We start from the raw sequence: 112,510 nt of genomic DNA on the forward strand, positions 1-112,510 counted from the left end.
TCAGGTAGATGGTGCCGGTGTAGCCCATGAAGGAGATGAGGCCCGCCATCGAGATGAAGGAGGCCGCGCTCATCCAGTCGGCGCCCGTCGCCATGCCGTTGGCCACGGCCGGCACGCCGCGACCGGCGACGTAGAAGCCCGACGTGGTCCTGACGCGGCTCCACCAGGCGATGCCGATGTACAGCGCGAAGGTCGCTGTGACGATCAGGTAGGTCCAGGCCTGAACGTTCATCGCGGCGGTCGGCGGGCGTCAGAGTCGGGCGTCTGCGACCGGCTCAGTCGACGCCGTAGCGGCGGTCGAGCCGGTCCATCATCGCCGCGTAGACGAGGATCAGGACGATGAAGACGTAGATCGACCCCTGGTGCGCGAACCAGAACCCGAGCGGGAAGCCGCCGAGTTGGGCGCCGTTCAGCGGCTCGACCAGGAAGATGCCGAGGACGTAGGAGCAGACGAACCAGATGGAGAGCAGGATCGCCATCAACCGCAGGTTTGCCCGCCAGTAGGCCGAAGGGTCGGGTTGTTCGCTCAAGAGCCGGCATAGTACACCGTCGCCACTTACACTCTTGTACCGACATGACCGACCGCACCACCGGAGCCTTTCTCCATGCCGTCTCCTGGCTGATCCGCCTGCTGCCGGTTGGTTTGTTCGGGCCTGCTTCCGGCCTTCTCGCGCACCTGCGGGGCGTGACGCCGCGCGACGTCCGGTTGATGCGGCAGAACCTCGCGGTCGTACTGCGGCTGCCTCCGGGGTCGCCGGAGGCGCGTGACCTGGAATGGCGCTGCGTGCGCCACCAGATCGTGGCGGCCCTCGAGACGGTCCGGATCAGCTTCGACCGGAAACGGCTCGACGTCGCGTCGATGGATGGCTTCGACGATCTGCGGGAACTGATGGCCGATGTCGAGGAGCACGGCCGCGGTCAGGTGCTGGTCACCGGTCACCTGGGCGCCTGGGAACTGCTGGCCCAGAGCACTGTCCGCGCCTCCTCGTCGCCGGTCTGCGCGGTGGCCAAGCCATCGCGCGCCAGGGCGGCGTCCGCGTTCGTCGAGCGGATGCGCGCCCGGGCCGGGGTCCGGGTGATCTGGAGCGGTCGGACGTCCCTCCTGCGGGACATGCTGAGCTGCCTCAAACGCCGGGAAACCCTGATCATGGTCGTCGACCAGAGACCCGACCAGAGGCGCGGCCCGGAGGTGGACTTTCTGGGTCGCCGCACCGTGTTCGTCGGCGGTCCCGCGGCGCTGGCGGCCAAGCGCGACTGTCCGCTGATCGCCGCTTTCTGTATCCGCGAAGGGCCCTTCAGCTACCGCCTGGAGAGCGAGATGCTGCGCCGGCCCGGCGGCTCGCGCGATCCGGTGGAGTTGTCGCAGAGAATCGCGGCTGCGATCGAACGGAGAGTACGGGTGCAGCCGGAGCAGTGGATGTGGAACTACCGGCGATGGAACTACGATGCGGAGGAACTGGCCGCCGTGGGCCTGGGGCGTACCGATTCCGGGCAAGCGGTATGAGGAACTGACCATGACGACGAATCAACGAAGACGGATGACGGCACCGAGTGTCGGAGCGCTCCTGGCCGCGGCTTGCATGGCGACGCTGCCGGTCGTGGCGCCGGCCCGGGCGGACGAGCGGCCGAACATCGTCTTCATCCTGATCGACGACCAGCGCTTCGACGCGGCGTCCGCGCTCGGCCACCCGTTCCTCGAGACGCCTCATCTCGACCGCCTGATCGAGCGCGGCGTGCTGTTCGAGAACGCCTTCGTGACGACCTCTCTGTGCTCGCCGAGCCGCGCTTCGATCCTCACCGGGCAGTACGCCCACCGGCACGGCGTGCTCGACAACCGCACCCGGTTGAATCCGGACACGCCGACCTTCCCGCAGGAACTCCAGGGTGCGGGCTACCGAACCGCCTTCGTCGGCAAGTGGCACATGGGGGGTACGTCCGACGCCCCCCGACCCGGATTCGATCGCTGGGTCTCGTTCCCGGGCCAGGGCCTCTACTACAACCAGACCTTCAACGTCGACGGCGAACGGGTGCCGCGGCAGGGCTACACGACGGACCTGATCACGGACTACGCGCTGGACTTCCTGGCCGGCGCCGAAGGGGAGGAGGCGCCGTTCCTGCTCTATGTGTCGCACAAGGCCGTGCATGCGTCGTTCCGGCCGGCGGAACGCCATCTCGGCAGCTATGCCGGGCAGCGGTATCCACCGCCGGTGACGATGCCGAACCGGCACGAGAACTACGAGGGCAAGCCGAACTGGGTCGAGGCGCAGCGGCGGAGCTGGCACGGCGTCGACGGCTTGTACGACAACTCGGTCGACTTCCAGCAGTTCGCCGTGGACTACGCGGAGACGATGCGCGGCGTGGACGACAGCGTGGGCCGGATCGTCGGAGCGCTGGAGGAGCGGGGCCTGCTGGAAGAGACCCTGCTCGTCTTCACGTCGGACAACGGCTTCCAGTTCGGCGAACACGGTCTGATCGACAAGCGGACGATGTACGAGGCGTCGATCCGGGTGCCGCTGGTGGTGATGGCGCCGTGGCTCGGCGGCGGCGCCGGGGGCCTCAGGCGTCCCGAGATGATCGTCAACCTCGACTTCGCCCCCACCTTCCTCGAGGCCGCGGGGCTGGAGGTCCCTGGAACGGTTCAGGGTCGGTCCTTCTTCGGCCTGCTCGAGGCCGGTCCCGGCGCCGAGCGGCCGCCGTGGCGCGACGCCTTCCTCTACGAGTACTTCTGGGAGCGGAGCTTTCCCCAGACGCCCACCGTGCTGGGGGTTCGCACCGATCGCTACAAGTTCATGCGCTTCCACGGCGTCTGGGATCGCTACGAGCTCTACGACGTGCAGGCGGACCCGGAGGAGCGGCGCAATCTCCTGGGCGGCTTCATCACCCGTCACGGCGCCGGCAACGTCGAGACCCGGCTTCGGGTGGCGGCCGCGAACGCCGCCCGGAACCCCCGCGACGACTGGGCCCGCGACGTGCTGGAACTCAAGGCGCTCTTTGACCGGCTCTCGGCACGGCTCGATGAGCTTCTGGACGAGACGGGCGCGTTGCGCGAGCCGAGCTGGCTGCCGTCCCGCTAGAGCTTGCGCAGCCGGATCCGCCGCACGGCGTGGTCCGGCGCTTTCTCCAGGATCAGATCCGCCCGCTCGCGGGTCGGCAGGATGTTCTGGACCAGGTTCGGTTCGTTGATCGTCTTCCAGATGCCCCGGGCGGTGTCGATCGCGTCCCTCTCGCTCAGGCTGGCATAGCGGTGGAAGTAGGCGTCCGGATCCCGGAACGCCGTGTCGCGGAAGGTCAGGAACCTCTCGACGTACCACCGCTCGATGACTTCCGTCTCGGCGTCGACGTAGATCGAGAAGTCGAAGAGGTCGGAGAGCATGAGCCGGCTGTTCCGCGAAGGCGACTGGGAGCGGGCCTGCAGCACGTTCAGGCCCTCGAGGATCACGATGTCGGGCTGGTCGACGACCTCGGTGACACCGGGAAGGATGTCGTACGAATGGTGCGAGTACACGGGATGCTCGACTCTCCGCTCACCCGACTTGACCTGGAGCACGAAGTTCACCAGCGTGCGCAGGTCGAAGCTCTCCGGGAAGCCCTTGCGGTCCATCAGGTCCCGCTCTTCCAGGACCGCGTTGGGATGGAGGAAACCGTCGGTCGTCACCAGGTCGACCTGGGGGTGGTTCGGCCAGCGGGCGAGCAATTCGCGGAGGATACGTCCGGTGGTGCTCTTGCCGACCGCGACGCTGCCGCCGATTCCGATGATGTAGGGCACCTTGGCCGTCAGGCCTCCCAGAAACGTGCTGCTGGCCCGGTAGAGATCCTGCGTGGCGCCGACGTAGAGATTGAGCAGCCTCGACATCGGCAGGTAGATCTGCGCGACCTCCTCGAGCGAGACCTGCTCGTTGATGCCGCGCAGGCGCTCCAGTTCCTTCTCGGAGAGCGGCAGCGGCGTTTCAGCCCGCAGCCGTCCCCACGCCTCCTCGTCGAAGGGGACGTAGATCGAATCCGTGAGGCTGTCGACCCTGTGGTTGGTCAAGAGACTCCCAGGCGGAGAACTGTGGGGCGACTCAGCCGAGCTGTTCGATGACCGCTTCGGCGCCGCTGACGCCGACTTCACCGGCCGGCTCGACGCCGAGGTAGGTCACCACGCCGTCGTCGACGATCGCTGCGTAGCGTTTCGACCTGGTTCCCATGCCGAAACGCGAAGCGTCGAGTTCGAGCCCGATCCTCGAGGTGAACTCGCCATTGCCGTCGGACAGCAGGACGATGTCGTCGGGGATGCTTCGCGCCTTGCGCCACTCGTTGATCACGAAGACATCGTTGACGGCGAGGCAGGCCACGGTGTCGACGTTGGCCGACTTGATCGCCGCGAGGTTCTCGATGAAACCCGGCATGTGGACCTCCGAGCAGGTCGGGGTCATCGCGCCGGGCACCGCGAAGAGAACGACCTTCTTGCCCTCGAACAGCTCGCGGGTCGAAACGTCGACGATGCCGTTCTGGGTCATCTGCTTGAAACTGGCTTCCGGGATCGGGTCCCCGATCTTGATGCTCATGGATTGCTCTCTCGTGTTCTTGGTCCTGGGGGGGCGGCAGTATAGCTTCGATCCCGATGCTCGCTACGACCGCGGCGAAAGGCGTTCGCAAGGTGCTCAGCCTGGCGGTCGCCACGGCGATCCTGGCCGGCGCCTGTGCGCGCCCTTCCGGCAGCGGCGCCGAAGCGGAGGGCGGCACGCCGCTCGACCTGACGGGCGATCACGCGCACTACCTGCGGAGCGTTGAGGGCGCCCGGCTCGAACTGGTCGAGCCCGGCACCGACGGTGCCTGGCGTGAGATTCGAGGCGGCGGGAGGGTGGTGAGGTTGACGGCGCCGCCCGAGCGGATCGCTTCGCGGACGCTGGCGACCGACGAGATCCTGCTGGAGATCGCGGAACCGGAGCGGATCGTGCTCCTGTCGCCGTTCGCCGGCGACCCGCAGTTCAGCGCCAGCGCGGACCGGGCCCGGCGTCTTGGGCGGGTCGGCGGCTTCAGCACGGAGGAGATCCTGGCGGCCTCCCCCGATCTGGTGTTCGCCGCGAGTTTCAACACGCAGGAAACCCTCGCTCAACTGGAGGCCGCGGGCGTGCCGGTCGTCGTCCTGCTCAATCACGAGAGCCTTGCGGCGATCGCGGAGAACATCCGCATCGTCGGTTTCGCGATCGGCCGCGACCGTGAGGCGGAGCGGCTCGTCGAGTCGATGCAGTTGCGGCTTGCCGAGACCCGCGCTCGGGCCGCGTCGCGGGTCGCCGGCCTGCGTATCGTCCACTGGAGCGGGGGCGTCGTGCTGGGCAGCCGGACCGTCTTCGACGATGCCGTGCGCTACCTCGGCGCGGTGAATCTGGCCGCCGAGAACGGTCTCGAGGGCTGGCCCCGGATCAGTGCCGAGCAGGTCGTGATCTGGGACCCGGACGTCATCTTCACGGACTCCTACGGGGCCAACGACGCCGGCGTGGGCACACTGGACGGCACGCGGGCGGCCCGGCTCGGCAATCTGGAGTCCCTCGACGGGAGGGATATGGCGGCGATCTCGCATCACGTTGCCGGCATGGTCGACCGGCTCGCGGACGCACTCGTGCGGGCGTCGGAGCGGATCGAGGCCGCGGGCGCCGGGAAGCCCGTGGCTGCGGCGGAATGAGGATCGCCTTCGCCGGGAATCGGGCCGGGTTCTGGTGGTACATGGCCGCCGGTGCGGTGCTGCTCCTGGCGTTCGCCGGCATCGGCCTGTTCCGGGGGGCTGTGGCTATCGACGAAGGCGACGTGCTGGCGGTCCTTGCGCGCCACCTGCTTCCCGGCGAGAGGGCCGCCGACCCGAGCGTGGACACGATCGTCTGGTCGCTTCGGGCGCCCAGGGTGGTCGTGGCGGCGATGGTCGGCGGTTGTCTGGCCCTGGCCGGCGCCCAGATGCAGGGGCTCTTCCGCAATCCCCTGGCGTCGCCCGGGATCGTCGGCACGAGCACCGGCGCCGCCGCCGGCGCGGTCTTCGCCCTGACCTTCGGGTTGGCCGGCACCTTCCTGCTCGCCGCCCCGCTGTTCGCGGTCGCGGGCGCGCTGCTTTCGCTTCTGATCGTCACCCGGATTGCGACCCGTGACGGATACACGCCGGTTACCACCCTGCTGCTGGCCGGCGTCGCCCTGAACGCGCTGCTGGCCGCCTTCAATTCGTGGCTCATCGCCCGTTCCTGGGAGCAGTACGAGGCGGCCCGCCGCATCGCCTACTGGATGATGGGCGGCGTTACCGACCGCGGCTGGGTCCATGTCGGGATGGTGCTGCCTGGGATGGTGATCGGCTGCGCCATGGCGGTCTGGTTCGCGCGCGACCTCGACCTGCTGCTCGAGGGTGAGGAAGTGGCCGCCTCGCTCGGCGTCGACATCGAGAAGACGAAGCGGGCGGTGCTCTGGAGCGCCGCGATCCTCACCGGCAGCGCGGTCGCGGTCAGCGGCGTGGTCGGTTTCGTGGGTCTCGTCGTACCGCACCTCGTGCGCCTCCTGCTGGGCCCGGTGCACCGCCGCCTGCTGCCGGCGGCTTTCCTTACCGGAGCCTGGTTCGTCGTCGGCGCCGACCTCCTGGCGCGGACCCTGGTGGCCCCGGAAGAGGTATTCCTGGGAGTGGTCACCGCCTTCGTCGGCGCCCCGTTCTTCCTGTTCCTGCTGGTTCGCCACGAGAGTGAAGTGGCGGTGTCCCGATGATGGAAGTGAGGGGCTCCGCGCGCCGGGCGCCGCGGCTCGAGCTCGTCGACGGCGGCGTCGAGCGCCGGGGACGGTGGCTGCTGCGCGACGTCGACCTCGCCATCGAGCCGGCCATGCTGACCTCCGTCGTGGGGCCGAACGGCGCCGGCAAGTCGACCCTGCTGCGGCTTCTGAGCGGTACCTGGCGCCTGACGGAAGGCAAGGCCCTGCTGGGGGGCTTCGATCTGTCGGCGTTGCCGCGCCGGCAGGCGGCCCGGCGGGTGGCCTACGTGCCGCAGACGGTCCGCCCGACCTTTGAGTTCACGGTGCGGGAGTTCGTCACCCTGGGCCGCTATCCGCACGAAAACCGCCTGTTCGGCACCCGTTCCGCCGACCGCGGATGGATCGACCGCTGCCTGGACGACACGGACGTTCTGGCGCTCGCCGACCGACGGGTGACGACGTTGTCGGGAGGCGAGTTGCAGCGCGTGTTGATGGCGCGCTGTCTGGCCACCGAGGCCGAGGTCCTGCTGCTTGACGAACCGACCTCGAACCTCGATCTCGCCCACGGTCTCGACCTGCTGGGGCTGGCGCGCAACCTGGTCGATGAAGGTCGCTCCGTCGTGCTGGTGTTGCACGATCTGAACGCCGCCGCCCGTTTCGCCGATCGAGTGGCGGTCCTTGACGGCGGCGCCCTGATCGCGGAGGGTCCGCCGGCGGAAGTGCTGAACCCGGACCTGCTGCGCCGCGTGTTCCGGGTCGAGGCGGTGCCGCTCGAAGGATCCGCGGTGCCCGTGTTCGACTTCGAGCCGTTGCGGTAGCGCTACAGGCGCACCAGGTAGCTCTGCCGCCCCTCCAGCACCCGCTCGCCCCGCTGGTTGTCGATCTCGCTCTCCAGCACGATGACGCCGGTTGACCGCTGGCGCTTCAGCTCCGCGATGCGTAGCGTCGGGTACAGCGTGTCCCCCGGATACACCGGCTTCAGGAACCGGCATGACTGGTCGATGTAGCCGACCATGGCCCGTCCGACCACGTCGGCGAAGGTGCCGGATCCGGCGGCGGTGTAGCAGAGCACCTGGAGACCGTGGGCGAGCAGCCCGTCGTGGCCCTGGGACCGGCAGTATTCGAGGTCGTAGTGGATCGGGTGGTTGTCTCCCGAGATTGCCTGGAACGCCGCGAAGTGGGCGTCGGTCACCGTGCGGCTGGGCAGCGGGAAGGTCTCGCCAACCTTCAGCTCGTCGAACGGCCTGACCGGGACCAGGCCGCGTTCTTCAGCCACCGAACACCCGGGTCAGGGCTTCGGCCGCCTGCGCCGTCTCCTCCGGGCTCACGTCGCGGTGGGTGACCAGCCGGATATGGATCGGGCTAACGTCCAGGCAGAGCACGTTCTCGCGTGCAAGAGCTTCGACGCAATCCGGCGCGCTCCGGCCGGTCCCCTCGACCGAGAAGATGAGGATGTTCGTTCGCTGCTCGGCGATCAGGGCGACGCCGGGAAGATCGTTCAGGGTGTCCGCGAGCAGACGGGCGTTCTCGTGGTCCTGGACCAGCAGTGGCGGGCTCTCGTCGAGCGCGACCTCGGCGGCGGCGGCGAGCACGCCGACCTGGCGCATCTGGCCGCCGCACATCTGCCGGTAACGCCGGACGTTGCGGATGAAGTCGCGGGAGCCGGCGACGATGGAGCCGGCCGGCGCGCCCAGACCCTTCGAGAAGCAGAAGGAGAGCGAGTCGACGGGCCCCGCGGCCTCGGCCGGCGTGCAGCCGAGAGCGGTCGCGGCATTGAAGAGCCGCGCGCCGTCGAGGTGGACGCGCAGACCGCGGCGGTGCGCCAGGTCGCAGAGCGCCCGCGTGCGTTCCGGTTCATAGACGGTTCCGCCGGCGTGGTTGCAACTGTTCTCCAGGCAGAGCAGCCGGGTCGGAGCCGCGGTCGGGTGGTCGGGCTGAATCGCCGCCTCGACCTGTTCCGGCGCCAGGATGCCGCGGGCCGCCGCCGTCACCGCACGCGGCAGGAGTCCGCCGATGCCGGTGATGCCGTTGTTCTCGTGGTTGATGATGTGCGCGTTCGATTCGAGCAGCACCTCGCTGCCGCGGGGCAGCTCGTGCCCGAGCAGAGAGGAGAGATTGCCCTGGGTGCCGGAAGGGACGAACAGGGCCGCCTCCCGTCCGAGCAGGTCCGCCACGCGTTCCTGCAGGCGGTTGACCGTCGGGTCTTCGCGGAAGACGTCATCCCCGACCTCCGCGGCCGCCATCGCCCTGCGCATGGCGGGGGATGGCCGGGTCATCGTGTCGGAGCGAAGTTCCACCGGCATGGTGAGGTATTCCAGACTTCCGATCGATCCTGAAGTAGAGCGACCGGTCCCGATTGAGGCGAGTCATCATACTTGCGCGCGAATGGCCGACTCGCAGCACTCGCTCCCTCTCCCGCCGACGGATCCGGAGGTGGTTGCTGCCGCCGACCTGGGCTCCAACAGCTTTCATCTGGTCGTGGCCGAAGTTCGGGGTGGCCAGCTCGTGTTCGTCGACAGGCGAAAGGAGTTCGTGCGGCTCGCAGCCGGACTCGATGAGCGTAAACGCCTGACCCCGGAGGCGACGGCGCGGGCGCTCGACTGTCTCGGCCGCTTCGGTGAACGCGTGCGCTCGTTTCCTCCGGGAACGGTCCGGGTCGTCGGCACGAACACGCTGCGGCAGGCGCGCAACGCCCGCGACCTGCTGGAGGCGGCGCAACGATCGCTCGGCCATCCGGTGGAGATCGTGTCGGGCCTCGAGGAGGCGCGGCTGATCTACCTGGGCGTGTCGAGGAGCCTGGCCGGCGACGAACGGCGCCTGGTGGTGGACATCGGCGGCGGCTCGACCGAGCTGATCATCGGCGAGGGCTCGCGGCCGCTCGATCTCGAAAGCCTGTACATGGGTTGCGTCAGCTTCAGCCTGCGGCACTTCCCGAACGGCCGGGTGAAGGAGAAGCGGTGGCGTCGGGCGGAGATCGCGGCCCTGCAGGAGCTGGAACCGGTCGAGCGCCGTTTCCGGAACGGCGCCGGCTGGCGAGTCGCGGTCGGTTCGTCGGGGACCGTTCGCTCGGTGGCGGAAGTCGTGCAGGCGGCGGGCTGGTGCGAGCAGGGAATCACGCTCGAGGCCCTGCTGCGCCTTCGCGAACTGCTCCTCGAACGGGGAACCACGGTGCAGGGTGGCATCAAGGGCCTCAGCGACGGGCGGGCGCCGGTGTTCGCCGGCGGCGTCGCCGTGCTGCTTGCGGTGTTCAAGGCGCTGGGCATCGAGCAGATGCGAGTTGCCGGCGGCGCCCTGCGGGAGGGTGCCCTGTACGACCTGCTCGGCCGTCTGCACCACGAAGACACCCGGCACGCGGCCGTCGAGTCGATGGCCAGGCGCTATCACGTGCAGCCGGAGCAGGCGGAGAGAGTTCGGGAAACCGCGCTGCAGCTCCTGGGGCAGTGTGCCGAATCGTGGAATCTCACCGGGAAACTCCCGTGGCTCATGCTCTCCTGGGGGGCCCAGTTGCACGAGGTCGGCCTTGACATCAACCACGCCGGCTATCACAAGCACGGCGCCTACATCGTCGAGAACGCGGAGATGCACGGGTTCTCGCTCCAGGAACAACTGCTGCTGGCTTCGCTCGTGCGCAGCCACCGCCGCAAGTTCCCGCGCCAGATCTTCGATCGCCTTCCCTCGGGATGGAGGCAACCGGCCCGGCGCGGCGCCGTCCTGCTGCGGCTCGCGGCAGTGCTCCACCGGAGCCGGCGGGACGAACCACTGGCGGTCAAGCTCGAAGTCGACGGTCGTGATCTGAGGCTCGTGCTGCCCGCGGCCTGGCTGGAGAAGTCGCCCCTGACCAGGGCCGACCTGCGTCAGGAGGCCAGGTACCTCGCCGCTGCGAAGTATCGGTTGACGGTGGAGGAGGACGGCTGAGGAATGGCGCCCGCGGTTCGGCCCTAGGCCCCGGTGCTCGCGCACGCCGCCACGGCCGCTGCCATCTCGCCCATCGAGAAGAACACGAAGTCGGTGGTCGGCATCGTCTCGACACGTTCGGTAGCACCCCAGCTTCCGCCCTCGGAGAGGCGTTGCCGGTCGATCCAGGCGTTGGCGAGCCCGAACCGGTTCGCCGGCACATGGTCGTGGTGGAGGCTCTGCGCGGTGTGCAGGATGTCGGACCGGTCGAGTCCGAAGTCGGACTGGAGGTGCGCGACCAGGTACTCGAAGTTCGCGTCTGCCGGCTTGTAGGAGCCAACGTCCTCGGCCGTGTAGATCGCGTCGAACTCGACTCCGAGCTTGCGGTTCGAGCCGACGATGCCGTCCTTGTGAACGTTGGAGAGAATGACGAGCCGGAAGTGGCGCTTGAGGACCCGCAAGGCGTCCGCGGTGTCGGCGAACGCCGGCCAGTCTGGAACCGAGGCGCCGAACGCTTCATCGAGTTCCGGGTCCGTTTGCATGCCCAAGCGGTCGGCGATGCGTCCATGCACGCGAGCTAGCAGGTCGGAGTAGAGCAGATCAGGCGTCTCCCGCTCCTGAAGGCTCTCGCACTGCCCGAACGCAAGCAGCGCGGCGTCGCGGGTGACCTCGGCGTCGGGGTTCCGCATGATCAGCGGCTGCAAGGCGTCCCAGATGCCGGTCTCCCAGTCGATCAGGGTGCCGTAGCAGTCGAAGGTCAGGACGCGGTAGTCGGTGAGTCGTCGCACGGTCGGCCCCTTCGGGCGCGCCAGCGTATCGGCTGTTCCGGCATGCAGGTAACGGGTTGTCTGCCGAGTTCGCTGACGTCAACTGCCGCAGCGGTCGACTACCATGGCCGGCCAAGCTGCTTCAGCGGGAAGTGCGACGTCTGGCGTAGTACGTGTCTTGTACTACAATCCGGCGGTGATTCGGTCCTTCGCTGACAGCAAGACCCGGCGGCTGTTCGAGGAGGATCGCCAACGAGGATTCCGTGGCTTGGACTATGACCGTGCGTTGCTCCTTCTGGACACACTCGATGCGGCCCCGTCGCTCGACTCGCTCCGCGCCCTCCGGTCGGTTCGACTGCACGCCCTCAGCGGCAAGCGGAAGGGTACGAGTTCCATGACGATCAACGCGCGTTGGCGACTGACTTTCCGGTTCGCCAGGGGGAATGCTCAGGACGTCGCGATTGAGGACTACCACAAGGGGTGACGATGACCAGAGTGAAAAACCACCCGGGCCAGATTCTCAAGGCAGAACTCGAAGCTCGAGGACTGACTGCCAACCAACTGGCACTCGCGCTCCGAGTTCCAGCGAATCGAATCACGGCAATTCTCCGCGGGGAGCGTTCCGTTAGCGCGGAGACGGCAGTTCGCCTTGGGCGCTACATGGGCACGGGCGCGGTTCTGTGGATGAACCTCCAGGCTGCGTACGACGTGTCCGTTGTCGAGGCTAGGCAAGGTGCGGCGATCGATCGGGAAGTGCTGCCTGCTTCAGCGGCCTCCTCCGAGAGCAGATTGGCCGGGGCCAATCGCTAGCAGGCCCGCACGCCTGTCGAAGTCCAGCATCTTCAGGCGGCTTGGCGGAGCTCGATGGCGCTGCGGCGAAGCGCGCGGACTCGTTCAGCCAGCCTGCCGATCTCGCTTCTCAGGCTCTCGATGCTGCCTGACAGGTCGAGTGTGGCGATTTCGAGCTGCTTCCCGGCGTGGCGAACTCGATGCTCGACGTCGTCGGCCTCTCCTTCGGCGTAGACCAGCAGGCCTCCGGGCAGGTCGAGGGCGGTGGTGTAGGCGAGGAGCTGGTAGAGATCGGCGTTGGGCACATGGGCGTGCTTGACGCGCTTGTACTTTGCGTCGCCGACGAAGGTGCAGGTCAGGCCGTTCCACCAGGAGAGGTCCGGCTTGAGTCGCACCCGTCCTGCTGTATCGAGGTGGATTGGCGGCAATCGACGGTCTGACCGGAACGCGCGTTCGGATAGGCGGAGCTCCTCGCGTAGCGCCCGCGTCACGAACTCCTGGAAGACGTCGTTCATGTCCATCAGGAAGCCGTTCGCCCGCACGGCGCCGCGCGCGGCTTCAAAGGACGCGTGGCGAAGGATGAGCCGCGCGAGGGTGACCGCCTCCCGGTAGTGCTCATTCAGGCGGTCGAACTTGACCTCGGGGACGGCATTCGCCGGGAAGTCGACCAAGCTCACGTTGTCCAGTGTCGCGGCGACCCAGGCGAGATCGAGGCGCGACTGTGCTGAACGGATGCGAAGCTTGCCGAGACGGTCGGCCGCGGCCTTGACGAGTCGATTGGCGAGCACGTCGTCGGTGAAGTCGTCGTAGCGGACCTCGACCGGCAGGGGAACGCCGAACCGGCGGCGGATCTGGTCGGCGACGCGGATGCGTCCGCGGACCGTGTGCAGCGCTTCTTCTTGCGTGCGGTAGCCGTGGAGGAGTCCGCGAGCGAAGGCCCGGCGCGCGGCGCGTGTGAGCGCGGGCACGAGAGCTTCGATGAGCGTCTGTCGCCGAACGAAGTCGAAACGCTCTTCCCGGAAGTCGACGCCCATGGCGTAGGACGCCAGGTAGAGCACACGGCCGATGGGCAGCTTGGGTTCGATGGCGACGGAAAGGTCGCCGATCTCGAGCGCGCCGATCGTGGAACCGGGCCTGAGGTAGTACGCGTCGCTAGTCCCGGGCGCGGGTTCGATGCTCGCGAGGTGGGGCTTCAACCGGTCGCGTTCCCTGACCGAGAGCGCCACCGGCTCTTCGGTGGGGGTCCACTCGCGGAGGTCAAGATTCCGCATCGTCAGTCGCCCCGTCCTCTTCGTTGCCTCCCGGGTCGCCGGAGGGCGCCTCGGCGTTCGAGTTCGGGTCGCTGTCGGCAGCGTGGTCAGTGCCGTCGCCGCCAGCCACTTGGCGCAGCTTGTCGAGATCGAACTCGGCAAGCCGGTCCGTCTCACCGTATAGGTGCTCCTCGACGTACGGCAGGACGTTGTGTTCCCAGATGAGCCGGACCTTCTCCTCGTCGAGGTCCTCCTTCATGAAGTAGCTGGGTCCGATGGCCGCCTGCCGGTCGTTCAATCTGCTGTTCGCTCGCTTCATGACATCCGCCACCCAGGCCATGTCGGGCGACGAGTTCTTCTCCAGCCAGCGACCGAGTAGTCCCTCGACCGGCGGCTTGTCGGGATGGAACTCGACGAAGTGGAACCGTCGGCGCAGCGCCAGGTCGACCAGCGCGATCGAGCGGTCGGCCGTGTTCATCGTGCCGATGATGTAGAGATTCTCTGGCAGACTGAACGGCTCGTCCTCGGCCGAGGCGTACTGGAGCCTCATGTCTTCGTCGCGGTACTCGAGCAGGAAGTACAACTCGCCGAAGACCTTGGCCAGGTTGCCTCGGTTGATTTCGTCGATGATCAGGAAGTGTGGCGTGCCCGGCTCAGCACGGGCCCTTCTAGCGGCGTTGACCAGCGGGCCCTCGCGCAGCGCGAAGCCAGCTTGGCCCTCATCGGACAGCGTCGGCCGGTAGCCTTGAACGAAGTCCTCGTAGGCGTACGAAGGGTGGAACTGGACCAGAGTGACGCGCTCTTCGGAGTCGGCAAGGAAGCTCGCTAGTTCGCGGGCGGCGTAGGTCTTGCCCGTGCCGGGCGGCCCCTGGAAGATGACCTGACGTTTGTCGTCGAGGAGCGACGCTATCTTCCGGAGGTCTGCCTCGTTGTAAAGCAGATCGCGCGCGAGGTCCGAGAAATCGGCGTCCGCCAGCGTCTCACGGGACGCATCTGGAACCGGTTGAGGCTCGTCGTTGTCCGGATCGCCGTACCGTGCAAGGAACCGGTCGTAGTCCTGCTCCTTTCCGTGGAACGTGAAGTCGATCAAGGCGCTGGCCTCCCACGGACGATCTCCCGAATCGCGCGTGACCTTCCAGATTGTGCGAAGACCAGCGTAGAAGTACCACTCGTGGGGTGGTTCCACGGGCGTCCAGGTCACCCGGAGGTTGCGACCGTCTCCCTTGTTCTCGGTAACGACGCCGATCGCCTTGATCGCCATCGTGGAGATGTTCTTGCCTCGGTTCTCGAACGGGAGCCCCCGCTTCTTGACGAAGGTGGCCTTGATCGCGATTCGGTCTCCAGGCTCTATCGACTTGACAAGGTCCAGATACTTGTCCTCAAAGCCGTGCTGCCAGATGCCCTCCTGTACGAACCGGTTCGTCTGATCGCCTGCCTCCCAGAAAGCTCCCACGAACCAGCACGGCCGCTCTTCCGATCCTCGGCCACCGGCCATCGCGAACAGGACTGATTGAGCTTCGAGGCGATCCTTCGGTCGTTCTAGGCCTGCTCCGCGAGCGCGGTGTACGAGCTCATCGAGTAGTCCGAGCCCGTGTTCGTAGTGCGTCGCCTCGTCGCCTCCGGGAGCGGGCATCGGATGCCCGGTGCGTTCGTACGTCGCGTTGAACTCGGTGACTTTGTAGGGCGGGTACTGACGAGCGCCGCATGCCATCAGGAGAAGGGCGATCCATCTCAGGCGGGTACCAGTGCCGCGGGTGGGCGCCTGCCGGCCGCTGGGCAAGCTCTCGGGAACCAGGGGCGTGAACGCCCGGATTCGATCGGCTATCGACAGCCCCGCGTCCTCGGCCCAGATGACTCGCAGAGCTTCGCGAGCTCCCTCCGGCTGCTCCTGGAACCAGTTGCGCAGGCCGGTCTTATCGTAGGTGGAGGTGAGGTTGTTTCCTATCGCTCTCGCGACGATGTCGAGGCAGTTCTCGTCGCCCTCCAGAACGGCTCGGCGGGCCTCCTGAAGCTGTCGCTCGATAGCGAGCTTGTACTCGACCTCTTGGCTATCCAGAAGGCCGCTCTCGAGGTAGCGGCGGACCTCCTCCAGGTACGGCTTCCATTTCTTCGTTGCCGCTGCCTTCTTCCCCATCCTCTTGTAGGCGTCAGGCCCATGACGTTCCCGGATCGTCTCGACCGCTTTGTTGGCCGCCTTCCTCCCGGCGTCCGGATCTTCCGCCCTTCGCGTCGCCCACGCCTTGTCCGCAGGGCCTTGCGGTCCGTTCGTATCGTCTCGGCCTGCCATCGTCGCTCCCAGTTGTGCGCCGTCTGTGCCTTCCAGGTCGTCGCGGTTCGCGGCTTCGGCGTTCGGAGCCGCCTTGAGCGACGCGGGATGCTACTAGCTGGCGAGACCCTCAGGACCGCGCCGTTTCGTCAGTGCAATCGCGCTGCGGCTTCCGCTTGTGGAACTCCGCTGCTGAGGGACGAGCGCCCGCGGCCGGAGCTAGGCGATAGCGCTGGCGCTGGTAGGTTCGCGGTCATGTTGGAAGTGCTGGTTGCCTTGCTGGCCTTCATCGCGCTGCTGGTTGCAGGCGCCTGGATCGTAGGCGACCTTGTCGCGCGGTACCTCGTTCGGGCCACTGCCGACTCTCTCGACGCCGTCGAATCGGCGCGTCGGCTCTGACGGTCCTCACGGGCGGTGCCGACCCGAGGCGGCCGGCGCGTTTCCCTGGCCGCCTTCGGCGGCAGCGGGTCGGGAGACCCGCGCACCCAGAGCTACACCGTCACGTGATGGGTGTCTTTACTACGACCGGTGAAGCTCACCGCGGGCGGATGCTGGCCAGAAGGCCGGCGCACCGACACCCGGCACTTGGCGGGCTGCAGCGCGGAGCTGATGTCCTCCAGCCTGAACCGGGCCGAGGGGAGGGTCCCAGGGGGCTGGAGGCGAGCGACTGCCGATGGCCTCTCAGTAACTGACGTCCTACCGGAGCGAAGCCGACCGAAGCGAACCCTCATCCCTCCAGTTATCAAGAAGGGGTGAGCGGCTCCTGGGACCCTCCCCTCGGCCCGGTCCAGGCGGGTGCGACCGGCGCCGCCGCTGTCAGGGCCGGAACTGCGTCGCCCGCGGCTTGAGCCGCGCCGGCTGCGAGACGATGTTCCACGCCATGTCGAGCCACTCGCAGATGAGGGCGCGGGTGTCGCGGGGGTCGATCATCTCTTCGACCTGGAACCGGGAGAGGGGGCCGACGGGGCCGCGGGCGCTTTCGATGCGGGCCATCAGTTCTTCCCGGAAGGCCTTCGGGTCTTCGGCCTGGGCGAGCTGCCGCTTGTAGGCGGCCTCGATGCCACCCTCGGGCGGGATGCCGCCGGTGTCGGCGGCCGGCCAGACGACGCGCATCGAGGGCTGGGCCCGTGGGGTCGCGTAGTTGTTGCCGGCGACGCCGAAGCTGCGGCGCATGATGACGGTGAAGACGGGGACGGTGGCCTGGGCGAAGGCGATCATCCACTGGCCGCCCCAGCGGATCGTGCCGGTGATCTCGTGTTCGAGGCCCACGGCGAAACCGGGGTTGTCGACGAGGTTGAGGACCGGCAGGTGGAAGAGGTCGCAGAGGTCGAGGTGGCGGATCAGCTTGCGGCAGCCGTCGGCGGTGAGCGCGCCGCCGTTGGCATGCTGGCTGTCCGAGGCGATGACGCCCATGGGACGGCCGGCGAATCTCACGAAGCCGGTGACCTGGTCGGTGCCCCATAGCGGACCGATCTCGAAGAACGAGTCCCGGTCCGCCATCAGCCGGATCGCGCGGCGGACGTCGAAGGTCGCCGTGCGCTTGCGGGGGATCAGGCTGAACAGCTCTTCGTCGCGCCGGTCGGGCGGGTCGTTCGGGTCCGGCGTCGCGGTCGAAGGCGTCTCGAAGACGGAGGAAGGCAGGTAGGAGAGGAAGCGCCGGGTGAGGACCATCGCCTCCTCCTCGGTTTCCGCCAGGTTGTCCACCGAGCCGTTGCGGCAGTGGATGTGCCAGCCGCCCAGGTCCTCCTTGGTGATGTCGTAGCCCATCGCGGGGCGCACCACCGGCGGTCCCGCGACGAACAGTTGCGCGATGTCGCGCACCATGACCGAGAAGTGGCCGAGCACCGCTTTGGCGGCGCCGATGCCGACGACGCTGCCGAGCAGGACGTTGACGACCGGCACGGTGCCCAGTTGCTCGGTGTACATGGTGCTGCCGAGGTGGCCGGGCAGGAAGGAGCCGCCGCCGCCCGCGACCCGGGGCCGCCCCGCCTTGATCGCGCCCCGGCTCTCCTTCGCCTTGCTCTCGCCGTCCTTCTGCTGTTGCGGCACCATCGCGGCGACGCTGCCGCCGCCCGACGAGCCGTCGAGCAGGCGGATCGAAGGCGCGCGCATCTCGAGGGCCAGGCGGTCTAGGTAGCTGCTCTTCGCGCCGATCGCGCCGTCCGCGTGGCCGCCCCGTGAGGTGAAGTCGTCGGCGCAGACGACCGCGGTGCGGCCCCCGATCCGGCCCCATCCGCCGACGTGGTTGGCCGGCGTGAAGGCCGTGATCGCGCCGGCCTCGTCGTAGGACGCGAAACCGGCGATGCTGCCGATCTCGTGGAAGGAGTCTTTGTCGAGCAGGAGGTCGATTCGTTCCCTGCAGGTCAGCTTGCCGCGGCTGCGCTGGCGGACGACCCCGGGATCGCCGGAGCCCGGGGCGAGGCGTTCGAGGGCCAGGGCCTGCATCGTGGCCACGTCCTCGAGCATCGGCGCCCAGGTGTCGTCCCGATGCGCGGTGACCGCTTCGCAGGTCGCGTCCCCGGCCGGCGCGACGACCGCGACGACCTGGCCCGCCTCCACCGTGTCGCCGGGTTGCAGCGGCTGCAGGGCGGCCACCCGGCCGTCGCAGGGCGAGGTGACGGCGGACTCCATCTTCATCGCGCTGACGACGAGCAGCGTCTCGCCGGCGGCCACCTGCTCGCCGTCCGTCGCGCGCACCTCGAGGATCGAGCCGGCCATCGGGCAGGCGACGGCCTGCTGGCCGGGTTCGACGTCGAGTTCCGCGGAGGTCGTCCTCGCCGCGGGCTGCGTGCCCGCGCCGCTCGCGACGGAGAGCCCCATCACGGTCGCCTGTTGCCGCAACAGGGTCATGGCGCCGTTGGCGGTCGCGATGCCGACGTCGGCCGAAAGTAGCTCCGGGTTCTCCTCCAGGAGGGTGGTCCGGGCGTCGCCGGCGCGGACGGAGGGATGGGCGAGGATCGCCTTGAGCTGGTCGAGGTTGGTGGCGAGTCCGCCGACGTGGAACTCCGAGACCGCGCGCCGTACGCGCTCGACGGCGGCGGTGAAGGACGCGGCGCCGGGACCGAACGAGGAAGAGCTGGTGGCCGTCACCTTGGCGAGCAGGGGGTCGAACTGGGGCGGTGGCGAGTAGCCGACGTAGCCGCAGCCGTCGACCCGCACGCCGGGGCCGGCGGGTTCCTTGTACGCGCTCAGCGTTCCGGCGCCGCGGGCGACCACGCGGGCCTGGACGGCGAAACCCCGCGGTTCACCGACCGCAGTCTGGTCGCCGAGACCCAGGGAGTCGAGGCTGGCGCCGGCGGCGAGTCGAAACTGAGCCTCGACGAGATCGAACCCGGTGACCTGCTCGGTGACCGTGTGCTCGACCTGGATGCGGGCATTGCACTCGATGAAGAAGTGCTCGCTGGTCTCGGGGACGATCAGGAACTCGACGGTGCCGGCGTTGACGTAGGCGGCGGCCTCCATCAGCCTGACCGCGTCGGCGAGGAGGCGGTCGCGCAGATCGCCGTCCAGGCCGGGCGCGGGGGCCGTCTCGATCACTTTCTGGTTGCGCAACTGAACGGAGCAGTCCCGCTCGTGCAGGTGGACGGCGTTGCCGTTCGCGTCGGCGAGGACCTGGACCTCGATGTGCCGTGGGCGCTCGATCAGCTTCTCGACGAACAGCGCGCCGTCACCGAACGCGGCCGCCGCTTCGCTTCGGCACCGCTCGAAAGCGTCGGCCATCGCGCCGCCGGACCGCACCGTGCGCATGCCGCGGCCGCCCCCTCCGGCGGCCGCCTTGAGCATCACGGGATAGCCGAGCAGATCCGCGAGCGCGGCCGCCTCGTTCGCGGAGTCCACCGGTCCGTCGCTGCCGGGAACGACCGGGATATCGAGGGAAGCCGCAAGCTGGCGCGCGCGCACTTTGTCGCCGAACAGGGACAGGACGGTGGGCGGCGGGCCGACGAAGACGAGGCCGGCCGCGGCGCACCGCTCGGCGAAGGTCGCGTTCTCGGCCAGGAATCCGTAGCCCGGGTGGACGCAGTCGCAGCCGCTGGCGAGGGCGGTGGCGACCAGATCCTCGGCGTCGAGATAGGCGGCGACGGGATCGTCGGGGGCGCCGTTGCCTATCTGCAGCGCCTCCGTCGTCAGCCGCGTGTGGAGCGACAGGGAGTCGGCGGCCGGATAGACGCCGACCGACTCGATGCCCAGCGCCTCCGCCGCCTTGGCGATGCGGATGGCGATCTCGCCGCGGTTGCTGATCAGGACCCTCTGGAGCATGAATGTACTGCCGAGGTTGGGCATTCTGCGCTGATCCCTATGGTGGTGAAGAGGGACAGGAGGATACAGGCGGGGCGCTAGCATCCCGCGCCATGGTCTTCACCTGGCGCTACGCCACCGCCGCCGACGCCCCGGCGATCGTGGCGCTCGTCAACGACGCGTTCGAAGTGGAGGCGGACGTGCTGACCGGCGAACGGATCGCGCTGCCGGACGTACTGGGCCGCCTTGAGCGCGGTTCATTCCTCGTGTGCGACGGGAGCGCCGGCGGTCTGGCGGGTTGCGTCTATGTCGAGTTGCGCGGCGAGACTGGCTACCTCGGCCTGGTGTCCGTCGCATCGGCACGGCAGAGCCTGGGGCTGGGCCGCGACCTGATGGCCGCGGCCGAGGGCTGGTTGCACGAAGCGGGCTGCAGCGTTTGCCAGCTCTGGGTGCTCAGCAGCCGGCCGGAGCTGCTGGCCTGGTACGGCCGGCGCGGGTACCGGGTGGTCCGGAAGGAGCCGTTCGAAGCCGTCAACCCGCCTCCGACGAGAAAGCCCCTTCGGCCCGTCCACTTCGAGATCATGGAGCGCGAGCTGACGCCCCTGGGAGGGAGCGGCTAGGGCTCCCTGAGGGCGTCGTAGAGATCGAGCAACTGGCGCCGGAATCGCCGTTCCTGGATCTGCTCCTCGAGCAGCCGCCTGAAGTCGTCCCTCGAAGGCAGGTAGCGGCCCATCTGCGAGACGAGCGAGAACTTCTCGGTGTCGGCGAAACGGGCGTCGAGTTCGAGCAGGGCGTCGTAGTAGTCGAAGTCGTTCTTGATCAGGTCCGTTTCCCCGGCTTCGGCCATGACCAGGGCGACCCGGTGGTAGGGCGCCACCAGCGAGCGCGTCGATCCAGGCGTTTCGTGGGCGACGATCTTCACTTCGTCGCCGACGGCGAAACGATCGCGCAGTTCTCGCGCGCTGAGGGGCTGCTTCGTGCAGTTCTCGTCCGTCGTCTCGACGGTCACCGCGTAGCGCGAACGGGGCCGCGGAAGGTGAACGGCGTCTTCGACCTGGACCTCGAGCTGGAAGGCGCCGCCATCTTCCAGCGGCAACGCGGCCGCTTCGGTCACGAAGCCGCGGAAGACGTAGATGTCCTGGGGGAAGAGGCCGTGGAGTTCAGGGCCGGGGCAGTCCTGGGCGGTCGCGGCGCCGGCGGTCAGGGCCACGCACAGGATGGCGATGCCGAACAGGGCTCGACTCATGCAGGCTCGGGCGCCTCGGCCGCACTATCTACCGACAGTTCTCCGCTGCCGGCGGGGGTACCGAGCGGAGACTCGCCGCGGCCGACCCTGGCGATCGCCTCGCGCAGGCCGGCCGCGAGCCAGGCGAGCGCTATCGAGGCCGAGATGACCGTGCCGATCAGGGACGAGTACCAGACCCATTGCACCGGCCCGCGCAGCCAGAACGTCGCCGCCCAGGCCAGGGGAGCGCTGATCAGGATGACCCGCAGCAGGGACAGCCAGAGCTCCGGGGAGCCGCGGCCCAGGCCCTGCAGGCTGCGGCCGGTGAGGATGGAAACGCCGATGAAGGGATAGGCGAAGACGACCACCCGCAGGTAGTCGACGCCCAGTGTGTGGATCCCGGGACTGTCGGTGAAGAAGGCGACGAGGGCGGGTGCAAGGACATAGAACGCCGCGGCGATCGCGATGCTGAGCAGGATCGTCCGCACCATCGCGTAGCGGACGATCTCCCGCAGCAGATCGCCGCGGCGGGCGCCGTAGAACATGCCGACCAGGGTCACCAGGCCGGAGGCGATCGCGACCTGGGGCAGGATGACCACGTGGTCGAGACGGCTGCCGATCTGAAGCGCGGCCACCGCGTCCGGCGTGTGCTCGACCAGGATGCGGTTCAGTACGCCGCCGCCGAGCGACATGACCAGGAACGACAGCGAGGCGGGCAGGCCGATGACGCAGATGCTGCGGATGATCGCGCTGTCGTAGCGGAAGTTCGCGAGGTCGAAGCGGACGTAGGAGAGCTTGGCCACGAACAGCAGGTAGACGAAGACCAGGGCGGCCGCCGCCTGGCTGACGATCGTCGCCAGGGCGGCGCCGGCCACGCCCATGCCGAAGGTGAAGATGAACAGCGGGTCGAGGGCGATGTTCAGCACGGTGGCGGCGCCCTGGACGATCACCGGCGTCTTCACGTTGCCTTCGCCCGAGAGGATTGAACGGAAGAAGACGGCCAGAATCATGAATGGGTAGCCGCAGGCCAGCACGCGGAAGTAGCTCCAGGCCTGGGGCACGAGTTCGGCCGGCACACCGAGCGCGTGGAGCAGGGGAATGCCGAAAACGAGCGCCGAACCCGTCGTCAGTGCGGCGACCAGGGCGCCGATCAGCACCGAGTGCTCGGCGGCGCGGTCGGCGCGCACGCGGTCGCGGGCGCCGATCGCCTGAGCGATCACCGCCGTGATGCCGGTGCCCAGGCCGAAGGTCACGCCCATCGCCAGGAACACGAGCGGCATGTTGAAGGCGAGAGCGGTCAGGGCCTCCGGGCTCACGCGGCCGACGAAGAACATGTCGACGATCATGTAGAGCGTCTGGATCGACATGCCGATCAGGATCGGCATCGCCAATAGCCACAGCGCTCGCCGCGGATTCTCGGCGAAGCGGTCGAGACGGTCGGCCCCCGGACGCTCCTGCATCGGCGGAGACTACATCGGGGTCCCGGCACTGCCGCCTCGAGGATCCGGATGGGGTTTCTTCTTGTATAGTCCGGCCCAACTGCACCCCAAGCCACCCAAGAAGGCACAGGAGGTCCCATGTTCCGACCCGCTCCGTCCCTGGTCGCAATGACCAGCTTCGCAGTCCTCGCGCTCGTCGCGTCCGCGACCGTCGCGGCGGCCCCGAACGCGAACAACCTCGACGCACCGCTGACCGTCTACACGGGCTCGATCGTCGGCAACGACGGCGAGCCGATTCGCGGCGCCACCGTGTCGCTGTTCTCGACCGACGAACAGCGCAGCATCTCGGTGTACAGCCAGCCGGACGGCACGTACAAGCTGCCCGCCGTTCCCTCTGGCAAGTACAAGCTCCGCGTCCGCCTGACCGGCTGGCTCGACGAGTGGAAGGACCTCAAGGAAACGACCGAGCCGACACCGATTCAGGTCCGCCTGCGCCAGGCCGAGGGTTGGGCCCTGCAGTCGCAGCGCCCGGCGCACGACCTGATGAACATGATGGAGTGGGAGGACGAGGCGGACGCGCTGAACTTCAAGATGATGTGCGCCTACTGCCACCAGGTCGGCACCGTCGGCTTCCGTTCACCCGAAGAGCCCGTCGACTGGGAAGTCATGCTGACCCGGATGGACGGCTTCCAAGGTCTGTACAAGCACACCCAGGACATCCTGGTCGACAAGATTGTGGACGTCTACGGCCGCGACGCGGAAGAGAACTGGACGAACTTCGAGCCGCCTGAGGCGCCGTCCGGCGAGTCGCTCAAGGGCGAGGTTCGCGAGTGGCTGATGGGTGACCAGGCCGGCGCCGTGATCCACGACCTCGAGCTGGGCGACGACGGTCTCGTCTACACCGTCGACATGGCCCAGGACGTGATCGAGACCCTCGACCCGGTCACCGGCGAGCGGGCCTTCTACACGGTTCCCGGCGGCAAGGACTACCTCTCGCCGTCCAGTCCGACGACCGGCATCCACTCCATCGAGAAGGCCGAGGACGGCAACATGTGGGTCACCCTCGCCTACTCGGGCCAGATGGGTGAGTTCGACGTCGAGACCAAGGAATGGCGGCTTGGCTCCGGCCGCACGGCTCCGCGTCCGCGCGGCGGCTACCCGCACACCCTGCGCTTCGCGCCTGACGGGATCCTCTGGTGGACCGACGCCGGAAGCCCGAACGGCGTCGGCGTCATGTCGCTCGATCCCGAGACCTGGGACGGCAAGCGGTGGGAAGTCACCGAGTACAAGCTGCCGACCAAGGACCAGGTCCGCGGCGGCGGCGCCCGCGGTGAGTCCCGCGGCGTGACACCGTACGGCATCGACGTGGCGCCGAACGGCCACGTCTTCTACAGCAAGCTGAATGGCCAGCGCGTCGGCCGGATCCGCCCGCAGCTCGATGCCGGCGATCCGGAGCGGATCGTCGAGTGGCGGCCGCCGGTGCACGGTCCGCGCCGTCTGCACGTGGCCCCCGACGGCATCGTCTGGGTGCCGGGCTGGGCTTCGGGTGACGTCGCGTCGTTCAACGAGGAGACGGAAGAGTGGAAGGTCTATGACCTGCCGCACGGCCCGAACTCGCTGCCCTACGCGCTGAACATCAATCCGACGAACGGTGAGGTGTGGATCACCGGTACCGGCACCGACTCGATGCTCCGCTTCGATCCGAAGACGGAGAAGTTCGTCGAGTACCGGATGCCGATGATGGTCACCTACACCCGCGAGATCGAGTTCGACGAGGAAGGCAACGCCTGGACCACGAACTCGAACGCTCCGTCCCGTCACGCCGAGCACCGTCAGGGCTCGGTGCTGATGATCTCGTCGGGCGGCGGCGAGTAGGCGGCTCGGCCAGACGCAGTTCGACGGCCGGTCCTTCGGGGCCGGCCGTTTGCGTTTCGGTGCCTCCCTACGTGTAAACTAGTTGAATGAACTGGTTGACTGAGTCGGGAGAGACTGTGAGTGTAGGCGCGTTCGAGGCGAAGACCCACCTCTCAGCCCTGCTCGACAGGGTTTCGCAAGGCAAGGAAGTGGTCATCACGCGCAGGGGCCAACCTGTGGCACGGCTGATTCCCGCGCGTCAGGCGAAGCGGAGCGAGACGGAGAGTGTGATCGCGGAGCTCCGCCGCCGGCGGGCGGGTCTGACCTTGGACGGTCTGAATTGGAAGGACCTTCGCGATGAAGGTCGCCGATGAGCTTCGTTCTCGACTGCTCGGTAACGGTAGCCTGGTTGTTCGAGGACGAGGCGACTCCGGCGATTGATGCGCTGCAGGACCAGTTGAAGGAGGAAGTGGCACTGGTTCCGGGACACTGGCGTCTGGAAGTCGGCAACGTTCTGGCGCAGGCAGAACGGCGGAAACGGCTCACACCGGCCCAGACCTCGGCGCATCTTGAACTCCTGGACCGTCTGCCGGTCGCAACCGACAACGAGACGGACAGTCGAGCGTTCCGTGAGATCCTCTCGGTCGCCCGGACCGAGCGTCTGACCACTCATGATGCGGCCTACTTGGAGCTGGCCGCCCGGCGCGGCGTACCGTTGGCTACTCTGGACCGCGCGCTCGCGCGGGCGGCGCGAAGGGTGGGTGTAGCGACGCTGCCCGCCTGAGGTCATCAGGCTCGAAGGCGCTCTCGAGGGGTGGGCGTCGGGTGCTACCGTAGCTGTCGTGACTCGGGAGAACACCGGAGCGCTTTCGGAGCGCCATGATCGGAGATTCACGCTACGCGTGACGGAGAAGGCGCTTCCTAGGCTGGCCTTATGGCGTCTGGCCCGGCAGAGGTCACGCGAGATGTCGCCGGCCAAGCAGAGGGCGATGGTCGTTCTCATGCTCTTCGGGACGGCCGTGTGGACCGTGAACTCGGCGATGTCGCTAGGTGACTGGCGCCCGCCGTTCCTTGGCTTGGTCGCCGTCGGCATCCTGTTCGTCGGCGCCGCGGTTCTGGCCCGTGTGAACCGGCAACCTGAACAGCAGCGATCGAGCGGCCTCGCGGCGTGGCTCGACGGTTGCCCGGGATGGTTCCAGGGAGCCGTTCTTGGCCTGATCGCCGTGGCCCTGGCGACCGCTCTCTACCGGTTTCTCGGGACCCTTGATGAAACGGCAGCAGCCGCGCGTGGCTGGGGCTTTGACCCGTTGTTCGTCTTCCTGTTCGGTGGCATTACCCTCGTGTTTCTGCTTCAGATGCGGCGGTTGGGCCCAGAAGACGTACCGTGACGGGGTTGGGGGGAGCGGCGGGTCGAGGGCGCGCGGATCCGAGCATGCGATGGTGCGCGTTCTGGCTCTTCACGGCCTGCTATGGCTCGTCGGTTGCTCTCGCTGTTAGGGGATCGACCGAGCCCCGTTTGGCTGCCTATCTTCCGCTCGCAGTACTGACGCTTGTGGTCGCCGGCGTAGCGGCCATGGCTTGGAGCGCGCGCCGCGCGCTTCTTCAAAAGCCCTCGGGACTGCTGGCCTGGCTCGATTCGATCCCTGACTGGCAAGTGCGGTGCTTGCACTTGACTGGTTTGGTCGTTCTGGTCGGCTCGTTGGTTGCTGCCTGGCCCGGGGGAACGGGGATGACGCAGCTTGAGGCGACCGGGATGCTCGTCGGCGGAGGCCTCCTGATACTGGCCGTGTGGTGTGGACCACGGCCACTCCGGTTTCGTCGGCGTCGCTGAGCTTCGGACGGCGGCTCCCAGCCGGGCGCGGTTGCCTTACGTTTGGTCGTTTCGGTGGTTGATAGCCTGCGCGCGTCCGACGAGCAGCGGCCGAATACGGGGCCGCTGCGACGAGGCGAATCAAACGATGCAGGTCGTTCGACAGCCGAAAGCCGAGATTACTCGCGGAAGTGCGCCACCCGACTTGAGGTGGGTCATGTTCTGGTTGTTCTGGACCTACTACGTTCTCGCGGGACTTGAGGTGACATTGGCGCTTCGACGGTCGAGCGAGGGGTTGGGACTGTCGATAGCGACGTTCTCGGCACTGACCTTTCTCGCAGGCGTACTCGCGACGGCTGGCTTGAGTGCGCGGACCGAAGGCGTCGGGCTCCTGGTCTGGGTGGAGCGGTTTCCCGACAAGCTGATTCAGTCGGCACAGTTGACCGGTTTGGCTCTGGTCCTCTTGGCCGTTTACTCAGGCACTCCCTGGGGGGCGGGCTTAGAGGTGTTGCACGAGTCGGCCTTCATGTTGGGATTCGCCCTGGCGGCTCTTGCGATCTTCTGCAACGTCAGACCTCTCTTCGGGCGTCGCTGGACCTGGAAGATCGGCGCCAGGAAGAGCGGAGATCCCGCGGGCGATTCGAAGTGAAGGACGCGCCCGCTTGGAGGAGAGAACCTGAGCTCTGGCGTGCGGTGGGGCTTGTTCTGGCTGTGCAGCGTCTGCGCCGCGCTTATGGCGGCCATCTCTTGGGAGTCCGACGAACGGCGGTGGCTTGCTCTCGCCATTGCCGTCGTGCTGGGCGCCTACCTCGGCGTGTTGGCGGCGGCCCGGTGGACTGAAGGCGAGGCGCTTTCGCGATCAAGGACCCTGATGGAACGGTTCCAGGCGGCGCCTGATTGGGTAGTCCGGCTGGCTGCACTGACTGGTGCAGCCGCCCTGCTCACGGCGTCGTTTCTCCCATGGGGACGGCAGGAGATCTTCGCTCCGGCCGCAGTCGTGGGTTGGTCCTTGATCGGCCTGATCTGGCTGGCGCGCCCCCGGCCCTTCCGCTTCCGCCGTCGCTAGCTCGGACAGGCCAGAACGACCGCGAGAGGCGACTCCTGGACTGGTTGGATGGGAGCCGGAGATAGCAGAACGACTCGGAAGTGCGCCAGTCGGCCGCAGACACAGGGGCCAACGTGGATCAGGCTGTGGTGCGTCGCCGTGTGGGGTCTGCTTTGCGTCGAGTTCATTTGGGTGGTTGTCAGATCGATGTCGTGAAAAGGCTGGGCTGGCGTAGATCCCTAGAACGAGTACCGGAGCGAGTTCGACAGCACGACATCCGTCTCCTTGACGCCCGTGGGCGGCTCGCTGTCGTGGGCGACGTTCAGGTTGATCGCCAGGGCGAGGCCGCGAAGAAGCTGGATTTCGAAAGAGGTCTCGGAGAGCACGCGGTAGTCCTCGGCGCGGTCGAACCGGGTCTGGAAGTAGAGAGTCTCGACCAGACGGAGGCGTTCGTCCCTGCTGTTGTAGCGGACGGTCAGGTAGTTGGTGGAGCGGTGGTGTTCGCTGCGTCGCGCGTCGGCGAGTTCCGCGGGCAGATCCAGGGTCTCCCGCTCGAGCATGTAGCCGGTGCCGAGGAAGACCTCGGCGCGGGGCGACTCCAGCACCTGGAAGCGGCCCCCGCCGCCGAACAGGAGCCGCTGTTCGAGCCGGGTGAACTCGTTGAACTGGTGCTGGCCGAACACCTCGTACGAGAACCGGCCACTGTGTTCGCGGATGAATCGCAGGTGGCTCAGCGCGTTGTTGACGAAACGGCTCTCGTTCAGCCGGGTGAAGGAGTAGTTCGACGTCAGGAAGATGACGTTGGTGGGACGTTTCGGGGCGTCCTCGCCGTCCGTCGACTCCTCCTCGGCCGGGTCGGATACCCCGTTGGGATGCATCCAGGCGTACTGGACGCGAGCGCCGGCGCCGAGAATGTCGCGCTCCGTGTTGCCTCGCTGGAGGGAGGAGCTGAGGTCGATCGTGCTGGCCCACCCCGGCGCCTCGGCGCCGACGCGCATGCTCTCCGTGTTGACTTGGGCCGCGGCGGGCAGCGTCAGTGCGGTTGTCGCCGCCAGGGCGGCGAGCAGGCGCACGGCGAGGGCGCATTGGCCTTCCAGTCTCATGCAGCGCGACGTTACTCTGGAAACGCCGACGTATCGGCGAGGCCGCAGAAAGAGCGGCTCGGATTCGTATAGGTGCGTGCGGCGTCGCCCGCCTTGTCCTTCACGGTCAGCCGGTAGTCGACGTCGGTGAGGCCGGCGGCGAAGACCCAGAAGGCGTCGTTGTGCGTCCGGCCATCCAGCACCTTCACCGCAAGTTCGATGTTGCCGGGCGAGAAGAAGGACATGTAGCCCGTGGTGCCGGCGCCGGGGAACGGCGAGGCCGGGCCGGTCTCGCCGTCGGCCTTCGTCCAGACGGCCGTGATCTCGAACCGGCCGTCGAGCAGGCAGAACGCGCCGGGCGCGCAGTCGACGCCCGCTTCTTCGGACGAGGAGGGGAGGGCGGCGGTAACGGGCAATACCGACGCGGCGCTGGCGCCCGCCGGCTCGGCGAAGGCCATCGTGTCGCCTCGGCCGCACACCTCACCGGGCGGATTCCGGTAGACGACGACCTGGTCGCGCAGCGTGTCGGTGACGGCCAACCAGTACTCGACATCGGTGAGGGCGCCGTAGAACACCCAGTGGTGACGGTTGACGCCGCTGCCGTCGAGGATCTTCACGACCAGTTCGACGTTGTCCGGGGAGAAGAAGGTGGCGATGCCGCTCTCGTCACTCAGTCGGCTGAGCGAGCCCGTGCCGCGCTCACCGTCGTGCTGGGACTCCCACTCGACCTCGACCCGGAAGCGGCCCCCGCCGAGGCAGAGAGCGCCGTCGTTCTCCGTGCAGCCCGCGGCTGCGGTCATGTCCTGGATGACCCCCACGGCACGGACCTCCGGCAGGTCGGCGCCTCCCTGGACGTGGCTCAACGTGAAATCGAACAGTTCGCTTCGCTCGATCTGGTCGTCCGCCATCAGGGGCACCGTGACCTCCCGCGGCCCCGACTCGCCGTGCCGCCAGGTCAGACGGCCGGAGACGGCGCCGAAGTCCGCTTCTTCGGCCGAACGGGGCGCCGTGCGGTAGTCGACGGCGACATCACCCTCCGTCCCGCCTCGCCGCTCGACCGACACCGTGGCCAGGCCGCCCTCCTGGCCGACGAAGGCCGGCGCGGTGAACTCGATCGAACCTGCGGGGTTCGCGGGCTCGCCGCCGGGGCCGATCCAGATTCTCATGCGTCGGGGAGCGTCGATGCCGCCGCTCATCGCTTCGAACTCGAAGCGGAGGTCGCGCGGGTCGATACTGGTGGCGTTCGGGAGCAGCGGCACGCGGACGGTGCGGGGCGAGGCGTCGCCGTGCTCCCAGCGGAGTTCGCCTTCGGTACGGCGGAAGTCGCGGCCGGCGCGGGCGCTGCCGTTGCGGGCGCGGTAGGCGAGAGTCGCCGCTCCGTCGCTGCCGCCCTCTCGGCTGATCTCGATCGTGATCGCTCTCGGACCGCTGTCCCCGGTCGAGGACAAGGTCGCAGCGGTCCACCGGCCCCGCCGTTCCGGCCTGATCGCAGCCCGGGCCAGGTCCTGCAGTTCCTCAAAGTAGCTTCGGAACGTCTCCTGAGGGCGAGGCGAGCGTTCGGAGAGGGTGATCATCGTCATCACGATGTCGGCTTCCGGATCGACGCCGATGTACTGGCCGTTGTAGCCGTGGGCGAGGTAGCGCCCCCGTGGCCTGATCCACCACTGGTAGCCGTAGCTCGGCGCGCCGGCGATGCCGCCGGTCTGGCTGCGTGTGGACTCCGCGATCCACTCGCGGGAGACGAGGCGCCGGCCCTCCCAGAGGCCTTCCTGCAGGGCGAGCTGCCCGATCTTCGCCATGTCGCGGGGCCGGATGCGGAGGCCGGTGCCGCCCCAGTGCCGGCCGCTGAGGTCCGGGTCCCAGGTTGCAGTGTGGATGCCCAGCGGTTCGAACAGGTGTTTCCGGACGAAGGCGAGATGGCTCTGCCCGGAGGCGCGGTTGTTCGCCTCGGCGATCACGTGCGACAGCCCGCTCGAGTAGGAGAACTCGGCGCCGGGCTGCGCCACCACCTCCCGGGTCAACACGTAGTCGACGCTATCCGGGTTGTTCCAGAACGCCTGGTCGGTGTCGTTCCATGCCATGCCGGCGGTCATCGTCAGGGCATGGCGCAGCGTCAGCCGGTTCTTCGGCGCCTCCGCGAGGCGGTGGGCGTAGTGCGGAATGAGGTCCGCCAGCCGGGCGTCGACGGAGGGGATGAGGCCGCGGTCGAGCGCGATGCCGGTCGCCAGCGAGGTGACACTCTTGCTGACCGAATGGACGTTCTTGAGGGTCGTGTTCGTGAAGCCGCCGAAGTAGGTCTCGGCGACCAGGGTCCCGTGGCGGACGATGACGATCCCGCGCACGGTCTGGAACTCGGGGCGGGAGCCGACCCGGTCGAAAATGTCCTGGACGGCTCCCCGGTCCAGACCCTGGTGCGCCGGGACGGAGCGGGCCCAACCGTCGCCGATGTCCGGCGGCTGGGCCAGACCGGGTTGGGCCGCGAGGGCGAGCAGGACGACGAAGGCCGCGGCCGCTCCTCCACCTGGATCAGGATTCGACATGGGGTTCGGAATGGGCGCTATTCTTGGGCATTGAGCATAGTCACAGGTGGAGCCACAGAGTCCGTGTCGCCGGCGGGCGCGGAATCGGCTGGAAGGAGTTCATGATGAACCGACGAGTTTCCCTGATCGCAGCCCTCCTCGCAGTTCCGATCGTCTGGCTGGCGGCAGCGGGCTGCGCCGTCAGCGGCGGTTCGGAGGCGGAAGCCGCGACCGACGTGTCCGACTTCGACGCCTCGGTCGATGTCGGATCGATCGACTTTCCGACCTCAGCGGGCGAGGAGGCGCAGAGGCACTTCATCCGCGGCGTCGCGATTCTCCACAGCTTCGGCTACGAGCAGGCACGCGAGCAATTCCACGCCGCCCAGGAGATCGAGCCCGATTTCGCGCTCGCGTACTGGGGCGAGACGCTGACCTACAACCATCCGTTGATGCCGGAACGGGATCTCGAGTCGCCGCGCGAAGCCCTGGCGCGGCTCGGCGAGACTCGCGACGAACGGGCGGCCAAGGCCGGCGACGAGCGCGAACGGGGCTTCCTGACCGCGGTCGAGGAGTTGTTCGGCGAAGGCGAACTGGTCGAGCGGCGCATCGCCTACATGGAGGCGATGGAGCGGCTCTACGAGGGCTACCCGGACGACGACGAGGTCGCCGCTTTCTACGCGCTGTCGCTGCTGCAGGCGGTCGGGCCGCTCGACGACGACACCTTCCGGCTGAACGTCCTGGCAGGGTCGATCGGTCTCGGCGTCTTCGAGCGCAACCCGAACCACCCCGGGGCGGCCCACTACATCATCCACGCCTTCGACGATCCGGTCCACGCGCCGCTGGCGCTGCCGGCGGCCTATCGTTTCGCCGACATCGCGGCCGCCGTCTCCCACGCCCGCCACATGCCGTCGCACATCTTCATCCAGCGCGGCATGTGGGACCGGGTGTCGCAGTCGAACGACTCCGCGTATGAGGCCGCGGTGGCGCTCTGGGACCCGGGCGAGCGCGTCAGTGACATGGTCCACTCGCTCGACTGGGGGCAGTACGGCGACCTGCAGCGCGGCGACTACGCCAAGGCGCGGGAGTGGATCGCCGAACTCGACGACTTGGTCGAGCGCACCGAAAGCGACTGGGCCGAGAACACCGTGCCGCTCGTGCGCGCCCGCTACATCGTGGAGACGGAGGAGTGGGAGACCCGCGAGATCACGGACGACACATCCACTTCGGAGTTGCTGGCGACCGGGATCTCGGCGGTCCACTCCGGCGAGCTCGACCTGGCCCGTGAGGCCGCCGCGCGGCTCAGGAAGGCGGGCGAGCGGCAGAGCGGCGACAGCTCGACGTTCCAGCGCGGCCCCAAGCCCGCCCAGGTCATGCACCACGAGGTGGCCGGCCTGATCCGGCTCGCCGAGGGCGACGCCGACGGCGCCGTCGAACTGTTCGACAAGGGGCTGGCGATCGCTTCGACGATGGGGCCGCCGCGCGGCGCCGCGTCGCCGATCAAGCCGATCCGGGAGCTCTACGGCGAGGTGCTGCTGAAGCTCGAACGCCCGGAGGACGCGATCGCGCAGTTCGAGGATCAGTTGCTCTACACGCCGAACCGGCCACGCACCCTGCTCGGGCTGGCGCGCGCACAGGCCGTGGCGGGTGACAGGGCCGCGGCCTCCGAGTCGTACCAGCGACTGCTCGAGACCTGGGCAGGCGCGACCGAGCCGAAGGAGCTTGCCGAGGCGCGGGAGTTCGTCTCGGCCTCCGCGTGAGGCCGCTGGGGTGACGTGACCTTCGAGACCGAGTTCGAGACCAGACACAGCGACTGCTTCGCCGCCACCGGCTTCGTCCACGCAGGCGTGCTGCTGGCGCTGACCGAGATGGCGTACGCGCGGTTCGAACAGCACTGCGGAATCGATGCGGACCTGAAGCCCGCCCGCGTCTACGCGGTGCAGCGGTCGACGACGGCGACCTACTTCTCGCCGCTGCGCTGGCAGGAGGGAGCGCGGATCCGGGTACACACGACGGAGGCGACGGAGCGTGGATTCTCCCAGGACTTCGAGGTCCTTTCCGCCGCCGCCGGCCGCGAGGTCGCCCGCTTCACCCACCGCTGGGTATGGCTGGACACGGAAGCCGGGCGGCCGGTCATCCTGTCCGGGGAAGTCCAACGACTGCTGCTACGAGGCTGACCCCGGGAACACGGAAGGAGGACGCACATGAGGCGTCGAAGTCACTCTCTACTCACCCTGTGCCTATGTCCGATAGCCGCCGTCTGGGCGTGTGATGCGGTCGATGAGCCCGAGGCCGGCGGTCCTGGCGTGGTGATCGAAACCTCCTACGGCGCGGTCGAAGGCGCGCCAGTGGATGACGGCCGCGGTCCGGCCGGCGACGTGCTCGTCTTCCGCGGCGTTCCCTACGCGGCGCCGCCCGCAGGCGATCTGCGCTGGCGGCCGCCGCAGCCGCCGTCCTCGTGGGAAGGTGTACGGCCGGCCCTTCAGTCGGGCGCGCCGTGCTGGCAGGCGATCAGTCCGGACACTTCCATCTGGAGCCGGGGGGAGATCGACCGGAGCGAGGACTGCCTGTACCTCGACTTGTGGACCGCCGCCGACGGTGGCGGTCCGCGGCCGGTCATGGTCTGGTTCCACGGCGGCAGCCACGAAGTGGGGCACGGGTCGTCCCTCATCTTCGACGGCGCGGCCCTTGCTCGCAAGGGCGTCGTCCTGGTGTCGATCAACTACCGGCTCGGCCCCTTCGGCTTCTTCGCCCACGAAGCGCTGACCGCCGAGTCGGAGCATGGGTCTTCCGGCAACTACGGCCTTCTCGACAAGATCGCCGCGCTGCGGTGGGTGCGGGACAACGCGCAGGCGTTCGGCGGCGACCCCGAGCGAGTGACCATCTTCGGGCAATCGGCGGGTTCGATGAGCGTCTGCAGCCTGGTCGCGTCGCCGCTCGCGGCCGGCCTGTTTCACCGTGCGATCGGCCAGTCCGCCGGTTGCTTCACTCCGCTCGAGAGCCTGGAACAGGCGGAGCGGCGCGGCATGCTGCTCGCCGACGGGTTGGGAGTCGCGGAGGATGCCGCCGCGGCTGAGACCGCCGCCGCGATGCGGGCCGCTTCGCCCGAGGACGTGCTGGCCGGGGCCGGCAGTTCCGGTTGGTCGGCGGGCGCGAAGACGGTGGTCGACGGCTGGTACCTTCCGGATCAGCCGTCGACGATCTACGCTCGCGGGGAGCACAACCGGGTGCCGATGATGGTCGGCTTCATGGGAGACGAGTCGCGGGCACTGTTCGCGCCCGGCCCGGTGCTTGAACGCCCGGCACTCCGACGGCAGTTGAAAGAGCAGTACGGCGAGGCGGCCACCGGGCTCCTGGCTGCCTACGCCGTCGAGGCGGAGCAGGCGCCTGCCGCGGTGCCGAGCCTGATCTTCTCCGACACGATCTTCGGCTGGGGCAGCCGCTCCTGGGTCCGCTACGCCGCGGCGGCCGGCGGCGACGCCTACCTCTACTACATTCCCCACGCACCGCCGGTGTTCCGGCTGTACTTGCCGGACCGGCCGGACCTGGGCGGTGAAGGCGGTCCGCGACGGATGGGCGCCTACCATTCCGGCGATCTGGCCTACGTCTTCGGCAACACCGACCTGGTGGGGATCAACTGGGAGGACTGGGACCACGAGATCGCCGACCTGCTGTCGAGCTACTGGACCAACTTCGCGAAGACCGGCGATCCGAACGGCGAGGGGTTGCCCGAGTGGCCGCGCTACCAGCCCGAAACCGACCAGGCGCTCGTCGTCGGCGACGCGGTGAGTGTCGAGTCGGGTGTGCTGAAAGAGAAGCTCGACGCCCTGGACGTGGCCCTGGGCGGCGGATGAGCGCCATCGCCGAGCCGCTGCCCGCGGCCATCGAGGACTTCCGCGATCAGGTGCTGGAGTTCGCGGAGCGCGAGGTGCTGCCGCGGCACCAGAGCCGCCCCGAAATCCTCGACGATCCCCGCGGTCGCTACGACCCAACCGGCCGGCTCCGGCCCGAGGCCGTCGAGCTGATACGCGAAGTCCGCATGGCCTCGGCCCGCGAGGGACTCTTCACCGCGTGCGTGCCCGAGGAGCTCGGCGGCGGCGGCCATGGCCATCTCGCCTACTACGCTGGCTGGCAGGCCCTCTTTCACCGCCTGGGGCCGCGTCCATGGCTCCTGCTGCACGTCATGGCGCACTGGGCGTTCGGCCCGAGCCGGCTCCTGTCGCAGCTATCGGAGCAGGCGTGCGAGCGCTTCCTGCCGGGGTTGATGGACGGTTCGAAGATCATGTGCTTCGGTCTCTCCGAACCGGGCGCCGGCTCCGACCTGTCGGCCCTTGCGACGAGAGCGGAGCGGGACGGTGACGGCTGGCGGATCATCGGCCGAAAGATCTGGACGACGCACGGGCCGATCGCCGACTACTGCGTGCTGTTCGCGCGCACCGGCGAGGGCGGGATCACCGCCTTCATCGTGCCGACTGAAGCGGAGGGCTTCAGGCGCGTACGGGTCGTGGAGCTCTTCGGCGACATCGGCGGCGACGAGGCGGAGATCGCTCTCGAAGGCCTCTACGTCGAGCCGTGGCAGGTCATCGGCGAAGTCGACCGCGGTCTGGCCGCGGCGCTCTACGGAGTTTCGCTGGGCCGTGTCTACAACTCGGCCCGCGCCGTCGGGACCGGTCGCTGGGCGATCGAGACGGCGCTCGCTTACGCCCGGACGCGTGAAGCCTTCGGTTCCCCCATCGCCGAGTACCAGGGAGTGAGCTTTCCCCTGGCCGAGTCCGCAACGGAGCTCCATGCCGCGCACCTGATGGGCCGAAACGCCTCCCGACTGCTCGATGGCGGCAGCCGCGCGATCAAGGAACTCAGCATGACGAAGACCTACTCGGTCCAGGTGGGGCTGCGCGCGGTCGACCGCGCGATGCAGACGCACGGCGCCCTCGGCTTCACGAACGAACTCGGCCTCACCGAGGCCTGGAAGGCGCTGCGGGTTGTCAACGTCGCCGACGGCTCGAACGAGATCATGAACCGGATGATCGCCCGCCAGTTGCTGAGGGGCGACACCGATCTCTGAGGCTTGACCTCTTCAGTACTTGCCCATCTCCAGCGTGCCGGACGCCAGTTCATGGGTCTCGTCGCCCATGCGGTGGACCGCCTTGACGGTCAGGTAGTAGCTGTTTCCGCGGCCGCCGGAGCAGGGCGGCAGGTAGGCGCCGGCCTTGTCCCACGTCGGTGCCTTGTGCTCCTCGACGACGAAGAAGCCGGCCGGCAGGTCGGTCGTGTGGCCGGGTACAGAGCCGACGTCTGTGCTGCCCGTCCCGGGCTCGATCTCCAGGCCGAACTTGCCGTGGCCGCCGTTGTCCATGGGCGGGAAGTCACGGTCGCTGAACTCGATAATCAGCGCGTTCGCCTGCTCGGGAATGCCCGCGACGTGGATGGTGGGAGATCCCGCCTCTCCTCCGAACTTCTGGCACTGGCTGCCCTCGGGCACGGTCTCGCCGTTCCAGGCTTCATCGAGGAATCGGAGTTCAAGGTCCGCCGCGGTGCCCGCGGCGGCCGTGCCGATGGCGATGAGAATTGCGGCCGTCAGACGGCGTGCGGTGGTTGGGCGATGCGGCATAGACTGCTCCTGCTTTGACGTTGAACTGAGCCCGAATCTGGGAGTCGACATGAGCCTACCCGCAGAGGCGACGCAGTACGCCGCCTCCACGTCAGATCGCGACCACCTGTCTGTCCTCCATCCGACGACGGACCTTCCCGCTCTCCGCCGTGACGGCCCGCTGGTGATCGAACGGGGGCAGGGCATCCGGGTTTGGGACGAGGACGGTAAGGAGTACATCGAGGGGTTGGCCGGCCTTTGGTGCACGGCGCTGGGCTACGGCGTGGAAGAACTCGCGGAAGCCGCCGCAGAGCAGATCCGGAAGCTCTCCTTCTCCCACCTCTTCGCGGGCCGCAGCCACGAACCGGCGGTTGCGTTGGCCGAGAGACTGCGCGAGATCGGGCCGGTCGAGAACGCGAAGGCGTTCTTCGGTACCTCCGGCTCGGACGCGAACGACACCCAGGTCAAGCTCATCTGGTACTACAACAACGCGCTCGGCCGGCCGGAGAAGAAGAAGATCATCAGCCGCCGCCGCGGCTACCACGGGGTTTCGCTGGCCGCCGGCAGCATGACCGGGCTGCCGCCGTTCCACAAGAGCTTCGACCTGCCGTTGCCGCAGTTCCGCCACGTGACCTGCCCGCACTACTACCGCGAGGGCGAGCCTGGCGAGACGGAAGCGGAGTTCACGGCCCGGCTGGCGGCCGAACTCGACGAGCTGATCCGTGCCGAGGGGCCTGAGACCGTTGCGGCCTTCATAGCCGAACCGGTGCTGGGCGCCGGGGGCGTCGTCGTGCCGCCCGAGGGCTATTACCCGGCGATCCAGGCGGTCCTGGACGAGCACGATGTACTGCTGATCGACGACGAGGTGATCTGCGGTTTCGGCCGGCTCGGCACGCCGTTCGGCGCCGAGGCGATGGAGATGCGGCCGGACACGGCCTCGGTCGCGAAGGCCCTGTCATCCGCCTATCTACCGATCAGTGCGGTGCTCGTGCCGGACAAGATGGTCGATGTCTTCGTCGAGGCCGGGGAGCGCTGGGGCCTGTTCGGTCACGGCTTCACCTACACGGGCCATCCCGTCTGCGCGGCCGTAGCGCTCAAGGCGCTGGAACTGATGGAGGAGCGGGACCTCTTCGCTCACGCCGCCCGCGTGGGGCACTACTTTCAGGCCGGGCTGCGGCGTTTTGCCGATCATCCGCTCGTGGGGGAAACGCGGGGCAAGGGACTGCTCGGCGCCTGCGAGCTCGTGGCGGACAAGCAGAGTCGCGAGGCCTTTCCGATCCAGCGCGGAGTGGGGGCGTACTGCATGCAACGCTGCCTTGACCACGGTCTGATCGTGCGGGCGCTGGGCGACACGGTGGCGTTCTGCCCGCCGTTGATCGTCACTGAGTCGGACGTCGACGAGATCCTGGAGCGCTTCGGCCGTGGCCTTGACGAGACCCTGGCCTGGGTCGAGGCTGGAGGCGCGGCGTCATGACGGAACTGACCACCTTGAGCCGGTCAGTAGCGGGAAAGACCGCGCTGATCACGGGCTGCGCTTCGGGCATGGGCAGGGCGACGGCGATGCTGTTTGCCGCGGAAGGCGCGAATGTCGCCGCGACCGACATCAACGGTCCGGGCGTTGAGGCGGTGGTCGCCGAGATTCGCGCGGCGGGCCGGGAAGCGACCGCGTGGGCCCTCGACGTGGGCGACGCCGATGCGATCGAGAGTGTCGTGGGCGAGGTGGCCGGCCGCTACGGCGGCCTGGACATCCTCGTGAACAACGCCGGCATCTCGCGCGGTGGACCGATCGACGCGGACGAGTACGAGCAGCGCTGGCAGGAGACCGTGAACGTGCTCCTGACCGCCCACCAGCGGACAATCCGCGCGGCGCTGCCCCATCTCCGCAAGTCGGACTCGCCGCGGATCGTCAACATCGCCTCGACCGAAGGGCTGGGAGCGACGGCCATGAACAGCGCCTACTCGGCGGCCAAGACCGGGGTCATCGGCCTGACCCGGGGACTCGCGGTGGAACTCGGCAAGGAGGGCATCACGGTGAACTGCATCTGCCCCGGCCCGATCCGCACCGGGATGACGGAGCGGATTCCCGAGGAGCACAAGCAGATCTATGCGCGTCGGCGCACCGCGCTACGTCGCTACGGCGACCCGGAGGAGGTGGCGCACGGCACGCTGCATCTCTGCCTGCCTGCCTCGTCCTTCATCACCGGCGTCGCCTTGCCGGTCGATGGCGGTTTGACCGTTCGCCGCGCTTGACGACAACGCGCCGCGCAGCCGCGACGCTTCAGTCCAGGTAGCCGAGCGCCTCGAGCGCTCTCCGCTGCTCGGGCGGCATGTCCGGTTCCAGACCGGGTTCGAGTTGCTCCCGCGACCCACGGCGCATGAGTCTGCCGATCGCCCGGAGGTAGCCGGCCCAATGGGGCTCCCTCGCGCCCAGATTGCGCAGTTCGGCCGGGTCGCTGGTCGTGTCGAAGAGCTGGTGCGTCTCTCCGAACGAGGCGCTCCAGTAGTCGATCAGCTTGCGACGGGGCTCGTCGTCCTGCTCGAGCAGTAGCGCGTCGACGGCCTCTCCGTCGTTGCGGAGGTCGGACATGGCGATCCGGTGCTCTGCAGGGCTGCGTCGGGAGTTCATGAGAGGCAGCAGCGACCGGCCGTCAGTTTCGATCAGACCGGGGCGGTCGATCGCTTCGAGAATCGTCGGCACGATGTCGATCTGCTGCACCTGTTCCTCGACCACCGAGCGTTCAACCGCCGCGCGCAGCCGGGCCGGGAGCTGAAGGATCAGGGGTACGTGGATCTGTTCACGGTAGAGGTTCGAGCCGTGGCCGTGGTTACCGTGGTCCAGGAACTCCTCGCCGTGGTCAGAAACGAACACGACCAGGGTGTCGTCGAGGAATCCTCGCCTGTCGAGTTCTTCGAGCAGGCGGCCGAAGTGCTCGTCCACGGCGGCGATCTCGGCGTCGTAGACATCGCTCAGGTGAGGGATCTCGAAGGGTTGCAGCTTGCCCATGTTCTTCCCGAGGGCGCCGGCGGGAGCGTCAGGCGCAAAGCGCGACCGGTGCGGCTCCGGGGGGTAGTAAGGCGCGTGCGGATCCATCGCGTGCATGAACACGAAGAAGGAGTCTTCGGGACCTATCCGCTCAAGCCACTCCAGCGTCTCATTTACGACCCGCCACACCGGAATGTGGATGCCGGGGCTCGAGAGGTTCTCCGGCAGTTGCTTGAAGTGGCTAAAGCCGCGGCGGAACCCGAAGGTCGGTCCGGCGATGCTGTTGCTGGACACGCCGAGCGCCCGATAGCCGATCGAGCGGAGGACTTCGGGCAGGTAGGCGACGTCGCCGGCCAGAACGTGGTTTCTGCTGCGGGCGCCGTGGTTGTGCGGATAGAGGCCAGTGAGGATGCTGGCCGTCGACGGCCGAGTCCATGAGGACTGGGCCACCGCGTGCTCGAACCGAACGGCGCCGGCCGCGAACCGGTCGATGTTCGGCGAGGTCGGTCGGTCGTAGCCGTAGCAGCCGAGTCGATCCGCCCGGAGGGTATCGACGAGGAAGATGAGCACGTGAGGGAGCTTCGCTGCGGGCCCGCTGGCGGCGCTTTCCGGTTCGGGACCGGCTGCCGGCGCCGCGGCGGTTGGGAGGGCGGCGTGCGGCCACGGGTTGCCCGCGCTGTTCAGTACGCCGGAGAAGCGGAACCCGGCCTCTGCCTGGGGTAATCGCGCGCCGGCGACCGGCTCGATGCGGATCCTGATCGGGAGGTGGTGTGGCCGCAGACGGACGCGCCCGCGCCTTTCCGTGATCGTCTCGCTGACCACGGCCGGCGCAGCCGGATAGCGATGGACGGAGACCAGAAGCGCGGAGGCAGGCTCGGCGTTCCGCCAGGCGCCCTGGGGACCGTAGAGCGCGATGTCGTCCAGTTCGAGGGAACCGCCGTCGGGCAGCATGACGTAGAAGTCGAGCGCCGTTCGGAAGGGCAGTTGCAAAGATCCGTCGGAGCCCGCCGCCGGCTTGACGCCGACACCGGCCCCCTCGACCCGGATGCGACTCCAGGCGACCTCTGGCGGTGTCGCCGAGGACGCGTCGACCGCGGAGTAGTTGAGGCCAATGGTGTTGGCTCCGATCCGCTGCAGGTCAGGCGGCACTTCCAGTCGGTAGTCCTGCATGCCGGCACTCGCGGTGAGTTGGAGATCGCCCAGCGATTGGTCGTTCCAGGAGACCGCCACCGTCGTCGGCGCGTCGTCGGCGGTGGTCATCGGTCGGCCAGTGAGCACCAGGTCGAGCGGCCGGGTCCAGGCGAGACGCCAGGCGATCTCCGAACGCGGCCCCTCGTTCGTGGCAAAGGCGCCCTCCGCATCCTGCCGGGGCGGGGACCACCCGGCCATCAGTTCCCGTCGCTGGTCGTAGTCGCTTGGAGCGACTTCGCTCGATTCGGCCGTCACATCGGCAAGATCCAGGTGTGAGGCGAGATCGGTGGTGACCGGCGGCAAGTCGTCGCCTCCGCAGGCGAGGAGCGCCAGGGCGACCGCACCGAGGGCGCGGTGGGGCTCGCGTAACGCCATCGTCACCGACTGCCGCCGTCGATCCGCAGGATCGCCCCCGTCGTGTAGCTCGAAGCGTCGGAGGCGAGGTAGAGCGCCGCACCGACGATCTCGTCGGGCTCCCCGCCGCGGCCGAGCGCGATGGAGGTCTTCGCTCGCCGGTTGAACGCTTCCAGATCCCACGCCTTCGAGATGTCGGTCAGGAACGGCCCGGGCATGATCGCGTTGACCCGGACCTTGGGGCCGTAGGCGTGAGCGAGCGATTCGGTCAGGGCGTTCAGTCCCGCCTTGGCCGCGCCGTAGGGTTCGGCGTTGGCGCTCGGGTGGATCGCGGCCGTGCTCGTCACGTTGATGATACTGCCGCCGTCGCCTTCGGCCATCCTCGCGCCGATCACGGCGGCGAGTCGGAAGGGCCCCTTCAGGTTGACGCCAACGACCTTGTCGAACAGCTCTTCGCTCACTTCGGCGAGGCTTGGGTAGAGCGGCGACATGCCGGCGTTGTTCACCAGTACGTCGACCTTGCCGAAGCGCTCGTAGGCGGCGTCGATCAGGGCGTCGACTTCGTTCCAGCGGCCGACGTGGCAGGCATGGGCGAGGCCTTGCCCGCCCGCCGACTCGATCTCGGTCACGACCTCGCGGCAGGAGTCGATCTTCCGGCTGGTGACGACGACGTTCGCCCCGGCGGCGGCGAAGGCGAGCGACATCTCGCGGCCGAGGCCCCGGCTGCCGCCGGTGACGAGGGCGGTGCGTCCGGACAGGTCGAAGATACGGTGCGCGTCTCGGGTCGTCATGGCGGGGGAGATTACAACCGCGGCCCGCGGCGGGGTAGATTCCGCGGACGATGAGCGACGCTCCCCCTGCCGGAGAACCACGTCTGATCCAGGTCCAGGCCGGACCGATGGCGAACTTCGTCTATGTCCTGGCCGACCCGTCGACCAGCCGCGCCTGGGCGGTCGATCCGGCATGGGAGCCGATCCGCGTGGTCGAGATCGCGCAGGAGCAGGGCTACGACGTTGTCGGCGTGCTGGCGACGCACTTCCACCAGGATCACATCGGCGGCGACATCTACGGTCAGCACGTCCCGGGGGTGCGCGAGCTGCGCGCCGAGTTCGACGTGCCGATGCTGATTCACGAGGCCGAGGCGGAGCGTGGCGCCGAGATGGTCGGTTGCCCGCCCCACCGCGTGGAGTCGTTCCGGGACGGTGATGTCCTCGAACTGGGCGACCTGGAGGTCGAGGTGCTGCACACCCCGGGCCACTCGCCGGGCAGTTGCTGCTTCCGCGCCGGCGGCCACGTACTGACCGCGGACACGCTCTTCGTGCAGGGAATCGGCCGGATCGACCTGCCGCACAGCGACGCCGACGCGATGTACCGCTCGCTGCAGCGGCTGAAGAACCTGCCGCCGGACCTCGCGATCTATCCGGGCCACGACTATGGCCCCGAGTCCAGTTCGACGATCGGCCGTGAACTCATGTGGAACGCCTATCTCCGACCGGACAGTCTCGAGCAGTGGCGGGCGATGCTGGGCTTCCTTTGAGTCCCGGGGAGGCTTCCGGGATGGCGGCGCTCGCGTCGCAGGGGGCTCCGGCCCGCCTCGAGACCCGGGGACTGCGTCGCGAACTGCGTTCGGGGGAACGCACCCTGGTCGTGGTCGACGATGTCGATCTCGAAGTGGCCGCCGGCGAGTGCGTTTCCGTCCGGGGCCCCTCCGGGGCCGGCAAGTCGACGTTGCTCGCGCTGCTTGCCGGACTCGACCGGCCTACCGCGGGCAGCGTCCTGATCGACGGCCAGCCGATCGAGCAGCTGAGCGAGGACGAACTGGCCCTGCTGCGGCGGGAGAAGATCGGCTTTGTCTTCCAGGCGTTTCAGTTGCTTCCCAACCTGACCGCGCGCGAGAACGTGCAGTTTCCGCTCGACCTCCTGGGACGCAGGCGGTCCGGCCGGCGGGCGGAAGCACTGCTGGCGGAGGTCGGTCTGGCGGAGCGCGTCCACCACTATCCGTCGCAACTCTCGGGCGGAGAGCAGCAGCGCGTGGCTCTGGCCAGGGCGTTCGCCGCCGAGCCCCGGATCCTCCTGGGGGACGAGCCGACGGGCAACCTGGACTCGGTGACCGGCGCGGCGGTCCTCGACGTGATGATGGCGCTGCGGGATCGATTCGGATCGACCCTGGTACTGGTGACCCATGATCCGGCGGTGGCTGCGCGCGCCGATCGCGAGCTGGTCATGGTCGACGGTCGACTAGGAGCTTGCGCCGTAGACGCGCAAGGGTCTGAGCGGTGAGGCGCAAGCTCCTGGTGAGGTGGGGGATGGGGCCAAACATGGAGCTTGCGACAGGTTTGGCGGCGATCGCGGAAGCAAGTGGCCGGTGAGTCCGCGGGTCGCGCTCCGGTACTCGCTGCGGGAGCTCCGGGGCTCCCTGGGGCGGGTCTGGGTCTGGGTGGCGTGCCTCTCGGTCGGGGTCGGCGCCGTGGTCTCGGTGGCAGGACTCGCCTCGAGTGTCGACGGCGCGATCCGGGGAGAGGCACGGAAGCTGCTGGCAGCGGACCTGGCGGTTCGCTCGCGGGGCCCGATTCCGGAGGACATCCTGGAGACGATCGATCGCGTCCCCGGCGCCGCTCGCGCCCAGGTGCGCGAGCTGGCGGCGATGGTGGGCCGCGCTTCGCCCCGCGAACAGGGCGGCGGAGGCCCATCGAGCCTGCTGGCCGAACTGAAGGCGGTGTCTGGCGGCTATCCGTTCTATGGCGAACTCGTGACGGAGCCGCCGCTGCCTCCCGGAACGAAGCCGGCGGACGTTCTGGGCGACCACTCCGCGCTCGTGTCGCCGGAAGCGCTCTCCCGACTCGGCCTGACCGTCGGCGACGACCTTCGTCTCGGCCGGCGGACGCTCCGGATCATCGGTTCGCTTGAAGCGGAGCCGGACCGGTTGCCGACGGCGTTCGCGTTCGGGCCGCGGGTCGTCGTGGGCGTGGCCGCGCAGGAAGCGGCGGGGCTCTTTCCCTTCGCTGGCTTCGGCGGCTATCGGGTGCTGGTGCGGCTCACCGGAGAGCACTCGCTCGAAGAGCTTGAACTGCGGGCGGACGCCCTGCGCGACGAGATCGACGACGGCGCGGTGCGGGTCGAAACCTACGCCGATGCCCAGCCCGGCATTCGTGAGGACCTCGAACGGCTCTCACGCTACCTGGGCCTGGTGGCGCTGCTGTCGCTCCTGGTCGGCGGCGTCGGCGTGGCCCAGGGTATTCGCGCCTGGCTGACCCAGCGTCTCGACGCGCTCGCGGTGCTCAAGTGCCTGGGGGCCCGGCCGCGCGACCTGATGCGCACCTACGTCGTCCAGGCGGTCCTGCTGGGCCTGGTGGCCGGGGTGATCGGCGGCGTGGCCGGGCTGTTCTCCATCCTCCTCGTGCCGGCGATCCTGGGTGGCGCGCTGCCGGTCGAGGCGGTTTCGATCTGGCAACCCTGGGCTTTCCTCCGGGGAGTGGCGCTCGGCGTTGGCGTTTCGACCGCGTTCTCGGCTCCGGCCCTGCTCGTCGTGCTGCGGGCGCCGCCCGTGCGCGTGTTCCGCAGCGGCGCCGAACCATTGCCGGGTTCACGACTCGCGAGCGCTTTCTCCGTGTTCGCGGTGGGTGCCGGCGTGGCGGGTTCGACGGCGCTCCAGGCCGGGTCGCTGTGGCTGGCGCTCCGGTTCGTGGGCGCGGTGGCGGCGGCTGTCGTCGCGTTGATGCTGGCGGCGCTGGTGCTACGGAGGCTGGCCCGGTTCCTGGCGCCCAGGTGCCGCTCTTCCTGGCTCCGCTATGGCGTCGCGGCGCTGGCGCGGCCCGAATCGGGCACGCTGGCGGCCTCGGTCGCACTGGGAATGGGCCTGATGGTGTTGCTCGCCATGTTCGTCGTCCAGGGCCACCTTCACGACGAACTGGCGGCCGGGCTTCCGGAGGAGGCTCCGAGCGCGTTCCTCCTGAACGTGCCGGCGGCGGGTTGGGATGACCTTGCCGGCCTTCTGGAGCGCCAGGGGGCCCGGAGGGTGCAGTCGGCGCCGGTGGTGATGGCCCGCGTCAGGGCGATCGACGGGGATCCGGTGGCGGAGCGGCTGAACGACCGCAACCGCTGGGCGCTGAGGCGGCAACTGCGGTTGACCTTCCTCGATGAGCTGCCCGAGGACAACGTGATTCTCGAGACCCGGAACAGGGGTGCCGCCGGGCCGGCAACGGCGCCGCAGCCCTGGGTCGATCCGAAGCTCGGCGAGGTCAGTGTCGAACAGGACTTCGCGGAGACGATCGGAGTGAGCGTCGGCTCGACGATCGACCTCGAGGTTGGCGGCCGCGAGACCAGGATCACCGTGACCAGCCTGCGACGGGTGGACTGGGAGGGTTTCGGCATCAACTTCTTCCTCGTGGTCGAACCGGCCGTGCTGGACTGGGCGCCGCACACCCGGCTCGCGGCGGCCTGGTTGCCGCCGGAGCGGGAACAACGGATCCAGGACGAGATCTACGTCGCCTTTCCCGGTGTCGCCGTGGTCCGGATCCGGGAAGTGCTCCAGAAGGTGGTCGACCTGGTCGGCGAGCTTCAGGTCGGCGTGCGGGTTCTCGGCAGCTTCACGGTGGCCGCGGCGCTGCTGACGCTGGCCGGTGCGGTCGCCGCGAGCTCGGCGCGACGCGGCCGTGAGGCGGCCCTGCTCAAGACGATCGGCTCGACTCGCTTCGACGTGCTGCGCGCCTTCGCGGCTGAGTACGTACTGGTCGGCCTGTCGGCGGCGGTCGTGGCGGCCGTGCTCGGCTCGGCGGCAGCCTGGTGGCTGGTGACGCGGGAGCTGGAGCTTGCCTGGTCGTTCAGGCCCTGGGCGGTGTTCGGGGCGCTCGCGGCGGGCAGCCTGCTGTCGCTCGCGACGGGGCTTCTGGCCAGCGTTGGCGCGCTGCAAAGGCCTCCGATCGACTCCCTGCGCGAGGTGCGTTGATGCCGCGTATCTCCACCCGCTGGCAGATAGTCGGGGCACTGTTCGCGATGATGATGTTCTCGTCCGGCCTCGGCTTCTACAACCAGTCGGTTCTGCTCGAGGCGCTGACGCGTGAACGCGGTCTGACCGTCTTCGCGGCCTCGCTCGCCCCGACGATCTTCTTCGCCGTGAGCGGTTTCGCCGGGCTCGGCGTCGCCAGCGTGATCGAATGGGTCGATGCCCGCTGGTCGGTCGCGGCGGGCGTGGCGATCTGCGCCGCGTCCCTCGTGCTGATCGGTCGTGTCGAGACGCTCCTTCAGGTCTACCTGGCCTTCGCTCTCTTCGGCTTCGGATTCTCCGCCACGAACATGCTGACGGCGAGCACGGTCGTCACGCGGTGGTTCGCGCGCCGACGGGCACTTGCCCTGTCGGTCGTGTTCACGGGGCTGTCGGTCGGCGGCATCGCGGTCGCGCCCTTCGCCGCCTGGGTGATGGGTGAGTACGGTCTGCGGCGCGGCACCGAGATCGTGGCCGCCGTGTACGTCGTGGGCATCCTGCCCCTGTCGCTTTGGCGGCTGATTCCGCGGCCGCGCGGAGAGATGGACCGGGTGGGGGAGTTCGAGGGCGCCGAGGAGCCGGGCGTCACCGCCCGGGAGGCGTTCCGCTCACGCTACTTCCTGGGCATCGCCGGCACGTTCTTCTTCGGTCTGATGGCGCAGGTCGGCGCCATCGCCCACCAGTTTCGCCTGGTCAGCGTCCACGAGCCCGGCGTGGCGGGCCTCGCGGTCTCGGTGCTGGCCGCCTCGAGCGTGGTGGGACGGTTGGCCTCCGGCGCGTTGCTGGAGCGGATTCCCTACCGTGGGTTCGCGCTGGTCCTGCTGGTTCTCCAGGGCTTCACGCTGGTCGTCCTGGGATCGAGCACCAGCGTGGCGGGCCTGCTGATCGCGTCGAGCGCCTTCGGGCTCACCATCGGCAGCTTCCTCATGATGCAGCCGCTCCTGATCGCCGAGGCCTTCGGCACCCGGAGCTACGCACGGATCTACTCGGTGAGCACGCTGCTGGCCTCGATCGGCGTCGCGCTGGGACCCTTCCTGCTGGGATGGGCTCACGACCTGGCAGGCGGCTATCGGAACGCCTACGCGTTGGGAGCGGTGATGTCCTGGCTCGGCTGCGTGGCGCTCTGGGCAGCGGGGAGGGACTTTGTGCGCCGGCCGGCGTGAACCGGACGCGGCCTGACTTCAGTGACACCAACAAAGTTGGAACGATTGTCGGATCGACTGTAGACTCTGCGCCCATTTCGGACGCGCGGGCTCCCGGGAGAGGAGGTTTCTTGGCGGGTCGAAGAGAACTGAACATGCGTCGCCGCAAGCGGCGGATCCTGGAGGCGGCAACGAAGCTGATCTCCAATGGAGGCATCGAGGCGTGCACGATGCGCGAGCTGGCCCGCAGGGCGCGGCTCGATGTCACTACCCTGTACAACTACTACGGGTCGAAGGAGGAAATCCTCGAGGCTCTGCGCCGATCCGGAGCTCGAAAACTGGAGCGCCGGATCGAGGAACTCGAGGAAACGGAGCCCATCGACCGCATTCGTGCGATTGTCGACCTGATGCTGGGTGTAAAGGAGTCACCACCCGCCCTGGCGAGGCCCATCAATCAACCTGGACCACGGCGTCGCCCGGGAGATGGTCCGATCGAAGGGGTCGCGAGGGTGCACCTCGACCATGAACTGCGCGAAGCAGTTGCCGATGGCGACCTGGTTCCTTCGGTCGACATCGAGCTGTTGGCCCTGGTCATTCTCGGTCACGCCCATGTGTGGTTGCCGCTGTGGGCGCGTCGAGTCGTCGACGCCGAGGAGACGGCGGCGCGGGTCGGTTACTTCGTGAGCCTGTGCCTGCTGGCGGCCGCAACGGACGCGGCGCGTCCCCGACTCGAACGGGAGATGCTGGAGAGCCAGAGTCGGCTCGCCGCCATCGATGCGGCGGTTGAACCTGCTGCTGTCTGATCGTTCACGGGCCGGGGCTGTCGGGCATCACGGCCGCGCCGGGATCCCTCAAGGGAGGGCAGCCTTCCAGCCGGCCTCGAGGGCACGTGCGAGATCGTCTCTCAAGGCGGCGTGGGCGGGATCCTTGCTGAGGTTCTCGAACTCCCTCGGATCCGTCTCCAGATCATAGAGTTCGATCTCCGCGTCGCCGCCTTCGACCGGGGCCCACTCGGTGTAGCGGTAGCGGGCGGTTCGAACGCTGAGCCCGGCGGTGAGATGCTGCCGGTCGGGCCGCGTGAAACGATCCGAGCGCGAGAAGATCGCGCTCTTCCAGTCCCGGGCCGGGTTCTCGAGTAGCGGTCGGAAGCTCGTGCCCTCGAGACCAACGGGCGCGGGAAGGCCACAAAGATCGGCCAGCGTCGGGTAGAGATCGACCAGTTCGACCAGCCCTGCGGTCGTCGCGCCGCCGGCGAATCCGGGCGCGCGCACGATCAGGGGCACGCGGGTCGACTCCTCGAACTGCGACTGCTTGCGCCACATGCCGCCGTGCTCACCGAGGTGGAAGCCGTGGTCGCTGACGAAGACGACGATCGTCGATTCCCCGAGCCCGAGTTCGCTGAGCGCGTCGAGCAGCAGGCCGACCTGGTGGTCGACCAGGGTCACGGTGGCGTGGTAGGCCGCGATCGCCTGACGCTGCTGGTCGTCGGTGTGCAGGGCGTCGTCCGGGTAGCCGACGATCGCCGGAGCCGGAATGTCGTCGCGGTCGTCGGTGGGCTCGTTCGGCAACGCGGTCTCCGAAAGCGGGTGCTGTTCGAAGAAGCTGGCGGGCGCCACCCAGGGCTGGTGCGGTTTGTGGAAACCGGCGGCGACGAAGAACGGCTCGTCGCCGGCGTGCTCCCGCAGGATCTCGATGACTCTGCGCGTCGTGCGGCCGTCGGGCGTGTCCTCTTCGCGCTCGTCGGTTGCTCGCCAGGTGAGCGGCAGACCGCCGGTGCGGCCGTGGGGCGCGAAGACGTCGGCGCGCGACATGCCGTCTTCCGAGCCTTCGGTCCAGGAGTTGTCGCGGACCTCCGAGTGGTCGACAGCGGGAACGCCACCGAGTCCTCGTAGCGGCCATGCGCCACCTTGCCGACCCGGGCGGTGAAGTAGCCGTGATCCCGGAAGTACTCGGGCAACATCACGGCATCGCCTACCGCGTGCCGCAGCGCCAGGAAGTTGTGAAGGACCTGGGTCGTCTCGGGCCGCAGGCCGCTCAGGAAAGACGCTCGCGAGGGGTTGCAGACCGGATGCTGTGCGTAGGCGCGGTCGAAGCGAACGCCCTCGGCCGCCAGGCGGTCGAGGTTCGGTGTCCTCGCGGTCGGGTAGGCGCCGTAGCTGCCGAGCGCGACGTTCAGGTCGTCGGCGACGATGAACAGGACGTTGTGCCGGACGGGCGGATCGGTAGAGGGCGCGCAGGAGAGGAAGACGAGCAGCAGGACCGAGGCCACGGTTGTTCTCATGCGCGTCTCCTAGATCAGTCCCTGGTAGGCGCCGCCGTCGAGCAGAATGCTGGTGCCCGTGATGAACCGCGCCGGCTCTGAGCACAGGAAGGCGACCGCCTTGCCGAAGTCCTCGGCGGTGCCGAGCGTCCCGGTGGGCACGCGCTGGGCCACGACGTCCGTGTTGCCGAGCGACTTGATCCGGTCCGTGGCGTGGATGCCGGGCTGGGCCGAGTTGACCGTCACGCCGTCCCGGGCGACCTCCGCCGACAGGGTCTTGAGGAAGCTGCTGACTCCGGCGCGGGCCACGGAGGAGGCGGCGAGGTTGCCGATCGGCTGGCGGGCGCCGATCGAGGTGATCGCCACGATCCGCCCCCAGCCGCGCTCGCGCATGCCGGGGAGAGCCGCCTGGCACATCACGATCGTGGACAGCAGGTTCAGGTCGATCGCCTCGCGGTAGCCGTCGATCGAAGTGGTGGCTGGGGAACCGGGCGGCGGGCCGCCGGCGTTGGCGACCAGGATGTCGACGTGGCCCAGCTTCTCGCTCGCCTGCTCGATGAAGGAACGCGCGCCTTCCTCGGTGGACATGTCGGCGACGACGGGCACGGCGCCGGCGCCCAGTTCCGCGGCGGCTTCCCTGATCCGCTCCTCGCTGCGGCTGCAGATCGCGACTTCAACGCCGTCCTCGAGCAGCGCCCTGGCGCAGCCGAAGCCGAGTCCCGTCGATGCCGCGGCGACGGCGGCCTTCTTTCCCTGGATTCCCAGATCCATCGTTGGCTCTCTCCTCTGTTGTCGGTCCCTGGTTGGGTTTGGCGGCGCTAGCGCCTGCGAGCCTCTGCCAGTTCGGCCATGCGGGTGAACAGCTCCTGCATGTGGGTGCGTTCGCCGGCGCCGCCGCCGAACTCCCGGTACAGCGAGTCCACGTTGATCGCGATCCGTTCGCTGTCGCCCCACGACTCGAAGTCGCCGAGCGCGATGTCGAAAGCGGCGTCACGCGCGGACAACCCCGCGTCGTACCGTTTCCTCGCCTCATCTCGTATGTAGACGAGGTAGGCGCGCATGGCTTTCACGCCACGGTTGTCGGTGATCGGGCCGTGCCCCGGCACGATCGTCAGCAAATCCCAGCTCAGCAGCAGGTCGCAGGCGTCGATCCAGTTCTGGATCGGTCCCGCCCAAATGATCGGCGCACCCTCGATGAACAGGATGTCGCCCGTGAACGCGGTCCGGTCCTCCGGGACGTGGACCATCGTGTCGCCAGCGGTGTGAGCCGGCCCGACCTCCGTCAACTCGACGCGCTTGTCCCCCACCGTCAGCGTCAACTGGCCGTCGAAGGTCCGGTTCGGCAGCGTGTGGGTGATCCCCTCGAAGTCGAAGCTGCCGAAGCACTCGACCAGAAAGTCGCCGACCAGACCGCCGTCGGCGCGAGCCCCTCGCATCAGCGCCGCGAGTGCCTCCGGCGTCGTCGCCTCCATCTCGGCGACCGCGGTCGTCGATGCGACGATCTCGGCGCCGGCGACGAGTTCGTTGCCGTGGGTGTGGTCGCCGTTGGAGTGCGTGTTGACGAGCCGGTCGATGTCGGCGGCCGCCGTGTGCGCGTTCTTCATCGCGTCGAGCATCTCGCGCGTGTTCGGGAGGTCGAACAGCGTGTCGACGAGCAGCGACTCGTCGCCGCTCACGATCAGGCCGGCGTTGCTCCAGCCCCAGCCGCCGTCCGGCTGCAGCCAGGCGAAGGAGCCGTTGCCGAGGTCGTGGAGGCCGCGTTCGAAGGCGAAGCGCGGCGTACCGAGTCCGGTCCAGGCTGATCCGTTTGTCATGAGGCGCACTCTAGCGCCGCTTGGATACGATGGCGCGATGACCGCCCCGACCGCGGTCGAGCGATCCCGGGTCACGCTCGATCTCGACACCTTCTGGAACTGGCTCGTTCTCCATCCGAACTGCGTCATCCGGGCCGGATCGGTTGATGCCTTGCTCTGCGACGACGAGGACTTCCACTGGCACTTCGTTGCGGAGGAGAACTCTCTCCTGATCGCACAGCTCGTCTACGGCAAGCGTCTGGTGGGAGAGATCCTGATCGACCGCGAGCGGGTCGTCTACGTCCAGTCGTTCCAGGGCGAGCACGGAAACGAGTACGTCTTCGAGCTGATCTCGGAGACGGAGAGTGAGTGCCTGGCCGCATGGGTCTTCGTCATGTCCCACGGCCTGGACGACGAACCTCAGGAGTCGGCCCACGCGACTCCTTCCCTGGTTCACTGACGGCCGAACGGCCGGGGGACCGACCTTGACGCTGCGCATCCTCGGCGTCGTCGATCTACGCCGGCGGCGGAGTGGAGTTCGACCTTGACTCTCCGGATTCTCGGCGTCGTCGATCTGCACTGGTCCGGCAAGAGGCCGCCGCGCCTGCCGGACCCGTCCGGCTTCGACCTGGTGCTCCTGGCCGGGGATCTGACGAACTTCCTGGGTCCGGACCATGCCCGCCGGATCGTCGAACCGCTTCAGGACTCGGGCGTGCCGGTGCTGGCGGTGTGCGGCAACTGCGACCAGCCGCCGGTCGAGGACTACTTCCGCGAGATCGACATTGACCTCGATCGTCGGGCTCGCGTGATCGAGGGCGTCCGGTTCCTCGGCCTTTCCGGCGGCCTTCCCTTCGGTGAGCTTCCGTACGAACGGACCGAGGAGGACTACGAACGAGTAGCCGCCGAGGCCTTCGAGCGGGCCGCCGCAGTCGAGGGAAGGCCCACCATCCTCGTTTCCCACCAGCCGCCCCACGGCACCGCCTGCGACCTCGCCCGCGGCCAGCACGTCGGCTCGAAGTCGCTCCGTGCCGCAGTCGAGCGCCACCAGCCCGACCTTGTCTTCTCCGGCCACATCCACGAAGCGATAGGCGAAGACACGATCGGCTCAACCCGCCTCGTCAACCCCGGCCCCTGGTTCCAGGGCCGCTCCGTGGTCATCGAAGCCGACCCGGACGCTGGGACCGTCGACTTCGAGATTCGCGCGCCGGATTAGCGGCGCGCGCGGCGCCGTTCGGTTTGGGCCGCCTGCCGGCGGGGCCGGAGGGGAGGTTCCCATCGGACGCTCACGCTTGTTCGGTGGATTGGGGGGGTCAGCGCTCGCTTCGGTCGGCTGCGCTGCGGTAGGTCGTCGGTCGAGGTGACGGTCTGGGGAGGCGCTTGCCTCCAGCCCGCTGGGAACCTCCCCTCCGGCCCCGCCGACAGGCTGGACCGCGCTGAGCCGCGTGGCGTCGGTTAGTCGTAGCTGTTAGTAGCCGTTCGCAGCGTCGAGGGTCGACGGTTACGAGTCGGCTCTCTAGCGGAACCAGTAGCCGAAGTCCCTGCGGAAGAGTTCCTTGCGCAATTGGGGGTTCTTTATGTCCGGGAACCAGTCGGGGTGTCTTCGGCGCGATGCGACGTGAGCGTCCCAGCCGCCCCGAGAGTCGGAGAAGACCTTGGAACAGCCCGGGATCGGGCACCGGTATGTGACCTTCTCGCCGGGGGTGCTCTGTCGTGGTTCTGGCGGGCGCAGTTCTTCCTTGGGAGCGGCAGCGAGCGGCAGTTGGGCCTTGTCCTGAGGAGCCTTGTCGGGCTTGGGGATGGTTCTTGATCTGCGGGCCGGATCGACGGGACCGGCCAGGAGCATCGAGCCTTCGGCGATGTGATCCATCCAGTCGGGCGTCGTCAGCGAAGTGTGTTCAAGGGCGCAGCGCAGAACGGCGGCGGCGGTGAACAGCGCGTCGAAGTCGTCTTCGTCGTTTCGCGCGCTGTCGAGATCGCCGAGCTTCACGCCGTAGGTCGTCACCCATTTGGCGGCGGCGAGCAGGTTGCAGGCGTCGTTTCGCGGTTGCTGCCGGGTCTTGGCGACAACGAACCGTCTGGTTGGTAACTCCTCGGCAGGAGCTGCGGCATAGGCGAGGCCGGGGTACGTCTCCGCCAGCACGATCCTGTTCGCGGAGAGAAGCTCAGCGAGTTCGCCTTCGAAAGGCCAGACCACGAACTTGCGGTTCGTTCTCAGGTTCGGAGCCAGCTCTCGCCAGAAGTCACGGGTCCCGGAACCCACGGTTCCAGGGATGCCACTCACGGCGAACAGAGGCTTGGCGCCGGTGGATCGGTCGATCAGACGGAGGAAACCGTCGTCGGCTTTCTTCGTGAAACCGGTCAGAGCGCCCTTGCCCTTTGGCACGTGGAACCAGGGCCGATCGACGCGCCACTGTTCGTGCTTTCGGGCCGTGTTGGCCGGGTTGAAGAACTGCTGATTGCCGCCGAGTCGGCCGAGCCAGTCCAGGAAGTTGGTGGGTTGGCCATACCGAGAATCGGCGAGAACCAGCTTCCAGTAGCTCGTGGGGACTCCCAGAACCACGTCGACTCCCACCAGCACACTTCCTTCCGTAGAGAGTTCTTCCGCGAGAGTCATCAGGCTCTTGAGCCGCCAGTCCGACCGTTCCTCCCTGCGGATCTCACGTTCCCTCAGATCGGCGACGTAGACCGCGCGCTTTCTTGGCTCCTTGCTCCAATCCGCAGAGACAAAGAAACGGAGGTACCGGTGCTTCTCTAGCTTCGGGGGCATGTCGCGTGTCGTGCTCGGGAGTCTCAGTGCTTGAGATCTACACAACCGATCGTTGTTCTCGTTGTCCGAGCAGCGGCAAAGGGCAGCCGACAGGCGGCTGTCACCGAACCCGTCGCAGCCGCGCCACCAACTCGTCGATCGCGGGCAGATCGACGTTGGCGAAGGCGAGGCGGAGGTAGCGGTCCTGGCCGGGACCGAACATGGAGCCGGCGAGGCAGAGGATGCCGTGGTCCTCGGCGAGGCTGCGGCCGACTTCGACGGAGGAGCGGTCGGTGAACGGGTGGCGGAGGTAGACGAAGTAGCCGCCGGAGGAGACGACTTCGAAGCCGGTGTCGGCTTCGCGGAGGCGGCGGGCGGCGTAGGCGACGCGGTCGCGGACGGTGCGGCGGTACTCGCGCTTCCAGGCGTCGAGATGCTCAAGGCAGAAGGTGGCCGCCAACTGGCCGATGTGCGACGGGCAGAGGGCTACGCAGTCGGCGATCTTGAGCGTCTCCCGGAGCAGGGCGGGATTCGTGGCCATGCAGCCGATCCGGTAGCCCGCCATGCAGTAGGCCTTGGACAAGCTGTAGAGGTGGATCAGCGTCTCACTCCAGTCGGGACGGGCGAAGAGCGTGTGCGGCGGCTCGGAGTGTTCGCGGAACTCGCGGTAGGTCTCGTCGATCACCAGGACCAGTCCGCGTTCGCGGGCGAGTTCGAAGAAGCTCTCGATGAGGGCCGGCGGGTAGACGGCGCCGGTCGGGTTGTTCGGCGTCACCAGGACGATCGCGCGTGTTCGGTCGGTGATGGACGCCGCCGCCCCTTGCGGGTCGGGGAGCATGTCCGGACCGGGCTCCAGGTAGACCGGCTCGACATCCTGGGAACGCAGCCACATGTCGTGGTTGAAGTAGGAGGGCAGGGGCAGCAGGACCTCGTCACCTGGTTCGGTCAGCGCCATCATCGCCAGGCAGAAGGCTTGGTTGCAGCCGGCGGTGACAGCCATGTGTTCGACGGCCACCGGGGCGTCGTAATCCGCGGTCAGAGCACGGGCCAGCGCTACGCGCAGCTCCGGGACTCCCTGCTGGTCGGTGTAGGTCGCGGTGGCCGGGCTCTGGGCCTGGGCCGCGATGTGGTTGCGCAGTTCCCGGGCAGGCGGGTAGGTGGGCGCTGCCTGGGAGACGTCGATGAGGGGCAGGTCCGGGGAGGCGTCGTTCTTCCACCGCCCGACCTGGGTGATCGGCGAATCGATCACCCGATGCACTACCTCCCTGATACGCATTGAGGGCGTAAGCTACCGGATCGATTCGGCGGCTGCGGGGTTGACCGGGATGGAGGAAGACGAAGGATGAAGTACCTGCACACGATGGTCCGGGTCCACAGCCTGGAGAAGGCGCTCGACTTCTACTGCGGCAAACTGGGCATGGTCGAGCTGCGGCGGTTCGACAGTGAGCAGGGGCGGTTCACGCTTGTCTTCCTGGCCGCTCCCTCGGATGTCGAACTCGCTCGGGAGCGGACGGCGCCGTTGCTCGAGCTGACGCACAACTGGGATCCGGAGGACTACACCGGGGGGCGCAACTTCGGCCATCTCGCCTTCGAGGTCGAGGACATCTACGGCACCTGCCGCTCGCTGCAGGAACAGGGCGTCGTCATCAACCGCCCGCCGCGGGACGGTCGCATGGCGTTCATCCGCTCGCCGGACGGGATCTCGATCGAGCTCCTGCAGGCCGGCGGCTCCCTGCCGGTCGAGGAGCCGTGGGCCTCGATGCCGAACGAGGGCACCTGGTAGGAGGCCCGACCTCGGGACCAACCGATCAGTAGTCGGCGTAGTCCTTCTCTTCGACCAGTTCGGAGCCCAGCAGCTCGTTGATGCTCCGTTTGGCTGCGGCGCGCCGGTCGTTCGTGCGGTAGACCGCGCGCGCGAGCTCGATGAAGCGCTCGCCGAAGTCGCGCTTCCGTTCGCAGTCGCGGATGTCGTCCTCGATCTTCCACAGCCGCTCGTTGATCTGGCGCAGTTCCGCGGTCAGTTCGTCCAGTTCCGGGGAGCTCGGCAGCGCCTCGCTGCGCGCGGCGGCCAGACTCCGGAGTTCGCGCTGTACGTTGGCGACCTTGTCCGGGTCGGCGATCCTCTCGGCCTTGATCTCGAGGATCGTGATCTTGTCGATCAGTTCGCCGGCCGATACCTCGACCTGCAGCACGGTGCCCACGACGGCGCAGACACTACAGCAGTTCGGGCCTTCGGACTCGGCCCCTCAGCTTCGCTCCCGCCGGACCAGCGCGCTCCCGGTTTCGACGACCTGGGCGGCCACTTGCCGCCAGTCGTAGCCGGCCGCGCGCTCGACCGCCGAGCTCGAAGCGGCGGCGAGTTGGGCGGGCGCATCGAGCAGCCGTTCCAGCAGGGCGGCGAGTTCGCCGGCGTCGGGGTCGACCGCCCATCCTTCCCGGCCGTCGCGCACGAGTTCCGACACGGCGCTGTTCGGGGACCGGCAGTGGACCACCGGCACGCCTGCGGCCAGCGCTTCGAGCGGGAAGAGCCCGAAGCCCTCCCGGGCGGAGGGTTGTACCGCGAGCTGGGCGCCGGCTACGGCACGCCACACGTCCTCGTTCTCGGGCAGGCGTCCGGCGAAGTCGACGACGCTGCCGAGCCCCAGGCGCTCGATCTGCGCGCGTAGGGCGGACTCCGCCGGGCCGCCACCGATGATCCGGAGCAAGGCGCCCCGTTCTGCCGTGAGCCGACGGCCAGCGTCGGAGACTTGAAGCTTCGCGGTGGCCTCGACCAGAAGGTCGACCCGCTTCTCGGGGATGAGACGTCCGGCGTAGACCAGAGGCGGAGCGGTCGTGTCCGGTTCCGCCGCGAGGGCGCGGATTCTCTCGAACGGAATGCCGTTCGGGATCACGTCGACGGCCTCGCCGCGCACCTTCGCCACGCGGCCGGACGTGAGGCGGCTGACCGCCACCGCCTGCGTGCCGAAGCGAAGCGACAACCGTTCGCAGAGGGCGTAGAACCGCCACATTCCCGGGCCGAACCGGCCTGGAGGCCGGTGCCGACGCCAGTAGCGGCCCCAGTGCTCGTGCCAGGTGACGAGCAGCGGAATCCGCCGCCGCCGGCAGCGCCTGGCGAGCAGCGGCAAGTGCAGATAGGGGATGTTCGCGGTCTCGACGATGTCGATGCCGTCCAGCGGAATGCGGCGCACCTGGGAGGCAAGCGTCAGCGCTTCGATGCCCGACCTGCGGCCGCGCGCCAGGTAGCGGCGGCTTGCTTTGGCCACCGGTTCGACGCGGACGTTGGGGTGGGGTTCGGTCGGTGTCTCAGCCCAGCCCGACAGCACCACGTCGTGACCGAGGCACCCAAGCTCCCGCGCCAACTCGAAGTTCCGGTGCTCGACGCCGCCGAGGGATTCCGGATAGATGCAGTCGTAGAAGAACAGCCAGCGCAGTGGGCGTTCGGTCATTGCCGAGAGCGTACCCGTCGCCCGCTGCTGCTAGCGTCTCGGCTGCATGGCGCCGCGGTCGGAACGGGGAAGAGTCTCGCGGGAACGCGGGATGCGGATCGCACTGCTCGTGGCTCTTGGCTGGGCGCTGGTGGCGACCGTCGTGGCGATCGGGCCGGAACGGATCGTGGGATGGTTGGGGACGCTTGGAGAAGCCGAACCGCCGGTGCCGACCGACGCTGCGCCGACTGGCGCCTACGGGCCTCCGGTCGAGGTCGCTTCGCTGCCGGGTTGGAGCGCTGACGATGTGTCGGAGGTGCTGCCTGCTTTGCTCAGGAGTTGCGATCGCTTACTGGCGCAGCCTGCGGACCGGCCGTTGAAGCCGGTCGTGCTGGGCGGCACGCCTGGTGACTGGTGGCGGTTCTGCGGCGCGATGCGCGGCCTGGGAGACGGAGCCGGCCGGGCGGAAGTCAGCGCGGTCATCGAGCGCGAGATGGTCGCGGTGCCGCTTGCTCGGCCCGACGAGGAGGCGGCCGGCGCCCGTCCGGGCGAAGGCTCGGGCTGGTCGCGCCGGATCGGCCTCTTCACCGGCTACTTCGAGCCCCTGCTCCATGGCAGCCGCCGTCGGAGCGAGCGGTACAGCGTGCCGCTGTACACGCAGCCGTCAGACCTGGTCATGGTGGACCTGGGCCGGTTCCGCGACGATTTGCGGGGCCGTCGGGTGGCGGGCCGCGTTCAGGGCGGGAGCCTCCAGCCGTACGACGACCGCGAGGCGATCGCGTCCGGTTCGCTCGCGGGCCGCGGCCTGGAGTTGATCTGGGTGGACGATGCGATCGACGCCTTCTTCCTCCACATCCAGGGATCGGGGCGGGTCGCGCTCGACGACGGATCCGTCTTCCGGGTCGGCTACGCCGCGCAGAACGGCCACCCGTACCACGCGATCGGCCGCACACTGGTCGACTGGGGCGAGCTGACGCTGGAGGAGGTGTCACTGCAGTCGATCGATGCCTGGCTGCGAGAGCAGCCCGACCGCGCGGACGAGGTCATGGCGACGAACGACTCCTACGTCTTCTTTCGCGAGATCCGCGGTGAGGGTCCGATCGGTGCGCAGGGCGTCGCCCTGACCCCGGAGCGCTCCCTGGCGGTCGACCGCCAGCACGTTCCTCTCGGCGTTCCCGTCTGGCTCGATGCGATGGTCCCGGCCGCGGTCGCCGACGCCCCCGACGAGCGCCGCCAGTGGCTGCTGGTGGCTCAGGACACGGGCGGGGCGATCCGGGGAGCGGTGCGCGGTGACGTCTTCTGGGGTGCGGGAGACCGGGCGCGGGCGATCGCCGGCCGCATGGCGCACCGGGGCCGCTACTGGGCGCTGGTGCCGCGGGCGGTGGCGCTGGTGCCGTAACTCTCTGGCTGATCGCCCCTTACGCGCGCCGTGCGGTGGAGTATTGTCGGTCCATGGAGTCGGTCCGTAACCTGCAGCCGGCGGATGCCGCCGACGGCCTCGGCGTCGTAGAAACCCGGTTCGAGCACTTCGACGAACCGCTCGAACTCCGCTGCGGCGACATCCTGTCCGGGTTCACCCTGGCCTGGGAGCAGTATGGCGAGTTGAACGCCGAGCGCGACAACGTCGTGCTCCTGTTCCATGCCCTGACCGGCAGCCACCACGCGGCGGGTACGAACCACGGCGTCCCCGGCCTCGGAGACGCCTGGACCGACGAGATGGTGGTCGGCTGGTGGCACGAGTTCATCGGACCGGGACGGGCGATCGACACGGACCACTTCTGCGTCATCTGCGTCAACTACATCGGCGGCTGCTACGGATCGACGGGCCCGCTGTCGATCGACCCGGCCACCGGCGAGCGGTGGGGCCCGTCCTTCCCCCGGGTACGGTTCTCCGACTCGGTACGCGCCGCGATGCGCCTGGTCGACCGGCTGGGAATCGACGTGCTGCACGCGGGCATCGGACCCTCGACCGGCGGCATGGCGGTGCTGGATCTCGCGGTCATGTTCCCGGAGCGGGTGCGCAACGTCGTCGTGATCGCGGCCGGCATGGAGGTGACGCCTCTCCAGCGGATCCACAACTTCGAGCAGATCCAGGCCGTCGCCAACGATCCGCGCTTCGACGGCGGGAGCTATCCGCCGGGTACGGAGCTCGAGGGGATGAAGATCGCGCGCCAGATCAACCACAAGACGTTCGTGTCGCTGCGTACCCTGCGGCGGCGGGCGCGGAACACGGTGGCTGAGGCCTCCGGCGTGCCGTGGTACGGCGTGAACCACCCGATCGAGTCCTACATGCGGCATCAGGGCCGGAAGTTCGCGGCCCGCTTCGACGCGAATTCCTACCTGCGAATTCTCGACGCCTGGAGCCAGTTCGATCTGGCCGCGGCCGCTGGCGCCGGTTCCCTTCGGGAGGCCTTCGAGTGCTGCCGGGACCAGCGCTTCCTCATCTTCTCGATCAACTCCGACGTCTGCTACTACCCGGAAGAGCAGGGTGAGCTGATGGCGACGCTCGAGGAGGCCGGCGTGAGTTGCATGAGGATCATCGTGCACTCCGACAAGGGGCACGACTCGTTCCTGCTGGAACCGGCGCTGTACCACCCGCACCTGACCTTCCTGCTGGAAGGTCGCGGTTCCTGGCCGGAGTCGTAGCCGCGACACGAATCGGCGGCGCGCCGGGCATTCGTGCCATGATCCGGCCTCCCGTCCGAACCGAAGCACCCAAGGAGATTCGTCATGTGGTTGCGCCTGCGGCAGATCTGTCTGATAGCCGAACAACTCGCTCCGGTCGTCGACGACCTGGAGGCGGTGTTCGACATCGAGGTCTGCTACAACGATCCCGGCATCGTTCGGTTCGGGCTCGAGAACGCCCTGCTGCCGATCGGCAACCAGTTGCTCGAGGTCGTGGCCCCGATCGAGGAGAACACCGCCGGCGGCCGCTACCTGGAGAAGCGCGGCGGCGACGGCGGCTACATGTTCATCACCCAGTGCGACGACCATGCTCCGCGGCGTCGGCGGGTCGAGGAACTGGGTATCCGCCTGGTCAACGACTTCGAGCGGGGCGGCTTCCAGAACATGCAACTCCATCCGAAGGACACCGGCGGCACCTTCTTCGAGATCGACTGCCAGACGAACGGCCTGGAGCCGGACGGACCGTGGACGCCGGCGGGAGAGAACTGGCAGCGTTGCAGACGGACGGATGTGATCGATGCGATCGTCGCGGGGGAGATTCAGACCCCGGCCCCGGACCGCCTCGCGGCCCGCTGGAGCGAGATCGCGGAGATCCCGCTGCGCGATGTCGACGGCGTGCCGACGATTCCCTTCGAGAACGCCGACTTGCGCTTCGTGCTGCCGACCGACGGCCGCCCCGAGGGGCTTGGCGGCATCGATCTGCGCGCAGTCGACGCGGACCGGGCCCGTTCAGCCGCGAGCGAGCGGGGCTGCCTCGGCGCCGACGGCGTGATCCACATCTGCGGCACCCGTATTCGACTCGTCGACTGACGATGAGAAACGGCACGGCGTCGGGCGGCTGCGCATCGCTGGCGGTCGCTGCGGCTCTGGCGTTCTTCGCGGCTGTCGCTGGCGCCGGCTCCGCTACGGCCCAGGATCGCGGCGAGGCAGGCGGCGGACCGGGTGCCTATGTCGGCGTGTTCGCCGGCTGGGGTGCTCTGGACGTCCGGCTCCTCGACGAGGACGGCTTCACGGCGGCGGACAGCCGCCCGGGCCGGACCTTCGACTACGACGACGCCGCATACCCGGTCGGCGTGGTCGCGGGTTGGGAGTTCGTGCCGCGACGCACGGCGATCCGCGTCGAACTGGACGGTCTCTTCGGTGGCCTGCCCGCGGCGGCCCGCCAGGTGGATCCGGTGGGTCAGGACGAAACGGCGGCCTCAGAGTTGCGTTGGGCCGCGACGGCGCGGGTCGGCGTGCGGCGGTCCCTCGGACGCGTCGCCGGCTTCCTCAGTGGCGGTGTGGCGGTGGCCGGGATCTCCGCTTCGTTCACGGACCTCGACCTGGGCCCGGACGGGCGCATGTACGTGGATCGGGACGACTCCTTCGCCGGGCGGTCGACGCGGGTCGGCTGGGTCGCCGGCGCCGGTTTGGAGATGCCGCTCGGCGATGTCTGGATGCTCCGGTTCGAAGCGATGCGGATGGACTTCGGCGAGGCGGTCGACGAGGCGGAGAACGTGACGGGCGTCAACGCCGGCGTCTGCGGGCCGAGCGGGCTACCGAGTCCCTGCGAGTACCGGATCGACCATCGGTTCGACCTTGCCCGGCTGGTCGTGGTCCGGCGTCTCGGTCGCTGATCCGCTCCCGGCGCCGTTGCCGGCGTCGAGGCTGGTTGACTTGTCCAGAAAGGCGGACCTCCGCCGGCTGCCGTCCCAACGGATGTCGGGGAGCAGCACGTCGCGTTTGGCCGCGATCCGGTCGTGGTGCGGCAGGAGGTCTTCGAGCATCGCCCGGATTTCCGAGTCCATGTCGCGGGTCGGCTGGTATCCCAGCGCCAGCAGATGGTCGTGGTCCGGGTTGTAGTGGTGCTCTTCCATTTCCTTGCGGGGATTCTCGATGCGCCGGATTCGCGGATCGAGGCCCATGTCGGATGCGACGGCGGCCACCTTGGAGGCGAGTTCCGAGATGGTGTAGGTCTCCTCGAACTGGTTGAACACCCGGTAGTCGCCCGCCTTGGGCGGGTTGTCGACCGCCAGGGTCAGGCACTGCATCGAGTCGCAGAGGGGCAGGAAGCCGCGGCGCTGGTTGCCGATGCCGAACAGGGTCAGCGGTTCGCCGATCACGGACTGGCAGCAGAACCGGTTGAGCGCGGTGCCGAAGGCCTGGTCGAAATCGAGCCGGGTATGGAGCGCGGGGTCGGCGGGGTGGTCGGCGGCGCTGCCGAAGAAGCGCGTGCCGTAGACGACGCCCTGCATCACGTCGGTGGCCCGGAGACCGAAGATGCGGCAGGCGAACATCACGTTGTTGCTGTCGTGGACCTTGCTCCAGTGGTACCAGGAGCCGGCCTGGCGGGGGAAGGGCAGGCGGTCGCGGCGGCCGCGGTACTCGACCTCGAAGAAGCCTTCGGGGATGTCCAGGTTCGGCGTGCCGTATTCGCCCATCGTGCCGAGCTTGACCAGGTGCGCCTCGGGCGCCAGGTCGCGCATCGCGTAGAGCACGTTCATCGTGCCCTCGATGTTGTTGCGCTGCACCCAGATCGCGTGGTCCGCGTCGATCATCGAGTAGGGCGCCGAGGGGCATTCGCCCAGGTGGACGATCGCCTCCGGCCGGACGTCTTCGAACAGCCGGTACACCACGTCCCTGTCGGTCAGGTCGCCCTGAACCAGGTGCGGACGCCGGTCGTAGGCGGACTCGAAGGCGTCGAGACGCGCCTCGACGGACGCGACCGGAAGAGCCGAGCGGCCGCCCATCTCGGCGACCCACTCGCGACGGAAGCCGGCATCGATGCCGGAAACCTCGTGACCGCGGGCAGTCAGATACTGCGCCAACGGCCAGCCGAGGTAGCCGTCGATGCCTGCTATGAGAACGCGCGTGACTTCACCCCCTGTTGCACTGTGCGGGGATCAGACCGCGTTCTCGGGTGCGAACCGGGAAGATTCCGTGAGGTAGTCGATTCTACCAGCGAGAGGGCGGGAGGCTGGCTGTTGCGGCTTCGACTGGGCGGGTGCTACCTTCCGTCCGCGTGCTCTGGTCCGGATCAAGACCGTCCGCGGCTCCAGCATGAGGATTCTCTACGGAGTTCAGGGCACGGGCCACGGCCACCTCGTGCGGTCGGCGGCGATGGTGGCCGGTCTGCGGAGCCGGGGCCACGAGGTCCACTGCCTGCTCACCGGAAGATCCTCCGCGGCGTTCGCCGACCCGGAGATCCGGGCCAGTCACACGCTGCTCGAGGGGTTCACGGGTCAGGCGGCCGGTGGGCGGGTGCGGCTGCTTCAGACCATTCGGCAGTTACGGCTGGCTCGCTTCCTGCGCGACGTGCGCAGCTTCGATGCGTCAGGTTTCGATCTCGTGTTAACGGACTACGAGCCGGTTTCCGCGTGGATTGCGCGTCGATGCCGACGGCCCAGCATCGGCGTCGGCCACCTCTACGCATTCCACCGGCGCCTGCGACTGCCGGGCCGGACCGGGCCGGCACGGTGGATGCTGCGGATGTTCGCACCGGTCTACACGCCGGTCCGGACCGCGGTCGGTCTCCACTGGCATCGCTTCGGCGGCGCGAATCTGCCGCCAACGATCAGTCCCGACCTGGTCGCGGCGGCCAGTGCCGGCCGGCCGCCGGACGCCGACGAGCGGTTCCTCGTCTACCTGCCCGCGGAGAGCGAAGAGAGCATCACGGCGTTGCTCGGGCAGTTGCCGGGGCGCCGGTTCGTCGCCTACCGGCCGGTGCCCGAGCCGGTCGAGCGCGGCAACGTCTCGATCCGGCCCTACGACCGAGTGGCGTTCCTGGCCGACCTGGTCGCCTGCTCCGGTGTGATCACGAACGCGGGCTTCTCGCTGATCAGTGAGGCGCTGCATCTGGGCCGCCGCCTCCTCGTGCAACCCATCGGCCGTCACCCGGAGCAGTTTCTCAACGGCCGGGCGCTGGTGGCGCTTGGCCTGGGCACCGTCGTCGAGCGGCTGACCGTCAACGCTGTCGAGTCCTGGCTCGACACTGCGGAGCCGGCGCCCATGAACTACCCTGACGTGACCGGCCGCCTGATCGACTGGGTCGACGAAGGGGGCGTGCGTCCGGTCGACGACCTGGCGACCGAGGTCTGGAGAGAAGTCTCGTGGCAGCCGACATGAACCCACGCTCCCGGGTTCGTCCCTCCGATCCGGACCTCGACTTCACTCTGGACCACTACCGGGAGATCCTGGCGCGGATCACCTCGACCCACCGCACCTTCTCGTTCGGCGAGGCGGCGCCACTGGGCGAGGCGCTGCTCGAAGTGGAGCGCTTCGTCCTGATGCGGCACGACGTCGAGTTCAGTCTCGACGCCGCGCTGACCCTGGCGCGGGCCGACCACGACGCCGGCGTCCGTTCGACCTTCTTCGTGCAGATCGGTTCCGACTACAACCTGTTCGAGGCCGACGGGGCGGAGGCGGTCGAGTCGATCCTCGATCTCGGCCATGACCTGGGCTTCCACTACGATCTGAGCCTGCTGGAGCGTTCCGGCGGCGACCCCGTCGCGCTGGCGAGCCGCGCGATCGAGCTGATCGAGAGCTTCTTCGGCACCCGCATCCGGGCGGCGAGTCCCCACATGCCGATGCGGTCGGGGCGGACCCTGCCAATCCCGGGCGTCGTCGACGCCTACGATCCGCTCTACTTCGAGCGGATCAAGTACCTCTCCGACAGCACCCAGGTCTGGCGCGAGGGCGTGGTGACGTCGCTGCTCGAACGCTACGACCGGATTCAGCTCCTCACCCATGAGTACCACTGGACGGAGGAAGGTCTGGGATGGGACGAGCTGCTGCTGCTCGAGGCCGAGTTCAAGTACCGCCGGCTGAGGCGCCGCGCGGAGGCGAACATCGAGCGCTTCCGGGAGGGGTTGCGCCTGCGGGCCGAGCGCGACGAGGCGTTTCGGGCAGGGCGCGGCGGGTCGAAGTAGCCTTCGGGTCGATGGATCGGGTGCGTACGGTTCGGGACGTCCTGCTGCGCCCGAGTACCGAGAGCGAACTCGCTCGTCTCTCCGAACTGACCGGGGTCGTCTACGGCGTCCGGCGCGAGCCGGAGGTCCTGCGCTGGCTTCTCTTCCATCCCGGTCCGGGGCCGGAGGTCGAGTCTTCCGTCGCCGAACGGCATGGCCGAATCGTCGGCCACGTGGCTTCGTTGCACTGCCGCTACCGGGTCCATGGCGAAACGGTGACGGGTGCTCACCGGATGCTGTGGATGGTTGAACACGCTGCGAGGGGCAGAGCCGGCGTCCCCCTTGCCGGCCGCACGCCCGACACGGACTTCGAGGTCGTGCTCGGCGGCACCGCCGCAACCAAGGCCATGCTGGTCATGCGCGGCTTTCACGAGGTCGGTGAGGCGCTCGAAGTGCGTCTGAGCACCGCGGCGGCAGGTGTCGCCGCGGCCAGGCAGACCGGCCTGATGCTGGCCGACTTTGATCCCGCCGCTGCCGGTCCTGCGGCTCCTCGAGACACGCTGGTCAATCTCGCGGAGCCGGACCACCTGGCATGGCTGGCAGCCTGTCCGGAGCACGACGGGCTGCTGTTCACCCTGGAACGGTCGGGAGAGCCGCTCGGTCCGGTCCTGCTCTACGTCAACCAGGCGAACGATCCGCCCACCGGCCGGATCGTCCACATGCCGTGGCTTGAAGAGGATGCGGATCTGGCGCTTCTCGCCATCCTCGACCGGCTGGGCCGGGAGGGGTGCGCCGAGGCGACCGTCCTGGCCACGGAAGATGGCCTGTTGCGGGCCGCGGAGTCGCTGCGGGGCGCGGTCTTCTACCGGCGTCCGCTCTGGTTCCGCAACCCGAACGGGGAGATCGATCCGGCCGGCTTCTACCTGACCTACATGGAGGGCGATCTCGCGTACCGGCGGGTGTAGCGGCGCCTACGCGTGTGGCGTGACCAGGTACTTCTCGCCGGTCGCCTGCTTCGCGTAGACCGCTATGGACGCCGGATCGAGAGCCTGCCGCAGGGTGACTGTCTTCGCGTAGCTCGACGCAAAGGTCGTCCTGATCTCCGCGGCGACCCGCTGCCGGAGGCGTTCCGAGGCCTCGTAGCCAATGCGGCGCAGGAAGTGGGGCAGCAGCCAGCCGCCCAGCCCCCAGGCCATGCCGAAGTTGCGGGTCAGGACGGTCTGGCTGCGGTCGAGCCCGCCGTAGATGTAAACCTGCTTGAGGGTCGCCGAGCCGTAGCGGCTGTACTCGGGGGCGCTGGCGGAGAGTGCCGCCTCCATCGCGGTCAGGATCTGGCCGGCCAGCTTGCCGCCGCCGGTGGCGTCGAAGCCGAGCGTCGCGCCGGTGTCGGTGATCGCGGCGACGAGGTCGGCCATGAAGGTCTCGGTACTCAGGTTGACGACGTGGCGGGCGCCGATGCCGCGCAGGAGTTCCTCGTGTTCCGGCCGGCGGACGACGTTGACCAGCGGCACGCCGTCCGCGGTGCAGATCTTCTGCAGCATCTGGCCGAGGTTGGAGGCGGCGGCGGTGTGGACCAGGGCCGTGTGGCCCTCGAGTCGCATCGTCTCGACCATGCCCAGGGCCGTCAGAGGATTGACGAAGCAGGAGGCGCCTTCGGCGGGTGTCGTGCCTTCGGGCAGCGCCAGGCACTGCCGGACCTCGGCCAGCCGGTACTCCGCGTACATCGAGCCGCCGAGGACGGCGACCGTGCGGCCGATCAGGGCCTGGGCGGCCGGCGACGAACCGGCGGCGACGACCACGCCGGCGCCCTCATTGCCGGTCGGTATCGCCTGACCGAGGCGACCGGCCACCAGCCGCGCCAGCCCCTTGGGGAGGTCGGCGACTACCAGGGGGCCGTGTTCTCCGTCCGACGCGCGTACCGTGGAGACGTCGGCCGGCCCGAACAGCACGCCCAGGTCGGACGGGTTGATCGGCGACGCCTCGACCCGGATGACGACCTGGTCCGGTCCGGGTTCCGGCACCGGGACCCTGACCAGCGCCAGTTCGACGGTGCCGCCGCCGCTGTCATCGGTACGGATCGTGGAGTGGAGGGCCAGGCCGTCGGGGGGGAGTTCGGTCATGGTCGGTTTCCGGTTGGTTGAGGTGTGAGCGGCGGCGAGGCTATCGCGGCCGGGCCGTGCCGGACGACTATGCTCCCGCCCTGGATGCCGCACGTCGTCTGCTCGTTCGAAGCGCCCTGCCGGCGGCCGTTCGATGTCCGGGGCCTGCTTGAGTTCTTCGCGGCCCGCGCCTTGCCTGGCGTGGAGGTCGTCGACACGGAGCGCCTGCACTACCGCCGGACAGTCGACCTCGCGCGACTGTCGCCAGGGGCGCCGGAAGGCGATCCACGGTTCGGCATCCTTCGGGTCGACTTGGGCGGCCGCCGCGTGCGTGCGGAAGTACATGCCAGCGCGGACGGAGGCCTTGAAGCGCTGCTGGAGGAACAGGTCGGACGCCGACTGCGGCGACTGTTCGACCTCGACGCAAATCCGGACGCCATTCGCTCCGGCCTGAGCGATGCACGCGAACTGGTCTCGGGCGGCCGGAGCCCGGCAGGCGTACGGATTCCCGGCGCCTGGTGCCGCTTCGAAACCGCGGTGCGGGCGATGCTGGGACAGCAGATCTCGGTGGCCGGCGCGCGCACCCTGGCCGGCCGCCTCGTCGCGGCTACGGGCCGGGAACTTCCCGCGGGGCTGGGAGAGCCCGGGCTCGTGCGGCCGTTTCCGAGCCCGGCGCAAGTCGCGTCCTGCGACTTGCGGGCGCTCGGTTTGCCGGGATCCCGTGCGCGGGCGCTTGGTGAGATGTCGTCGGTGGTCGCGACCGGTGCCTTGAGGCTGGACGCCGACCCGCTCGAGGTCCGCCGCCGACTGCTTGGCATCAAGGGCATCGGCCCCTGGACGGTCGAGTACATCGCGATGCGGGCTCTGGGCGACGGCGATGCGTTTCCCGCCAGCGATCTGGGTTTGCGGAAGGCGATCGACCGCGAGCGGCCGCCCAGCGCCGCAGAGCTGGAGGCGATGGCTGAACCCTGGCGTCCGGTGCGCGCCTACGCGGCGATCCTGTTGTGGCGCCGCGGCGGCGGCGGGTAGGCTGAACCCGAAAGGAACCCGGCCGATGACCGCGATCTACCACGCCTTCGACACCCCGATCGGCACCCTCCGGCTGGTGGGTGGAGAGGACTCGATCGACTGCATCGACCTGCCGAACCGGGCGGTGAAACCACCGGACCCGGCCTGGACGGCTTCCGCCGACAGACTGCCCGCGGCGCTGGCGGAGGCCAAGAGGCAGATCGAGGAGTACTTCGCGGGCGAGCGGCAGGACTTCGACCTGCCGCTCTCTCCCCACGGCACCGCGTTCCAGCGCCGCGTATGGACCGAACTGCGGCGCATCCCGTTCGGCGAGACGATCTCCTACGGCGAACTCGCCGCGCGGATCGGCAAGCCGACGGCTTCGAGGGCCGTGGGCGCCGCGAATGGCCGCAACCCGCTGCCGGTCGTTGTGCCCTGCCATCGGGTGATCGGCAGCGACGGCCGACTGACGGGCTTTGGCGGCGGCCTGCCGACGAAGCAGGCGTTGCTGGACCTGGAACGGCGGGTAGCCGGAAGGCAGCTACTGCTTTCGCCGGTGCTAAGCTCGCGCGCGACTTCGTAGGCAGTTCCCAGCCAGAGCGACCTCCACCTGGAGATTCCGGATGCGCACATCTCGACTCGTGTTCACTGCGGCCACGGCCGTCCTTCTATTCGCGGGTTCGGCACTGGCTGCACCGCCGGCTACCGAAAACTGGCCGGCCTTCCGCGGTCCGGACGCCATGAGCGTCGCCGACGACGATCCCCGCCTGCCGGAGACCTGGAGCACCACGGAGAACGTGGCCTGGGTCGTCGATGTGCCGGGCCTGGGATGGTCTTCGCCCATTGTGCAGGGCGATCGCGTGTACCTGACCACGGTGTGGAGCGAAGGCGAGGTCGAGGAGCCGAAGAAGGGTCTCTACCTCGGCGGCAACCGGATGCAGCCGTCCGCCGACGACCACCACTGGTCGGTCTACTGCATCGAGGTGGAGACCGGCGAGAAGTGCTGGGAGCGCGAGGTGCTGACGGGCGCCCCGGACTTCCCGAGGCACCTGAAGAACACGTACGCGTCGGAAACTCCGGTCACGGACGGCGAGCGCATCTATGCCTACTTCGGCAACGTCGGTGTCTTCGCCTTCACGATGGAGGGCGAGCCAGTCTGGGAGCAGCGCTTCGAGGTCGTGCGGACGCGCTTCGGTTGGGGGACGGCGGCGTCGCCGGTCGTACACAACGGGCAGCTCTACGTCGTGAATGACAACGAGGACCAGTCCTTCCTGATGGCCCTCGACGCCGCGACCGGCGAGGAGCTGTGGCGCGACGCCCGCGAGGAGGGCAGCAACTGGGCGACCCCCTTCGTGTGGGAGAACGAACTGCGCACGGAGGTGATCACGCCGGGCACCGACCAGGTGCGTTCTTACGACGAGCAAGGGAACCTGCTGTGGCACTTCGGCGGCATGTCGTCCATCGCGATTCCGCAGCCATTCTCGAAGTACGGCCTGCTCTACGTGTCGTCGGGTTACATCGGCGACCAGGTTCGCCCGGTCTACGCGATCAAGCCGGGCGCCGAAGGCGACATCACGCTGGAAAAGGACCAGCAGAGCAATCGCTGGGTGGTCTGGTACCAGCCCCAGGCCGGCGCCTACAACCCGACGCCGTTGATCTACCGTGACCGCTTCTACACGCTGCTCGACCGGGGCTTCTTCACCGCGCACGATCCGAAGACCGGCGCGGAGGTCTACGGCAAGCAACGGATCGAACGCGGCTCGGGCGCCTTCACGGCTTCTCCGTGGGCGTACAACGGCAAGGTCTTCGTGCTGAGCGAGGACGGCGACACGTTCGTGATCGAGGCCGGCGACGAGTTCGAGGTCGTCGGCAAGAACTCGCTCGACGAGATGAGCATGTCGACGCCGGCGATCGCCGACGGCAGCCTCTACATCCGCACCCGGAGCAAGCTGTACCGGATCACGAATCAGGCGGGCGCCGCGAGCGGCCCCTGAACGCCGGGCCCGGTTCGGCCGCGTTCTGGTTGGGCCTGACGGCGCTCGTCCAGCCGGCGGCCGCCGTCGACTTCGACGCGGTAGCGGAGGTGTTCCGGAGCCGCTGTGCCGGTTGTCACACGGAGGGCGGCCCGGCGCCGTTCGCGCTGCGGACGTTCGAGCAGGCGCGCGCCTGGTCTTCCTCGATCCGCCGTGCGGTCGCCTCGGGAGCGATGCCGCCATGGCACGCCGACGCGCGTTACGGCGAGTTTCTGAACGACCGGCGTCTGCCGGCGCCGGAGAAGGCGAAGCTGCTGGCCTGGATCGACGGCGGCAGCCGTCCCGGGTCGGCGCCGGGGGAGGCGGCGGCGGTGGAACGGCCCGCATCGTCCGGGAGAGTCGACTGGAGCATCGGCGTGCCCGATCTCGTCTTCGAACTGCCGGAAGAGGTGACGGTACCTGCGGCCGGTGACGTTCCGTACCACGGCTACCGCGTGGAGACGGGTCTGGCCCAGGACGTGTGGATCCAGGCGGCGGAGACGCGGCCCGGCAACCCGGCCGTGGTCCATCACATCATCGTGCAGGCGTTCCCGGGTGCCGGCGCCGCCCGGGAAAGCCCCGGCGGCGATCCGCGCACGGCGGGGGATCTCGGCGGGTACGCGCCGGGCACCGGGCCCCTCGTCATGCCGCCGGGGGTCGGCCGCCGGCTTCCCGCCGGCGCCGTGCTCGACTTCCAGATGCACTACACGCCGACCGGAAAGGAAGAGACCGACCGGAGCCGGATCGGCCTGATCCTGGCGGCTGATCCGCCTCGCCACGAATCCCTCACGGCGCTCTGCTCGACGCCCTTCCTGTGGATTCCGGCGGGCGAGCCGGACGTCCGCTTCGAGGCCGACCTGACCTTCCCGCGCGCCACCCGCCTGCTGTCGCTCAGGCCGCACATGCACCTGCGCGGCGACACGTTCGAGTTCCGGGCGGAGTACCCGGACGGACGCTCCGAGATTCTGCTCCTGGTCACCGGCTACGACTTCAACTGGCAGACGACCTACCGGTTCGCCGAGCCCAGGCCGCTTCCCGCCGGGACCCGGCTTCGCTGCATGGCGACCTACGACAACAGCGGCGGCAATCCGCTGAACCCCGATCCAACCCGGGACGTCTCCTGGGGGCGCGAGACGACGGACGAGATGATGATCGGCTTCGTGGACTACTACGAGGTGGGGGAGTAGGAGCGCCGTCTACGCGGGGTTCCACTCGCCGCGGGCGACCGCGGGGACGAACTCGTCGAGGCCTTCGGGCGGATAGTCGACGGCCCGGCCGAGCTCGGCGCTCATGTAGGCGGCCATCAACAGGCGGGTGACCTCAAGACCGTCCTCGAAGGTCTCCCGCGGCCGTTCCCCGCGCCGGAAGCTCTCCACCATGTGCCGGTTCTCCGCGTCGTAGCCGTAGGCAGCCGGTTCGTTCGGGAGCACCGGCATGAGGCCCATCTCGGCGTTCTGCTTCTCGACCAGATCCTCGCCGGTGTGCTGCTCGAGGTCACGGCTGAAGAAGAGCTCGAGCTCCGTGTCGAGGCTGTTCGCCCGCATCGAGTACTCCGGTCCGAGCAGCTCCATCGACAGACGCAGGCCGGCCCCCACGTAACTCCACGAGGTCGTCGCCTCGACCACGAGAGGCGTCCCGTTCTCGTCTTCGTACTCGACCATCGCGCGGGCGAAGTCCTCGGCCGGCCGGCGCGCGTAGTCGACGGCGTCTCCGTACTGATCGCGCAGCTTGCGGGCGTACTCCGGACGCTGCCACTTGAGGCAGTGGATCTGGGCGTGGACGCGCTTCGGGGTCAGGCTGTTGCGCGGCTCGCCGGGCTCGGTCAGCAGGAAGCGCGCCGCCTCGACCGAGTGGCACATCATGTCGTTCAGCACCCCGCCGCCCTGGAGTTCGCCCTGCCAGAACCAGGCGTTGTGCGGGCCGGAGTGTTCTTCGGCCGCGCGCGCCAGGTACGGGCGGCCCGCTGCCCGGGCGCCGCGCTCCCAGGCCAGTTCGCGGCCGCGAACCACGGAGGGGCTGAACACCTGGTTCTCGAGGTAGCCGTCGAGAACGCCGATCTCCTTCACGAGTTGGACCATCCGAAGCGCTTCGCCCGCGTTGCGGGCGAGCGGCTTCTCGCAGGCGATGCCGACCAGGCGGCCGTTGCCGCTGGCGACGGTCCCGGCGATCTCCTCCATGTTGGCGATCCGGTGGTCGTTGCGGCCGCAGATCCAGATCGCGTCGATGGCTTCATCCGCGACCATCGCCGCGATCGACCCGTAGGCCCTGGCATCCCCGACGTCGAGCTCGGTCGCGAGTGCCGCCGCGGATTCGGCGCTCTCGCGATTCGGGCTCCACACGCCCCGTACGTCGGCGCCCCGGACGGCGGTCCAGGAACGAATGTGGAAGCGGGCGATGAAGCCGCTGCCGACGAAACCGATACCGAGAGGTGGCTGAGCGGGCACCGTGGCCGCGGCCTTAGTCGGCCTCCTCCTTCAACTCCTTCGCCTTCGCGATCCAGCGTTCGACCGTTGCGGCGGGACTACTCATCCTTCAGTTTCCTGGCTTGCGCGATCCAGCTGTTGACCATCGACGCCGACGGCGCACGGCGGCTGAGCTTCTTTTCCGCCTTGACGGCGCTCATCTTGAGCGCGAGATTCAGGGGCCGGCGGCGGCTCAGGTCGCGCACGGTGCGGACGCCCGAGGCGACGAGCAGTTCCGCGAAGTCTCCGCCGACGCCGCGAATGCGCATCAGGTCGGCCCGGTTGACGAACTTCTGGATCTGGCGCTCCGGCATTCCGGTTCGTTCCGACAGGAGCCGTCGCTCGCGACGGTCGCGGCAGGCCGCGAGGAGACCGTCCGTGGTCCGAATACCGGCCTTCGCCAGTTTGGCGGCTACTGCGGGACCGACGCCTCCGATCTTCCGGACGCCGTAGGGCATCAACCCACGGAGTGGAAGGTCTTCGCCACTTACTCGCTGCCTTCGAAGGTGAGGTTCAGGCCCTCGACGTCGGCGGTGACTTCCACCTCAACGATCTGTTCGCCGAGCTTCTCGTGCCAGAACACGAGTTCGTAGGAGCCGGCGGGAAGTGCGTCGATCCGGTACTTGCCGTCACTGCCGGTCGTGGAGTGGAAGGAGTGCTCCATGACGAAGACATAGGCGGACATCCAGGGATGGACGTCGCACTTCACCTGAATCGGCTTCTCGGGCGCGCGGAAGGACTTCGTCCTCGTGCCGCGCGAAGGCTGGCCGATGTTGAACGGTCGGTTCGCCTTGGCGAGGGCGCGGACGTTGTGGAGAGTGGGGTCATCGTTGACGATCTCGATGTCCTGCTGGACGCGGACGCCGATGATCCGGGGCGTGTAGAGACAGCCGCGCTGTTCCAGCCGGACGGCCTCCTCCGGCCGGTCGCCGGCTGCGCCCTCGGGCGCCTCCCGGAGGTAGACGAAGACGTTCTCGACCGCGCCGTCGTCGGCGACCAGGCTGTCGCGCGAGAGGACGCGCTTCCCGTCGTACATCGCCGCGCAGTTCGGGTCGGCGTCCATGCGCAACGGGTAGCGCTTGAGCGGTTCACCTTCGTAGGTGACCGTACCGCTGATGCTGAAGTCCGCGGCAGCCGCGGAGGCGCTGCCGGAGACCAGGGCGACGGCGGCCAGAGCCCAGGCGGCGACGACGGGGCCCGAGCGGCGGGCGCGCAGGTGGAGCATCGATCGTCGTCTCTTCGCCGTCAGCGGGAGTAGAACTCGATGACCAGCGGCACTTCGCAGACGATCGGGACCTCGTCCCGAACCGGCGTGCTGCGCAGGGTCGCCTGATAGCCGGTTTCGTCCGTCTCCACGTAGGTGGGGACCGTCACGCCGCGCGGCTCGTTGAAGCAGCGGAGCTTCCGGCTCTTTTCCCGCACCTCGACGACGTCGCCTTCCTTCACGCCGTAGGACGGGATGTTGACCCGCCGGCCGTTGACCAGGATGTGGCCGTGGCCGACGAACTGGCGCGCGGCGAACACGCTGGGCGCGAAGGCCCGATGGACGACGGAATCGAGACGGGTCTCGAGCAGGCCGACCAGATTGTCGCCGGTCACGCCCTTCATCCGCGTCGCCCGCTTGTAGTAGTTGCGGAGCTGGCGCTCACTGACGTTGTACTGATAGCGCAGCCGCTGCTTCTCGAGCAACTGCCGCCCGTAGTTGCTCTGGCGCCGCCGCCGCTTGAGGCCGTGCATCCCCGGAGGGTGGCCCTTCTTTTCCATGTACCGCGCGGCCTTGGGGGTCAGTGGAATGCCCAGCTTGCGAGAGAGCTTGACCTTGGGCCCGTTGAACTTCACCTTCTGTATCTCCGAGTGTCCTGTGCCGAGTTCCTGGGGTTCTGCGCCGCTCGATCCGTGCGCGGGCACCAGGCCGATCTCTTGTCCCGATATGTCGGTTTGACCGGCGTCGTGGCCCCTGGTTGCTTCGCCGGGGCTGGCTGGCGCCTGCAGCGGAGCGCGGATTGTAGCAGCGAGTCGTCGCCGGCCCAAGCCCCTGGGCGGTCCAGTTTCGTTTCAGGGATGCGTCTCCGGCTCGGCCGCTTCGTCGAAGAGACTCCGCTGGTCCGTGCGACGCCGGAACGCCGCTGTCGACGGGCCGCTGCTGCGCCCGTTTCGACCGCCGGCGAGCCCGACGCGGCGGCGCACTGTCTCGAACAGCCTGCCGATCTGTTCCGCGTACTCCCCGCCGCCTTTCATGCGGTGGTGGAAGCGGGGATCGTTCAGGTTCCCGTCGCGCGCTTCCCGCAGCCGGTTCAGCACCCGATCGCGGCGATCCGGGAAGTGGGTCGCAAGCCAATCGGAGAAGAGCTCCCGAAGGCCGTGCGGCAGGCGCAGGAGGATGTAGCCTGCTCGGCTGGCGCCGGCTTCGGCTGCCGCTTCCAGAATCGCGGGGATCTGTTCGTCGTTCAGGCCTGGGATGATCGGCGCGGCCATCACCCCGCAGGGAATGCCGGCGGCGCTCAGTTCACGCAGGGCCTCGAACCGCCGCCGCGGGGTCGAGGCCCGTGGCTCCATTCGCGCCGACAGCGAGGCGGAGACCGAGGTGATCGAGAGGTAGACGCCGCAGGCCTGGAATCGGTTGAGCTTCACGAGCAGATCGAGGTCGCGGGTGACCAGGTGGTTCTTCGTGATGATCGCCACCGGGTTGCGGAACTCGGCCAGGACCTCCAGACAGCGCCGTGTGATCCGGAGCTTTCGTTCGATCGGCTGGTACGGGTCGGTGACGCCGGAGAGGACGACGACCTGGGGTTTCCAGCGGGGGCTCAGGAGCGCCTTGCGCAGCAACTCCGGCGCACGGTCCTTGACGAGTATCCGGCTCTCGAAGTCCAGTCCAGCGGAGAAGCCGAGGTACTCGTGCGTGGGACGGGCATAGCAGTAGATGCAGCCGTGCTCGCAGCCGCGGTAGGGGTTCAGGCTGTATTCGAAGCCGATGTCCGGGGAGTCGTTGCGAGACAGGACGGTCTTCGAGTGATCCCGAAACAACTCCGTCACCGGAAACGTGCCGCGCTCGGCGACGCTCTCGCCCGGTTCGAAGTCGATGTCTAGCCGTTCGAAGCGGTTGCGGGGGTTGGCGGCCGCGCCTCGACCGCGCACTGTGCCCGGGGGAGTCTTCCGGGGGTTCGACCGGCGGTCGGAGGCACTGTCGAGGACCTTCACGAGGAGGGCAGCCTAGCACGACTTACGCCCTGTTTGCGGTCTCTGGCGGCCTCGGAGCCGGGACGGGTCGCGGGCCGGGGGAGTCAGCGCAGAACAAGCCGCGGGCCGCCGGAACCTGCCGCCCGGGCGCGAGCGATCACCGAGGCCGCGTCGAGGTTCCGGGCGTTGAGCGCGCGGATCAGGCCGTCGGCCTGCCTCGGAGCAACCGCGAGCACCAGCCCGCCGGCGGTCTGGGGATCGAAAGTCAACTCCAGGTGCGGCCCCGGCGCGGCAAGCAGCTCGATCTCGACCGGCAGCCGTGTGTTCTGATCGTGGCTCGTGCTGCGCTCGCCGCGGTCCAGGAGCTCGAGCGCGCCCGGTAGCGAGGGCAGGGCGCCGACGAAGATCTCGAGATCCACGCCGCTCGCCTGTGCCATTTCACCCAGGTGACCGGCCAGACCGAAACCGCTGACGTCGGTCGCGGCGGCCACGCCGGCTCGTCTGGCTACCTCCATCGCGGCCCGGTTGCTCGTCTGCATCGAGGCGAGGCATGTCCGCAACCAGCGGCCGGGACAGAGGCCCATCCGGTCGGCGGCCAGCAGCACGCCGCTGCCGAGCGGCTTGGTCAGAACGAGCGCGTCGCCGGAGCGGACCCGGCTCTTGAGCAGCAGGTCGCAGCCGTTCTCGGAAACGCCCTCCACGTGGAAGCCGACGACCAGTTCGGGGCCGGTGTTCGTGTGGCCGCCCAGGAGCAGAACGCCTTCCGTGTCGAGCGCCGCACGGGCGCCTGCCAGTACCTGGATCAGAAGCTCCTCCGCCGTTGCGCCGTCGGCCGCCTGGGGCAGGGTGACCAGAGCCTGGGCGAAACGGGGCGTTACGCCGGTGGCGTGGAGATCGGAACAGGCGTTGACGGCGGCTACACGGCCCACGAGCCAGGGGTCGTCGGTGAAGGCGGGGAAGGCGTCCAGCGAGGCGACGACCCGGTCGCCGGCCGGCGTCCGGTAGGCGACCGCGTCGTCCGGCGTCGCCGTGTCCAGGATCACCTGCTCGCCGGTTTCCGGGCGAGCGTCCAGACCTGCCCGCGCCAGAGCTCTGGCCAGCCGGTCGGGACCGACCTTTGCCGCGCAGCCGCCGCAGAACATGGGAGTCGACTCCGGCTCTCCGTCCGCACCATGGGCCTTTGGGCCGGCCCCCATGGTTCCGAACGCGGGCATCGGCCCGCCGTCCGGGTCGAGCGCCTGGAAGCGCTCCATGAACCTGCGATCGATCCGGTCCTTGAGCCGCATGACCCAACGACCTTCGAAGGCGGCGCCCCACTTGGCGCCGGCGGCGCTGCCGTCGCCGAGGTTGAGCAGAGCCAGGAAGTCGCCTTGCGGCCGGTACCGCCGGAGTCGCTGCCCCGTGTTCAGGCGCTCCAGATTCTCGATCAGGTAGGGCCCCATGCGCACCGCGTAGACGCCGGCGCGAGGCCGGTTCGGCTCGTCGATCAGGGTCGCGCAGTCGCCGACGGCGAAGATGTGGTCGTGGCCCTCCACCTGCAGAGTGGAACGGGTGCGTGCGAAACCGCGGTCGCAGAGGGGCAGGTCGGAGCCCCGGAAGATTGGCAGCGCGGCGGCGCCGGTCACCCAGAAGGTCAGGTCCGAGTCGAGCCTTCTGCCGTCCTCGAGCTGCACGCCGCCCGCCTCGACCGCGGCGACCGGCACCTCGATCAGCGTCAGGAGCCCGCGCTCGCGGGCCGCGGCCTCGACTCGCCGGGCCAGCGCCGGATGGTAGCCGGGCAGGATGCGGTCGCCCGCCTCTACGATCGTTACATAGGGTTCGAGTCCCTGGCGACGCAGCCGGGCGTCTATGCAGAAGGCCAGTTCGATGCCGCCGGCGCCGCTTCCGACGATGACAACGCTCGGCTGCTGGGTGGTCAGAGCCTCGACGCGGCCGGAGATCGCCGCCGCCAGCCGGTTGATCGGCCGGGTGGGGACCGCGTGCTCGCGTACGCCGGGCAGCTCGAGGCCGGCCACGGTCGATCCAACGTCGAAGGAGGCGACGTCGAACGAGATGGGCTCGCGGCCCTCGACCAGCAAACGCCGGTTCGCCGCTTCGACGCCGATGCAGGGTGCGAGGACGACCCGGACGCCCGCCCGGCGCGCCAGCGGCACCGCGTCGATCTCCAGTTCATGCCGTTCGTACTGGCCGGCCACCAGTCCGGGCGCCATGCCGGAGTAGACGGCGATCGGCGTGTCGACGACGAGGGTCGCCTCGACGGTCGGGTCCGGGTGCATCATCCAGTGGCGGAGGACCTGGATGTGGGTGTGCCCGGCCCCGACCAGGACGACCTGCGGCATCAGGGCCCGTCTGCTGTGTCCGCGGCCCGCACCGCCCCGGACGCTTCGAGACCGGTGATCCGCTCCGTGCCGTAGCCCAGCTCCGCGAGCACTTCGCCCGTGTGCTCGCCGAGACGCGGGGCGGGCCTTCGGATGGACCCCGGCGTTTGCGAGAAACGCCAGGGCACGCCGGCCATGCGCAGGTTGCCGAGTTGGGGGTGCCTGACGACCTGGCTCATCGCCATCGCCTCGACCTGGGGATCGTCGAAGAACTCCTCGGCCGAGCGGACGGCGGCGCAGGGAACGCCGACCGCAACCAGCTCGGCCTCCAGTTCGCGTGCAGGTCTTCGTGCCACGATCGGATCGATCTCGTCGCTCAGCGCGGCGGCGTTGCTGGCCCGCTGGGGGTTCGTCTCGTAGCGCGGGTCACAGGCGAGGTCGTCGCGGCCGATGGCTTCGCAGAAGAGCCGCCAGAACTTGTCCGTGCCGGCTGCGATGAAGATCGGCCCGTCCGCGGCGGCGAACATCCGGTAGGGGAAGATGCCGGGCGGTCCGGTGATCTCGGCGTCCAACGGCTGAAGGTAGGACTGCGCCTGGGCGCTCATGATCGCCTGAAGCAGCGAGGTCTCGATCCGCTGGCCTTCGCCGGTGCGTTCGCGGTGGAGGAGGGCGGCATTGATCGAGCAGACCGTGAGCACGGCGGCCATGTAGTCGGAAACCGCCACCGGGCAGATGGCGGCGACGCCGTTCATGAGTTGCTGCAGGTGGGCGGCGCCGGCCATCGACTGGAGCACCGGGTCGTAGCCGGGTCGCTGGGCGTACGGCCCGCTGCCGCCGAAGGCGCTGGACGAGGCATAGACCAGTCCCGGGTTGTGGCGGCTCAGGGCGTCGTAGTCGATGCCGAGCCTGGTCGCGACGCCGGGGCGGAAGTTCTCCATTGCGACGTCGGCGGTCCGGGCGAGGTCGTAGACCACCTGCCGGCCCTGCTCCGTCTTGAGGTTGACGGAGATACCTCGCTTGTTCCGGTTCCACGCCTGAAACATCCGGCTCTCGCCTTCGATGAAAGGTCCCCAGTGCCGGGCGTTGTCGCCGCCGGGCGATTCGATCTTCAGGACATCGGCACCCATGTCGCCGAGCAGCATGGCGCCGTAGGAGCCGGCGATGAAGCTCGTGAAGTCGAGGACCCGGATGCCGTTGAGCGGGCCGCCCGAGCCGGACCCGTGCGAAGGCGTCTCAGACATTCGGCGATTGTAGCCCCGCGGGACCTGCCCGCGGCTACTCCACCAGCTCGACGTTGTCGATCTCCAGCCAGAAGCCGCCGAGATCGGTGGGGCCTCCGATGAAGAAGGCCCAGGCGCCCGAGGGATCGAGACCGCGGAACGAGGAGAGCGGGATCTCGACCCGGCTCCAGTCCTCTCCGGCCTCGAAGGAGGCGGCCGCCGGCTGCATACCGAGGTTCTCGGCGAACGCCATCGCCTGGTATGTCGCGCCCTCGCCGCGGGCGTCGAAGGCGAGAGCACGGATGCCGCCGACGTCGACCGGATCGCCCATCCGGGAGCCGAGCAGGACCGTGACCCCGGACCAGGGGAAGGCGAAGCCTTCCTTGATCTCGCCCTCGATGCGCAGGGCGCTGCCGCCCTCGTCGCGAGGCGCCGCGGCGCTCGTCACGGTCGACTTGCCGCCGGCGAAGGCGTCGGTCGAATGCGACCACTTGGGAGGCAAAGTACTTCCGCTCAGGCCCTCGAAGTCGCCGAGCAGCGTGGATTGGAGGAGGGGCCGGCCGGGAGCGGTCTCGGCGCTCCAGCGCTCGAAGCGCCTCCCGTCCTTCCAGATCGCCGCGATGTCGCGGGTGGCCAGCACGTCCGCGGTCGCATCGCCGCGAACCAGGACCAGGTCGGCCTTGAGGCCGGCCGCGATCCGGCCGCGGTCACCGAGGTCGAAGGCGTCGACGGCCGCGGTGGTGGCCGCTCGCAGGGCCTCGACCGGGGTCAGACCCGCGCGGACCAGCAGTTCGAGTTCCCGGTGGATGCTCGCGCCGTGGGTCGTTCCAGGATTCGGTGCGTCGGACCCGGCCAGAATCGGCACCCCGGCGGTGTGCAGGGCGCCGACGCCGGCGAGTATCTGCGCCATCAACTCGGGATCCGGCGCCCGTCCGAAGTCCTGCCCGAGACCGCCTCGTTGCTCGGGCGTGAGGAAGGGAGCGATTCGCGGATCGGCAGCGAGTTCCACGCCGCCTCCGGTCCCGGCGATCGTCTCGAGCACGGCGAGGGTCGGGACGATGAAGATCCTCGCCTCGTGGGCCGCTTCGACGAACTCCGGGCCTCCCGTGCCGTCGAAGTACATGTGGACCAGGCCGTCGGCGCCCGCGGCGATGACCTCCCGCGCCGCTTCCGCGGTGCTGATGTGGAAGACGGCGAGCCGGTCGTGATCGTGCGCGGCGGTGACGATCCGCGGCAGGGTCGAGGCAGCGAACGTGGGAAGTGGACGCCCGGCCGATCCGGCTTCGTAGATCACCTTGATGAAGTCGGCGCCGGCGGCCACGCGGTCGGCGATGAAGGCGTCCGTCTGCTCCGGGTCGTCCAGCGTAGCGAGCGCGACGCCGAACTGCGTGCCGTGTCCGCCCGCGACGGTGACGGGGCCGCCTGCGAAGACGTCGGCCCGGCTCGGAACCGCTCCCGCTGCCTGCTCCCGTCGCCACTGCGCCGCCATGGCCTCCGCGGTGAGCATGTCCAGCACGGTCGTGACGCCGAAGTTCAGCGCCTGCTCCAGCGCCGGCCCGAAGTTGTGCGTATGGCTGTCGATCAGCCCCGGCAGCAGGGTCATGCCGGCGCCGTCGACGACCGTCGCCTCGGCTCTGGCGGCCGCCGGAATGTCGTCGCCGGGCGTGACCGACTCGATTGTCGGGCCGCGGATCACGACGGTGGTGTTCGGGAGCACTTCGTCGCCCGTGAACACGCGCGCTCCCTGGATGACCGTGGGCTGCGCGAGGGCTGAGCCGGCGAAAGCGGGCAGACCGCAGACCGCCATGATCGTGACCCGGAACAAGCCGAACGGCAGTCGTTTCATCGTCGCCTCCCTGTGCGTTGGAACCGGCTGTGACGGTGTCTTCGACCCGCGTATGCTACGAGTTTGCGCCGTAGAACGCCGCGACGAAGGGAGCACCCGTGAAGATCAAGCTCGACATCGACTGCACGCCCGAAGAGGCGCGCGCCTTTCTCGGCCTCCCCGACCTGGCGGGGATTCAGAACGAGATGCTGGAGAAGTTCCGGGATCGCATGGCCGCCAACCTGAAGTACGCCGACCCGCAAGAGATGTTCAAGCTCTGGTTCGGCGGTCTGGGGACCGGCTTGCGGCCTCCAGCCAGAGCGAACAAAGCGAACCGCGACGCCGACTGATCCGTCAGCGTCCTGGCTGTTCGCCAGCGCCAGGGACCTGCCGCTACGCTCCGGCTCCCGCTTCCAGCCCGGTCACGTCGTACGACATGAGGATTAGGTCGTGCGTGGCGTCGTTCGGGTCGATGACCCAGTCGGCCAGCAAGGCCTCCACCGAGAAGCCCAGGTTCTGGAACATCTGGCGGGCGCCGCGCTGCTCGCGGGCCATCTGGGCGACAATCTTGGTCAGCCCGATCTGCTGGGCCAGGTGAAACACGTCGTGCGCCAGGTGGCCGCCGAGACCCGCCTGGCGGACCTCGGGCAGCACCATGATCCGGATCTCGCCCAGGTGCCGCATCCAGGACGACTCACGCCGGTTCAGGCTGCCGTAGCCCACGAGGCGGTCGCCCAGGTGGGCGAGCACGGCGACGCGCGTTCCGGACACCGTACCGTCGACCCAGTTGTCCACGACCTTCGGATCCGTCATGTCGACCCGCAGGAAACGGAGGTCCTCTTCGGGCAGTGCGCGCGCAAAGGCGAGCACATCATCGCGATCTTCCTGCCTCAGAAGACTGAACCTGAAGGACTGGTTCTTGAGGCGGATCGTCCGCGGGTACTGGGTCGCCATGTCGTTCACTCAACTGCCTCCTCTTGGGCTTCGTGCGTGGATGGGGGCTGGGCGGTCGCTTCGTTGTCGTCGCTACCGCCGGCCAGCCGATCGAGATAGGCCGTTACGGCATCGAACGAGCCGTCGACCGTACTCTTGAACTGACGCTGGCCGTCCTCGGCGGCGCCCCGCCAGGTCCGGATCAGTTCGCGCGCCTCGTCCGGAAGGTTGGGTACCTGGTTCATCATCCGGTCGGCGAGTTCGAGTTGACGCTCCTGGAGAGCGACGATCGCATCGTAGCCGTTCTCGAAGGCGGCTCGCTGGAACTCAAGGATCTGCTTCTGGAAGTCGAGCACCTGTCTCGGAATGTTGGTACGGGTCATGGTGTCTCCGGGGTTATGGAACTGCCGTCGGTTGGGCCTGGAACGGAGTCTTGCGGCGACGCCGGGGAACGCTTCCGGCCGCCTCGTGGAGTTCGGCGAACGACTCCGCGAGCAGGTCCGGCAGCGTCTCGGCGTCGGGGCAGCCTCGCTCGTCCACGGTGAGACCGACGTGCAGTGACTGGTTGTAGGCGAAGAACGCGCAGGAGAGGCCCTGGCCGAAGCCGAGGGGCCAGGAAGGCGTGTAGCCGGAGAGAGGTCGGCCGGCCAGGAACTGCGGGATCTGGGGGCCGTTGGCGTTGGCTACCGTGAGGTGGAACGGCGGCCGAACGGAGGAAGTCATCGCGAGCGCGGCGGCCGCCAGGGGACCCGCGGCCTGTTGCATGCCGGTGAAACGGGACAGCACGTCCGCTACCCGGGCAGCTCGCAGCAGCCGCGCGAGCTGATGCACCGAGCGCAGCCGGGCGGCGGCGCCGACCTCGAGGGGAACCTCGATGGGCAGCAGGCTTCGCCGCTTCCGTTCGTGCTCCGGAATGTCGGTGGCCAGCGCGACCCGGAGGCTGCGCCCGTGGATGGAGACCCCTCTGGCGGTGAGGTAGCGCTGCAGTGCGCCACCGGCCAGGGCGACGACCAGATCCGAAAGCGTGCCTCCCAGCCGGGCGCGTATCGCACGGATGTCGCCGTAGGGGAACGCGGTCCGGATCAGGCGTCGCCGCCCACTCAACTGTCCGTTGAACGGCAGTGGCAGCGGCGGGAGACCCAGGTCGGGCATCGTCTCGCTCAAGGTCAGAAAGGCGGTTCGTGTCTCCTCCGAGGAGAGTTCCTGGAGGCCCGCCATCAGGTCCTGGCTGGTCCGTGTCCAGTTCTCGAACCACTCGGTCGGTCGGGCTTCGGAGCGGACGCCATTGGTGGCCGGACCGGCGGCCTTCTTCTCGTCGACTTCCGTGCCGCTCGCGAAGAGCGCGTGGAAGAAGTCGCCCGTCGCCAGACCGTCCGCCGCGACCAGGTGCGACTTGACCAGGAGGGCGTCGCCGGCGTCGTGGTAGCCGGGCGCCAGATGAAGCTCCCACAATGGCCGGCCCGGGTCGAGCGGCTTGCTGAGGGCCTCATCGAGCGCGGACACGGGGTTGCCGTTCGAGACGACGTGAAGGTGTTCCCCGAGCTCGAAGGGCGCCGAGCGCCAGCGCTGCGGGCCGTAGCGTGACCCTTCGACGCGGAGGCAGAAGCGGGGGAGTCTGCGCAGCCGGGTCATCCAGTGGAGAAGCTCCTGCCGGTCGATCTCGCCGGAGACCAGCGCGAGACCCGCGACGTGTAGCCCGGGGCTGCGGCGCTCCAGGTTCCAGAGGACGGCCTGGTCAGGCGTCAGGAGGGCGTCGGCGACGCTCACGGGCTGGTCTCCCGATCCAGTGCGGGGCTCGGATGGCGCTTCAGGAAGCGGGCGAGGTGGTAGTAGGCGAGGGGATTGGCGGCCAGGCCGGAGTGGGTGCCGGGGACTTCGCGGTTCTGTGCCGGGTCGTGAAGCCGGGTGTAGCGCCAGGCGACGACGCCGTCCCGCCGCGTGAAGATGGCGAGTTGCGGCACCTCGTCCGGGAACGTGCTCTGAACCGCGCGAACGAGGTCGCAGCGGCAGTCGCCGGAGAAGCAGGCGGGCTCCCGGGCGTCGTCCTGGTCGACGACGCGGCGGCGAACGGCTTCCGCCATGCGCATCACCAGGGGATGTGAGCGGACGCCGCGGATCGGCGAGCCCATTGTCGTGACGGACGCGATCAGGTCCGGACGCAGGCACGCCACGCCGCGCGACAGCATGCCCCCCAGGCTGTGGCCGACCAGGTGAACCCGGCGGCCCGTCTTGCCGGCGGTCTCCTCGAGCGTTTCGACCAGCCGGCCGCCCAGGCGCTCGAGGCAGTCGGCGTTGTGCCCGATGCCGGAGGGATGGGCGCGATAGCCGATGCGGCGGAGCCAACCGCGCATCGGCGCCAGGTAACCGTCGGTGCCGGTGAAGCCGGGAACGACGATGACCGCGGCGCCGTCGCCGCGCGGCGCGCCGATGCCGTGGAAGATCGGCGTGAACGGCAGGAAGGAGAACTCTACGGCCGCGAACGCCTCGCGCCACAGCGGCAGGGCCGCCGGCACCGAGTCCCGCAGGAGACGCGGGTTCACGTTCCAGATCGGACTGGTCCGTGGGCGTCGGGCCGATGCCGTCACTAGGCGACGCCTCGGAGGGGATCGTCCGGGTCGGACGTCGCGTCCGGGTCGGAGGCGGTAACGAGTTCGGGCGTGGCAGGCGGCTCGGGAGCCTCCGCCTCGGGCGCCGCGGAGGCGAAGCAACGTGCCCCCAGCGGCTCCTCGTCCTCCACGCCGGCCGCCTCGCGGAGTTCGGCGTAGGACTCTTCCAGACACTCGGCGAGTCGCCAGGCGTCGGGGATCAGCTTCGCGTCTACCGTCATTCCCAGGGTAATCCGCTGGTTGTAGCTCAGGATGGCCACGAACAGACCGATGTTGTTCGAGACGATGCCCAGCGGCAGCCAGTCGACCAGCTTGTGGCGGCCGAAGTAGAGCGGGATCATCGGCCCGGGCACGTTCGTCGACACGGTGTTGAACAGGGTCTGGGAGAAGGGCATCGTCGCGCCGATCGCGGCCATGAGCGGCGGCACCCGTTCGCCGAACTGGGTCATCTGGTAGAAGGCCTTCGCCTGTCCGGCTTCCTTCAGCCTGTTCATCGCCTCCCGTTCCTTGCCGAGGCGTTCGACGGGATCGTCGACGCCGACGAAGAGCGGTGCGATCATGTTCGAGACGAGATTGCCGAGCTGGCCTCGTTCGTCCTTCTGGCGCATGCTGACGGGACACATGGCGCGCAGTTCGAGTCCCTTCGGGTCCTGGCCGCGGGCCCGCAGGTACCGGCCGATGCCGCCGGCGAGCACGGTGAGCACGACGTCGTTCACGGTGCCGCCGAGGGCCGACTTCACGGCGCGCATCGCCGGGAAGGAGAACTGGGCCCAGGCGAAGCCGCGCTCCTTGCTCACCGGCCGGTTGAAGATGGTGCGCGGGGCCGGGGCGGCGGCCGGCAGGGTCGCGGTGCTGGCAGCCACCATCTCGCGCATGCGATCGGCCACCAGGTTGGGCCGCATGGCGTCGAAGGCGGCGTCGCTCCACGACCGGCTCAGCTCGCCGAGACGATGCTGCATGGCCTCCTGGAGCAGGCTCAGGGAGTCGGGCAGCGGCTTCGGCGCCCAGGTCTCGGCCGTAGGCTCCGGCAACTCGTCCGTGGGCGAGAGGTCGCTCAGCACCATCGACAGATCGACTCCCGAGACGCCGTCGACCATCGCGTGGTGGATCTTCCAGACCACCGCGGTGTGGCCGGGAATGCCCCGCAGCAGAATCCCCTTCCAGAGCGGCCGGTTCCGGTCGAGCATTCCGCTGTACGCCTCGGCGGCGGCGCTGGCGAGCACCTGGTGGTCGGCGTCCTCCGGGATCCAGACTTCCTCGACGTGATTCTCCAGGTTGAACGACGGGTCGTCCACCCACGCCGGGTGGGAGACGAGGAAGGGCGGGAACAGCACGCGCTGGCGGTAGCGCGGCAGCAGGTGCATGCGGGCCGCAATCTGCTCGACCATGTACTCGCGCGAGAATTCGCCTTCGTAGACCATGCAGCCGCCGATGTGCATCGTCTCGTTGGGGCGTTCGACATAGAGGAAGGTGGCGTCGAGAGGGGTCAGGAATCGGTTCAATTCCGTGGCCATTTTGTGGTCTCCAGAACGGGCGGATCACATGTGGGGAGGGGCTTTGCTGCGCTGCTTGCTGCAACGCAGCAGAAGCCTCGCACAGAAGCGTGCGATTGGCAAGGGTTGGCCCCTAGCCAGGCCGCCGCCAGTAGAACCTGGTGACGTCGATGACCTCGCGCGTCGGCTCGACCAGGATTCGGACCGGTGACCGCGGCGGTTCAAAGCGCGGCGTCAGGCAGCGGCGTCGTTCCCTGCCTCTCTGGGTGTGCCGGCAGGGCATTGAATCGCCGGCGACTTCGATCGAGATCCGTACGTCGTCCCGGGTGGGTGTGCGCACAGCGATCTCCAGCGATACGAGGTGTCGGGCTGCTTCGGCGGTGCCGGCTTGCGGGTGGAGAGCGGCCGGGTCGATGTCGTAGAGCCCTTCGCCCGCTGCGGAGAAGCCAGCGGCTGCGGGCGGTTCGACCGCAGCGAAGGAATGGCGGACAAGGACTACGGGCTCTCCGCGCAGCCGGAACAGACTCGGTTCGAAGCGCTGGACGGTGGCGCCGGGCCGTTCCGCGGTCAGTTCCCGGTAGACGGAGTCCTGGCCGGGCGCGAGGCGCGAAGCCGGGAACAGCAGGACGTCCGCGGCTTGCCACTCGTACGCGGACTCGGCCGCGATGTTCTCCGTGCGGATCAGCGTGGAGACGTAGTTCCCGTCCCAGATCCGGGGGTCGAAATCCTGGATCCCGAGCGGCAGTTCGGAGATGAAGGTCCTTCCCCTGAGCGGTTTGGGCCTGCCCGCCGTGCGGGCCGCTTCCGCGGACGTCAGGGGGACGTTCACGTCGTACACCGTGGCATGGACGAACCGGGCCTTGTCGAGGCCGGCGAGTCCGGCGACGGTCGCGAGGATGGCGAGGCCGGCGACCGTGAACCGGGTCTCGGGCAGGGCGCGTGCGGCGCTTGCCAGCCGGCCGATGAACCAGGCGCCGGCCAGGGCCACGACGGGGGCCACGATCAACCAGTTCGGCGGCTTCGGATAGCGGGTGACGATCCACAGCGAGCCGACGTAGCCGCCGAAGAGGACGGCCAGGATCCAGGCGTCTCCGGCGGTTGCGTCTCCGGCCGCGCCCGGCAGGGGTCGACTGAACCCGCGCCGGGAGCGGACTGCGAGAACGAACATCCAGCCCAGGCCGAGGAGCCCGCATGCACCCAGTACGGGGCTGAAGTAGACGCTGCCGGCGAGGCTGGTCACCGCGTTCAGCGGTTGGTCGAAGAGGCCCGCGCCGACTTCGGCGAGCCGTTCCCGGTAGTGACTCACAGTGTTGCCGAGATGGCGCCGGTACATCTCGGGCGCCAGGACCAGCCAGGGATTGAGCAGGAGCAGCAAGCCCGCACCGCCGGCGGCCGCGACCGCGGTGCGGCGGAACAGCAGGCCGATGTCGCGGACGCCGCCCAGGGCGATGGCGAGGAGCAGCGGCAACGCGAGCGCCGCGCCGTTCCACTTGGCGGCGGCCGTGGCGCCGACCATGGCGCCGGCGATCGCGTACGCCCGGAGACCCTCGCTTCGCCGCGCGGCGAGGATCGCGTAGAGGGTCAGCGCGGCGGTCAGGACCAGCATGATGTCGGGCTTGAACACCCCCGATTGCCGCAGGTGCCAGGGGGCGACGGCGAGCAGGGAGGCCGCGCCCAGGCCCACCCAGGGACCGAACAGCCGCCGTCCGATCAGGAACACGACGAACAGCGAGGCGGTGCCCAGAAGGGTCTGAATGATCCGGGAGTACCGCACGGCGATCCGGGTGAGATATGGCCGCCCATCCGGCGCGATCCTGAACGTGGTAGGCCAGGAGGAGAGCGATGGCAGCGAGCGAGCCGTCTCGTACACCTTGAGGGTCGCCGCGTGGGGCAGGTAGGAGAGCGTCGGATAGTGGGTGCGTACCGGCCGCCACTGGTCGTGAGCCACGATCGCGGCGACGTTGCCGGCGTTGTAGCGCTCGTCCCAGAGCCGGTTCATCGTGGGGTCCGGCCAACTGAAGAGCACGCGGACGGCGAGTGCCCACAGGAGCAGCAGGCCGAGGAGCCACTTCTGCAGCCTGGTCGTGGAGGGCGAGATCCCTTCCGGGTCCCGGTGGCTCGCCGCCTCTGCCGCGTTCATCGCGTCAACGCAGGATGGGGTAACCGCTCACGGCGGTCAGCTCGCGGAACAGGCCCTGCAGCCGTTCTAGCACCGGCCGCTCGCTACCGCCGATCGGACGGCCATCGACGTCCGTGACCGCCACGAGTTCGCCCATCGTGCCGGTGCAGAACGCCTCGTCGGCGCGGTAGAGCTCGGCCTGTGTGTAGTCGGTCACCTCATGGGGGATGCCGTTCTCCCGGCAGAGGTCGAGTACCGTCGACCGGGTCACTCCCTCCGGGCAGGCGTGGCAGCGGCTGGTCACCACGACGCCGCCGCGCACCAGGAAGACGTGGGTCGCGTTCGTTTCCGCGACGAATCCCTGGCGGTCGAGCATCAGGGCGTCGTCGGCGCCGGCGGCGTTCGCCTCGATCTTGGCCATGATGGACTGGATCAGGTTGTTGTGGTGGATCTTCGGATCCATGCAGTCGGGCGGAAAGCGGCGGATCGACGAGGTCATCAGCCGGATCGGCTGCGAGCCGTACACCGGCGCCTTGTGCTCGGCGAGGACGATCAGGGTGGGGCCGGCGGTGTTGAGCCGCGGGTCCATGCCGGAAGTGATCTTGACGCCGCGGGTCAGGGTCAGGCGGATGTGGACGTTGTCCCGCATCCCGTTCGCCTCCAGGGTGCGGCGGATCTCGTCGATGATCTCCTGGTGTGACGGGATCTCCGCGAAGGCCAGAGCCAGCGCCGAGTGGCGGAGGCGGTCCAGGTGCTGCTCGAGCTTGAAGATGCGGCCGTCGTACAGGCGAAGCCCCTCCCAGACGGCGTCGCCGCCCTGGACGGCGGAATCGAACGGGCTGATGCCCGCCTGGTCACGGTGGATCAGCTCGCCGTTGATGTTGACGAGCAGGTCCCGGTTCCTGGGGTCGGCCTTCTGCAGCATGGGGAGTTCGCTGGCGGTTGGGGACGGGATCAGAAGACGAGGCTCAGAAGCGGAGACGATGCGCGGCGAGGTGATCGTAGTGGTTTTGGCACTCTGCGAGCACGTCGTCCAGGAACTCCGGGACCGGCTCGTTCTTGGGCCGGTAGGGCGCGAAGCCCGTGCTCTTCTCGACCGCACCGTACCAGTGCGGCGCCCAGATGCCGTCCGTCTCACGGCGGCCGGCCGGCCAGCTCATCATCTCCTCGTCGAACTCCGCGCCGACCGCGCTGCACAGGCTCTGGAGGCCCGCGCGGGGGTTCCGCAGCACGTCGGCCGAGTCGACCACCGCCGGGGCCCGGCCGAGCCGCCCGCATTCCAGGTCGAAGAGCTCCCGCTGCTGGGGCAAGCCGGTATCGGGCAGCTTCGGCCGCGGGAGAATGTGGATCAGCGACGTCAGCATCTCCGCCGGGTCGCGGATCAGGAAGACGTTGGTGAGCTTCGCCACCCAGGACCGGTCCGTTTCCGGCAGAAGGTGATGCGCCATGTGCTTTTGGTAGAAGACCGGCCGGCCTTCCGGCGCGTCCGCGGTCAGCCACTTCGTGACCCGGTCCAGGTCGCTGTCGTGGTGGGCCAGGATCTCCTCCCGGCCGGGATGATCGAGACCGTGCTCCAGCAAGTAGTTCGCGTAGAGGGGCTCGTCGCATACGAAGGTGTCGTCGCGGTTTCCCCAGGCGCGCAGCATCGCGGTGGAGATGTTCCGGGGGCCGGACCACATCGCGATCCTCAGCACCTGTTGTTTGCCCGACATGGGTGTCGCCCTCCGGCTCAGGGTGCCGCTGCGGCGGCGGTCGCTCCGTAGCGCGACCGCATCTGTGCGAACACGGCGGTCATGTCGTTGTGGGTCGCTTCGGTCAGGAACCGCTGGGTCCACATGATCCGCGGTCGGGCGGAGACGTTTGGCGCCGCTGCGTGCAACAGGCGCATGTCCATCAGGTACACGTCGCCTCGCTCCCCGGTCATTTCGACGACCCGCAGGTCGGTGCCGTCGTACCGGACGGTCTCGCGCAGGAATCGACGGCGGTCGCCGGCCTGCTTCGACAGGAGTTCGCGGAAGTAAGGCTCGCGCCGCAGGCGGTCCGCGATCTGCCGGGAACCAAGCCACGGAATGTCGTACAGGAGCCGGTGACCGCCCTGGACGGCGACCGTGCCGCCGCCGCCCGCCTCGACCGTGTCGAGCAGGACGAATGTCTGCACGCCGGGGACGGTCCGGCGGTTCGGCAGTTTGGGCAGGTCGACATGCCAGATGTCGTGCGGAAGGGACCAGGCGCCCTGTTCCGGCAAGGTAAAGAGAAGCTGCGGCCACTTCATCATCGGTCTGGTCGCTCCCCCGGCCGCCGACTCGACTTCGGCCTCCAGCTCCGGCGTGGCCAGGTCGGCCAGCAGGTGCTCGTGCCTCAGCTCCTCCAGCAGCTTCTTGCTCTGGCGGCGGGAAGGAATGTGGGCCATGCTCTCGATGCACCAGGCGTCCTTGCGGCGCATGCCTGCCTGTTCCAGCTTCCGATAGACCAGCCTCAGCACGGGAGCGGTCATCTGGTCTGGGAGCAACCCGGGCAGCTTGACCAACCCCGTGGCCTCGAATCGTTCGCGATCGGTCCGGTTCATGGCGTCCTCGGATCAAGCATATGGCGTTCCCCCCGGTGATAGCTTGCGCCGATGAGCCGGCGGGCCGAGTTCGAGGCTGAGCACCCGGAAGTTCACGTCCTGTCGGCCGACCAGGCGGGGCGTGTGGACCTGGTGATGGGCGCGGTCGGCTGGTTGGGCGACGAGGAACAGGTCACGACCTGCGCCTCCCTGGGCGGCGAATCGAGCACCGTGATGCGGGTCGAACTCCAGGAACTGCGCGGGGGCTGGCGCACTGCGGTGCTGAAGCAGTCGCTGCCGTGGCTGCGGCGAGACGAGTCGGTCGCCATGCCGGCCGACCGCTGGCGCGGCGAGCACGCGTTCTATTCAGCGGTAGCGCGAGTACCCGAGGCCGCCGCCCGCATGCCGCGGCTGATGGCCGCCAACGAAGCGAGGTCCTTGTTGCTGCTCGAGGACTTCCGCGGCGCTTCGAACCTCACGTCGCTCTACGGTGGCGGTTCGCTCGCCAGGGGAGCCGCGGAGGTTCTTGGGGCGTTCCTTCGGGCGCTGCGCTGCGGCACGCGCGGAGAGCGGGATGCGGAGTTCGCGCACGGCGGCATGAAGGCGCTGAGCCACCGCCTGCTGTTCAAGGCGCCGTTCGACTCGCCCGGGCAAGGCGGCAACGGCTTTGGCCCTGACGGTCCCGCGCCGGCCGGCGACGCCCTTGACGCGTTCGAACCCGGGCTGGGCGAGGCGGCGGCGACCCTGCGGTCGGATCGCACCTTCAGAGAGGCCCTCGCCGAGTTGGGAAGCCGCTTCCTCGACTCTGGCGCCTGCCTGGTTCATGGCGCGTTTCATCCCGCCAATTGGCTGCTGTTGCCGAACGGCGACGTCCGTGTGGTGGACCCGCAGTACAGCAGCCCGGGCGACCCGGAGTTCGATCTCGGCACCGCGCTCGCCCACCTGCTGCTCGCCCGGCAGCCTGTGGAAGTCGTCGCGACGTTCCTGTCGGCGGCCACCGGTGCTGAGGAGGCAGGCCGGGAAGGCCCGGCGGACACCGAAGAGGTCGAAGCCGGCGTCGACCGGCCCCTCGTGGCCCGCTACGCGGGAGCGGAGATCGTCCGCCGATTGCTCGGGGGCGCCCAACTGCCGCTCGAGGGGGAAGGCGGCTTTCGCCGTGGTCTGCTGGAGACGGCTCGAACGGCGGTCCTCTCGGGCCACCTGGAGGTACTGGAGACATGAAGCGATCTCACGTGCGCCGGCTGATCGCGGCGCTCGGTCTGGTCACACTCGTTGCAGCGCCCGTCGCTGCCCAAGGCACGGACTTCGAACAGGGCCGCGTGCTCCACGGTCCGGGCCACGTGCTTCCGTACCGGGACCGGGCGGAGCCCTTCAACCGCATGCTCGAGGAACGGCTCGACACGCTGCTGCCGCGGCTGATGCGGGAAACCGGGATCGACATGTGGCTCGTCATCAACCGGGAGTACAACGAAGATCCGGTGTTCTTCAGCCTGGTGCCGCGGCCGGTGTTCGCGGCCCGCCGCACGACGATGCTCGTGTTCTACGACCGCGGGCCGGACAACGGCGGCGTCGAGCGCCTGACGGTCAACCGCTATCCGTACGACGCGTTGTACGAGTCGGCCTGGGAGGGTGGCGACCTCGAGGAACAGTGGCGGGGACTGGGCGAAGTCATCGCGGCGCGCGACCCGAAGCGGATCGGCGTCAACGTCTCGCGCCACTGGCCGGTCGCCGACGGTCTCTCGGCCGCGCTCCACGAACGGCTGATGGAGGTGCTGACGCCCGGACTCAAGGAACGGGTGACCAGCGCCGAGGAACTTGTCGTGCGCTGGATCGAGACCCGCAGCCCGCTGCAGATGGAGGCATATCCGCAGATCGTCTCAATCGCCCGCGGCGTGATCGCGGAGGCGTTCTCGGAGCGCGTGATCACTCCCGGTGCCACGACGACGGACGATGTTGTCTGGCACATGGCCCAGCGCTTCGAGGATCTCGGGCTGGACATCTGGTTTCTGCCCTCCGTCAACGCGCAACGCCGGGCTGCGGGCGAAGACAGCGGCTGCGGCGTCGACGAGCCCTTCTGCGGTGGCAGCGGCGATTTCGTCATCCAGCGCGGCGACGTGCTGCACACGGACGTGGGCATCTGCTACCTCGGTCTCTGCACCGACACCCAGGAGATGGGCTACGTGCTGCGCCTGGGCGAGCGCGAGGCGCCGGCTGAACTTCAGAGAGCGCTGGCGGCGGGCAACCGCTGGCAGGACATCCTGACCGGCGAGTTCAGAACCGGCCGCAGCGGCAACGAGATCCTGGCTGCCACGATCTCGCTGGCCACGGACGAGGGCCTGCGTTCCAGCACCTACACGCACCCGCTCGGCGTGTTCGGCCACGCTCCGGGGCCGACGATCGGCATGTGGGACAACCAGGGACCGACGCCGATTCGCGGGGACTGGCCGCTCTACCCGGACACCGCCTACGCGATCGAGGGCAACGTGAAGGTCGAACTCGGGATGTGGGGCGGCCAGGATGTCCAGATCAAGTTGGAACAGAGCGCGGTCTACGACGGCGAGCAGGTCCTCTACCTGGCGGGCCGCCAGACCGCGTGGCACCTGGTCCGCTGACTAGCGCCCCGAAACTCCTCGCAGACTCGGGGTTTCGGTCCAGCCCGTCCGCACGGCGGAGCCTGACGCCGCAGAACTTGCTTCGCTGCGTTCTGCAGCGCAGGCTCCTAGAAGATCGCCCCCAGCAGGCCGAAGCCGGCGCAGACCGCCGCCACCAGGCCGCCGACGACCAGCAGCACCACGCCAACGGCGAGCGCTACCGGCAGCGCGATGACCGCGACCGGAATCAGGATGGCGGCCAGCAGGGTCGCGGCGATGAAGCCGATGATCTTGAACGGCAGAAGCACGAGTTTGAACGCGATCTTCGCGACGAAGGCCACGACGGCGAAAACGGCCAGCAGGCCGAGGGCGATCGCCCCGAGAGTCAGGATGGTCAGGACTTCCATGTCGAGTTGTACTCCTCCTGTTGACTACTACGCGATCCGGTTCGCCGAGGTTTCGCGGGCGCTACACTCCCGGCATCATGAAGACACCGAAGATCGACCGTAGACGTTTCCTTGAAGCTGGCGCCGTGCTGGGCGCCGCGGCCGTGACAGGCTGCATGGACGGCGACCCGGCCCCCGAAGGCGACGACGTTGCCGCCGCGGCAACGGCCGAGCCGCTCTACCGCATCTCCCTGGCGGAGTGGTCCTATTTCCGCGAGCTGTTCGGGCCGGGCCTGAGCGCGTTGGGCGACGGCTCCTTCCGGGACGACCCGAGCGTGCTCTACCAGGGTGAGCTCGACCACCTGGACTTCCCGGCGCGCGCCCGCAGTCACGGGATCGAGGCGGTCGAGTACGTCAACACGTTCTTCTTCGACCGCGCGCGCGACGAGGAGTACCTGGCGGAACTCAGGACGAGGTGCGACGGCGAAGGGGTGACCAGCCTGCTCATCATGTGCGACGCGGAGGGTGACATCGGCGCTCCGGATACGGCGGCACGCGCGCAGTCGGTGGAGAACCACCACAAGTGGGTCGAGGCGGCGGCCTTCCTCGGCTGCCATTCGGTGCGGGTCAACGCCGCCAGCGCGGGTTCCTTCGAGGAGCAGCAGAAACTGGCCGCGGACGGACTCCGTCAGTTGTGCGAGTACGCCGACGGCTACGACATTGACGTCCTGGTCGAGAACCACGGCTATCTCTCCAGCAACGGCCAATGGCTGGCCGGTACGATCGCGATGGTCGACCATTCGCGGGTCGGCACGTTGCCCGATTTCGGCAACTTCCGGACTTCTTACGAGCCGGAGGAGTGGTACGACCGCTACCAGGGCGTCGCCGAACTGATGCCCTACGCCCGTGCGGTCAGCGCCAAGAGCTACGACTTCGACGAGGACGGCAATGAGACCGCGACCGACTACGAGCGGATGATGCGGATCGTTCTCGACGCGGGCTACCGCGGCTGGGTCGGCATCGAGTTCGAGGGCCGGATGGCCGCCGACGAAGGGATCGTCAAGACGAAGGAGCTGCTCGAGCGCCTGCGCGACGATCTCGCGCCCGAGTACGGCTGATTCCTGGCTAGGCGGGCAGCCGCACGCTGGCGTCCGCGTGCGATCCCGTCGGCGGGGCCCCCTCCGCCTCAAACACCCGCCCGGGGTTGAGGATGCCCTTCGGGTCGAGGGTTCGCTTGAGCGTCTTCATGAGAGCGATCTCCTCCGGGGTCCGGCTGCGCCCCAGGTGGGCCCGCTTCTCGAAGCCGATACCGTGCTCGGCCGACACCGAACCGCCGATCGGCTCGAGGCGTCCATAGACGATGTCCTCGACCGTGCTCCGAGCCTCCGGCGAGCCGTCCCTCACGCCGACGACCACGTGCAGGTTACCGTCGCCGAGGTGGCCGAAGACGACGCAGTCGCTTCCGGGCCAGCGTTCGTTCAGGGCGGTCTTGACTTCGCCCACGTAGACCTCCATGTCGGCGATCCGCAGGCTGACATCGAACGTGAAGATGGGCGCCAGGTGGTTGAGCTGCTCGACGTCGTCGCGCAAGGCCCAGATCTCGTCCCGCTCCGCCTTCGACTTGCCGAGCACGGCGTCGGCGATCAGGCCGGCCTCCATGCAGTCGCCGAGCGCTTCCTCGAACTGGGCGGCGTCCTCCTCCTGACGGGCGCCGAACGCCTCGACCAGCACGTAGTAGGGGTCGCCGTGCGGAATCGGGGGCGCCGTCCTCGCCCGCGGGCCGGTGACCAGCTCGTAGAACTCGCGCCACATGACCTCGAACGCGCTCATCGAGCCGCCGAGCTCCTCCTCCAGCTTTCGCAGCAGTGAGGTCACCTCCGTGAAGCCGGGCACGGCCAGCAGCGCGCAGTTGTGGCTGCGGGGGCGCCGCTCCAGCCGCAGCACGACGCGGGTGACGATGCCGAGGGTGCCCTCAGAGCCCACGAACAGGTGTTTCAGGTCGTAGCCGGCGTTGTTCTTGACCATCTTGTTCAGGCTGGAGAGCACCGTGCCGTCGGCCAGCACGGCCTCCAGGCCGAGCACCGAGTCGCGGGTCATGCCGTAGCGGATCGTCCGGTTGCCGCCGGCGTTGGTTGCCACGTTGCCGCCGATCGTGCAGGAGCCGCGGGCGCCGAGGTCGAGCGGGAAGAGCAGTCCCTCGGCTTCGGCCGCTTCCTGGATGCTCTGCAGCGCGGCGCCGGCCTGAACCGTCATCGTCCGGCCCACTGGATCGATCTCCTCGATGTCGGTCATTCGCTCCAGGGTGATGGCGACTTCGAGATCACCGGCGACGCCGCCGCCGACGAGACCGGTCAGTCCGCCCTGCGGCACCACCGGCTGGTTTGCGTCGTGGCAAGCCGCGAGCGCCGCCGAGAGCTGCCCTGTGGTGCGTGGCCGGAGAACCGCCCGGGCCGCGCAGGGAACGGTGCCCGAACCATCGCCGGCCCTCGCCGTCACCTCGTCGCCAACGAGGACGCCATCGTCCCCGAGAGCGTCGCGGAGTGCGGCGACCAGGCCTGCGTTGCTGTTGGGTTCGGAGTCGTTCATGAAAGCCGGATGGGACGTGGGTGGGAGCGCGCTGCTGGCGACGGCGGATCATACCGCTCTGGCCGCTCCTCGGATTCAACAGACGGTGTCTGCGGAATCCCATCCCTGCCGTGTCGTTCGGACTCGCAGGCGCTCTGCTGGTTGGCTCGGGCGGTTAGCGCAGAGTGTCGACTAGTGCGGCCTCGACGATTCTCCGGTCCTGCGTCAGCAATGTTGCGCCGAGCACTCTTGCCGTCGCGACCAGAATCCGGTCGCCGGGGTCGCGGTGGAATGAGTCGGGGAGCGCGGCGACCTGTTCAGCGACCGCTGGCGAGATTCCCTGTCGACGCACCAGCGGTGGAGCTACGGCCTTGTCCAGCCACTCGCGCAGCGGTAGGGACAGGCGTACTCGACCCAGGCTGTGGAGCGTCGCGATCTCCCACAAGGAGATGTCGGATACGAGGAGTGGGGACTGGGGGTCGACGGTCGCGACTGCCTCCTGTTGTGCTGGGGAAAGCCGGCCGGAATCATCGAGCCACCAGATGAGGACGTGGGTATCGAGCAGGAGGGTCAACTGCGCGTACTCTCCCAGTGGTCTGCGGGCAGTGGCGGCTCCACGATGTCGCCGACCTCGGTGACTGTGCCCTTCAGTTCGTACTGCGGGTACGCGACGCCGGACCGAACCGCGGGAGAAAGCTCGGCGACCGGTTTCCCGCGCTTCAGAATCACGACCGGCTCACCGGTGGCCGCTACGCGATCGAGGATGGCCAGACAGCGGGCCTTGAAGTCGGTGGCGTTGATCGTTTCCATCTGACCAGTCTTCAAGACTGGTCAGATAATGTCAACCCGCTTGACCCTCACCCCGCCACGCTGTGCTCCCGCTCCCGCAGCCGGATCAGGCACTCCTGGTTCGCCGAGGCGACCAGCTCGCCCTTCCGGTTGAAGACGTGCCCCCGGACGAAGCCACGGGCGCGGGCAGCGGTCGGGCTCTCCTTGCTGAAGAGGAGCCACTCGTCGGCGCGGAAGGGGCGGTGGAACCAGAGCGCGTGGTCCAGGCTGGCGCCCTGGATTCGGTAGCCCTTCATCGACGGGCCGTGCGGTTGCATGGACACGGCCATGAAGTCCAGGTCGGACATGTAGGCGAGGAAGGAGAGGTGGACGATGCGGTTCTCGGGCAGGGATTCGCGGCAGCGCAGCCAGGTGTTCTTGCGCGGCTCGGTGGCCGGGCGGTCGCCGCGCGGGAGCATCTGGATGCCCTCGACCTGGCGGCTGTCGATCACCTCGAAGCGGTGCGCGAAGCGCTCGTACGAGGGGTCGTCTTTCGCCATCTTCCGGTAGAGGTCGCCGTCGGAGGGCAGCTCGTCGGGCGGCGGCACCTCCGGCATGTCGGACTGGTGCTCCAGGCCGCCTTCCTCGACCTGGAAGGACGAGGACATGTTGAAGATGGCCCGGCCGTGCTGGATGCCAACGACGCGGCGCGTGGTGAAGCTCCTGCCGTCGCGGATGCGGTCGACGTCGAAGAGGATCGGACGCTTCGGGTCCCCGCGGCGCAGGAAGTAGGCGTGGATCGAGTGCAGGTGGCGGTTGTCGACCGTCTTCGAGGCGGCGACGATGGCCTGGCCCAGCACCTGGCCGCCGAAGACGTGGTTGCCCGGCCCGTTCTGTGCCCGGAACAGGTTCTCCTCGATCTGCTCCATCTGCAGCAGGTCGATCATCTCCTGGACGGCGCCGTTCATCGGAGCGGCATGGTACCTGTTGCCCGCCGTCAACGCCGGGGGTGGTCTCAGAGCGTCCGGCGCAGCCAGTCGAGCAGTTCTTCGAGGTTCGTGACGACGAGAGCGCCGGCAGCGGCGGCCCGGGTCGACTGGTCGCCGTCGCCCGGCGGCCGATCGAAGACCGCCAGCGGCCGGCCGTAGCGCAGAGCCAGCTCGATCTCGCTCCAGGTGCCGGCACTGCCGGGGAGAGCGACCACGGCGTCGGCGGAGAGAACGTTGATGTGGTTGCGCGAGAAGGGACCGGTGCCTGCCGCGCCGGACAGCGGCAGGTGGGTGCGGATCACGACCTCGACCCACGGGTTCGGGTAGCCGTCGGGCGAGCGGTCGCCGTTCTGCTCGCTCGGAACGACTCCCAGGCACAGTCCCTCCCGGTCATTGGTCTGGGCGAAGGCGCGGCTTGCGGCCGTCATCGTGCCGCGGCCGCCGCCGGTCAGCAGATGCCAGCCGTTCAGGGCGATCGCGCGTCCCAGGGGCGCGGCCAGTTCCTCGTGGCTTTCGGCGCCCGAACCCATCACGCCGACGATGGGGCGCCGTTCGACTACTGGGACTTGCCCCGGGCGCTGATCGGCCACAGTTCCTCCACCCGGCCGTCCCGCACCGGGTAGTAGACGTCGTAGAGGTTGACCGTCGGGTCGCAGTGCGGCGTGATGCAGCGAATCCGGTCGCCCAGCCGGACCGGTCTGGAGGCATCGGCAATGCGGAGCATGCCGTGCTCGTCGCCGCCCCAGCCGTAGACGACGCCGCCGATGTCGGCGAGTTGGGGCCGGTCGGCGTCCGACGCGAACGCCTTGTAGCCACCGTCGGTCGTGATCAGGTCCGGCACCGGCTGGCTGATCGCCGTTACCTGGACGAAGAGCGAGGTCTCGAAGTCGTCGAAGATCTCGCCGTCGCGGCCGCCGATCCGCAGGTACTGCTCGTCCATGAACAGGTAGGAGCCGACCTGCAGGTCGGTCATCCCGTCGACCTCCGAGTCGATGTCCCAGGTGCCCGTGCCGCCGCCGCTCAACACGCTGACCGCGATGTCGTCCGCCTCGATCAGTCGCCGCGTCTCGACCGCGGCCTCGAGCGCCTCGAGCGACCGGGCCTGCCGCTCGGCGTGGCCGTGGACGTGCATGAGGTGTCCGGCGTACGCCTGAAGGCCCCGCAGGTCGAGATGGGGCAGACCGTCGATCGTCCGCGCCAGTTCGAGCGCCGGTTCGCCGGTGGCGATGCCGGTGCGCCGGGTGCCGACATCCAGATCGACCAGTACCCGCTGCGTGACGCCTTCGGCCATGGCCGCCTGGTGCAGCCGTTCGGCCGCGGCCCGGTGATCGACCACCAGGGTGACTTCCGGGCTTTGCTTCGAGAGAGCGACGACCCGCCCGATCTTGTCGTCGGTGACGACCGGCGACGTGATCAGGACCTCGTCGATGCCCGCCTGGACCATGACCTCCGCCTCGCTGACCTTGGCGCAGCAGACGCCGACCGCGCCGAGTTCCATCTGGCGCTTCGCCAGGAGCGGGCACTTGTGGGTCTTCGTGTGGGGGCGCAGCGAGATGCCGTGTTCCTCGGCGTGGGCAGCCATCTTCGCCAGGTTCAGCTCCATCCGGGCGACGTCGATCAGCAGTGCCGGCGTCGGCACATCCTCCACGGAGAGTGGTGTGTCGAGGGGAATCGCTTCGTGACTCAACGCGGGCTCCGCGGTACGGACGGTTACACCGGAACTGCAGGCGACGGTTGCGCCGCCGGCCGCTCCGACCGCGCCCAGGAACGCGCGTCGCGTGGTGTGGTGCGCCATTCGAAGCTGCGACTATAGCCTCAGGGTCCATGCCCAGAACCGCCGCAGTCGTGCTGTTCGTCGCCGCGGCAACTGGTCTGCCTGCCCAGCCGCCGCCGGATCGGACGTTCACCGACGCGGTCGAGGTGACGGAGTCGTCGGTCGTCATCGAACTGCCGCGGCTGCGGAACGCAAGGCCGTCCGACTTCGAGTCCGGCGACTTCGTCGTGGAGGTCGCGGGCGAGCGGCGCCGCGTGACCGGTGTGTCGGCGCTGGACCAGAAGACGAATCCGCGGCCTGTCCTCGTCTACGTCGACGCGGTGCTGGCGAAGCCGGAGACGGTTCGCCTCGGTACGGAGGCGCTGGCGCGGCACGCGAGGCAGTTGGTGGCGTTGGGTCCGGTCGAGATCGTCCTGCACGATGGTGCGGTCAGCGGTTCGGAACAGCGGCTCACGGCGACGACGGCGCCCCGAGCCGTCGAGGCGGCGCTGGAGCAGATCGCCGGCGAGCACCTTGGCCGCGACGCCTACTTCGAGTCCCGGAATCGTCCGGTGGACCTGCCGACCTACGTCGACGTGGTGCGTGAATCGGCGGCGCGCCTTCTGGCCGAGACGACTCCGCGCTGCGGCGATCCGCCGTGCTTCCTGTTCTGGCTGAGCGACGGATTTCCCGCTCTGGACGATGCCGGCGTTCGAGCCGCCGGCGACCTGGAGGCGGGGCTGGCCGCCCACGGCTGGATCGTGATCGCGATGGCGCTTCATGTGCCGACGCCCGATCCGGACTACGGAGCGCCGCGGCCGATCAGCTATGAACAGTGGAAGGCGCTGACGCCGGGAGTCAAGATGGCGCCGTCGGCGGGCGAGATCAGCCGGCTGCAAGGGCTCTCGGCCAACAGCTTCGACCTCTACGTCGAGCCGCGCTACGAACCGCTGCGGCGCGCGGCGAGCGCTTCCTGTGGAGCGGCGCTTCGAGTCGAGCACCAGCTCACGGCGGAGTTCGAGCGGCTGGAGCGAAGGTTGCTGCTGCGCTTCGCCACCGCGGCTGCCGGGACGGACCAGGAGGCAGGGGAGGCGGTGCGGTTTCTGCCCGTTGAGGTCCGTCTGGCGGAGGTGTCTCGGTTCGCGGATCGACGGAAGTTCAAGCGCTGGCTGGGATTGGTGCCGAGGGAGGAGCGGCTGCACTTCGCGCGGTGGGTGCGGCCTAGAAGCTGAGCAGGGTCACCAGATCGCCGGCGACGAAGAACAGCGCCAGCGACAGCAGCGCCGTGAGCACGAGCGGCGCGACGCAGAGAAACGGCGCCTCGGCGATCGGCTTGCGGTCGCCGCCGGCGCTGCCGCTGGGGCCGGCCGAGGGCGATGCCGCGAAGAAGCCCCGAACAACCACCGGCATCAGGTAGAAGACGGCGAGCAGGGAGCTCAACATCAGCACGCCCAGAAACGCGGCCTGCCAGGCGAATCCGGTCTCGAGCGCGCCGACCATCAGGTACCACTTGGCCCACGAGCCGCCCAGGGGCGGGATGCCGATGATCGAGAGCGAGGCGAGGGAGAAGGCCGCGAAGGTCCAGGGCATCGTGCGGCCGAGACCGTCGAGCTCGCTCACCTTCTTCTTGTGGGTGGCGACCAGGATGGCGCCGGCGCAGAAGAAGAGGGTGATCTTGCCCGCCGCGTGCATCGCGATCTGCATGCCGCCGGCGAGGACGCCCGTAGCCGTGGCCATCGCCGCGCCGAGGACGATGTAGGCGAGCTGGCTGATCGTCGAGTAGGCGAGCCGCGCCTTCAGGTTGTCCTGGCGGATCGCGATGACGGCCGCCATCAGCATCGTGAACGAGGCGATCGTCATCAGCGAGAGTGACGCGTTGCTGCCGCCGAGCAGGTCGAGGCCGAAGACGTAGACGACGACCTTGAGGATCGCGAACACGCCGGCCTTGACCACCGCCACCGCGTGCAGCAGCGCGCTGACCGGGGTCGGCGCCACCATCGCGTTCGGCAACCAGCGGTGGAAGGGCATGAGCGCCGCCTTGCCGGCGCCGAAGGCGTAGAGCAGCAGCAGCACCGTGACCATCCCGGAGCTCGTCTCGGCGCCGAGAATGCCGCCGGGCGTGAACTCGATCGTGCCGGTCAGCCGCCAGGTGAAGAGGATGGCGAACAGCAGGAAGGAGATCGAGGTGAAGAGCAGGATGCCGAGGTAGACGCGCCCCGCGCGCCGCGCCTCGTCCGTGCCGTGGTGGGTGACGAGCGGGAAGGTGAGAAGCGTCAACGCCTCGTAGAACAGGAACAGCGTGAACAGGTTGCTGGCGAAGGCGATGCCCAGCGCGGCGAAGATGGAGAGAGCGAAGAAGGTGAAGAACCGGGTCTGGTTCTGCTCGTGGTGGCCGCGCATGTAGCCGACGGCGTAGATCGAGGTGACGATCCACAGGCCGCTCGCCACCAGGCCGTAAAGCAGTCCGAGCGGCTCGACCTGGAACGCGAGTTCCACTCCCGGCAGCACCTCGAACAGGACGAGTTCCGGCCGGCCGCCGGCCAGAACGTCGCCGGCGAGGCGCCAGACCGTGGCGAAGGTGCAGGCGCCGATCAGGGGTGTGGCGATGTCCCGCAGGTTGGGGCGGCCCAGGCCGCCGCCCAGCAGCAGGCAGGAAACCGCCGCCAGAACCGGCAGCAGAAGGGCGACCAGAATCGTCGTCTCGGGGCTCATCGTCGACTCAGATCCCGCCCGCGAGCAGCAGTTCGGCGGCTTCCCTGGCGACGCCGTAGGTCCAGTCCGTGGTCAGGCCGAAGAAGACCGCGGCCACCGCTAGCACCCAGGCCGGCGCCAGCATCCCGAGCGGGGCTTCGCGCACGTGGTCGACCGGCTGGGTTTCGGCCGGCTTGCGGAAGTAGAGGACCTCGACCACCTTGCCGACGTAGACGAGAGCCAGCAGTGAGCTCAGCAGGATGAGCACGGCCGCCGCCGTCCAGCCGCGCTCCAGCACTCCGGACACCAGGTACCACTTGCTGACGAAGCCGACCGTGCCCGGCACCCCGATCAGGCTCAGGCCCCCGATGACCAGCGCGGCGGAAGTCAGCGGCATGCGGCGACCGATGCCGGCAAGTGCGTCGATGTGGACGGAGCCGACCCGGTAGAGCAGGCAGGCGACGACGAGGAACAATCCCCCCTTCATCACCGCGTGATTGAACAGGTGGACCAGGCCGCCGGCGAGCCCGGTCGCGTTCGCGGTCGAGAGGCCGAGGGTCATGTAGCCGATCTGGGCGACGCTCGAGTAGGCCAGCAACCGCCGCAGGTCGGTCTGGAAGATCGCGGCGCCCGAGGCCAGGAACATCGCCAGGATGGACAGTGGCAGCAGCACCGCCTGCAGGCGCAGTTCCTCGAACACGAAGGGCGCACCGAAGATCGTGAACAGGACCATCGCCAGCAGGTAGAAGGAGACCTTCGTGGCCGTCGCGGCCAGGAAGGCGCTGACCTTGGGCGGCGCGAACGAGTAGGCGTTGGGCAGCCAGTGGTGCAGCGGAAAGACCGCCAGCTTGATCGAGATGCCGACGACCAGGAGCGCCAGCGCGAGCACGGTGCCGCGATCGTCGAGCGAGGGCTCGAGCCGCGCCGCGATGTCGCGCAGGTTCAGCGTGCCCGTCGCCTGGTAGAGCAGGCCGACGCCCAGCATGAAGAAGACGCCGCCGATCGTGCCCATGACCAGGTAGTAGAAGGCGGACATCACGGCGCGCCGGTGGCCGCCGAGGCTGACCAGGATGTAGGACGACAGCGACGAGATCTCGAGGAACACGAAGATGTTGAAGGCGTCCCCGGTGATCGCGATGCCGAGCAGGCCGGAGATGCAGAGCAGGAACACCGCGTAGTAGAGGTGCCGGCGCTGCTCCGGCACGCGCGGCGGGCCGCCCCGGGAGTCGAAGCTGAAGACCACCAGGGCCATCGCGGTGACCAGGGCGAGGAGGTAGGCGTTGATGGTCGAGACCCGGTACTCGATCCCCAGCGGCGGCGGCCAGCCGCCGAGCTGGTAGGAGATGACGCCGCCGCCTCGTACCTCGACCAGCAGGGCGACCGCGATCGCGAAGCAGGCCGCGATGACGCCGAGACTGAAGAGGCGGCAGAACCGCGGATGGCGCACCAGTACGCAGACCGGAGCCGCGAGCAGCGGCAGGACGACTTCCAGGACGAGGATCTTCTCGATCACGACGATCTTCCCGATTCCGGAGGGGGCCTCAGCCGTGCTCCATGTCGTAGACCACCGCCTCGTCCTCCTCGGACGTGCCGTAGTCGCCGTGGATGCGCACGGCCAGCGCCAGCGCCAGCGCGGTGGTGGCGACGCCGACCACGATCGCGGTCAGCATCAGTACGTGCGGCAGCGGGTTCGAGTAGACGATTTCGTGGCCGCCGTGACCTCCGGCGTGATCCGCTCCGGCGGGAACGATCGGCGCCGTGCCGCCCTCCACCTTGGCCATCGTCACGTAGAAGAGGATCGCTGCTGCCTGGAAAATGTTGAGCCCCATCACCTTCTTGATCAGGTTGTCGCGGGCGATGACGATGTAGAGGCCGACCATCATCAGGGCGATGAGCAGCCAGTAGGCCCAGAGGCCCCAACCAACCGAAGACACGAGCGCTTCCGGCAGGTTCACGAGGCCTCTCCGCCGGCGCCGGCGTCCAGGGCCGGGTCCGCGCCCGTCCTGTCCTCGTCCGTGCGGCGGCCCACGAACGCGTAGTAGACGCGCATGATGGTCGCCGCGACGGCGATGCCGACGCCCAGTTCGATGACGATGATGCCGAGGTGCTGGCCGTAGTGGCCGGTGGTCAGCGGGTCGAGCGCCGAGTAGTTCAGGAACTCTCCGCCCAGGAACATCGCCACGACGCCGACCGCGCCGTAGAGCAGCACTCCCGCCGCCATCAGGCGCTCCGTCAGCACGACGGGAACGACCTGCCGCAGCGTCTCCGCGCCGAAGGTCAGGGCGAAGATGATGAGCCCCGCGGCGAAGATGACGCCGGCCTGGAAGCCGCCGCCGGGGCCGAAGTCGCCGTGGAACTGCACGTAGAGGCCGAACAGGAGGATGACCGGCACCAGAGCCCGGGCGATGACCCGCAGGATCGGCATCTGGCGGACGCGGGACGGCGGCTTCACGATTCCTCCTCGCCGTGTCCAGCCCGGCGTCGCAGGCCGAGTCCGCCCAGCAGCAGCGCGACCCCGACGCCGGCGGTGAAGATGACCACCACTTCACCGAACGTGTCGTAGCCGCGGAAGCTGGCCAGGATGGCGGTGACGATGTTCGGGATGTGGATCTTCTCTTCCGTCTCGGCGATCAGCTCCGGCGCCAGGTGGTGGTGGATGACGGCGTCCGGATCGCCGTAGGCCGGCATGTCCCAGGTGCCGTAGATCAGCGCCGCGCCGGTGGCGACGACGATCAGGATCGGCAGGATTCGCGTTCTTTCCTGTTGCTTCTCGCGCCGCGAGGTCAGGCTGAGCGCTCCGAGAAAGAGCACGGTGCTGACGCCGGCGCCCACCGCGGCCTCGGTGAAGGCGACGTCCACGGCGTCCATCAGGACGAACAGCCCGGCCGCCAGCAGGCTCGCGATCCCGGTCAGCATGGCGGCGGCGAACAGGTCCTTGAGTCTCGCCACGACGATCACGGTGGCGAGCAGCAGCAGCATGAGGAGGAGTTCAACCGGCGGCATCGCCGTCCCCTCCCCGCTCGTCCTCAATCTCAAGCTCGAGAGCCAGCCCGTGGCCGTGAGCCGCCTTGACCAGTGCGTGCGCGATCGCCGGGCTGCTGAACAGGAGAAAGGCGAGCACCAGGAGCAGCTTCAGGGTCACCATGGACAGGCCGCCCTGGAGCATCAGGCCCAGGAGCATCAACCCGGCGCCGGCGGTGTCCGTGACGCTCGCCGCGTGGGTGCGCTGGTAGAACTCGGAGAAGCGGTGCAGACCGACGCCGCCGACGATGCAGAAGAAGCCGCCGGCAACCAGCAGGACCGCGGTCGCGATGTCCAGCGCGCCGCTCAACGGTCGGGCTTCCGGTCGTCGCGTGCGAGGTTGCCGAAACGCGCGAAGCGCAGCACCGCCAGGGTGCCGGTGAAGTTGACCAGGGTGTAGACGATCGCGAGATCGAGCCACTCGGGCCGTCCGGTGAGGAAACCGGCGACCGCGATCAGCAGCACCGTCTTCGTCCCGAACATGTTGACGGCCAGGATGCGGTCGAACACGGTGGGGCCGATCGCGGCGCGGGCGAGCGCCAGGAACATCGTCACGATGATCGCCGCCATCCCCGCCACGTACATCAGTTCGAGCCTCCCTCGATCCGCAGCACGTCGCGGTCCATCGAGCCGTCCATCACGTCCGCCTCGCTCTCCGCGTCGAGGGCGTAGACCAGGAGTTCGTCGTCCCGGAGGTCCAGCGTGATCGTCCCGGGTGTGAGAGTGATGAAGTTCGCGTACAGCACCTGGCCGAACGACGTCTTCTGGCTCGCCGTCACGCGCCGGAGCCGGGGGTGGAGTTCGATCCTCGGCGACAGGATCAGCTTCGTCACGTGGACGTTCGCCGCCGCGACCTTGACCGCGAAGGAGACCAGGAACCGCGGCAGCCGAAGCCAGGCGGCGGCGCGGAAGAACTCGAAACCGCCTCCCGCGGCCCGTTCGAGGGCCAGGTAGAGGCGCCAGACGAAGGCGACCGAAACCAGGCCGAAGACCGGGATCAGCCACCCGTCCAGCGTGTACGGCCCGGAGAGGGCGAGCCAGACGGCGGCCAGCAGCAGGAGAACGCCCAGCCTCACGGCGGCATCAGCCTCTAGCCGTCCGCATAGGACTGCTTGCCTTTCAGGATGGTCAGGCTCCACTTGCCGGTGGCCCGGATTCGCAGCGTCTTGACGCCCGCTTCAGGGACGAAGAAGGTCGTGATCCCCGACCACTCCTCCGCGTTCCGCGAGATGTCGACGGGCGGCCCCACGGCGAACACGCCCCGGTTGCCCTCGACGCTGGCGGTGGCGGTGTGGTCGCCGCCGGCCATCTGGAACCGTACCGTGGCGTTGCCCTCGCCCTCGATGCAGCCGACACCGCAGGGCTTCGGCGGCGGCGCCGGCGCCGGCGGCTTCCACGTCGGGCGTTCGACGACGGGCGGGGCGGGTTCGACAGCGTCCTCGGCGCATCCGGCGAAGCCGAGCGTCAGGCATCCGGCGAGCATCCAGGTGCTCGCCGCGTCGAGCGGGAACGGTCGCTTCACTCCCCGCCGCCCGTTGCCTCGGTTTCCGGTGCTTCGCCTCCCTCGTCCGCGTCATCATCGGCCTCAGCCCAGGGCAGCCAGGCGGCGTAGTCGATCTCATGCGGCGGCGGCTCGCCGCCGGGGCCCTTGAGGTAGTGCTCCATCCAGCGCAGGGTGCGGAGCATGTAGTCGAGGCGCGCCGCCGAACGCCGGTTGCCGTGGCCCTCGCCAGGGTAAAGGACCAGCCGCACCGGCGCCTGGCCGAGGGTCTTCAGGTGCCGGTGCAGCTCGAGCGACTGGCTGGGATGGACCCTGGGGTCCTCCTTGCCATGCAGGATCAGGGTCGGCGTGCGGTTGCGCTTGACGTAGTAGATCGGGCTGCTCTTCTCGAAGTAGTCCCAGTCGTCCCAGAGCGTGGTGAGGTGATGGACCAGCTTCATCTCCATCGGGATATCCGTCGTCCCCAGCTTGGAGATGTTGTTCGAGATGCCGACGAAGGGAATCGCGGCGGCGAAACGGTCGGAATAGTAGGTCGCGCCCCAGGCCGACGCGTAGCCGCCGTAGGAGCCGCCCGTGATGCCGACCCGGTCCCGGTCGACGAGTCCGATCTCGATCAGATGGTCGACCGCGACGATCAGGTCGTCGAACTCGGGGCCGGCGGCGGCGTGCTGACCGAGCTTCGAGAAATCGACGCCGCGCCCCGTGCTGCCGCGGTAGTTCGGGTAGAAGGACGCGAAGCCTCGCGCCGCGGCGACCTGCGCGAAGTTCGAGTAGCTGGTCAGCCAGCCGTTGCTGTGGTGGCTCTCCGGGCCGCCGTGGACGAACAGGATCAGCGGATAGCGCCGGCCCTCCTCGTAGTCGAGCGGATAGATCAGCAGCCCCTCGAGCGCCAGACCGTCTGGCGCCTTGTGCCGGACGACCTCCTGGCGGGCCAGGTCGATGTCGTCCAGCCAGGGGTTCGAGTTCGTCATCCGCACCGGCGGCGCCCGCGGCTCCGCCGGGTCGTAGCGGTAGATCTCCCTCGGGTGATCGGGGCTGTCCGCGACCAGCGCCGCGGCGCCGCCATCGCGCGGCAGGCTGAAGCCGAGGCTGATCGGACCGCCCGGTTCTACCAGCGTCTCGGCTTCTCCCGAGGTCGACACCCTGCCCAGGGTGCTCCAGACGCCGACGGAGGCCGCGTACAGGAGGTGCTCGTCGTCCTCCCAGGTGAACGAGGCGACGTGGCCCTCGAGCGCCGGCAGCAGGTCGCTGAAGCCGCCTTCGCTGCCCACGAGCATCAGCCTGCCGGCCGCCGGGTCGTGCTGATCGACGGCCGATACGGCGGCAACCTGTTCGCCGTTCGGGCTGAACTCGACCTGGCCGAGCTTGCCGAGTGCCTCGACCTTCGAGACCACGGGGAAGTCGTCCATCGACGCGTCCACGATCACGACGGACTTGCTCGTGTAGGAGTCGTCGATCAGGGCGGTCGGCGTGGTCACCGCGGCGAGGCGTTCGCCGCCCGGGCTCCAGACGGCGGAGATGACGTGCCCGTCGACCGACTCGACCAGGACGGGCTTCGACTCGTCGTTGCTACGGTCCCCTTCGAGCGCGGGAACGTCCGCGATCCACAGCCGCGTCGGGGGCCGGTCCTCTTCGTAGATCTCCTGGTTGAACCCCTTGTCGCGGAGTGTCTTCAGTTCCTTCGCGGTTTCCCGGCGGGCCAGGAACGCGACCCGGCTGCCGTCCGGCGACAGGACGTAAGAGCCGACGCCGTTCGGGTGTTCGACCAGCTTGCGGCTCTCTCCACCCCCGACCGGGATGCCGTAGAGGGCGGACGCCTTGTCCGAGCCGCGGCGGGAGGTGAAGAGAATCTCGTCGTTGCCGCGGAAGCTGGGCCGACCGACGTTCACCGAGCCGGCGATGAAGGGCCGGGAGGATCCGGGCTCGGCCATGTCGAGCACGTGCAGCTCGGTCCACGAGCCGCCGCTGTCCTCGTCCAGCGGCCGCCGCGGGACGCTCAACAGGTAGGCCGCGAGACGGCCGTCGGGCGACACCTCGACGGTGCCGACGCTGCGCAGCGTGGCGATGTGATGCGGTTCGATCGGGTTCGTCTCCTGGGCCGTGACCGCGGCCGGCAGGACCAGCGCGACGATGATGCAAGCGATGCTCCGGTTCATGGCTTCTCTCCTGTCAGTGGACCGCCGCGGCCTGCCGCTGTTCGATCGCCGTCAGCCGTTCCCGGATGTCGGGGGACAGCTTGACGCCCAGGTGCGTGATCGTATCCGCCGCCATGGCGATTCCGACCTCGCAGCAGGTGCGGATCGGCAGGCCCCGCAGCAGGCCGTAGAGGAAACCGGCGGCGAAGCAGTCGCCGGCGCCGGTCGTGTCGACGACCTCGACCCGGTGTGCGGGAACCCGGTGTACTTCGTCGCCCCGGCGCACCCAGGCGCCGCGGACACCGTCCTTGATCGCCACGACTTCGATCGTCCTGGCCAGCTCGCGGGCCGCGGCCTCCGGCCCCAGGCCGGTCATCATCCGCGCCTCTTCGGCGTTGGCGAACAGGATGTCGAAGCCGTGCTCCTTGTGCCGCATGAGGTGGTCGCGCGAGCGGCCGACCGCGAACGGATCGGCGAGATCGATGGCCAGCCTGGCGCCGGCGCGGCGGGCGACCGCGATCGCGTGTTCGATCGCGTCGATCTGGTTCGGGGTGTCCCAGATGTAACCGGTCGTGAAGAAGATCCGGGACCTCCGGATGTCCTCTTCGGGCACGTGCTCCGGGCGGTACTGCCGGCACACGCCCAGGTGCGTGTTCATCGTCCGTTCGCCGTCGGGAGTCACCAGGACGACCGACGTGCCGGTGACGCCGTCGATGTGGGCCAGCCGGTTCCGGACCCGGCTCGCGTTCAGACCACGCTCGAACAGGCGGCCGGTGTCGTCGGCGGCGACCGCCGAGCTGTAGCTGGTGGCCACGCCGAGCAGGGACGCCGCACGCAGCACGTTGGCGCAGGAGCCGCCGGCCTCGATCTCCGGCTGCAGGACTTCGCCGTCGCGGTTCAGCACGTGATCGAGGATCGCCTCCTGCTCTTCGGCGGTGACGAGCTTCATGATCCCCTTGTCGAGGCCCATCTCGTCCAGGTGCCGGTCCTCTACCCGCACCAGCAGGTCGAGGATCGCGTTTTCGATTCCGACCAGTTCCGGGTCGGCTGCCCGCGGCGGCTCCGCCACGGCGGGCTACTGGTCTCCCCAGCGGTCCTTGACCGCGGCGCGGTCGACGTGGTCGCCGCTCCGCGGCAACTCGCTGGTGAAGATGACGTCGCGGGGCCGCTTGAACCGGGCGATCCGGGAACCGACGTGCTCGCGGACCGACTCCTGGTCCAGGCCGGCTTCCGGATCGGCCTCGACGACGGCGCGGATCGCCTCGCCCCAGCGGTCGTCGGTGACACCGAACACGCAGGCGGCACGCACGGCGTCGAGTTCGAGGATCGCGGCCTCGACCTCGGCGGGATAGACGTTCTCGCCGCCGGGCTTGATCAGCTCCTTCTCCGGCTTCCGGGCGACGTAGAACAGGTTGCCTTCCTCGTCAAAGCGGCCGATATCGCCGGTGTGGTGCCAGCCGCCCCGGAATGTGTGGGCGGTCACGTCGGGCTGCCCGTCGTAGCCCAGGAAGACCAGCGGTCCGCGGACGACGATCTCGCCGTCCTCGCCGGCGGGCACCTCGCGTTCGTCGTCGTCGACCAGACGGACGCTGCAGAGTTCGGCCGCCTTGCCGGCGCAGCCGAGCCGCTCGCGGGCGTTCTGGATCGTGACGAAACCGCTCGTCTCGCACTGCCCGAAACCGGCCCAGAAGGTGGCGTCCGTCTCGTCGTGCAGCCGCTGCATCGTGTCGGGCGAGTCGAGGCCGGTGACGTGGCGGAGGCTGGCGAGGCGGCTGCCGGCCTCGGCTGCCGCGTCGAGCAGGGTGGTGAGCACCGGCGGGAAGTCGCTGATCATCGTGATCGCGTAACGATCGATCAGATCGACCGCCTGGGCCGGGTCGTACTTCGCGGTGACCACGTTGGCGCCGCCCGCGTGGAAGACGCTCAGCAGGTGGCCGAGTGCCGCGATGTGGAAGAGCGGCAGCGCGACCAGGTTGCGGTCCGAGCCGCCGAGGCCGAGCGACGCGATCTCCTGCAGGTTGGCCCAGACCAGGTTCGAGTGGCTGAGCAGGGCGCCACGCGGGATGACGTCGACGGCGGCGGTCGCGATGACGGCGAAGGGGTCGCCGGCGGAGACGTCTGGCCGTGGCAGGTCCGCCGCCGCGCCGTTGTAGAGCGAGTCGAGCGAGGCGTAGCCGTCCGCCGCATCGTCGCCGAACTGGAACCAGTGGGGGATCGCCTCGTCGCCGGGGCCGCCCGGCACCGCGTCGAGGAAGTCCGCGCCCACGACGAACGCCCGCGGCCTCGCCCGCTCGCGAACGAGCATCTCGATCTCGCCCGGCTGCAGCCGCCAGTTGATCGGGTAGACGACGATGCCCTGACGGGCGCAGGCGAAGTAGAGCTCCACGTAGGCCGCCGAGTTCTGCGCCAGGACGGCGAGCCGGTCCCCGGCCGCGAGGCCGAGTCCGTCGAGCCCGGCCGCCAGCGCGTCGACGCGGTCGCGGAGTTCCGCGAAGCTCCGCTCTTCGCCACCCTCCGTGACGAGCGCGAGCCGGTCGCCGAACGCCGTCGCGTTGCGGACGAGAACGTCGTAGAGCGTGAAGTTCTGAACGTGGGACACGTGTCGCCTGACTTCCGAGACGGGCGCGGACTCTATCAACGCCGGCTGGCGTAGCGGCGTCGATGTTGACTCGCTCGCGCGGAGCCGGGGGAGGGGGTCCCGGACGGACGCTCGCGCTTTCCAGGTGGAGGATGAGTTGGCGCTCGCTTCGGTCGCCTGCGCTGCGCTTCGATCTGGGTTGAGGGGGCGGTCTGGGCAGTCGCTTGGCTCCAGCCCGCCGGGACCCCCTCCCCCGGCTCCACGCGGGCTGGACGCTCCGAGGCTAGGCTACGAAGTCTGAGTTGCGGGAAGGAGGGGCGCCGATGCAGAGGTTCGGTCGTGGGATAGCCGCAGGGTGTGTTGTTCTGTTGGTTGGTGGGGTGCCGGCTGCCCATGCCTGGAACGACTTTGGCCATGAACTCATTGCCCGGATCGCCTGGCAGGAACTGGAGCCGGAGGTTCGCAACCGGGTTCTCGCCTTGTTCCGGCAGGCGCCCAGGGACAGTCTGATGCACTGCCTCGATCTGAACCAGGATCGCCGTCGGGGCTGCGGTCGGTTCGCGTATCGCCTTGAGGATGCAGAGAGCAGCGAAGACGCGGACCGGATCCTGTTCGAGCGGGCCGCCTACTGGCCCGACCTGGCACGTCAGCTCGAGAAGTACAACCGCCCGACCTGGCACTACATCGGATGGACTTGGCGCCAGGCCGCCGACGGGACCGCCCACGACACGGATCTGCCGGTGGCGGAACCGAATGCGGTGAGCCAGTTGGTCGAACTTGCGCGCTCGGTCGCCGATGCTTCCGCCC

Annotated in this window: 109 protein-coding genes and 1 pseudogene (2 of these 110 only partly in view); 47 read left to right on the forward strand and 63 right to left on the reverse strand. The window is 68.8% G+C overall.

Going from position 1 to position 112,510, the window contains the following annotated elements:
* Both OXI49_03630 and OXI49_03635 read right to left on the reverse strand, forming a co-directional pair.
* Positions 1-232: the 5' end (the start) of a cation acetate symporter gene (locus OXI49_03630; protein MDE2689578.1), read on the reverse strand. It extends 1,466 nt beyond the left edge of the window; the window shows 232 of its 1,698 coding nt (coding positions 1-232); its start codon is at positions 230-232; the stop codon falls past the left edge of the window.
* 43 nt (positions 233-275) lie between these two features.
* Positions 276-530, reverse strand: coding sequence for a DUF4212 domain-containing protein (locus OXI49_03635; protein MDE2689579.1), 255 nt, complete (start codon positions 528-530; stop codon positions 276-278).
* A 44-nt stretch (positions 531-574) separates the two neighbouring features.
* On the opposite strand from OXI49_03635, the gene OXI49_03640 reads away from it, so the two are divergent.
* Positions 575-1,504: a lysophospholipid acyltransferase family protein gene (locus tag OXI49_03640; protein ID MDE2689580.1), complete on the forward strand. Its 930-nt coding sequence runs from the start codon at positions 575-577 to the stop codon at positions 1,502-1,504.
* Between the two features lie 10 nt (positions 1,505-1,514).
* Entirely contained in the window at positions 1,515-3,074 is a 1,560-nt protein-coding gene (locus tag OXI49_03645; protein ID MDE2689581.1) for a sulfatase, read from the forward strand.
* On the opposite strand, the gene coaA is transcribed toward OXI49_03645, so the two are convergent.
* Both coaA and OXI49_03655 read right to left on the reverse strand, forming a co-directional pair.
* A complete protein-coding gene (gene coaA, locus OXI49_03650) occupies positions 3,071-4,030 on the reverse strand; it encodes a type I pantothenate kinase (GenBank protein MDE2689582.1) in 960 nt (319 codons plus the stop codon). The genes OXI49_03645 and coaA overlap by 4 nt on opposite strands.
* A 31-nt stretch (positions 4,031-4,061) precedes the next feature.
* Positions 4,062-4,547, reverse strand: coding sequence for a peroxiredoxin (locus tag OXI49_03655; protein ID MDE2689583.1), 486 nt, complete (start codon positions 4,545-4,547; stop codon positions 4,062-4,064).
* Positions 4,548-4,603: 56 nt separating this feature from the next.
* Here OXI49_03655 and OXI49_03660 point away from each other — a divergent pair, with 56 nt between their 5' ends.
* Genes OXI49_03660 through OXI49_03670 form a run of 3 tightly spaced genes read left to right on the forward strand, consistent with a single transcriptional unit; the run spans position 4,604 to position 7,517 of the window.
* The gene (locus OXI49_03660; GenBank protein MDE2689584.1) at positions 4,604-5,665 is read left to right on the forward strand and encodes an ABC transporter substrate-binding protein; all 1,062 of its coding nucleotides are present in this window, start codon (positions 4,604-4,606) and stop codon (positions 5,663-5,665) included.
* On the forward strand, positions 5,662-6,717 hold the full coding sequence (locus OXI49_03665; protein ID MDE2689585.1) for an iron ABC transporter permease: 1,056 nt from the start codon (positions 5,662-5,664) through the stop codon (positions 6,715-6,717). The genes OXI49_03660 and OXI49_03665 overlap by 4 nt, the downstream gene beginning before the upstream one ends.
* Positions 6,714-7,517 carry an ABC transporter ATP-binding protein gene (locus OXI49_03670; GenBank protein ID MDE2689586.1) on the forward strand — a complete coding sequence of 268 codons (804 nt, stop codon included), beginning with the start codon at positions 6,714-6,716 and terminating at the stop codon, positions 7,515-7,517. Before OXI49_03665 ends, OXI49_03670 begins: the two co-directional genes overlap by 4 nt.
* Positions 7,518-7,519: 2 nt before the next feature.
* Here the strand turns inward: OXI49_03670 and OXI49_03675 are convergent, their stop codons facing one another.
* Both OXI49_03675 and OXI49_03680 read right to left on the reverse strand, forming a co-directional pair.
* Positions 7,520-7,975, reverse strand: coding sequence for a MaoC family dehydratase (locus tag OXI49_03675; GenBank protein ID MDE2689587.1), 456 nt, complete (start codon positions 7,973-7,975; stop codon positions 7,520-7,522).
* Positions 7,968-9,002, reverse strand: coding sequence for an aminotransferase class I/II-fold pyridoxal phosphate-dependent enzyme (locus OXI49_03680; protein MDE2689588.1), 1,035 nt, complete (start codon positions 9,000-9,002; stop codon positions 7,968-7,970). Before OXI49_03680 ends, OXI49_03675 begins: the two co-directional genes overlap by 8 nt.
* A gap of 82 nt (positions 9,003-9,084) precedes the next feature.
* Between OXI49_03680 and OXI49_03685 the strand changes: the two genes are divergently transcribed.
* The gene (locus tag OXI49_03685) at positions 9,085-10,614 is read left to right on the forward strand and encodes a Ppx/GppA phosphatase family protein (GenBank protein MDE2689589.1); all 1,530 of its coding nucleotides are present in this window, start codon (positions 9,085-9,087) and stop codon (positions 10,612-10,614) included.
* A gap of 23 nt (positions 10,615-10,637) precedes the next feature.
* On the opposite strand, the gene OXI49_03690 is transcribed toward OXI49_03685, so the two are convergent.
* Positions 10,638-11,381 carry a haloacid dehalogenase gene (locus tag OXI49_03690; protein ID MDE2689590.1) on the reverse strand — a complete coding sequence of 248 codons (744 nt, stop codon included), beginning with the start codon at positions 11,379-11,381 and terminating at the stop codon, positions 10,638-10,640.
* Positions 11,382-11,484: 103 nt separating this feature from the next.
* Between OXI49_03690 and OXI49_03695 the strand changes: the two genes are divergently transcribed.
* Both OXI49_03695 and OXI49_03700 read left to right on the forward strand, forming a co-directional pair.
* On the forward strand, positions 11,485-11,844 hold the full coding sequence (locus OXI49_03695; GenBank protein MDE2689591.1) for a type II toxin-antitoxin system RelE/ParE family toxin: 360 nt from the start codon (positions 11,485-11,487) through the stop codon (positions 11,842-11,844).
* Positions 11,845-11,846: 2 nt separating this feature from the next.
* Positions 11,847-12,170 (forward strand): HigA family addiction module antitoxin, encoded by a 324-nt coding sequence (locus tag OXI49_03700; GenBank protein MDE2689592.1) that lies wholly within the window; start codon positions 11,847-11,849, stop codon positions 12,168-12,170.
* Between the two features lie 32 nt (positions 12,171-12,202).
* Here OXI49_03700 and OXI49_03705 read toward each other — a convergent pair whose 3' ends face one another.
* A complete protein-coding gene (locus OXI49_03705; protein MDE2689593.1) occupies positions 12,203-13,420 on the reverse strand; it encodes a restriction endonuclease in 1,218 nt (405 codons plus the stop codon).
* Positions 13,407-15,686 carry an AAA family ATPase gene (locus tag OXI49_03710; protein ID MDE2689594.1) on the reverse strand — a complete coding sequence of 760 codons (2,280 nt, stop codon included), beginning with the start codon at positions 15,684-15,686 and terminating at the stop codon, positions 13,407-13,409. Before OXI49_03710 ends, OXI49_03705 begins: the two co-directional genes overlap by 14 nt.
* Before the next feature lie 234 nt (positions 15,687-15,920).
* Between OXI49_03710 and OXI49_03715 the strand changes: the two genes are divergently transcribed.
* The gene (locus OXI49_03715) at positions 15,921-16,064 is read left to right on the forward strand and encodes a hypothetical protein (GenBank protein MDE2689595.1); all 144 of its coding nucleotides are present in this window, start codon (positions 15,921-15,923) and stop codon (positions 16,062-16,064) included.
* Positions 16,065-16,481: 417 nt separating this feature from the next.
* On the opposite strand, the gene OXI49_03720 is transcribed toward OXI49_03715, so the two are convergent.
* Positions 16,482-19,922: an ATP-grasp domain-containing protein gene (locus tag OXI49_03720; GenBank protein MDE2689596.1), complete on the reverse strand. Its 3,441-nt coding sequence runs from the start codon at positions 19,920-19,922 to the stop codon at positions 16,482-16,484.
* 92 nt (positions 19,923-20,014) lie between these two features.
* Between OXI49_03720 and OXI49_03725 the strand changes: the two genes are divergently transcribed.
* Positions 20,015-20,521 (forward strand): GNAT family N-acetyltransferase, encoded by a 507-nt coding sequence (locus tag OXI49_03725; protein ID MDE2689597.1) that lies wholly within the window; start codon positions 20,015-20,017, stop codon positions 20,519-20,521.
* Here the strand turns inward: OXI49_03725 and OXI49_03730 are convergent.
* Complete coding sequence (locus OXI49_03730; GenBank protein ID MDE2689598.1) at positions 20,518-21,147, reverse strand: hypothetical protein; 630 nt, start codon at positions 21,145-21,147, stop codon at positions 20,518-20,520. The two genes, OXI49_03725 and OXI49_03730, sit on opposite strands and share 4 nt — an antisense overlap.
* The gene (locus tag OXI49_03735; GenBank protein MDE2689599.1) at positions 21,144-22,586 is read right to left on the reverse strand and encodes an MATE family efflux transporter; all 1,443 of its coding nucleotides are present in this window, start codon (positions 22,584-22,586) and stop codon (positions 21,144-21,146) included. The genes OXI49_03730 and OXI49_03735 overlap by 4 nt, the downstream gene beginning before the upstream one ends.
* Before the next feature lie 117 nt (positions 22,587-22,703).
* On the opposite strand from OXI49_03735, the gene OXI49_03740 reads away from it, so the two are divergent.
* From OXI49_03740 to OXI49_03765, 6 genes are all read left to right on the forward strand, one after another.
* Positions 22,704-24,440: a carboxypeptidase regulatory-like domain-containing protein gene (locus OXI49_03740; protein MDE2689600.1), complete on the forward strand. Its 1,737-nt coding sequence runs from the start codon at positions 22,704-22,706 to the stop codon at positions 24,438-24,440.
* 86 nt (positions 24,441-24,526) lie between these two features.
* Positions 24,527-24,793: a type II toxin-antitoxin system prevent-host-death family antitoxin gene (locus tag OXI49_03745; GenBank protein MDE2689601.1), complete on the forward strand. Its 267-nt coding sequence runs from the start codon at positions 24,527-24,529 to the stop codon at positions 24,791-24,793.
* A complete protein-coding gene (locus OXI49_03750; protein ID MDE2689602.1) occupies positions 24,790-25,203 on the forward strand; it encodes a type II toxin-antitoxin system VapC family toxin in 414 nt (137 codons plus the stop codon). Before OXI49_03745 ends, OXI49_03750 begins: the two co-directional genes overlap by 4 nt.
* Before the next feature lie 244 nt (positions 25,204-25,447).
* Positions 25,448-25,807, forward strand: coding sequence for a hypothetical protein (locus OXI49_03755; GenBank protein MDE2689603.1), 360 nt, complete (start codon positions 25,448-25,450; stop codon positions 25,805-25,807).
* Positions 25,808-26,446: 639 nt separating this feature from the next.
* A complete protein-coding gene (locus tag OXI49_03760; GenBank protein MDE2689604.1) occupies positions 26,447-26,878 on the forward strand; it encodes a hypothetical protein in 432 nt (143 codons plus the stop codon).
* Between the two features lie 84 nt (positions 26,879-26,962).
* A complete protein-coding gene (locus tag OXI49_03765) occupies positions 26,963-27,295 on the forward strand; it encodes a hypothetical protein (GenBank protein MDE2689605.1) in 333 nt (110 codons plus the stop codon).
* Between the two features lie 218 nt (positions 27,296-27,513).
* On the opposite strand, the gene OXI49_03770 is transcribed toward OXI49_03765, so the two are convergent.
* Both OXI49_03770 and OXI49_03775 read right to left on the reverse strand, forming a co-directional pair.
* On the reverse strand, positions 27,514-28,377 hold the full coding sequence (locus OXI49_03770; GenBank protein ID MDE2689606.1) for a DUF481 domain-containing protein: 864 nt from the start codon (positions 28,375-28,377) through the stop codon (positions 27,514-27,516).
* 11 nt (positions 28,378-28,388) lie between these two features.
* Complete coding sequence (locus tag OXI49_03775; GenBank protein ID MDE2689607.1) at positions 28,389-30,896, reverse strand: serine hydrolase; 2,508 nt, start codon at positions 30,894-30,896, stop codon at positions 28,389-28,391.
* Positions 30,897-31,000: 104 nt separating this feature from the next.
* Here OXI49_03775 and OXI49_03780 point away from each other — a divergent pair, with 104 nt between their 5' ends.
* The 4 genes from OXI49_03780 to OXI49_03795 all read left to right on the forward strand — a co-directional run bounded on the left by OXI49_03780 (position 31,001) and on the right by OXI49_03795 (position 35,937).
* Entirely contained in the window at positions 31,001-32,632 is a 1,632-nt protein-coding gene (locus OXI49_03780; protein ID MDE2689608.1) for a hypothetical protein, read from the forward strand.
* Between the two features lie 15 nt (positions 32,633-32,647).
* The gene (locus tag OXI49_03785) at positions 32,648-33,049 is read left to right on the forward strand and encodes a thioesterase family protein (protein MDE2689609.1); all 402 of its coding nucleotides are present in this window, start codon (positions 32,648-32,650) and stop codon (positions 33,047-33,049) included.
* Positions 33,050-33,181: 132 nt separating this feature from the next.
* Positions 33,182-34,726: a carboxylesterase family protein gene (locus tag OXI49_03790; protein MDE2689610.1), complete on the forward strand. Its 1,545-nt coding sequence runs from the start codon at positions 33,182-33,184 to the stop codon at positions 34,724-34,726.
* Positions 34,723-35,937, forward strand: coding sequence for an acyl-CoA dehydrogenase (locus tag OXI49_03795; GenBank protein ID MDE2689611.1), 1,215 nt, complete (start codon positions 34,723-34,725; stop codon positions 35,935-35,937). The genes OXI49_03790 and OXI49_03795 overlap by 4 nt, the downstream gene beginning before the upstream one ends.
* A gap of 12 nt (positions 35,938-35,949) precedes the next feature.
* Here OXI49_03795 and OXI49_03800 read toward each other — a convergent pair whose 3' ends face one another.
* Complete coding sequence (locus OXI49_03800) at positions 35,950-36,483, reverse strand: hypothetical protein (GenBank protein ID MDE2689612.1); 534 nt, start codon at positions 36,481-36,483, stop codon at positions 35,950-35,952.
* Positions 36,484-36,532: 49 nt separating this feature from the next.
* Between OXI49_03800 and OXI49_03805 the strand changes: the two genes are divergently transcribed.
* Together OXI49_03805 and OXI49_03810 are read left to right on the forward strand one after the other, a co-directional pair.
* Complete coding sequence (locus tag OXI49_03805) at positions 36,533-37,936, forward strand: aminotransferase (protein MDE2689613.1); 1,404 nt, start codon at positions 36,533-36,535, stop codon at positions 37,934-37,936.
* Positions 37,933-38,712 carry an SDR family NAD(P)-dependent oxidoreductase gene (locus OXI49_03810; protein MDE2689614.1) on the forward strand — a complete coding sequence of 260 codons (780 nt, stop codon included), beginning with the start codon at positions 37,933-37,935 and terminating at the stop codon, positions 38,710-38,712. Before OXI49_03805 ends, OXI49_03810 begins: the two co-directional genes overlap by 4 nt.
* Before the next feature lie 28 nt (positions 38,713-38,740).
* On the opposite strand, the gene OXI49_03815 is transcribed toward OXI49_03810, so the two are convergent.
* Both OXI49_03815 and OXI49_03820 read right to left on the reverse strand, forming a co-directional pair.
* Entirely contained in the window at positions 38,741-41,011 is a 2,271-nt protein-coding gene (locus OXI49_03815) for a sulfatase (protein ID MDE2689615.1), read from the reverse strand.
* Between the two features lie 2 nt (positions 41,012-41,013).
* Positions 41,014-41,781: an SDR family oxidoreductase gene (locus tag OXI49_03820; protein MDE2689616.1), complete on the reverse strand. Its 768-nt coding sequence runs from the start codon at positions 41,779-41,781 to the stop codon at positions 41,014-41,016.
* Between the two features lie 50 nt (positions 41,782-41,831).
* Between OXI49_03820 and OXI49_03825 the strand changes: the two genes are divergently transcribed.
* From OXI49_03825 to OXI49_03845, 5 genes are all read left to right on the forward strand, one after another.
* Positions 41,832-42,527, forward strand: coding sequence for an MBL fold metallo-hydrolase (locus OXI49_03825; GenBank protein MDE2689617.1), 696 nt, complete (start codon positions 41,832-41,834; stop codon positions 42,525-42,527).
* 20 nt (positions 42,528-42,547) lie between these two features.
* Positions 42,548-43,270, forward strand: coding sequence for an ABC transporter ATP-binding protein (locus OXI49_03830; protein ID MDE2689618.1), 723 nt, complete (start codon positions 42,548-42,550; stop codon positions 43,268-43,270).
* Positions 43,271-43,355: 85 nt separating this feature from the next.
* A complete protein-coding gene (locus tag OXI49_03835; GenBank protein ID MDE2689619.1) occupies positions 43,356-45,935 on the forward strand; it encodes an FtsX-like permease family protein in 2,580 nt (859 codons plus the stop codon).
* The gene (locus OXI49_03840; GenBank protein MDE2689620.1) at positions 45,935-47,134 is read left to right on the forward strand and encodes an MFS transporter; all 1,200 of its coding nucleotides are present in this window, start codon (positions 45,935-45,937) and stop codon (positions 47,132-47,134) included. The genes OXI49_03835 and OXI49_03840 overlap by 1 nt, the downstream gene beginning before the upstream one ends.
* Positions 47,135-47,244: 110 nt before the next feature.
* Complete coding sequence (locus tag OXI49_03845; GenBank protein ID MDE2689621.1) at positions 47,245-47,916, forward strand: helix-turn-helix domain containing protein; 672 nt, start codon at positions 47,245-47,247, stop codon at positions 47,914-47,916.
* 48 nt (positions 47,917-47,964) lie between these two features.
* On the opposite strand, the gene OXI49_03850 is transcribed toward OXI49_03845, so the two are convergent.
* From OXI49_03850 to OXI49_03865, 4 genes and pseudogenes are all read right to left on the reverse strand, one after another.
* Positions 47,965-48,924, reverse strand: a complete 960-nt coding sequence (locus OXI49_03850; protein MDE2689622.1) for a sulfatase-like hydrolase/transferase — start codon at positions 48,922-48,924, stop codon at positions 47,965-47,967.
* Positions 48,925-49,013: 89 nt separating this feature from the next.
* Positions 49,014-49,394, reverse strand: a pseudogene (locus OXI49_03855) (sulfatase-like hydrolase/transferase).
* A 9-nt stretch (positions 49,395-49,403) separates the two neighbouring features.
* Positions 49,404-50,144 (reverse strand): SDR family oxidoreductase, encoded by a 741-nt coding sequence (locus OXI49_03860; GenBank protein MDE2689623.1) that lies wholly within the window; start codon positions 50,142-50,144, stop codon positions 49,404-49,406.
* A gap of 47 nt (positions 50,145-50,191) precedes the next feature.
* The gene (locus OXI49_03865; protein MDE2689624.1) at positions 50,192-51,187 is read right to left on the reverse strand and encodes an MBL fold metallo-hydrolase; all 996 of its coding nucleotides are present in this window, start codon (positions 51,185-51,187) and stop codon (positions 50,192-50,194) included.
* Between the two features lie 37 nt (positions 51,188-51,224).
* On the opposite strand from OXI49_03865, the gene OXI49_03870 reads away from it, so the two are divergent.
* Together OXI49_03870 and OXI49_03875 are read left to right on the forward strand one after the other, a co-directional pair.
* On the forward strand, positions 51,225-51,626 hold the full coding sequence (locus OXI49_03870) for a hypothetical protein (protein ID MDE2689625.1): 402 nt from the start codon (positions 51,225-51,227) through the stop codon (positions 51,624-51,626).
* Positions 51,627-51,710: 84 nt separating this feature from the next.
* The gene (locus OXI49_03875; protein ID MDE2689626.1) at positions 51,711-52,379 is read left to right on the forward strand and encodes a metallophosphoesterase family protein; all 669 of its coding nucleotides are present in this window, start codon (positions 51,711-51,713) and stop codon (positions 52,377-52,379) included.
* Between the two features lie 300 nt (positions 52,380-52,679).
* On the opposite strand, the gene OXI49_03880 is transcribed toward OXI49_03875, so the two are convergent.
* A complete protein-coding gene (locus OXI49_03880; protein ID MDE2689627.1) occupies positions 52,680-53,933 on the reverse strand; it encodes a hypothetical protein in 1,254 nt (417 codons plus the stop codon).
* 100 nt (positions 53,934-54,033) lie between these two features.
* The gene (locus tag OXI49_03885; protein MDE2689628.1) at positions 54,034-55,188 is read right to left on the reverse strand and encodes an aminotransferase; all 1,155 of its coding nucleotides are present in this window, start codon (positions 55,186-55,188) and stop codon (positions 54,034-54,036) included.
* A gap of 66 nt (positions 55,189-55,254) precedes the next feature.
* Here OXI49_03885 and OXI49_03890 point away from each other — a divergent pair, with 66 nt between their 5' ends.
* Positions 55,255-55,695: a lactoylglutathione lyase gene (locus tag OXI49_03890; GenBank protein ID MDE2689629.1), complete on the forward strand. Its 441-nt coding sequence runs from the start codon at positions 55,255-55,257 to the stop codon at positions 55,693-55,695.
* 25 nt (positions 55,696-55,720) lie between these two features.
* Here OXI49_03890 and OXI49_03895 read toward each other — a convergent pair whose 3' ends face one another.
* Together OXI49_03895 and OXI49_03900 are read right to left on the reverse strand one after the other, a co-directional pair.
* On the reverse strand, positions 55,721-56,113 hold the full coding sequence (locus OXI49_03895; GenBank protein ID MDE2689630.1) for a DUF6165 family protein: 393 nt from the start codon (positions 56,111-56,113) through the stop codon (positions 55,721-55,723).
* A 45-nt stretch (positions 56,114-56,158) separates the two neighbouring features.
* On the reverse strand, positions 56,159-57,358 hold the full coding sequence (locus tag OXI49_03900; protein MDE2689631.1) for a glycosyltransferase: 1,200 nt from the start codon (positions 57,356-57,358) through the stop codon (positions 56,159-56,161).
* Between the two features lie 91 nt (positions 57,359-57,449).
* Between OXI49_03900 and OXI49_03905 the strand changes: the two genes are divergently transcribed.
* The 4 genes from OXI49_03905 to OXI49_03920 all read left to right on the forward strand — a co-directional run bounded on the left by OXI49_03905 (position 57,450) and on the right by OXI49_03920 (position 61,638).
* Entirely contained in the window at positions 57,450-58,736 is a 1,287-nt protein-coding gene (locus OXI49_03905) for a murein transglycosylase A (protein MDE2689632.1), read from the forward strand.
* A 53-nt stretch (positions 58,737-58,789) separates the two neighbouring features.
* Positions 58,790-59,983: a homoserine O-acetyltransferase gene (locus OXI49_03910; protein MDE2689633.1), complete on the forward strand. Its 1,194-nt coding sequence runs from the start codon at positions 58,790-58,792 to the stop codon at positions 59,981-59,983.
* Positions 59,984-60,067: 84 nt separating this feature from the next.
* Positions 60,068-60,832, forward strand: coding sequence for a hypothetical protein (locus OXI49_03915; GenBank protein ID MDE2689634.1), 765 nt, complete (start codon positions 60,068-60,070; stop codon positions 60,830-60,832).
* Between the two features lie 2 nt (positions 60,833-60,834).
* Positions 60,835-61,638 carry an outer membrane beta-barrel protein gene (locus OXI49_03920; GenBank protein ID MDE2689635.1) on the forward strand — a complete coding sequence of 268 codons (804 nt, stop codon included), beginning with the start codon at positions 60,835-60,837 and terminating at the stop codon, positions 61,636-61,638.
* Here OXI49_03920 and OXI49_03925 read toward each other — a convergent pair.
* The gene (locus tag OXI49_03925) at positions 61,558-62,862 is read right to left on the reverse strand and encodes an NAD-dependent epimerase/dehydratase family protein (GenBank protein MDE2689636.1); all 1,305 of its coding nucleotides are present in this window, start codon (positions 62,860-62,862) and stop codon (positions 61,558-61,560) included. The two genes, OXI49_03920 and OXI49_03925, sit on opposite strands and share 81 nt — an antisense overlap.
* A gap of 199 nt (positions 62,863-63,061) precedes the next feature.
* Here OXI49_03925 and OXI49_03930 point away from each other — a divergent pair, with 199 nt between their 5' ends.
* The 3 genes from OXI49_03930 to OXI49_03940 are packed head-to-tail and all read left to right on the forward strand — an operon-like array spanning position 63,062 to position 65,873.
* The gene (locus tag OXI49_03930) at positions 63,062-64,126 is read left to right on the forward strand and encodes a hypothetical protein (GenBank protein MDE2689637.1); all 1,065 of its coding nucleotides are present in this window, start codon (positions 63,062-63,064) and stop codon (positions 64,124-64,126) included.
* A complete protein-coding gene (locus OXI49_03935; protein ID MDE2689638.1) occupies positions 64,123-64,929 on the forward strand; it encodes a hypothetical protein in 807 nt (268 codons plus the stop codon). Before OXI49_03930 ends, OXI49_03935 begins: the two co-directional genes overlap by 4 nt.
* Before the next feature lie 11 nt (positions 64,930-64,940).
* The gene (locus OXI49_03940) at positions 64,941-65,873 is read left to right on the forward strand and encodes a GNAT family N-acetyltransferase (GenBank protein MDE2689639.1); all 933 of its coding nucleotides are present in this window, start codon (positions 64,941-64,943) and stop codon (positions 65,871-65,873) included.
* A 6-nt stretch (positions 65,874-65,879) separates the two neighbouring features.
* Here the strand turns inward: OXI49_03940 and OXI49_03945 are convergent, their stop codons facing one another.
* Positions 65,880-67,028 (reverse strand): zinc-binding dehydrogenase, encoded by a 1,149-nt coding sequence (locus tag OXI49_03945; GenBank protein ID MDE2689640.1) that lies wholly within the window; start codon positions 67,026-67,028, stop codon positions 65,880-65,882.
* 84 nt (positions 67,029-67,112) lie between these two features.
* On the opposite strand from OXI49_03945, the gene OXI49_03950 reads away from it, so the two are divergent.
* Genes OXI49_03950 through OXI49_03965 form a run of 4 tightly spaced genes read left to right on the forward strand, consistent with a single transcriptional unit; the run spans position 67,113 to position 71,214 of the window.
* The gene (locus OXI49_03950; GenBank protein ID MDE2689641.1) at positions 67,113-68,036 is read left to right on the forward strand and encodes a DNA-3-methyladenine glycosylase 2 family protein; all 924 of its coding nucleotides are present in this window, start codon (positions 67,113-67,115) and stop codon (positions 68,034-68,036) included.
* A gap of 25 nt (positions 68,037-68,061) precedes the next feature.
* On the forward strand, positions 68,062-68,598 hold the full coding sequence (locus OXI49_03955) for a methylated-DNA--[protein]-cysteine S-methyltransferase (protein MDE2689642.1): 537 nt from the start codon (positions 68,062-68,064) through the stop codon (positions 68,596-68,598).
* A 40-nt stretch (positions 68,599-68,638) separates the two neighbouring features.
* Positions 68,639-70,009, forward strand: a complete 1,371-nt coding sequence (locus OXI49_03960) for a PQQ-binding-like beta-propeller repeat protein (GenBank protein ID MDE2689643.1) — start codon at positions 68,639-68,641, stop codon at positions 70,007-70,009.
* 29 nt (positions 70,010-70,038) lie between these two features.
* On the forward strand, positions 70,039-71,214 hold the full coding sequence (locus OXI49_03965) for a c-type cytochrome (GenBank protein MDE2689644.1): 1,176 nt from the start codon (positions 70,039-70,041) through the stop codon (positions 71,212-71,214).
* Between the two features lie 9 nt (positions 71,215-71,223).
* Here the strand turns inward: OXI49_03965 and OXI49_03970 are convergent, their stop codons facing one another.
* The 8 genes from OXI49_03970 to OXI49_04005 form a co-directional block, all read right to left on the reverse strand.
* Positions 71,224-72,471 (reverse strand): Gfo/Idh/MocA family oxidoreductase, encoded by a 1,248-nt coding sequence (locus OXI49_03970; GenBank protein ID MDE2689645.1) that lies wholly within the window; start codon positions 72,469-72,471, stop codon positions 71,224-71,226.
* Positions 72,472-72,548: 77 nt separating this feature from the next.
* A complete protein-coding gene (locus OXI49_03975) occupies positions 72,549-72,947 on the reverse strand; it encodes a DUF4332 domain-containing protein (GenBank protein MDE2689646.1) in 399 nt (132 codons plus the stop codon).
* 29 nt (positions 72,948-72,976) lie between these two features.
* Complete coding sequence (locus OXI49_03980; protein MDE2689647.1) at positions 72,977-73,714, reverse strand: TonB-dependent receptor; 738 nt, start codon at positions 73,712-73,714, stop codon at positions 72,977-72,979.
* A gap of 20 nt (positions 73,715-73,734) precedes the next feature.
* On the reverse strand, positions 73,735-74,328 hold the full coding sequence (gene rpsD, locus OXI49_03985) for a 30S ribosomal protein S4 (protein ID MDE2689648.1): 594 nt from the start codon (positions 74,326-74,328) through the stop codon (positions 73,735-73,737).
* Between the two features lie 216 nt (positions 74,329-74,544).
* Positions 74,545-75,687 (reverse strand): PA0069 family radical SAM protein, encoded by a 1,143-nt coding sequence (locus OXI49_03990; protein MDE2689649.1) that lies wholly within the window; start codon positions 75,685-75,687, stop codon positions 74,545-74,547.
* 83 nt (positions 75,688-75,770) lie between these two features.
* Positions 75,771-78,005, reverse strand: a complete 2,235-nt coding sequence (gene selD / locus OXI49_03995) for a selenide, water dikinase SelD (protein ID MDE2689650.1) — start codon at positions 78,003-78,005, stop codon at positions 75,771-75,773.
* Positions 78,005-79,225 (reverse strand): CoA transferase, encoded by a 1,221-nt coding sequence (locus tag OXI49_04000; GenBank protein ID MDE2689651.1) that lies wholly within the window; start codon positions 79,223-79,225, stop codon positions 78,005-78,007. Before OXI49_04000 ends, selD begins: the two co-directional genes overlap by 1 nt.
* 34 nt (positions 79,226-79,259) lie before the next feature.
* Positions 79,260-81,050: a CIA30 family protein gene (locus tag OXI49_04005; GenBank protein MDE2689652.1), complete on the reverse strand. Its 1,791-nt coding sequence runs from the start codon at positions 81,048-81,050 to the stop codon at positions 79,260-79,262.
* A gap of 98 nt (positions 81,051-81,148) precedes the next feature.
* Between OXI49_04005 and OXI49_04010 the strand changes: the two genes are divergently transcribed.
* On the forward strand, positions 81,149-81,379 hold the full coding sequence (locus tag OXI49_04010; protein ID MDE2689653.1) for a DUF6489 family protein: 231 nt from the start codon (positions 81,149-81,151) through the stop codon (positions 81,377-81,379).
* Between the two features lie 43 nt (positions 81,380-81,422).
* On the opposite strand, the gene OXI49_04015 is transcribed toward OXI49_04010, so the two are convergent.
* From OXI49_04015 to OXI49_04055, 9 genes are all read right to left on the reverse strand, one after another.
* A complete protein-coding gene (locus OXI49_04015; protein ID MDE2689654.1) occupies positions 81,423-81,983 on the reverse strand; it encodes a GNAT family N-acetyltransferase in 561 nt (186 codons plus the stop codon).
* A gap of 5 nt (positions 81,984-81,988) precedes the next feature.
* Entirely contained in the window at positions 81,989-82,345 is a 357-nt protein-coding gene (locus tag OXI49_04020) for a hypothetical protein (GenBank protein ID MDE2689655.1), read from the reverse strand.
* 13 nt (positions 82,346-82,358) lie between these two features.
* Complete coding sequence (locus OXI49_04025) at positions 82,359-83,729, reverse strand: WS/DGAT domain-containing protein (GenBank protein MDE2689656.1); 1,371 nt, start codon at positions 83,727-83,729, stop codon at positions 82,359-82,361.
* On the reverse strand, positions 83,726-84,502 hold the full coding sequence (locus OXI49_04030; protein MDE2689657.1) for an alpha/beta fold hydrolase: 777 nt from the start codon (positions 84,500-84,502) through the stop codon (positions 83,726-83,728). The genes OXI49_04025 and OXI49_04030 overlap by 4 nt, the downstream gene beginning before the upstream one ends.
* Before the next feature lie 44 nt (positions 84,503-84,546).
* On the reverse strand, positions 84,547-86,082 hold the full coding sequence (locus OXI49_04035; GenBank protein MDE2689658.1) for a wax ester/triacylglycerol synthase family O-acyltransferase: 1,536 nt from the start codon (positions 86,080-86,082) through the stop codon (positions 84,547-84,549).
* Positions 86,083-86,194: 112 nt separating this feature from the next.
* Complete coding sequence (locus OXI49_04040; GenBank protein ID MDE2689659.1) at positions 86,195-88,201, reverse strand: glycosyltransferase family 39 protein; 2,007 nt, start codon at positions 88,199-88,201, stop codon at positions 86,195-86,197.
* A gap of 4 nt (positions 88,202-88,205) precedes the next feature.
* Complete coding sequence (locus OXI49_04045) at positions 88,206-89,105, reverse strand: aminotransferase class IV (GenBank protein MDE2689660.1); 900 nt, start codon at positions 89,103-89,105, stop codon at positions 88,206-88,208.
* A 43-nt stretch (positions 89,106-89,148) separates the two neighbouring features.
* The gene (locus OXI49_04050) at positions 89,149-89,892 is read right to left on the reverse strand and encodes an HAD family hydrolase (GenBank protein MDE2689661.1); all 744 of its coding nucleotides are present in this window, start codon (positions 89,890-89,892) and stop codon (positions 89,149-89,151) included.
* Between the two features lie 17 nt (positions 89,893-89,909).
* Positions 89,910-90,746, reverse strand: coding sequence for a phytanoyl-CoA dioxygenase family protein (locus OXI49_04055; GenBank protein MDE2689662.1), 837 nt, complete (start codon positions 90,744-90,746; stop codon positions 89,910-89,912).
* Between the two features lie 51 nt (positions 90,747-90,797).
* Between OXI49_04055 and OXI49_04060 the strand changes: the two genes are divergently transcribed.
* Both OXI49_04060 and OXI49_04065 read left to right on the forward strand, forming a co-directional pair.
* Positions 90,798-91,946 carry a phosphotransferase gene (locus tag OXI49_04060; GenBank protein MDE2689663.1) on the forward strand — a complete coding sequence of 383 codons (1,149 nt, stop codon included), beginning with the start codon at positions 90,798-90,800 and terminating at the stop codon, positions 91,944-91,946.
* Positions 91,943-93,337, forward strand: coding sequence for a M24 family metallopeptidase (locus OXI49_04065; GenBank protein MDE2689664.1), 1,395 nt, complete (start codon positions 91,943-91,945; stop codon positions 93,335-93,337). Before OXI49_04060 ends, OXI49_04065 begins: the two co-directional genes overlap by 4 nt.
* Positions 93,338-93,444: 107 nt before the next feature.
* On the opposite strand, the gene OXI49_04070 is transcribed toward OXI49_04065, so the two are convergent.
* Positions 93,445-93,723 (reverse strand): hypothetical protein, encoded by a 279-nt coding sequence (locus OXI49_04070; GenBank protein MDE2689665.1) that lies wholly within the window; start codon positions 93,721-93,723, stop codon positions 93,445-93,447.
* A gap of 77 nt (positions 93,724-93,800) precedes the next feature.
* Between OXI49_04070 and OXI49_04075 the strand changes: the two genes are divergently transcribed.
* Complete coding sequence (locus tag OXI49_04075) at positions 93,801-94,820, forward strand: sugar phosphate isomerase/epimerase (protein ID MDE2689666.1); 1,020 nt, start codon at positions 93,801-93,803, stop codon at positions 94,818-94,820.
* 7 nt (positions 94,821-94,827) lie between these two features.
* On the opposite strand, the gene OXI49_04080 is transcribed toward OXI49_04075, so the two are convergent.
* The 6 genes from OXI49_04080 to OXI49_04105 all read right to left on the reverse strand — a co-directional run bounded on the left by OXI49_04080 (position 94,828) and on the right by OXI49_04105 (position 99,819).
* Positions 94,828-96,288 carry an FAD-binding oxidoreductase gene (locus OXI49_04080; GenBank protein MDE2689667.1) on the reverse strand — a complete coding sequence of 487 codons (1,461 nt, stop codon included), beginning with the start codon at positions 96,286-96,288 and terminating at the stop codon, positions 94,828-94,830.
* Between the two features lie 154 nt (positions 96,289-96,442).
* Positions 96,443-96,841, reverse strand: a complete 399-nt coding sequence (locus OXI49_04085; protein ID MDE2689668.1) for a type II toxin-antitoxin system VapC family toxin — start codon at positions 96,839-96,841, stop codon at positions 96,443-96,445.
* Positions 96,838-97,092, reverse strand: a complete 255-nt coding sequence (locus OXI49_04090) for a type II toxin-antitoxin system Phd/YefM family antitoxin (GenBank protein MDE2689669.1) — start codon at positions 97,090-97,092, stop codon at positions 96,838-96,840. The genes OXI49_04085 and OXI49_04090 overlap by 4 nt, the downstream gene beginning before the upstream one ends.
* Before the next feature lie 32 nt (positions 97,093-97,124).
* Positions 97,125-98,003 carry an acyl-CoA thioesterase II gene (locus tag OXI49_04095; GenBank protein ID MDE2689670.1) on the reverse strand — a complete coding sequence of 293 codons (879 nt, stop codon included), beginning with the start codon at positions 98,001-98,003 and terminating at the stop codon, positions 97,125-97,127.
* A gap of 47 nt (positions 98,004-98,050) precedes the next feature.
* Positions 98,051-98,614, reverse strand: coding sequence for a hypothetical protein (locus tag OXI49_04100; GenBank protein MDE2689671.1), 564 nt, complete (start codon positions 98,612-98,614; stop codon positions 98,051-98,053).
* Positions 98,581-99,819, reverse strand: a complete 1,239-nt coding sequence (locus tag OXI49_04105; protein ID MDE2689672.1) for a DSD1 family PLP-dependent enzyme — start codon at positions 99,817-99,819, stop codon at positions 98,581-98,583. Before OXI49_04105 ends, OXI49_04100 begins: the two co-directional genes overlap by 34 nt.
* Positions 99,820-99,848: 29 nt before the next feature.
* On the opposite strand from OXI49_04105, the gene OXI49_04110 reads away from it, so the two are divergent.
* Entirely contained in the window at positions 99,849-101,009 is a 1,161-nt protein-coding gene (locus OXI49_04110; protein MDE2689673.1) for a hypothetical protein, read from the forward strand.
* On the opposite strand, the gene OXI49_04115 is transcribed toward OXI49_04110, so the two are convergent.
* From OXI49_04115 to OXI49_04170, 12 genes are read right to left on the reverse strand one after another with little or no spacing between them, the layout of a single operon-like run.
* Positions 100,999-102,489, reverse strand: a complete 1,491-nt coding sequence (locus OXI49_04115; protein ID MDE2689674.1) for a proton-conducting transporter membrane subunit — start codon at positions 102,487-102,489, stop codon at positions 100,999-101,001. The two genes, OXI49_04110 and OXI49_04115, sit on opposite strands and share 11 nt — an antisense overlap.
* A gap of 7 nt (positions 102,490-102,496) precedes the next feature.
* Positions 102,497-103,981: a monovalent cation/H+ antiporter subunit D family protein gene (locus OXI49_04120; GenBank protein MDE2689675.1), complete on the reverse strand. Its 1,485-nt coding sequence runs from the start codon at positions 103,979-103,981 to the stop codon at positions 102,497-102,499.
* 28 nt (positions 103,982-104,009) lie between these two features.
* Positions 104,010-104,402 (reverse strand): cation:proton antiporter subunit C, encoded by a 393-nt coding sequence (locus OXI49_04125; GenBank protein MDE2689676.1) that lies wholly within the window; start codon positions 104,400-104,402, stop codon positions 104,010-104,012.
* A gap of 17 nt (positions 104,403-104,419) precedes the next feature.
* Positions 104,420-104,920 carry a Na(+)/H(+) antiporter subunit B gene (locus OXI49_04130; GenBank protein ID MDE2689677.1) on the reverse strand — a complete coding sequence of 167 codons (501 nt, stop codon included), beginning with the start codon at positions 104,918-104,920 and terminating at the stop codon, positions 104,420-104,422.
* Complete coding sequence (locus OXI49_04135; protein ID MDE2689678.1) at positions 104,917-105,471, reverse strand: DUF4040 domain-containing protein; 555 nt, start codon at positions 105,469-105,471, stop codon at positions 104,917-104,919. The genes OXI49_04130 and OXI49_04135 overlap by 4 nt, the downstream gene beginning before the upstream one ends.
* A complete protein-coding gene (mnhG, locus tag OXI49_04140; GenBank protein MDE2689679.1) occupies positions 105,458-105,799 on the reverse strand; it encodes a monovalent cation/H(+) antiporter subunit G in 342 nt (113 codons plus the stop codon). The genes OXI49_04135 and mnhG overlap by 14 nt, the downstream gene beginning before the upstream one ends.
* Positions 105,796-106,074, reverse strand: coding sequence for a monovalent cation/H+ antiporter complex subunit F (locus OXI49_04145; protein MDE2689680.1), 279 nt, complete (start codon positions 106,072-106,074; stop codon positions 105,796-105,798). The genes mnhG and OXI49_04145 overlap by 4 nt, the downstream gene beginning before the upstream one ends.
* A complete protein-coding gene (locus OXI49_04150) occupies positions 106,074-106,565 on the reverse strand; it encodes a Na+/H+ antiporter subunit E (GenBank protein ID MDE2689681.1) in 492 nt (163 codons plus the stop codon). Before OXI49_04150 ends, OXI49_04145 begins: the two co-directional genes overlap by 1 nt.
* A 14-nt stretch (positions 106,566-106,579) precedes the next feature.
* A complete protein-coding gene (locus tag OXI49_04155; GenBank protein MDE2689682.1) occupies positions 106,580-107,011 on the reverse strand; it encodes a hypothetical protein in 432 nt (143 codons plus the stop codon).
* A complete protein-coding gene (locus OXI49_04160; GenBank protein MDE2689683.1) occupies positions 107,008-109,146 on the reverse strand; it encodes a S9 family peptidase in 2,139 nt (712 codons plus the stop codon). The genes OXI49_04155 and OXI49_04160 overlap by 4 nt, the downstream gene beginning before the upstream one ends.
* A 13-nt stretch (positions 109,147-109,159) precedes the next feature.
* Positions 109,160-110,194 (reverse strand): adenosine kinase, encoded by a 1,035-nt coding sequence (locus OXI49_04165; GenBank protein MDE2689684.1) that lies wholly within the window; start codon positions 110,192-110,194, stop codon positions 109,160-109,162.
* A gap of 6 nt (positions 110,195-110,200) precedes the next feature.
* Entirely contained in the window at positions 110,201-111,724 is a 1,524-nt protein-coding gene (locus OXI49_04170) for an AMP-binding protein (GenBank protein MDE2689685.1), read from the reverse strand.
* Positions 111,725-112,083: 359 nt separating this feature from the next.
* Here OXI49_04170 and OXI49_04175 point away from each other — a divergent pair, with 359 nt between their 5' ends.
* Positions 112,084-112,510: the 5' end (the start) of a S1/P1 nuclease gene (locus OXI49_04175; GenBank protein ID MDE2689686.1), read on the forward strand. 575 nt of this gene lie beyond the right edge of the window; only the first 427 of its 1,002 coding nucleotides appear in the window; it begins with the start codon at positions 112,084-112,086; the stop codon falls past the right edge of the window.

This window comes from Acidobacteriota bacterium (assembly GCA_028875725.1).
GTDB lineage: Bacteria > Acidobacteriota > Thermoanaerobaculia > Multivoradales > Multivoraceae > Multivorans.

Excerpts from the sequence above, each read along its gene's own strand:
- OXI49_03955 (MDE2689642.1), top strand. The coding sequence starts at position 68,062 with ATGACCGCGATCTACCACGCCTTCGACACCCCGATCGGCACCCTCCGG.
- OXI49_03810 (MDE2689614.1), top strand. The coding sequence starts at position 37,933 with ATGACGGAACTGACCACCTTGAGCCGGTCAGTAGCGGGAAAGACCGCG.
- OXI49_04070 (MDE2689665.1), bottom strand. The coding sequence starts at position 93,723 with ATGGAAGTCCTGACCATCCTGACTCTCGGGGCGATCGCCCTCGGCCTG.
- OXI49_04065 (MDE2689664.1), top strand. The coding sequence starts at position 91,943 with ATGAAGCGATCTCACGTGCGCCGGCTGATCGCGGCGCTCGGTCTGGTC.
- OXI49_03905 (MDE2689632.1), top strand. The coding sequence starts at position 57,450 with ATGCGGATCGCACTGCTCGTGGCTCTTGGCTGGGCGCTGGTGGCGACC.
- OXI49_03730 (MDE2689598.1), bottom strand. The coding sequence starts at position 21,147 with ATGAGTCGAGCCCTGTTCGGCATCGCCATCCTGTGCGTGGCCCTGACC.
- OXI49_03725 (MDE2689597.1), top strand. The coding sequence starts at position 20,015 with ATGGTCTTCACCTGGCGCTACGCCACCGCCGCCGACGCCCCGGCGATC.
- selD (MDE2689650.1), bottom strand. The coding sequence starts at position 78,005 with ATGCCGCAGGTCGTCCTGGTCGGGGCCGGGCACACCCACATCCAGGTC.
- OXI49_03750 (MDE2689602.1), top strand. The coding sequence starts at position 24,790 with ATGAGCTTCGTTCTCGACTGCTCGGTAACGGTAGCCTGGTTGTTCGAG.
- OXI49_04045 (MDE2689660.1), bottom strand. The coding sequence starts at position 89,105 with ATGCTGCAGAAGGCCGACCCCAGGAACCGGGACCTGCTCGTCAACATC.
- OXI49_03920 (MDE2689635.1), top strand. The coding sequence starts at position 60,835 with ATGAGAAACGGCACGGCGTCGGGCGGCTGCGCATCGCTGGCGGTCGCT.
- OXI49_03765 (MDE2689605.1), top strand. The coding sequence starts at position 26,963 with ATGGCGGCCATCTCTTGGGAGTCCGACGAACGGCGGTGGCTTGCTCTC.
- OXI49_03860 (MDE2689623.1), bottom strand. The coding sequence starts at position 50,144 with ATGGATCTGGGAATCCAGGGAAAGAAGGCCGCCGTCGCCGCGGCATCG.
- OXI49_03760 (MDE2689604.1), top strand. The coding sequence starts at position 26,447 with ATGTTCTGGTTGTTCTGGACCTACTACGTTCTCGCGGGACTTGAGGTG.
- OXI49_03775 (MDE2689607.1), bottom strand. The coding sequence starts at position 30,896 with ATGTCGAATCCTGATCCAGGTGGAGGAGCGGCCGCGGCCTTCGTCGTC.
- OXI49_04055 (MDE2689662.1), bottom strand. The coding sequence starts at position 90,746 with ATGAACCGGACCGATCGCGAACGATTCGAGGCCACGGGGTTGGTCAAG.
- OXI49_03940 (MDE2689639.1), top strand. The coding sequence starts at position 64,941 with ATGGATCGGGTGCGTACGGTTCGGGACGTCCTGCTGCGCCCGAGTACC.
- OXI49_04005 (MDE2689652.1), bottom strand. The coding sequence starts at position 81,050 with ATGAAACGACTGCCGTTCGGCTTGTTCCGGGTCACGATCATGGCGGTC.
- OXI49_03890 (MDE2689629.1), top strand. The coding sequence starts at position 55,255 with ATGAAGTACCTGCACACGATGGTCCGGGTCCACAGCCTGGAGAAGGCG.
- OXI49_03885 (MDE2689628.1), bottom strand. The coding sequence starts at position 55,188 with ATGCGTATCAGGGAGGTAGTGCATCGGGTGATCGATTCGCCGATCACC.
- OXI49_03685 (MDE2689589.1), top strand. The coding sequence starts at position 9,085 with ATGGCCGACTCGCAGCACTCGCTCCCTCTCCCGCCGACGGATCCGGAG.
- OXI49_03665 (MDE2689585.1), top strand. The coding sequence starts at position 5,662 with ATGAGGATCGCCTTCGCCGGGAATCGGGCCGGGTTCTGGTGGTACATG.
- OXI49_03840 (MDE2689620.1), top strand. The coding sequence starts at position 45,935 with ATGCCGCGTATCTCCACCCGCTGGCAGATAGTCGGGGCACTGTTCGCG.
- OXI49_04145 (MDE2689680.1), bottom strand. The coding sequence starts at position 106,074 with ATGTACGTGGCGGGGATGGCGGCGATCATCGTGACGATGTTCCTGGCG.
- OXI49_03695 (MDE2689591.1), top strand. The coding sequence starts at position 11,485 with ATGGCCGGCCAAGCTGCTTCAGCGGGAAGTGCGACGTCTGGCGTAGTA.
- OXI49_03815 (MDE2689615.1), bottom strand. The coding sequence starts at position 41,011 with ATGGCGTTACGCGAGCCCCACCGCGCCCTCGGTGCGGTCGCCCTGGCG.
- OXI49_04035 (MDE2689658.1), bottom strand. The coding sequence starts at position 86,082 with ATGGCCACGGAATTGAACCGATTCCTGACCCCTCTCGACGCCACCTTC.
- OXI49_04015 (MDE2689654.1), bottom strand. The coding sequence starts at position 81,983 with ATGGCGACCCAGTACCCGCGGACGATCCGCCTCAAGAACCAGTCCTTC.
- OXI49_04080 (MDE2689667.1), bottom strand. The coding sequence starts at position 96,288 with ATGAACGACTCCGAACCCAACAGCAACGCAGGCCTGGTCGCCGCACTC.
- OXI49_03850 (MDE2689622.1), bottom strand. The coding sequence starts at position 48,924 with ATGTCGCGCGCCGACGTCTTCGCGCCCCACGGCCGCACCGGCGGTCTG.
- OXI49_03770 (MDE2689606.1), bottom strand. The coding sequence starts at position 28,377 with ATGAGACTGGAAGGCCAATGCGCCCTCGCCGTGCGCCTGCTCGCCGCC.
- OXI49_03655 (MDE2689583.1), bottom strand. The coding sequence starts at position 4,547 with ATGAGCATCAAGATCGGGGACCCGATCCCGGAAGCCAGTTTCAAGCAG.
- OXI49_04020 (MDE2689655.1), bottom strand. The coding sequence starts at position 82,345 with ATGACCCGTACCAACATTCCGAGACAGGTGCTCGACTTCCAGAAGCAG.
- OXI49_04160 (MDE2689683.1), bottom strand. The coding sequence starts at position 109,146 with ATGAACCGGAGCATCGCTTGCATCATCGTCGCGCTGGTCCTGCCGGCC.
- OXI49_04110 (MDE2689673.1), top strand. The coding sequence starts at position 99,849 with ATGCCCAGAACCGCCGCAGTCGTGCTGTTCGTCGCCGCGGCAACTGGT.
- OXI49_03900 (MDE2689631.1), bottom strand. The coding sequence starts at position 57,358 with ATGACCGAACGCCCACTGCGCTGGCTGTTCTTCTACGACTGCATCTAT.
- OXI49_04060 (MDE2689663.1), top strand. The coding sequence starts at position 90,798 with ATGAGCCGGCGGGCCGAGTTCGAGGCTGAGCACCCGGAAGTTCACGTC.
- OXI49_03670 (MDE2689586.1), top strand. The coding sequence starts at position 6,714 with ATGATGGAAGTGAGGGGCTCCGCGCGCCGGGCGCCGCGGCTCGAGCTC.
- OXI49_03745 (MDE2689601.1), top strand. The coding sequence starts at position 24,527 with ATGAACTGGTTGACTGAGTCGGGAGAGACTGTGAGTGTAGGCGCGTTC.
- OXI49_04040 (MDE2689659.1), bottom strand. The coding sequence starts at position 88,201 with ATGAACGCGGCAGAGGCGGCGAGCCACCGGGACCCGGAAGGGATCTCG.
- OXI49_03980 (MDE2689647.1), bottom strand. The coding sequence starts at position 73,714 with ATGCTCCACCTGCGCGCCCGCCGCTCGGGCCCCGTCGTCGCCGCCTGG.
- OXI49_03935 (MDE2689638.1), top strand. The coding sequence starts at position 64,123 with ATGAACCCACGCTCCCGGGTTCGTCCCTCCGATCCGGACCTCGACTTC.
- OXI49_03680 (MDE2689588.1), bottom strand. The coding sequence starts at position 9,002 with ATGCCGGTGGAACTTCGCTCCGACACGATGACCCGGCCATCCCCCGCC.
- OXI49_03645 (MDE2689581.1), top strand. The coding sequence starts at position 1,515 with ATGACGACGAATCAACGAAGACGGATGACGGCACCGAGTGTCGGAGCG.
- OXI49_03710 (MDE2689594.1), bottom strand. The coding sequence starts at position 15,686 with ATGGCAGGCCGAGACGATACGAACGGACCGCAAGGCCCTGCGGACAAG.
- OXI49_04050 (MDE2689661.1), bottom strand. The coding sequence starts at position 89,892 with ATGTCGGGCAAACAACAGGTGCTGAGGATCGCGATGTGGTCCGGCCCC.
- OXI49_03975 (MDE2689646.1), bottom strand. The coding sequence starts at position 72,947 with ATGCCCTACGGCGTCCGGAAGATCGGAGGCGTCGGTCCCGCAGTAGCC.
- OXI49_03915 (MDE2689634.1), top strand. The coding sequence starts at position 60,068 with ATGTGGTTGCGCCTGCGGCAGATCTGTCTGATAGCCGAACAACTCGCT.
- OXI49_03830 (MDE2689618.1), top strand. The coding sequence starts at position 42,548 with ATGGCGGCGCTCGCGTCGCAGGGGGCTCCGGCCCGCCTCGAGACCCGG.
- OXI49_03930 (MDE2689637.1), top strand. The coding sequence starts at position 63,062 with ATGAGGATTCTCTACGGAGTTCAGGGCACGGGCCACGGCCACCTCGTG.
- OXI49_04105 (MDE2689672.1), bottom strand. The coding sequence starts at position 99,819 with ATGGCGCACCACACCACGCGACGCGCGTTCCTGGGCGCGGTCGGAGCG.
- OXI49_03910 (MDE2689633.1), top strand. The coding sequence starts at position 58,790 with ATGGAGTCGGTCCGTAACCTGCAGCCGGCGGATGCCGCCGACGGCCTC.
- OXI49_03825 (MDE2689617.1), top strand. The coding sequence starts at position 41,832 with ATGAGCGACGCTCCCCCTGCCGGAGAACCACGTCTGATCCAGGTCCAG.
- OXI49_03950 (MDE2689641.1), top strand. The coding sequence starts at position 67,113 with ATGCCGCACGTCGTCTGCTCGTTCGAAGCGCCCTGCCGGCGGCCGTTC.
- OXI49_03795 (MDE2689611.1), top strand. The coding sequence starts at position 34,723 with ATGAGCGCCATCGCCGAGCCGCTGCCCGCGGCCATCGAGGACTTCCGC.
- OXI49_03640 (MDE2689580.1), top strand. The coding sequence starts at position 575 with ATGACCGACCGCACCACCGGAGCCTTTCTCCATGCCGTCTCCTGGCTG.
- OXI49_03660 (MDE2689584.1), top strand. The coding sequence starts at position 4,604 with ATGCTCGCTACGACCGCGGCGAAAGGCGTTCGCAAGGTGCTCAGCCTG.
- OXI49_03780 (MDE2689608.1), top strand. The coding sequence starts at position 31,001 with ATGAACCGACGAGTTTCCCTGATCGCAGCCCTCCTCGCAGTTCCGATC.
- OXI49_03700 (MDE2689592.1), top strand. The coding sequence starts at position 11,847 with ATGACCAGAGTGAAAAACCACCCGGGCCAGATTCTCAAGGCAGAACTC.
- OXI49_03800 (MDE2689612.1), bottom strand. The coding sequence starts at position 36,483 with ATGCCGCATCGCCCAACCACCGCACGCCGTCTGACGGCCGCAATTCTC.
- OXI49_04115 (MDE2689674.1), bottom strand. The coding sequence starts at position 102,489 with ATGAGCCCCGAGACGACGATTCTGGTCGCCCTTCTGCTGCCGGTTCTG.
- OXI49_04075 (MDE2689666.1), top strand. The coding sequence starts at position 93,801 with ATGAAGACACCGAAGATCGACCGTAGACGTTTCCTTGAAGCTGGCGCC.
- OXI49_04135 (MDE2689678.1), bottom strand. The coding sequence starts at position 105,471 with ATGCCGCCGGTTGAACTCCTCCTCATGCTGCTGCTGCTCGCCACCGTG.
- OXI49_03870 (MDE2689625.1), top strand. The coding sequence starts at position 51,225 with ATGACCGCCCCGACCGCGGTCGAGCGATCCCGGGTCACGCTCGATCTC.
- OXI49_03715 (MDE2689595.1), top strand. The coding sequence starts at position 15,921 with ATGTTGGAAGTGCTGGTTGCCTTGCTGGCCTTCATCGCGCTGCTGGTT.
- OXI49_04000 (MDE2689651.1), bottom strand. The coding sequence starts at position 79,225 with ATGTCTGAGACGCCTTCGCACGGGTCCGGCTCGGGCGGCCCGCTCAAC.
- OXI49_03720 (MDE2689596.1), bottom strand. The coding sequence starts at position 19,922 with ATGCTCCAGAGGGTCCTGATCAGCAACCGCGGCGAGATCGCCATCCGC.
- OXI49_03820 (MDE2689616.1), bottom strand. The coding sequence starts at position 41,781 with ATGACGACCCGAGACGCGCACCGTATCTTCGACCTGTCCGGACGCACC.
- OXI49_03805 (MDE2689613.1), top strand. The coding sequence starts at position 36,533 with ATGAGCCTACCCGCAGAGGCGACGCAGTACGCCGCCTCCACGTCAGAT.
- OXI49_03945 (MDE2689640.1), bottom strand. The coding sequence starts at position 67,028 with ATGACCGAACTCCCCCCCGACGGCCTGGCCCTCCACTCCACGATCCGT.
- OXI49_03880 (MDE2689627.1), bottom strand. The coding sequence starts at position 53,933 with ATGCCCCCGAAGCTAGAGAAGCACCGGTACCTCCGTTTCTTTGTCTCT.
- OXI49_03705 (MDE2689593.1), bottom strand. The coding sequence starts at position 13,420 with ATGCGGAATCTTGACCTCCGCGAGTGGACCCCCACCGAAGAGCCGGTG.
- OXI49_03740 (MDE2689600.1), top strand. The coding sequence starts at position 22,704 with ATGTTCCGACCCGCTCCGTCCCTGGTCGCAATGACCAGCTTCGCAGTC.
- OXI49_03865 (MDE2689624.1), bottom strand. The coding sequence starts at position 51,187 with ATGACAAACGGATCAGCCTGGACCGGACTCGGTACGCCGCGCTTCGCC.
- OXI49_03735 (MDE2689599.1), bottom strand. The coding sequence starts at position 22,586 with ATGCAGGAGCGTCCGGGGGCCGACCGTCTCGACCGCTTCGCCGAGAAT.
- OXI49_03960 (MDE2689643.1), top strand. The coding sequence starts at position 68,639 with ATGCGCACATCTCGACTCGTGTTCACTGCGGCCACGGCCGTCCTTCTA.
- OXI49_04095 (MDE2689670.1), bottom strand. The coding sequence starts at position 98,003 with ATGAACGGCGCCGTCCAGGAGATGATCGACCTGCTGCAGATGGAGCAG.